General features: G+C 57.8%; 84 protein-coding genes, 1 tRNA gene and 1 pseudogene. 41 read left to right on the top strand and 45 right to left on the bottom strand.

Annotation, left to right across the window (positions count from 1 at the left end; all coding sequences use genetic code 11):
- Both CU102_RS23030 and dnaK read right to left on the bottom strand, forming a co-directional pair.
- A partial coding sequence (locus CU102_RS23030; RefSeq protein ID WP_146146482.1) for a helix-turn-helix domain-containing protein occupies nucleotides 1-523 on the bottom strand: 523 nt, incomplete at its 3' end.
- 83 nt (nucleotides 524-606) lie between these two features.
- A complete protein-coding gene (dnaK, locus tag CU102_RS23025; protein WP_106713433.1) occupies nucleotides 607-2,526 on the bottom strand; it encodes a molecular chaperone DnaK in 1,920 nt (639 codons plus the stop codon).
- Nucleotides 2,527-2,753: 227 nt separating this feature from the next.
- Here dnaK and CU102_RS23020 point away from each other — a divergent pair, with 227 nt between their 5' ends.
- Entirely contained in the window at nucleotides 2,754-3,914 is a 1,161-nt protein-coding gene (locus CU102_RS23020; protein WP_106713419.1) for a zinc metalloprotease HtpX, read from the top strand.
- Nucleotides 3,915-3,977: 63 nt separating this feature from the next.
- Here CU102_RS23020 and CU102_RS23015 read toward each other — a convergent pair whose 3' ends face one another.
- Together CU102_RS23015 and CU102_RS23010 are read right to left on the bottom strand one after the other, a co-directional pair.
- Nucleotides 3,978-4,964, bottom strand: coding sequence for a Gfo/Idh/MocA family protein (locus CU102_RS23015; RefSeq protein ID WP_106713418.1), 987 nt, complete (start codon nucleotides 4,962-4,964; stop codon nucleotides 3,978-3,980).
- A 63-nt stretch (nucleotides 4,965-5,027) separates the two neighbouring features.
- Complete coding sequence (locus CU102_RS23010; protein WP_106713417.1) at nucleotides 5,028-5,918, bottom strand: LysR family transcriptional regulator; 891 nt, start codon at nucleotides 5,916-5,918, stop codon at nucleotides 5,028-5,030.
- A gap of 101 nt (nucleotides 5,919-6,019) precedes the next feature.
- On the opposite strand from CU102_RS23010, the gene CU102_RS23005 reads away from it, so the two are divergent.
- Nucleotides 6,020-7,015, top strand: a complete 996-nt coding sequence (locus CU102_RS23005) for an aldo/keto reductase (protein WP_106713416.1) — start codon at nucleotides 6,020-6,022, stop codon at nucleotides 7,013-7,015.
- Between the two features lie 20 nt (nucleotides 7,016-7,035).
- Here CU102_RS23005 and CU102_RS23000 read toward each other — a convergent pair whose 3' ends face one another.
- Nucleotides 7,036-7,821, bottom strand: coding sequence for a helix-turn-helix domain-containing protein (locus CU102_RS23000; RefSeq protein ID WP_166648530.1), 786 nt, complete (start codon nucleotides 7,819-7,821; stop codon nucleotides 7,036-7,038).
- Between the two features lie 126 nt (nucleotides 7,822-7,947).
- On the opposite strand from CU102_RS23000, the gene CU102_RS22995 reads away from it, so the two are divergent.
- Together CU102_RS22995 and CU102_RS22990 are read left to right on the top strand one after the other, a co-directional pair.
- Nucleotides 7,948-8,340: a hypothetical protein gene (locus CU102_RS22995; RefSeq protein WP_133624641.1), complete on the top strand. Its 393-nt coding sequence runs from the start codon at nucleotides 7,948-7,950 to the stop codon at nucleotides 8,338-8,340.
- Nucleotides 8,341-8,542: 202 nt separating this feature from the next.
- A complete protein-coding gene (locus tag CU102_RS22990) occupies nucleotides 8,543-9,355 on the top strand; it encodes an aspartyl/asparaginyl beta-hydroxylase domain-containing protein (protein ID WP_133624642.1) in 813 nt (270 codons plus the stop codon).
- Between the two features lie 74 nt (nucleotides 9,356-9,429).
- Here CU102_RS22990 and pheT read toward each other — a convergent pair whose 3' ends face one another.
- The 7 genes from pheT to infC form a co-directional block, all read right to left on the bottom strand.
- A complete protein-coding gene (gene pheT / locus CU102_RS22985; RefSeq protein WP_106713412.1) occupies nucleotides 9,430-11,844 on the bottom strand; it encodes a phenylalanine--tRNA ligase subunit beta in 2,415 nt (804 codons plus the stop codon).
- Nucleotides 11,845-11,865: 21 nt separating this feature from the next.
- Nucleotides 11,866-12,276: an ASCH domain-containing protein gene (locus CU102_RS22980; protein WP_106713411.1), complete on the bottom strand. Its 411-nt coding sequence runs from the start codon at nucleotides 12,274-12,276 to the stop codon at nucleotides 11,866-11,868.
- Nucleotides 12,273-13,355, bottom strand: a complete 1,083-nt coding sequence (gene pheS / locus CU102_RS22975) for a phenylalanine--tRNA ligase subunit alpha (protein ID WP_106713432.1) — start codon at nucleotides 13,353-13,355, stop codon at nucleotides 12,273-12,275. Before pheS ends, CU102_RS22980 begins: the two co-directional genes overlap by 4 nt.
- Nucleotides 13,356-13,482: 127 nt before the next feature.
- Entirely contained in the window at nucleotides 13,483-13,884 is a 402-nt protein-coding gene (gene rplT, locus CU102_RS22970; protein ID WP_106713410.1) for a 50S ribosomal protein L20, read from the bottom strand.
- Between the two features lie 39 nt (nucleotides 13,885-13,923).
- Nucleotides 13,924-14,124, bottom strand: coding sequence for a 50S ribosomal protein L35 (rpmI, locus tag CU102_RS22965; RefSeq protein ID WP_106713409.1), 201 nt, complete (start codon nucleotides 14,122-14,124; stop codon nucleotides 13,924-13,926).
- 194 nt (nucleotides 14,125-14,318) lie between these two features.
- Nucleotides 14,319-14,936, bottom strand: coding sequence for a methyltransferase family protein (locus tag CU102_RS22960; protein ID WP_106713431.1), 618 nt, complete (start codon nucleotides 14,934-14,936; stop codon nucleotides 14,319-14,321).
- Nucleotides 14,937-15,013: 77 nt separating this feature from the next.
- Nucleotides 15,014-15,550 carry a translation initiation factor IF-3 gene (gene infC / locus CU102_RS22955; RefSeq protein ID WP_106713408.1) on the bottom strand — a complete coding sequence of 179 codons (537 nt, stop codon included), beginning with the start codon at nucleotides 15,548-15,550 and terminating at the stop codon, nucleotides 15,014-15,016.
- A 212-nt stretch (nucleotides 15,551-15,762) separates the two neighbouring features.
- Between infC and CU102_RS22950 the strand changes: the two genes are divergently transcribed.
- The 10 genes from CU102_RS22950 to CU102_RS22905 all read left to right on the top strand — a co-directional run bounded on the left by CU102_RS22950 (nucleotide 15,763) and on the right by CU102_RS22905 (nucleotide 25,073).
- A complete protein-coding gene (locus tag CU102_RS22950) occupies nucleotides 15,763-16,569 on the top strand; it encodes an alpha/beta hydrolase (protein ID WP_106713407.1) in 807 nt (268 codons plus the stop codon).
- 13 nt (nucleotides 16,570-16,582) lie between these two features.
- On the top strand, nucleotides 16,583-17,728 hold the full coding sequence (locus CU102_RS22945; RefSeq protein WP_106713406.1) for a benzoate/H(+) symporter BenE family transporter: 1,146 nt from the start codon (nucleotides 16,583-16,585) through the stop codon (nucleotides 17,726-17,728).
- A gap of 117 nt (nucleotides 17,729-17,845) precedes the next feature.
- Nucleotides 17,846-18,292 (top strand): DUF2852 domain-containing protein, encoded by a 447-nt coding sequence (locus tag CU102_RS22940; protein ID WP_106713405.1) that lies wholly within the window; start codon nucleotides 17,846-17,848, stop codon nucleotides 18,290-18,292.
- 116 nt (nucleotides 18,293-18,408) lie between these two features.
- A complete protein-coding gene (locus CU102_RS22935) occupies nucleotides 18,409-19,167 on the top strand; it encodes a M48 family metallopeptidase (RefSeq protein ID WP_106713404.1) in 759 nt (252 codons plus the stop codon).
- 16 nt (nucleotides 19,168-19,183) lie between these two features.
- On the top strand, nucleotides 19,184-19,825 hold the full coding sequence (locus tag CU102_RS22930; RefSeq protein ID WP_106713403.1) for a YdcF family protein: 642 nt from the start codon (nucleotides 19,184-19,186) through the stop codon (nucleotides 19,823-19,825).
- Between the two features lie 58 nt (nucleotides 19,826-19,883).
- The gene (locus tag CU102_RS22925; protein ID WP_106713430.1) at nucleotides 19,884-20,543 is read left to right on the top strand and encodes a phosphoribosylanthranilate isomerase; all 660 of its coding nucleotides are present in this window, start codon (nucleotides 19,884-19,886) and stop codon (nucleotides 20,541-20,543) included.
- 97 nt (nucleotides 20,544-20,640) lie between these two features.
- The gene (gene trpB, locus CU102_RS22920; RefSeq protein WP_106713402.1) at nucleotides 20,641-21,891 is read left to right on the top strand and encodes a tryptophan synthase subunit beta; all 1,251 of its coding nucleotides are present in this window, start codon (nucleotides 20,641-20,643) and stop codon (nucleotides 21,889-21,891) included.
- Between the two features lie 2 nt (nucleotides 21,892-21,893).
- Nucleotides 21,894-22,733 (top strand): tryptophan synthase subunit alpha, encoded by an 840-nt coding sequence (trpA, locus tag CU102_RS22915; RefSeq protein WP_106713401.1) that lies wholly within the window; start codon nucleotides 21,894-21,896, stop codon nucleotides 22,731-22,733.
- 45 nt (nucleotides 22,734-22,778) lie between these two features.
- On the top strand, nucleotides 22,779-23,702 hold the full coding sequence (accD, locus tag CU102_RS22910; protein ID WP_106713400.1) for an acetyl-CoA carboxylase, carboxyltransferase subunit beta: 924 nt from the start codon (nucleotides 22,779-22,781) through the stop codon (nucleotides 23,700-23,702).
- 42 nt (nucleotides 23,703-23,744) lie between these two features.
- Nucleotides 23,745-25,073 carry a bifunctional folylpolyglutamate synthase/dihydrofolate synthase gene (locus tag CU102_RS22905; RefSeq protein WP_106713429.1) on the top strand — a complete coding sequence of 443 codons (1,329 nt, stop codon included), beginning with the start codon at nucleotides 23,745-23,747 and terminating at the stop codon, nucleotides 25,071-25,073.
- Nucleotides 25,074-25,122: 49 nt separating this feature from the next.
- Here CU102_RS22905 and trxA (CU102_RS22900) read toward each other — a convergent pair whose 3' ends face one another.
- The 12 genes from trxA (CU102_RS22900) to CU102_RS22845 form a co-directional block, all read right to left on the bottom strand.
- Nucleotides 25,123-25,446: a thioredoxin gene (gene trxA, locus CU102_RS22900; RefSeq protein ID WP_106713399.1), complete on the bottom strand. Its 324-nt coding sequence runs from the start codon at nucleotides 25,444-25,446 to the stop codon at nucleotides 25,123-25,125.
- Between the two features lie 87 nt (nucleotides 25,447-25,533).
- The gene (gene addA, locus CU102_RS22895; protein ID WP_106713398.1) at nucleotides 25,534-29,037 is read right to left on the bottom strand and encodes a double-strand break repair helicase AddA; all 3,504 of its coding nucleotides are present in this window, start codon (nucleotides 29,035-29,037) and stop codon (nucleotides 25,534-25,536) included.
- Nucleotides 29,034-32,171 carry a double-strand break repair protein AddB gene (gene addB / locus CU102_RS22890; RefSeq protein WP_106713397.1) on the bottom strand — a complete coding sequence of 1,046 codons (3,138 nt, stop codon included), beginning with the start codon at nucleotides 32,169-32,171 and terminating at the stop codon, nucleotides 29,034-29,036. The genes addA and addB overlap by 4 nt, the downstream gene beginning before the upstream one ends.
- Nucleotides 32,164-32,889 carry a nucleotidyltransferase family protein gene (locus tag CU102_RS22885; protein WP_245425487.1) on the bottom strand — a complete coding sequence of 242 codons (726 nt, stop codon included), beginning with the start codon at nucleotides 32,887-32,889 and terminating at the stop codon, nucleotides 32,164-32,166. The genes addB and CU102_RS22885 overlap by 8 nt, the downstream gene beginning before the upstream one ends.
- A 4-nt stretch (nucleotides 32,890-32,893) precedes the next feature.
- Nucleotides 32,894-34,396: a tRNA (adenosine(37)-N6)-threonylcarbamoyltransferase complex ATPase subunit type 1 TsaE gene (tsaE, locus tag CU102_RS22880; protein ID WP_106713395.1), complete on the bottom strand. Its 1,503-nt coding sequence runs from the start codon at nucleotides 34,394-34,396 to the stop codon at nucleotides 32,894-32,896.
- A gap of 7 nt (nucleotides 34,397-34,403) precedes the next feature.
- Nucleotides 34,404-36,914: a sensor histidine kinase gene (locus tag CU102_RS22875; protein ID WP_106713394.1), complete on the bottom strand. Its 2,511-nt coding sequence runs from the start codon at nucleotides 36,912-36,914 to the stop codon at nucleotides 34,404-34,406.
- 236 nt (nucleotides 36,915-37,150) lie between these two features.
- On the bottom strand, nucleotides 37,151-38,551 hold the full coding sequence (ahcY, locus tag CU102_RS22870) for an adenosylhomocysteinase (protein WP_106713393.1): 1,401 nt from the start codon (nucleotides 38,549-38,551) through the stop codon (nucleotides 37,151-37,153).
- Between the two features lie 170 nt (nucleotides 38,552-38,721).
- Nucleotides 38,722-39,036: an HPr family phosphocarrier protein gene (locus tag CU102_RS22865; protein ID WP_208113874.1), complete on the bottom strand. Its 315-nt coding sequence runs from the start codon at nucleotides 39,034-39,036 to the stop codon at nucleotides 38,722-38,724.
- Nucleotides 39,037-39,045: 9 nt separating this feature from the next.
- A complete protein-coding gene (locus CU102_RS22860; protein WP_100000814.1) occupies nucleotides 39,046-39,447 on the bottom strand; it encodes a PTS sugar transporter subunit IIA in 402 nt (133 codons plus the stop codon).
- A gap of 180 nt (nucleotides 39,448-39,627) precedes the next feature.
- Nucleotides 39,628-40,089, bottom strand: a complete 462-nt coding sequence (locus CU102_RS22855; RefSeq protein WP_106713392.1) for an HPr kinase/phosphorylase — start codon at nucleotides 40,087-40,089, stop codon at nucleotides 39,628-39,630.
- Nucleotides 40,089-41,876 (bottom strand): sensor histidine kinase, encoded by a 1,788-nt coding sequence (locus CU102_RS22850; protein ID WP_106713391.1) that lies wholly within the window; start codon nucleotides 41,874-41,876, stop codon nucleotides 40,089-40,091. The genes CU102_RS22855 and CU102_RS22850 overlap by 1 nt, the downstream gene beginning before the upstream one ends.
- 145 nt (nucleotides 41,877-42,021) lie before the next feature.
- The gene (locus CU102_RS22845; protein ID WP_162293175.1) at nucleotides 42,022-42,741 is read right to left on the bottom strand and encodes a response regulator transcription factor; all 720 of its coding nucleotides are present in this window, start codon (nucleotides 42,739-42,741) and stop codon (nucleotides 42,022-42,024) included.
- A gap of 309 nt (nucleotides 42,742-43,050) precedes the next feature.
- Between CU102_RS22845 and CU102_RS22840 the strand changes: the two genes are divergently transcribed.
- The 4 genes from CU102_RS22840 to CU102_RS22825 all read left to right on the top strand — a co-directional run bounded on the left by CU102_RS22840 (nucleotide 43,051) and on the right by CU102_RS22825 (nucleotide 46,494).
- Complete coding sequence (locus CU102_RS22840) at nucleotides 43,051-44,664, top strand: phosphoenolpyruvate carboxykinase (RefSeq protein ID WP_106713390.1); 1,614 nt, start codon at nucleotides 43,051-43,053, stop codon at nucleotides 44,662-44,664.
- Between the two features lie 101 nt (nucleotides 44,665-44,765).
- Complete coding sequence (gene arfB / locus CU102_RS22835; RefSeq protein ID WP_106713427.1) at nucleotides 44,766-45,203, top strand: alternative ribosome rescue aminoacyl-tRNA hydrolase ArfB; 438 nt, start codon at nucleotides 44,766-44,768, stop codon at nucleotides 45,201-45,203.
- A 107-nt stretch (nucleotides 45,204-45,310) separates the two neighbouring features.
- Nucleotides 45,311-45,769 carry a peptidoglycan-binding protein LysM gene (lysM, locus tag CU102_RS22830; RefSeq protein WP_106713389.1) on the top strand — a complete coding sequence of 153 codons (459 nt, stop codon included), beginning with the start codon at nucleotides 45,311-45,313 and terminating at the stop codon, nucleotides 45,767-45,769.
- A 110-nt stretch (nucleotides 45,770-45,879) separates the two neighbouring features.
- On the top strand, nucleotides 45,880-46,494 hold the full coding sequence (locus CU102_RS22825) for an alpha-ketoglutarate-dependent dioxygenase AlkB family protein (RefSeq protein WP_106713426.1): 615 nt from the start codon (nucleotides 45,880-45,882) through the stop codon (nucleotides 46,492-46,494).
- Here the strand turns inward: CU102_RS22825 and coaA are convergent.
- From coaA to hisB, 7 genes are all read right to left on the bottom strand, one after another.
- Nucleotides 46,481-47,437: a type I pantothenate kinase gene (gene coaA, locus CU102_RS22820; protein WP_106713425.1), complete on the bottom strand. Its 957-nt coding sequence runs from the start codon at nucleotides 47,435-47,437 to the stop codon at nucleotides 46,481-46,483. The two genes, CU102_RS22825 and coaA, sit on opposite strands and share 14 nt — an antisense overlap.
- 71 nt (nucleotides 47,438-47,508) lie before the next feature.
- Nucleotides 47,509-47,832, bottom strand: coding sequence for a phosphoribosyl-ATP diphosphatase (locus CU102_RS22815; RefSeq protein WP_106713388.1), 324 nt, complete (start codon nucleotides 47,830-47,832; stop codon nucleotides 47,509-47,511).
- A gap of 12 nt (nucleotides 47,833-47,844) precedes the next feature.
- Nucleotides 47,845-48,630, bottom strand: a complete 786-nt coding sequence (gene hisF / locus CU102_RS22810; RefSeq protein WP_106713387.1) for an imidazole glycerol phosphate synthase subunit HisF — start codon at nucleotides 48,628-48,630, stop codon at nucleotides 47,845-47,847.
- Nucleotides 48,627-49,370 carry a 1-(5-phosphoribosyl)-5-[(5-phosphoribosylamino)methylideneamino]imidazole-4-carboxamide isomerase gene (gene hisA / locus CU102_RS22805; RefSeq protein WP_106713424.1) on the bottom strand — a complete coding sequence of 248 codons (744 nt, stop codon included), beginning with the start codon at nucleotides 49,368-49,370 and terminating at the stop codon, nucleotides 48,627-48,629. Before hisA ends, hisF begins: the two co-directional genes overlap by 4 nt.
- Nucleotides 49,367-50,017 (bottom strand): imidazole glycerol phosphate synthase subunit HisH, encoded by a 651-nt coding sequence (gene hisH / locus CU102_RS22800; protein WP_106713386.1) that lies wholly within the window; start codon nucleotides 50,015-50,017, stop codon nucleotides 49,367-49,369. Before hisH ends, hisA begins: the two co-directional genes overlap by 4 nt.
- Before the next feature lie 2 nt (nucleotides 50,018-50,019).
- Nucleotides 50,020-50,526, bottom strand: coding sequence for a DUF2628 domain-containing protein (locus tag CU102_RS22795; protein WP_106713385.1), 507 nt, complete (start codon nucleotides 50,524-50,526; stop codon nucleotides 50,020-50,022).
- A 14-nt stretch (nucleotides 50,527-50,540) separates the two neighbouring features.
- Complete coding sequence (gene hisB / locus CU102_RS22790; protein ID WP_106713384.1) at nucleotides 50,541-51,149, bottom strand: imidazoleglycerol-phosphate dehydratase HisB; 609 nt, start codon at nucleotides 51,147-51,149, stop codon at nucleotides 50,541-50,543.
- Between the two features lie 473 nt (nucleotides 51,150-51,622).
- On the opposite strand from hisB, the gene hslV reads away from it, so the two are divergent.
- From hslV to CU102_RS22765, 4 genes are all read left to right on the top strand, one after another.
- Nucleotides 51,623-52,177, top strand: a complete 555-nt coding sequence (gene hslV / locus CU102_RS22780; RefSeq protein WP_106713382.1) for an ATP-dependent protease subunit HslV — start codon at nucleotides 51,623-51,625, stop codon at nucleotides 52,175-52,177.
- Nucleotides 52,167-52,703: a GNAT family N-acetyltransferase gene (locus tag CU102_RS22775; protein ID WP_106713381.1), complete on the top strand. Its 537-nt coding sequence runs from the start codon at nucleotides 52,167-52,169 to the stop codon at nucleotides 52,701-52,703. The genes hslV and CU102_RS22775 overlap by 11 nt, the downstream gene beginning before the upstream one ends.
- Complete coding sequence (gene hslU / locus CU102_RS22770; protein WP_106713380.1) at nucleotides 52,700-54,004, top strand: ATP-dependent protease ATPase subunit HslU; 1,305 nt, start codon at nucleotides 52,700-52,702, stop codon at nucleotides 54,002-54,004. The genes CU102_RS22775 and hslU overlap by 4 nt, the downstream gene beginning before the upstream one ends.
- A gap of 162 nt (nucleotides 54,005-54,166) precedes the next feature.
- Complete coding sequence (locus CU102_RS22765) at nucleotides 54,167-55,132, top strand: DUF1402 family protein (RefSeq protein WP_106713423.1); 966 nt, start codon at nucleotides 54,167-54,169, stop codon at nucleotides 55,130-55,132.
- Nucleotides 55,133-55,197: 65 nt separating this feature from the next.
- Here CU102_RS22765 and CU102_RS22760 read toward each other — a convergent pair whose 3' ends face one another.
- The 4 genes from CU102_RS22760 to CU102_RS22745 are packed head-to-tail and all read right to left on the bottom strand — an operon-like array spanning nucleotide 55,198 to nucleotide 57,936.
- Complete coding sequence (locus CU102_RS22760) at nucleotides 55,198-55,569, bottom strand: helix-turn-helix domain-containing protein (RefSeq protein WP_106713379.1); 372 nt, start codon at nucleotides 55,567-55,569, stop codon at nucleotides 55,198-55,200.
- Nucleotides 55,566-56,120: a Smr/MutS family protein gene (locus tag CU102_RS22755; protein ID WP_106713378.1), complete on the bottom strand. Its 555-nt coding sequence runs from the start codon at nucleotides 56,118-56,120 to the stop codon at nucleotides 55,566-55,568. The genes CU102_RS22760 and CU102_RS22755 overlap by 4 nt, the downstream gene beginning before the upstream one ends.
- Nucleotides 56,117-57,217 carry a murein transglycosylase A gene (gene mltA / locus CU102_RS22750; RefSeq protein ID WP_106713377.1) on the bottom strand — a complete coding sequence of 367 codons (1,101 nt, stop codon included), beginning with the start codon at nucleotides 57,215-57,217 and terminating at the stop codon, nucleotides 56,117-56,119. The genes CU102_RS22755 and mltA overlap by 4 nt, the downstream gene beginning before the upstream one ends.
- 23 nt (nucleotides 57,218-57,240) lie before the next feature.
- Nucleotides 57,241-57,936, bottom strand: coding sequence for a Tim44/TimA family putative adaptor protein (locus CU102_RS22745; RefSeq protein ID WP_106713422.1), 696 nt, complete (start codon nucleotides 57,934-57,936; stop codon nucleotides 57,241-57,243).
- A 179-nt stretch (nucleotides 57,937-58,115) separates the two neighbouring features.
- Between CU102_RS22745 and CU102_RS22740 the strand changes: the two genes are divergently transcribed.
- Nucleotides 58,116-58,601: an FxsA family protein gene (locus CU102_RS22740; protein WP_106713376.1), complete on the top strand. Its 486-nt coding sequence runs from the start codon at nucleotides 58,116-58,118 to the stop codon at nucleotides 58,599-58,601.
- 117 nt (nucleotides 58,602-58,718) lie between these two features.
- Nucleotides 58,719-59,225 (top strand): protein-export chaperone SecB, encoded by a 507-nt coding sequence (gene secB, locus CU102_RS22735; protein WP_106713375.1) that lies wholly within the window; start codon nucleotides 58,719-58,721, stop codon nucleotides 59,223-59,225.
- A 51-nt stretch (nucleotides 59,226-59,276) separates the two neighbouring features.
- On the opposite strand, the gene dnaQ is transcribed toward secB, so the two are convergent.
- The 5 genes and pseudogenes from dnaQ to CU102_RS22710 form a co-directional block, all read right to left on the bottom strand.
- Nucleotides 59,277-59,984, bottom strand: coding sequence for a DNA polymerase III subunit epsilon (dnaQ, locus tag CU102_RS22730; RefSeq protein WP_106713374.1), 708 nt, complete (start codon nucleotides 59,982-59,984; stop codon nucleotides 59,277-59,279).
- Nucleotides 59,985-60,055: 71 nt separating this feature from the next.
- Complete coding sequence (coaE, locus tag CU102_RS22725; RefSeq protein ID WP_106713373.1) at nucleotides 60,056-60,637, bottom strand: dephospho-CoA kinase; 582 nt, start codon at nucleotides 60,635-60,637, stop codon at nucleotides 60,056-60,058.
- Entirely contained in the window at nucleotides 60,634-61,491 is an 858-nt protein-coding gene (locus CU102_RS22720) for a shikimate dehydrogenase (RefSeq protein ID WP_106713372.1), read from the bottom strand. Before CU102_RS22720 ends, coaE begins: the two co-directional genes overlap by 4 nt.
- Nucleotides 61,484-62,077: a Maf-like protein gene (locus CU102_RS22715; RefSeq protein ID WP_106713371.1), complete on the bottom strand. Its 594-nt coding sequence runs from the start codon at nucleotides 62,075-62,077 to the stop codon at nucleotides 61,484-61,486. Before CU102_RS22715 ends, CU102_RS22720 begins: the two co-directional genes overlap by 8 nt.
- Before the next feature lie 39 nt (nucleotides 62,078-62,116).
- Nucleotides 62,117-63,063: pseudogene (locus CU102_RS22710) on the bottom strand (pyruvate, water dikinase regulatory protein).
- Nucleotides 63,064-63,351: 288 nt separating this feature from the next.
- Between CU102_RS22710 and hemE the strand changes: the two are divergent.
- The 3 genes from hemE (at nucleotide 63,352) to rho (ending at nucleotide 66,400) form a co-directional block, all read left to right on the top strand.
- Nucleotides 63,352-64,383 (top strand): uroporphyrinogen decarboxylase, encoded by a 1,032-nt coding sequence (gene hemE, locus CU102_RS22705; RefSeq protein WP_106713370.1) that lies wholly within the window; start codon nucleotides 63,352-63,354, stop codon nucleotides 64,381-64,383.
- A 16-nt stretch (nucleotides 64,384-64,399) separates the two neighbouring features.
- Nucleotides 64,400-64,939, top strand: coding sequence for a protoporphyrinogen oxidase HemJ (gene hemJ / locus CU102_RS22700; protein ID WP_106713369.1), 540 nt, complete (start codon nucleotides 64,400-64,402; stop codon nucleotides 64,937-64,939).
- Between the two features lie 195 nt (nucleotides 64,940-65,134).
- Complete coding sequence (rho, locus tag CU102_RS22695) at nucleotides 65,135-66,400, top strand: transcription termination factor Rho (protein ID WP_106713368.1); 1,266 nt, start codon at nucleotides 65,135-65,137, stop codon at nucleotides 66,398-66,400.
- Nucleotides 66,401-66,404: 4 nt separating this feature from the next.
- Here rho and CU102_RS22690 read toward each other — a convergent pair whose 3' ends face one another.
- Nucleotides 66,405-68,411: a thioredoxin domain-containing protein gene (locus CU102_RS22690; RefSeq protein WP_106713367.1), complete on the bottom strand. Its 2,007-nt coding sequence runs from the start codon at nucleotides 68,409-68,411 to the stop codon at nucleotides 66,405-66,407.
- A 116-nt stretch (nucleotides 68,412-68,527) separates the two neighbouring features.
- On the opposite strand from CU102_RS22690, the gene mnmE reads away from it, so the two are divergent.
- From mnmE to CU102_RS22665, 5 genes are all read left to right on the top strand, one after another.
- A complete protein-coding gene (mnmE, locus tag CU102_RS22685; RefSeq protein WP_106713366.1) occupies nucleotides 68,528-69,856 on the top strand; it encodes a tRNA uridine-5-carboxymethylaminomethyl(34) synthesis GTPase MnmE in 1,329 nt (442 codons plus the stop codon).
- A 600-nt stretch (nucleotides 69,857-70,456) separates the two neighbouring features.
- A complete protein-coding gene (gene mnmG / locus CU102_RS22680) occupies nucleotides 70,457-72,322 on the top strand; it encodes a tRNA uridine-5-carboxymethylaminomethyl(34) synthesis enzyme MnmG (RefSeq protein ID WP_106713365.1) in 1,866 nt (621 codons plus the stop codon).
- Nucleotides 72,319-72,963, top strand: coding sequence for a 16S rRNA (guanine(527)-N(7))-methyltransferase RsmG (rsmG, locus tag CU102_RS22675; RefSeq protein ID WP_106713364.1), 645 nt, complete (start codon nucleotides 72,319-72,321; stop codon nucleotides 72,961-72,963). Before mnmG ends, rsmG begins: the two co-directional genes overlap by 4 nt.
- A gap of 54 nt (nucleotides 72,964-73,017) precedes the next feature.
- A complete protein-coding gene (locus CU102_RS22670) occupies nucleotides 73,018-73,812 on the top strand; it encodes a ParA family protein (protein WP_166648532.1) in 795 nt (264 codons plus the stop codon).
- 38 nt (nucleotides 73,813-73,850) lie between these two features.
- Nucleotides 73,851-74,735 (top strand): ParB/RepB/Spo0J family partition protein, encoded by an 885-nt coding sequence (locus CU102_RS22665; RefSeq protein ID WP_106713363.1) that lies wholly within the window; start codon nucleotides 73,851-73,853, stop codon nucleotides 74,733-74,735.
- 13 nt (nucleotides 74,736-74,748) lie between these two features.
- Here the strand turns inward: CU102_RS22665 and holA are convergent, their stop codons facing one another.
- Together holA and CU102_RS22655 are read right to left on the bottom strand one after the other, a co-directional pair.
- Complete coding sequence (gene holA / locus CU102_RS22660) at nucleotides 74,749-75,798, bottom strand: DNA polymerase III subunit delta (protein ID WP_106713362.1); 1,050 nt, start codon at nucleotides 75,796-75,798, stop codon at nucleotides 74,749-74,751.
- Nucleotides 75,799-75,929: 131 nt separating this feature from the next.
- Nucleotides 75,930-76,004: transfer RNA gene (locus CU102_RS22655), tRNA-Gly, on the bottom strand.
- Nucleotides 76,005-76,202: 198 nt separating this feature from the next.
- Between CU102_RS22655 and CU102_RS22650 the strand changes: the two genes are divergently transcribed.
- The 7 genes from CU102_RS22650 to CU102_RS22620 all read left to right on the top strand — a co-directional run bounded on the left by CU102_RS22650 (nucleotide 76,203) and on the right by CU102_RS22620 (nucleotide 80,247).
- A complete protein-coding gene (locus CU102_RS22650; RefSeq protein ID WP_106713361.1) occupies nucleotides 76,203-76,712 on the top strand; it encodes a prolyl-tRNA synthetase associated domain-containing protein in 510 nt (169 codons plus the stop codon).
- 55 nt (nucleotides 76,713-76,767) lie between these two features.
- Nucleotides 76,768-77,745 carry a thioredoxin gene (gene trxA / locus CU102_RS22645; RefSeq protein ID WP_106713360.1) on the top strand — a complete coding sequence of 326 codons (978 nt, stop codon included), beginning with the start codon at nucleotides 76,768-76,770 and terminating at the stop codon, nucleotides 77,743-77,745.
- A gap of 60 nt (nucleotides 77,746-77,805) precedes the next feature.
- On the top strand, nucleotides 77,806-78,468 hold the full coding sequence (locus CU102_RS22640) for an LON peptidase substrate-binding domain-containing protein (protein WP_106713359.1): 663 nt from the start codon (nucleotides 77,806-77,808) through the stop codon (nucleotides 78,466-78,468).
- A complete protein-coding gene (locus CU102_RS22635; protein ID WP_106713358.1) occupies nucleotides 78,465-78,659 on the top strand; it encodes a Trm112 family protein in 195 nt (64 codons plus the stop codon). The genes CU102_RS22640 and CU102_RS22635 overlap by 4 nt, the downstream gene beginning before the upstream one ends.
- Before the next feature lie 66 nt (nucleotides 78,660-78,725).
- Nucleotides 78,726-79,304, top strand: a complete 579-nt coding sequence (locus tag CU102_RS22630) for a TetR/AcrR family transcriptional regulator (protein ID WP_106713357.1) — start codon at nucleotides 78,726-78,728, stop codon at nucleotides 79,302-79,304.
- Between the two features lie 73 nt (nucleotides 79,305-79,377).
- Nucleotides 79,378-79,800: a metallopeptidase family protein gene (locus tag CU102_RS22625; protein WP_106713356.1), complete on the top strand. Its 423-nt coding sequence runs from the start codon at nucleotides 79,378-79,380 to the stop codon at nucleotides 79,798-79,800.
- Between the two features lie 87 nt (nucleotides 79,801-79,887).
- A complete protein-coding gene (locus CU102_RS22620) occupies nucleotides 79,888-80,247 on the top strand; it encodes a YunG family protein (protein ID WP_106713355.1) in 360 nt (119 codons plus the stop codon).
- On the opposite strand, the gene CU102_RS22615 is transcribed toward CU102_RS22620, so the two are convergent.
- Both CU102_RS22615 and CU102_RS22610 read right to left on the bottom strand, forming a co-directional pair.
- Complete coding sequence (locus CU102_RS22615) at nucleotides 80,228-80,434, bottom strand: DUF1737 domain-containing protein (RefSeq protein WP_106713354.1); 207 nt, start codon at nucleotides 80,432-80,434, stop codon at nucleotides 80,228-80,230. The genes CU102_RS22620 and CU102_RS22615 overlap by 20 nt on opposite strands.
- A 63-nt stretch (nucleotides 80,435-80,497) precedes the next feature.
- Nucleotides 80,498-81,379, bottom strand: a complete 882-nt coding sequence (locus tag CU102_RS22610; protein ID WP_106713353.1) for an HpcH/HpaI aldolase/citrate lyase family protein — start codon at nucleotides 81,377-81,379, stop codon at nucleotides 80,498-80,500.
- A gap of 148 nt (nucleotides 81,380-81,527) precedes the next feature.
- Here CU102_RS22610 and leuD point away from each other — a divergent pair, with 148 nt between their 5' ends.
- Together leuD and leuB are read left to right on the top strand one after the other, a co-directional pair.
- A complete protein-coding gene (gene leuD, locus CU102_RS22605; protein ID WP_106713352.1) occupies nucleotides 81,528-82,133 on the top strand; it encodes a 3-isopropylmalate dehydratase small subunit in 606 nt (201 codons plus the stop codon).
- A 294-nt stretch (nucleotides 82,134-82,427) separates the two neighbouring features.
- Nucleotides 82,428-83,540 carry a 3-isopropylmalate dehydrogenase gene (gene leuB / locus CU102_RS22600; protein ID WP_106713351.1) on the top strand — a complete coding sequence of 371 codons (1,113 nt, stop codon included), beginning with the start codon at nucleotides 82,428-82,430 and terminating at the stop codon, nucleotides 83,538-83,540.
- Nucleotides 83,541-83,687 lie beyond the last annotated feature (147 nt).

Here is an 83,687-nt window from a genome sequence, read left to right as displayed (position 1 = left end):
ACGACTTGCGCTTTTTTGGCGCTGGTTGTTCCCGCGTTAAGGCCTCCAGTTTTTTTAGGAAGGCGTTCTCCATGCGCAGATAGCTCAGCTCCGCCAGCAACTCTTCGCGGCTCTTTTTATCATCGCTACGCGAAGCGTCCGGTTCTTTGGGCACTGGCGGTTCGGGCATGGATCGGTGCCTTCCTCTGCGGCGCGGGCTCAGGGCGTCAATACCACCCGTTTTATAGCGTCGCTCCCAATCCGGCAGGCAACTCCTATTGCGGATGTTGAACAACGCCGCCGTCTGGCGATACGACAGCCCATCCTCCCACATTCGCTGGAGAACCGATAGCTTGAACGCAGCATCGTAGTGGCTGAACTTCGTCGCAAGCCCCGCGGCCCCGTGCGCCTCGTAGCTTGCTACCCATTTGCGAACCGTCGCATGGTCCACTCCGAAATGCCCGCCAACTTCCCGAGCGCTCCGCTCGACCTTCTGATAAAACGCCACAACAGAAAGCTTAAAAGCAACGCTGTGTTTGGACATGCAAAACCCCCGAAGGTTGATGTCCAACTTTCGGGGGTCAGTTCAAAATGGCCGGGCTTTTTCGTTAGTTGTGGCGTGAGAAATCAGGCGGACTTCTTCTTGCCGTCTTCGTCGATCTCCTCGAAGTCGGCATCGACGACATCGTCATCGGCCTTCGCCGTAGCGTCAGCTTCGCCGCTTTCGGCGGCAGCTTCAGCCTGCGAGGCTTCGTACATGGCCTGGCCAAGCTTCATGGACACTTCGGCCAAGGTCTGCGTCTTCGCCTTGATGGCGTCGGCGTCATCGCCTTCAGCTGCGGTCTTCAATTCCGCAAGAGCGGTTTCGATCGCCTGCTTGTCCTCGGCCGAGACCTTGTCGCCATAATCCTTGAGCGACTTCTCGGTCGAATGGATCAGAGCTTCAGCCTGGTTCTTCGATTCGACGGTCTCGCGACGCTTCTTGTCGCTCTCGGCGTTGGCTTCGGCGTCCTTGACCATCTTTTCGATGTCGGCGTCGGAGAGACCACCGGATGCCTGGATACGGATCTGGTGTTCCTTGCCCGTGCCCTTGTCCTTGGCCGAGACATTGACGATACCGTTGGCGTCGATATCGAACGTGACTTCGATCTGCGGAACGCCGCGCGGTGCTGGTGGAATGCCGACGAGATCGAACTGGCCGAGCGCCTTGTTATCGGCAGCCATTTCGCGCTCACCCTGGAAGACGCGGATCGTCACGGCGGACTGATTGTCCTCGGCCGTGGAGAAGGTCTGCGACTTCTTCGTCGGGATCGTCGTGTTACGTTCGATCAGACGGGTAAAGACACCGCCCAACGTTTCGATGCCGAGCGAAAGCGGCGTAACGTCGAGCAAGAGCACGTCCTTGACGTCGCCCTGCAGAACGCCGGCCTGAATGGCCGCACCCATGGCAACGACTTCGTCCGGGTTAACACCCTTGTGGGGTTCCTTGCCGAAGAAGGCCTTCACGATTTCCTGGATCTTCGGCATACGGGTCATGCCGCCGACGAGAACCACTTCGTCGATCTCACCAGCCTTGAGGCCGGCGTCCTTGAGGGCCGACTTGCAGGGGTCAACGGTGCGCTGAACCAGGTCGTCGACGAGGCTCTCGAACTTGGCGCGCGACAGCTTCATCGTCAGATGCTTCGGACCTGAGGCATCGGCGGTGATGAACGGCAGGTTGATTTCGGTCTGCTGTGCGGACGACAGTTCGATCTTCGCCTTTTCAGCAGCTTCCTTGAGGCGCTGCAGGGCGAGCTTGTCGTTCTTCAGGTCGATGCCCTGCTCCTTCTTGAACTCGGCTGCGAAATATTCGACCAGACGCATGTCGAAGTCTTCACCGCCAAGGAACGTATCGCCATTGGTCGACTTCACTTCGAAGACGCCATCACCGATCTCGAGGATCGAGACGTCGAACGTACCGCCACCAAGGTCGTATACGGCGATCGTCTTGCCTTCCTTCTTGTCGAGGCCATAGGCAAGGGCCGCCGCAGTCGGCTCGTTGATGATGCGCAGGACTTCGAGGCCTGCGATCTTGCCCGCATCCTTGGTTGCCTGACGCTGGGCATCATTGAAGTATGCCGGAACGGTGATGACGGCCTTTTCGACCTTTTCGCCGAGATAGGCCTCCGCCGTTTCCTTCATCTTCTGCAGGATCATCGCTGAAATCTGCGAAGGGGAGTATTTCTTGTCGTGTACCTCGACCCAAGCATCGCCATTGTCGCCTTTGACAATGTGGTACGGAACAAGCTTCTTGTCCTTTTCGACAGTCGGGTCATCAAAGCGGCGGCCGATAAGGCGCTTGACCGCAAAGACGGTTCCTTCCGGATTGGTGACAGCCTGACGCTTGGCCGGCTGGCCCGCGAGGCGCTCATCGCTATCCGTGAAAGCGATGATCGAAGGCGTCGTACGAGCGCCTTCCGCATTTTCAATGACCTTTGCGTTCTTGCCATCCATGACAGCGACGCAGGAATTGGTCGTTCCCAAATCAATACCGATAACTTTAGCCATTACTTCATCTCCATTCAGCAGGCTGCCGGGACCTCTGCCGAGCATTCCATTCAGCAGCCCCTAGGGGGTTTCAACAATTCAGGACCGCTGAGGCGGGCGGTACTTACAGTGTCGTGGGCTATATAAGAAGGGGGAAATTACCATGCAAGTCAGAAGAAGCTGCATTTGCACGCATAATCACCTTAAAAGACTCGGCAAACCGTGTTTTTAGCCCCATATATCCCTCCATGACCGACGACACCCTTCACCTCCATACACCCGGACACCAGCGAAGCCGGCTGATCAATACGCTGCATACGTGGCTGCTCCTGGCGGGCAGCCTTCTCCTGCTTATCGTCTGCGCCTGGACGCTGGCTGGGCCCGCGGGCATCATCTATGCCTTCGTGTTTGGCGGGATCAGCCTTTTTGCCATACGCCGCATCAGTCCGCAAATGGTACTGAAGATGTACAAGGCCCGGCCGGTCACCCAAGCGGAGTTTCCACAGGGTCTGGCGATCGTCGATGAGCTCGCGCGCCGCGCTGGCCTGCCGGCGGCACCGAAGCTGCACGTGATCCCCTCGCGCATGATGAACGCCTTTGCCGTCGGGCGGCGGGACAATGCGATCGTTGCCGTAACCGACCAGCTGATACGGGCACTCACAGCACGCGAACTCACCGGCGTCCTGGCGCATGAGATCAGCCACATCCGCAATGAAGATCTCAAGGTGATGGCGCTCGCCGATACCGTGTCGCGGTTCACTTCGCTGATGTCGACGATCGGAATTGTTTCGCTGCTGTTCAATATCACCTGGCTTGCCAGCGGGGCGCCACCGCAGGTCCCATGGCTCGGCGTCCTGGTGCTTCTGTTTGCACCGACTATCGGCGGTCTGCTGCAGATGGCGCTGTCGCGTACCCGCGAATTCGATGCCGATCTTGGCGCCGCCATGCTCACCGGCGATCCTGACGGTCTGGCGGGTGCTTTGATTAAACTCGAGAAGGCGCAAGGCAAGGTCTGGGAAAACCTCATCCTGCCGGGCGGGCGTATCCCTGACCCTTCAATCCTGCGAACCCATCCGCTGACTGAAGACCGCGTGGCCCGGCTCAATTCGCTGAAAGAGGCATGCGCCGTCGTAGCGCGCGGCGACAGCATGCCGGAAGACATTCTCGCCGGGCTGTCGCTCAAGCCACAGGAGCACATTCGTACCCGGCCGCGTTCAGTGCCGCAGATCGGTCAGCAATATGGGCGCTGGAACTCCAACAATCTGGAAATCCTGTCCCTGATCAATACACAGGCAATGGTTCCGGTCGTCGCCGATGTTGATGCCGACTGCGAGGCCTGTGCCCAGAGCCTCTACGCACCGGACGGCAAGCCGCGCGTGCATGTGACGCGCGGCGGTGTCTACTGGTAACCACGATAATCCAGCCTAACGGGCACCTGCCTCGTTAGGCTGAATTCTTGAATGGTTTTTGTCTCAGACGGTTTCCCACTTGCCTGTTTCATCGGCACGATAGATCGCATCGATCAGCTTCTGGTTGAGAACGGAATTCTCCAGCGTGAAGACCGGCACATCCTCGCCCTTAGCCGCGCGCGCGAAGGCCTCGACCTGCAGACGGTAGTGATTCACGTCACTGAAATTGTACTCGGTGGCGCTGCTGTGATTGTTGTTGTGAACGGTGATCCTAGCGTGATCATATTTGCCTGTGTTGAACGGTGCCAGCACGTCGATATACCCCTCATCACCGTGGAACACGATCGACTGGCGGGCGGCAAGCTGTGTCGCGACATAGAAGGTCAGTTCGAACCCGTCAAAATCGGCGCGGACACTGGCATAGCGATCCGTACCGAAATCCGGATCGCGCTCGACCGTTGCCGCCACCCGGATAGGCTCCTTGCCGGTGACAAAGCGGGTTACGACCGTCGGATAGACGCCGATATCGGGCAAGGCACCGCCGCCGAGCGACAGCTGGTTGCGCATGTTCCCGGCATCCTTGTTGAAATAGGTGAAGGCAGCCTGCACCCGGCGCAACTGACCGATAGCGCCGCCGGCGATGAGTTCGCGCACCTTCAGCCATTGCGGATGGTAGGTCACCATGAATGCCTCGGAGATCAGAACACCGTTCGAGTCGCGGGCACGCTGCAAGGCGGCGATCTCGCTTGCATGCAAGGAGATCGGCTTTTCGCACAGGACGTGCTTGCCGGCCTCGGCGGCCTTCAAGGACCATTCCACATGCTGGGAGGTTGGGAGGGGAATGTAGACGCCGTCGATCTCGTTCGAGGCCAGCATGGCTTCGTAGGAACCAAAGGCCTGCGGTGCACCGAACCGATCAGCCACGGCACGGGCTTTGGCAAGGTCGCGGCTGGCGATGGCCGACACGACCGAATTCTCCGCGTCGCAAATGGCGGGAATGACCGCCGTTACCCCGATTTTTGCAGTCGACAGAATACCCCAGCGAAACATGATGACATCTCCTTTTCGTCGGCGCGCAACCTAGAGCACTTTGCGCGTCGAAGGGAAGTCATATCAGGGTGAATGCCTGAAGAAATCGATGAAGGCGCGCAACGCCGGTCGCATCTGGCGGCGACTCGGATAATAGAGGTAGACGCCGGGGAAAGGCGCGCACCAGTCTTCGAGCACGCAGCGCAGTCTGCCATCGGCGATGGCTGCAAGCGCCATGTAGTGCAGCAGGAATGCCAGGCCGGCACCGCCCATCGCCGCTTCGATAACCAGCCGGTCATCGCCGAGGATGAGCGGCCCACTCACGTCGATGACGATTTCCTCGCCATCCTTTTCAAACTCCCAGCGATACACCTGCCCGCTGGAGAAGCGCCGGCGGATACAGCGATGCCCGGCGAGATCGCGCGGATGCAACGGGACAGGATTCGTTTCGAAATAGCTTGGTGCAGCGACGATGCTGCCCCGGATCGGCCCGCTCATGGGTACGGCGATCATGTCCGGTTCCAGGCTTTCGCCGAGCCGCATGCCTGCATCGACACCGGCTGCGACGATGTCGTTGAAAGGTTCCTCCACCCGCAGTTCGAGCGTCACGCCGGGGTACGTCTCGCTGAAGGCAGCAAGGCGGGGCGCGAGGAGCCAGTGCGCGGCAAAAGGCGGGACGCTCAGGCGCAAATTGCCGGCGATACGGTTATTGGCCTCCTTTACCGCATCGAGCGCCAGATCAATCTCGCCGAGAGCCGGACGGAGCCGCTTGAGCAGCAATGCCCCCTCTTCCGTCACGGCGACGCTGCGCGTCGTCCGGGCGAGCAGCCGCACGCCAAGGCGCTGCTCGAGGCTGGAAATGGCGTGGCTGACAGCAGAGGGCGCAATGCCGAGCTCCTTGGCCGCACCGCGGAAGCCGCCGCAAGCCGCGACCGTGGCAAAGATGGCGAGTTGAGGCAGGTGAGATCGATCCATTGATCTATACTATAGAACAAGCTGTGAAATCATAAGGCAATTATCGAACACTGTCTTGCGACCTATCTTGCGTCCACCACACCACGACAAGGAGATCAGTGATGGGAAAACGCAAACTCGGAACGGAACTCACCGTCTCGGCGGTCGGTCTTGGCTGCATGGGCATGACGTTTGCCTATGGCGGGCAGGACGAAGCCGACGCTATCCGGACACTGCATCGCGCGGTGGATATTGGGGTGACCTTTTTGGACACAGCGGAGGTGTATGGGCCGTTCGACAATGAAATTCTCGTTGGCAGGGCAATGAAGGGCCGCCGCGACAAGGTCGTGATCGCCACCAAGTTCGGCTTCAAGATCGCCGACGAGGGCGAAGGTCCATCGCGCATGGTGGGTGTCGACAGCCGGCCGGAACATGTGAAGGCCGTTGCCGAAGCATCGCTGGGACGCCTTGGTATCGAACAGATCGACCTGTTCTACCAGCACCGCGTTGACCCGAATGTACCGATCGAGGACACGGTTGGCGCCATGGCCGACCTGGTCAGACAGGGTAAAGTGAAGGCGCTTGGTCTCTCCGAAGCCAGCGCCGCCACGATCCGCCGTGCGCACAAGGTACACCCCATTGCAGCTATCCAGAGTGAATATTCGCTGTGGAGCCGTGATCCGGAAGACGAGGTCCTTGCCGTCTGCCGCGAACTCGGCATCGGCTTTGTACCTTACAGCCCGCTCGGCCGCGGCCTCCTGACCGGAACGATCAACAAGCCTGACGAACTTGGCGCCGATGACTGGCGCAAGACATTGCCGCGTTTCCAGGCCGAAAACATGGATGCGAATGCCTCCCTGATTGCCACGCTCAAGGGGCTCGCAGCGGACAAGGGCGTTACTCCGGCGCAGCTGGCGCTGGCCTGGGTGCTGCATCAGGGCGATTTCATCGTTCCGATCCCCGGGGCACGCAAGATAAGGCATCTGGAAGAGAATGCAGCTGCGGCTGATATCAAGCTCTCTGCTGCGGACCTCGCGACGATCGGCGATGCGCTTTCGCCGACACGTGTCGCGGGCAAGCGCTATACGGATGCCTCCCTGGCACTTGTAAACGGCTGACCCCAGCGGGGCGCTGACGGTCAGCGCCCCGCACTATTGGCTATCGTCCGCGTCGCTTCATCGGCGGGAAAATACTGTTCTATGAATATCCCTTCCGTCAGCACTTCCTGGGCCGAACCAAATGCGGTCAGCGTCGTGATCCAGTTCGTAAGGACCTCGCCGAGACGCAGTTGAACCGTAATGACCGGTGGCGGATTGCGTTCGCTCTCGCCGGCGCGGAGCAATGATGCAAATTCCATCTGATTCTCATATGCAGAAATGCGTTTGGCGAGCCCGCTCTGTGGGCCGTACAGTCTGGCCTCGTTGCGGGCCCGCTTGAGAAAGAGCACCGCCACCTCCGGCCAATTGTCCACGGCCGCTCGTATCGGGCCTGGTTCAAGCACAAGCGCCAGTATGTTCATGCCAGGCGCGATGCTCACACCAAGCGTGCCGGCAAGTCCCATGAAACCAGCATTACCCGCAAGTATGTTGTGATCGGCGTCGAAGGCAACCGCCGGCCACGGCGCATGCCGATCGAGAATCATCTGCAACGTGTTGCGGATCAATGGCGGAAGGCCTGCAACACCCTCACGCTCAACGGAAAGATAGCGTGGCGCGAAACCGGCTGCCGTGAAAAGCTCGTTGCGGATCTTGAACGGGAGTTCCAGCGCCTCGCAGACACGGACAATCATTCCTTCCGACGGGCGGGCGCGACCGGTTTCGAGAAAGGAGAGATGACGGGCGGAAATGCCAGCATCGAGGGCAAGATCCAGCTGGCTCAGATGCCTGTGCCCACGCCACTGTTTCAGTTGATCGCCAAATTCCATCGCGCTGTTTCCCATTCAATACAGATCGCACCGATGCTGCAGTCTGACCATTACCTCAGAGGTAATTGTTTTGCCTACCTGTCTTCTCCAATGTTCGATCATCAACACAAGCAAAGGAAACCGAACATGCTGAATCTAACTTTGAAAGACGGCCTGATGATCAATGCGATCCTGACGGGTATCACAGGCCTCGGCCTCGCACTCTTCGCGGAACTTTCCGCAATCTACCTGATCCCCGGCGCCCCGGTCTGGTTGATCGTAGCGCTTGGTATCGCCCTGGTGGTGTTTGCCATAGATGTTGGCCTGATTGCCCGATGGAAATCCGCATCGGCTCCGCTTGTCGGGTTTGTCTTCGCAGCGGATCTGCTTTGGGTGATTGGTGTTCCGGCAATTCTGGTGCTGATGCCGTCGGCATTCACCGCACTTGGAATTACGGCAAGCCTCGCCGTGACAGTTGTCGTCGCCTGCTTCGCCCTGGTCGAATGGCAGGGTTTGAAAGCGATCGGTTCCGCCAGCTAGGGTGAGTTGACATGGATATGCAGGAGGGCGGACCAAACCGTCCCTTCTCGCACACTTGACAGACGTTTTGCTGTGGGGCCTATTCCTGACCGCCAATGGCGACTTTAAAAAACTCACCGGCGGCGCTATATCGCGCAGATCGATTTGTCTCAACAAGCCGCGCCACCCTGTATCTCATCGCTGGCGCCGAACCTGGAATACCATGGAAAAAGCAACGAAAAAGTCCCTACGCCGTTGGGCTATCGGATTGGTACTCTTGGGCGTCATCGCCTACTTTGTCCCCTATCTGGTGTTCTTCTACCTGATCTGCGGCCTCTATGATTTGTCGCGCAACAAGAATCTGAACCTGCAGGTCGTCGAACAATATTTCTTCGGCAACGGCATGTTCACCTGGCTGCTGTCGCCGCTGAATATCGTTCTCGACATCCTGTCGCTGCCCTACGTCAACAAGGGCGTCTACAAGCTGCAGGACCTGCCGGCCAATTATCAGGCCGAGGTTAAGCGGCTGATCACGGCGACGCAGAAGGAGAACATCGTCGGCCAGTTGCAGGCACGCGCCGAACAGCAGGCACGCAGCATGTTCTTCTTCAAATGGTACGGAAAAGACCAGCCGAGCTTCGCCAACGTTCCGTCCTTCCACGAAAAATACAATTTCGTGAAGACGATCGGCGTGTCGGTCTTCAACAAGAAGAACTCGACGTCGAAGCATTTCGGCCCGATGCGCGCAACGATCCGCGTCCTTTACAACATCAACGACATGAACGACCGCACGGCCTATATCTGGTGCGGTGACACGACGAGCTATTGGAAAGACGACAAGCTATTCATCTTCGATGACACGCTGATGCACCAGTCGGTCAACCAGACCGACCAGACACGCTATTGCCTATTCGTCGATATCCTGCGGCCGTCCTATCTGCCGGGTCTGTTTGCCGCCATCGTTTCGTTCATGGGCGTCGTTCTTAAGGGAAGTAACTCGATCTTCTACAAGAACTGGAAGGTTATCCAGAAATAGCGGTTACGGATCAGACAAAAGGAAAGGGGCGCGATGCGCCCCTTTTTTAGTGGCAGGTCACACTGGCAGAGCCGCTATCCCCGCAACACACCACCGGTCTGTTTGCCAACGCTCTCGACAACGCGCCTCGTCAGCGCTTCCAGGTCCTCATCGGTCAAGGTGCGCTCCACGGGCTGGATCGCCACCTCGATCGCAACAGACTTCTTGCCTTCCCCAAGCGATGCGCCTTCGAACAGGTCGAAGACCTGAACGCCGGTGATCAGCTTCTTGTCGCCGGCAAGCGCTGCCCGGACAATCGCGCCCGCTTCCACCGACTTGTCGACCACAAACGCAAAGTCACGGCGCACAGTCTGGAAATCCGAAAGATTGAGCGCCGGCTTGGTGCGCGTCGCCTTCTGCTTCGGTTCTGGAATGGCGTCGATGAAAACTTCAAAGCCGCAAAGGCTTCCAGAAACATCAAGCGTTTCCAGCGTTTTCGGATGAAACTCGCCGAACGAGCCGAGAATAACCTTGGGTCCAAGTTTGATCGTGCCGGAACGCCCGGGATGATACCAGGCGGGACCGCCGCTTTCGATCTGCAACTTATCAATCGGAGCGCCGCACGCTTCGAGCACTGCAAGTGCGTCGGCCTTGGCATCGAACACGCCAACCGGTCCGATGTTACCCGACCAATGACGGCCCAAGCCTTCCAGCTTGCTCGTGCCACGGCGAACACCGGCAGCAACGCGTCGCTGCGCTTCCGGCGTATTCCCTTCATAGGTGCCGGAGACTTCAAACAACGCCAGATCATTGAAGCCGCGATCGGCATTGCGTTGGGCTGCGGCAAGCAGGCCTGGCAGCAGCGAAGGACGCATGTCCGACATGTCGGCGGCGATGGGATTGGCAAGTTTGAGTTCCGGCTGGCCGCCGCCAAATGCCTTGGCCGCCGTTTCGGAGATGAACGACCAGGTGACTGCCTCCATCATGCCGCGCGAAGCAAGCGTGCGTCGCGCGTTGCGTGTGCGGATTTGCAACGTGGTCAATATCTTGCCATTGACAGCCGCATGGCTGATCAGCGGTTGCGGCTCGATGCGGTCGACGCCATGGATGCGCATGACCTCTTCGACGAGGTCCGCCTTGCCATCGACATCAGGCCGCCAGGACGGGACCACGACATCCACCACTTCGCCGCTCCCCTGCGGCTTGAAGCCAAGGCGAGACAGGATATCGAGGCTCGTTTCAGCCGGAACATCGATGCCGGTAAGACGCTTGACCTCCGATGCGGGGAACTGGACCGTCTTGGGCGTGTGGCCCTTGTAGCCAATGACTTTCGCCTCGGATGGCGTGCCTCCGCAGAAATCGAGAACCAACTGTGTGGCAAGCTCGAGTCCGGGGACCATGAACTCAGGATCGACGCCGCGCTCGAAACGGTAGCGCGCATCGGTGATGATACCGAGCGTGCGGCCCGTGCGGGCAATGTTCATCGCATCCCAAAGCGCCGACTCAATCACGACATTGGTGGTGTTCTCATCACAGCCGGAATGTTCGCCGCCCATAATGCCGCCAATCGATTCGACGCCATCAGCATCGGCGATGACGACATTATCCGGACCGAACGTGTATTCCTTGCCATTGAGACCGAGAATTTGCTCGCCTTCCCAGCCGCGGCGCACGGTAAGGTTGCCGTTGACCTTGTCGGCGTCGAAGACGTGCAACGGCCGGCCGCGGTCGAAGGTCAGATAGTTGGTGATATCGACCAGCGCATTGATCGGACGCAAGCCGATGGCGATCAACCGTTGCTGCAGCCATTGCGGGCTATGAGCGTTCTTGACGCCCTTGACGGTACGCCAGGCGAAGCCGGGGCAAAGATGGGTATCGTCGCCAAGTTCAAGATGAACATCAACCTGCGCGGGTCCTGCACCTTTGACAGGTTCGATCGGCCGCTGCTTGAGTTTACCGAGACCGGCTGCCGCAAGGTCGCGGGCAATGCCGTAGACGCTGGTGCAGTCAGGGCGGTTCGGCGTCAGGTTGATCTCGATGACAGGGTCATCCAGACCGGCATAGGCGGCGAAGCTGGTGCCAACCGGCGCATCTTCGGGCAGGTCGATGATGCCATTATGTTCATCCGACATCTGCAATTCGCGCTCGGAGCACATCATGCCATGGCTCTCGACACCGCGGATCTTGCCGACCGACAACGTAAGGTCGATGCCTGGAACATAGGTGCCGGGAGCGGCGAAAGCGCCGATCAGGCCAGCACGTGCGTTGGGTGCACCGCAAACCACCTGCAAAGGCTTGCCGTCGCCCGTATCGACAGTCAGAACCTGCAGCTTGTCGGCATCGGGGTGGCGGGAAGCCGTCAGCACCTTGGCGATGACAAACGGCTTCAGCGCCGACTTGTCGTCAAGCTGCTCGACCTCCAGACCGATCATGGTCAAGGTCTCGACGATCTCATCGAGCGAAGCCTCGGTCTCGAGATGATCTTTAAGCCAGGAGAGTGTGAATTTCATGATTTCACTCGTTTCTCGAATTTAGCGTTTGAGGATTTCGACCAGGCGAAATCGCTCGCATAAAAGGTCCATGTCCGGCGTAAAGCCGCCGTTGCGACGAAAATAGGTCTCGTGGTCGCGCCGCCACTGTTCGAGCGTGGCCTCACCCTCGCCCTCGTCGCGGGAGAAAGCAGCATCGACTTCATTGAACCGGCGATATGTGATCTCGACCGTCTCGATGACGGCCGCCGGCCGACCTGCCCCATCGAGCACCACATCACGCCTGCCGACCACCGGCTTGTCTGGGTTGTCCTCGGCGTAATCGCGAAGCGCCGCACAGGTCGCCGTTTTCTTGCCGGCAAGCACGAGAGCCAGCAATTCGTCGGCAAGCGCCGGCGAGTCGCCAAAGGCGAAGGTCACCGCGTCCCAGTACTGGTCGGGCAGTTCGCTCACGCGCTCAGGCCCCCAAACAATGTCGGCATGTCGAGCGGGCGGAAACCGTAATGCTGCAGCCAGCGAACGTCGGCGTCAAAGAATGCGCGCAAATCCGGCATGCCGTATTTCAACATGGCGATGCGGTCGATGCCCAAGCCCCAGGCAAAGCCCTGATACTCATCCGGATCGAGACCACCAGCACGCAGGACATTGGGATGCACCATGCCGCAGCCGAGAATTTCCATCCAGTCGGTGCCTTCACCGAATTTCACTTCCTTGCCGGAGCGGTCGCACTGGATATCAACCTCCAGTGATGGCTCGGTGAAGGGGAAATAGGACGGGCGAAACCGCATCTTCAGCGATGGGACTTCGAAGAACGCCTTGCAGAATTCTTCAAGCACCCACTTCATGTTGGCAACATTGGCCGTCTTGTCGATGACCAGCCCTTCGACCTGATGGAACATCGGCGAATGAGTGGCGTCCGAATCCATGCGGTAGGTCTTGCCGGGGATGACAATGCGGATCGGCGGGCGTTGCGCTTCCATGGTGCGTATCTGCACCGGGCTCGTGTGGGTGCGCAGCACGCGGCGCTCGCCGTTCTCGTCCGGATTGAAGAAGAACGTGTCGTGCATCTCGCGTGCCGGGTGGCCTTCCGGGAAATTGAGCGCAGTGAAGTTGTAGTAGTCGGTCTCGATATCGGGGCCTTCCGCGATGGAGAAGCCCATATCGGCGAAGATGGCCGTGATCTCGTCGACGACCTGGCTGATCGGATGGATGCGGCCGCGCTCCGCCGGAGCAGCACGCACGGGAAGGGTCACATCCACCTTTTCCTTTTCAAGGCGCACAGCGATCGCGGCATCCTTAAGTGCCGTCTTTCGCGCCGTAAGCGCTTCGGTGATGCGGTTCTTGAGGCCATTGATGGCCGGTCCCTGGGACTGGCGCTCCTCCGGCGACATCGCACCCAGCGATTTCAGCTTCTCGGAGATCGACCCCTTCTTGCCAAGGGCGGCGACGCGGACGGCTTCGATGGCCGCTTCATCATTCGCTGCCTCAATCTGCGCGGCAAGCACGCTTTCCAGTTGTACCAGATCGTCCATGGTTCTCATCCGTTTCGCGAGTGCGATTTTAAGATCGTTGTCATGCAGAAAATTGAAAAACCCGCGCCAGCCGAGCCAGCGCGGGTTTCCCAAGTCTAGATTTCCGAAATGCTTTGGGAGCGCTGGTTTAGTGAACAGCGCCTTCAAAAGCGTTCGGAGTGGTGTTCTTCAGGTACTCGAGCGCCTTCTTGGCAGAAGCCACGAGCGCACCGAATGCTGCCGGTTCGTGGATCGCGAGATCCGACAGAACCTTGCGGTCAACCTCGATTCCCGACTTCGTCAGACCGTCGATGAAACGGCTGTAGGTCAGGCCATGTTCACGCACAGCGGCGTTGATACGCTGGGTCCAAAGCGCGCGGAACGTGCGCTTCTTGTTCTTGCGGTCGCGATAAGCGTACTGCTTCGAACGATCGACAGCGGCCTTGGCGGTCTTGATGGTATTCTTGCGGCGGCCGCGGAAACCCTCGGCCTGCTTCAGAACTTTTTTATGCTTGGCGTGGGACGTAACGCCCCGTTTTACACGTGCCATGATATGATCTCCTTATTGAGATGGATAACGTTTGCCCGATCAGAGACCGTTAGGCAGGAACTTTTTCACGATTTTCGCATCTGGCTCGGAAAGAACCATCGTGCCGCGTGCGTCACGAATGAATTTGTTCGAACGTTTGATCATGCCATGGCGTTTGCCAGCGGCGGCGGCTTTGATTTTGCCAGTTCCGGTGATCTTGAACCGTTTCTTGGCAGCAGATTTGGTCTTCATCTTGGGCATTTTGCTACTCCTGATTTCTTGAGGCCCATGCCGCTTCTGCGAAACGACCGCCTCTTGTTTTTGACTTCAGGCCGACCAAAGCCTGAAAGCATACAAAACCGCCACGGCATGCCCTGCCGGGCGGTTTGAACGGGTGCTTATTACCAGAAGTCACGAAAAGCGCAACTGTTGAATCGTCTGAGCCGGCGAAAAGCTCAGTAAAGCCGCAGCAGCACCGGCAGCACGTGGGTTACCTGTAGATATTCAACGAACTCCAGCAACGGATAGGCGATGAAGAACACCAACCCATCGAAGAATGTCTTGTAGAGCATCGACGCCCTGACGCTCAGGACGTCCGCTTCCTTATAAAGGGAAAGCTTCGGGAAGAAGCGTGGTACCTCGCGCTTGTAGGCCTTGTACGTCTCCCCGAACGTATTCTCCAGATAACCTTCTTCGGCCAGTATCACCAAATGGAAGGCCACATAGCAGAGGACCGCAAGGGCGAATGCTACGGTCAAGCTGCCGGTCAGCATGCCTATGCCGGCCGCTCCCAAAGTGCTGAACACGTAAAGCGGATTGCGACTCATCGAATAGGGCCCGAGGCGGACGATCTCCGCACTTTTGCGGCCACCGATATAAAGCGTGCACCACATCCGGCCGAGAATTGCGAGGACGATCGCTCCGATGCCGAAGTCCTCGATATATTCGTGGATCCAGTCATTGCTCCAGGCCGAGCGGATGGTGAGCAGCGCGAATAGAATCAGCGCGATAATGATCGCAATCACAATGCGCCTGCGGCGTTGGAACCGCGACATGTCTTCGGGAGAGGTCAGTGCCATTGCGGCCTCGAATTTGATCCTTCAACAGAAAAGCCGCCCGAAGGCGGCTTTGTTCAGCGATGTCGGCGCTGTTAGCGCGGCGCCAGTACCATCATCATCTGGCGGCCTTCGAGCTTTGGCTCGGCCTCGACCTTGGAGATATCGACCGTATCTTCCTTGACCCGGTCCAGAAGACGCATGCCGAGTTCCTGGTGTGCCATTTCACGACCGCGGAACCGCAATGTAACCTTGACCTTGTCACCCTCGTCGAAGAAGCGCTTGATCGCCTTCATCTTCACGTCATAGTCATGCGTGTCGATGTTCGGGCGCATCTTGATTTCTTTGATTTCGACCGTTTTCTGCTTCTTGCGCGCTTCGGCAGCCTTCTTCTGTCCCTGGTACTTCAGTTTCCCAAGGTCAACGATCTTGCAGACCGGCGGTTCGGCATTGGGCACGATCTCGACGAGATCTAGACCAGCCTCATCGGCCATGGCCAGTGCTGCCTGAATGGTAACGATGCCGTGGTTTTCACCTTCGGCATCAATGAGCTGTACCTGGGGTACCCGGATATCACGGTTGGAACGCGGTCCATCTTTCTGGACCACCTGTGCTCTAAAGGGTCGGCGAATGGCAGTAGTCTCCTTGAATTATTTCGGTCACGCAAATAGCACCGTCAGACCGCAGCCGCAATGCTTCTGTGCGCTGACCCATGCCAATATCATCTTTTTCGGGATAAATCACTCCGATCAAACATAGGATTATTTCAGATTTATGCAATGTTACAGGCTTTATCGATTTGATCTGGCGTGGCAAAAGGCTCGGGTCAGGACCCTAACCATCGATGGGAGTCGCGCACATGATTGCATCCCCGGCACAGTTCATTGAGGTCGATGGCACAAGTATCGCGCTACGTCACCGTGCTGGCCGTGGACCCGGCATCGTCTGGCTCGGCGGCTACCGCTCGGACATGCTTGGCACCAAGGCCGAATGGCTGGATCGACACGCCTCCGATAAGGGACTGGCATTTCTGCGGCACGATTATTCCGGCCATGGTGAGTCCAGTGGAGAATTCCGCGACGGCACGATCTCGCTGTGGCTGCAACAGAGCCTGGCCGTCTTCCGGCAATTCTCGTCCGGCCCGCAGATCCTCGTCGGTTCCTCCATGGGCGGCTGGATTGCCCTGCGCATGATCCAGGAGTTGCAAAAGTCGGGCGAACGCGAAAGGGTCGCAGGTCTCGTCCTGATTGCGCCTGCGCCGGATTTCACGTCGGAACTCGTGGAGCCGCAACTGACGCGCGACCAGCGCCAGCAAATCGCCGATCGCGGTTATATGGAAGAACCATCGGATTATTCGCCCGAGCCCTACATCTATACCAAGGCGCTGCTTGAAGACGGCAAGACCAACCAGGTTCTCAAGGGCGTGATCCAGACAGACTGCCCCGTCCACATCCTGCAAGGTATGGAAGACGAGGATGTACCCTACACGCACGCGTTGCGGCTGGTGGACCACCTGCCCGTCGACGATGTGACAATTACGCTTGTGCGCGACGGCGATCATCGCCTGTCGCGCCCGCAAGATCTTGAACTTCTTGACCGAACGGTGTCTTCAATGGTTGACCGGTCGAAAACCCGCCAATCCCTCCAATAGGCTTCCCCGCTCCATGCGCTTTTCCGTGATCGCGTCTGCCGTCGTCGCTGCCGTGGTTGGATTTGGCGGAACGCTTGCTCTCATCATCGCCGCGGCGCAGGCGCTCGGCGCCACACAGGCCGAAACTGCAAGCTGGGTGACTGCATGCTGCCTCGCGATGTTCCTTGCTACCGGCTATCTGAGCTGGCGCTACAAGATGCCGATTATTGCTGCATGGTCGACACCTGGCCTCGCCCTTATTGGCGGTTCGATGGGCTTTACGATGCAGCAGGCCGTCGGCGCCTTCATCGTAACCGCCATTGCGATCATCCTCACCGGCCTGGTAAAGCTGATTTCAGTTCTCGTTTCGAAAATCCCCGCGTCTATTGCCTCGGGCATGCTGGCCGGCGTTCTCTTCGCCTTTCTTACCGGCGCGGCGCGAACGATACCGATTGATCCGCTCTTCGTGCTGCCACTTATCGCATTGTTCTTCGTCATCCGCCTGTTCAATCCCGCGATGGCCGTGCTTGCCGCGCTGTTTGGCGGCGTCCTTTACGCCTTTCTGAGCGGACGCGTGGCGAGCGTCCCCGGAATCGAGCTCTCGACGCTTACACTCATCATGCCGGTATTCGACGCGAGCGCGATGATTGGCCTGGCGCTGCCGCTCTATCTTGTCACCATGGCATCGCAGAACTTGCCGGGCTTTGCGGTGCTGCGTGCGGCGGGCTACGAGCCGCCGGCCGCAGCCGCACTCCAAGTTACCGGGCTTGTTTCCCTGATTACAGCGCCCTTCGGCGCCCATACCAGCAACATGGCGGCGATTTCCGCTGCGATCTGCACCGGACCTGATGCCCACCCCGATCCGGGAAAACGCTGGATGACCGGTCCGTTCTACGCCCTGTGCTATCTGATCTTTGCCGTTTTCGGAGCGTCGCTGGCTGCCCTCTTCGCTGTCCTGCCTGCCCCGTTGATTGCTCTCGTTGCGGGCCTCGCGTTGATCGGTGCATTCACCAATGCCATGTCCCTGGCTCTCAAGGTAGAATCCGAGCGGCTGGCAGCGATCGTGACCTTTGCGGTCACCGCATCGGGCATCAGCATTGCCGGCATCGGCGCTGCGTTCTGGGCGCTAGTGGCGGGACTGATCGTTGTTTTCATCGATCACGCAAAGAAATATCTCTGATTTCAACGCCTTGTAGCATTTGAAATCACACTTTCTTGAAAAGGCGCAAATCCTTTCCCATGTCGATATCAATCGACCAATCGGGGTCGGGGCTTTCTTTATAAGGAAGGGCTTTCGATGAACAATGCTGCTTTGATCCGGCCAGGCTGGACCCCGGCAACCATCGCTCTGATGATTATCGGTTTCATGCTGTTCTGGCCACTTGGCTTGGCCATGCTTGCCTACATCGTCTGGGGCAATCGTTTTGGTGGCTTCAAAAGCGAAATGAGCAACGCGACAGACAATTTCTGCGGAGCGTTCCGCCGCAACCGGCGTTCGCACCATTTCGGCAGAGGTCCGTTTGGAACCGGCAATATCGCCTTTGACGAATGGCGTGAAAAGGAGCTGGAGCGCCTCGACGAGGAGCGCCGCAAGCTCGATGAAATGCGTGGCGAGTTTGAAGAGTATGCGCGTGAATTGCGCCGTGCCAAGGACCGCGAAGAGTTCGACCGCTTCATGGCCGAGCGTAACGCCAAGAAGCCTTCCGGCTCCGTTCCCGGCGTGAACGATACGGACGGCGAATAACTTCGCGATCAGTTCCCTCCAGTCCTGAATGCGGTCTATAAGATAGAAGCGGCGCCTCGCGGCGCCGCTTCTTGTTTTGTCTCACTGCTTTTGTTCGAATCAATTAATGTGATTACATGATCCTGTCGCTGTTCCGGAGCCTGCCAAAAAAATCCGCAACACTCAAAGCCGAGCGTAGCTACGAGGTTGCGGGCCGTATCCTGCCGCTGCGCGTGATGGAAAATCCGCGGGCAACGCGCTTGACCTTGCGCATCGATGCGGGCGGCAAGGGCCTTCGCATGACCGTGCCTCCGGGCATGCCGACCCGAGAGATCGACAAGTTCCTGACGCGGCATGAAGGCTGGATCGAAACGCGCATCGCCAAGATGCCTGATCAGCCCAAGGTGCGTCCGGGCGTCAAGATCCCTGTGCGCGGTGTTCCGCATCTCATCGTGCACGAGCCCGCCAAACGCGGAACAGTCCGGCAGGAAAACGGTGCAGACGGTCCACTGCTGATCGTTTATGGCGACCGCCCGCATCTGGCGCGGCGGGTTGGCGATTTCCTGAAACGCGAAGCTCGCCGCGACCTCGAAATACTCGTGGCACGACACACGGCGACGGTCGGGCGGCACGCCAAGGTCATTCGGCTCAAGGACACGAAGAGCCGCTGGGGCTCCTGCACATCCGACGGAACACTTTCGTTCTCGTGGCGCATCATGATGGCGCCGCCACCGATCATCGACTATCTGGTCGCGCATGAAGTGGCTCATCTGAAGGAAATGAACCACGGGCCAAAGTTCTGGAAACTGTGCGGCGAGCTTTGCCCTGATACGGAGCGTTGCAAGGCATGGCTGAAACGCAACGGCGGCGCATTACAGGCCATCGATTTCAGCTGATGCGTGGTCGAGCCTCATGAAACTGTCGGTTTCCCCGGCCGTCCTGCTGGCGGCCCGCACCCTATGGGATTTCCATATCATCTATGACGATCTGTCTGAAGCCGACCTGATCATTGGTCTCGGCAGCTACGACCTGCGGGTTGCCGATCATTGCGCGGAACTGTTTCGCCGAGGTTTTGCAAAGCGTGTCCTGTTCACGGGCAAATCCGGCAACTGGACGGGAAACCTGTACGAAGGAACCGAGGCAGATGCGTTCGCTGCGCGCGCCAAGGAGTTGGGCGTCCCGGAAGCGGTCATCATGATCGAACCTGCAGCTACAAATATCGGCGAGAACATCCGGTTTTCGCGGGCCATGGCCGGGAGTGATGTGCGCCGCATCATCATTGTCACAAAACCGCAGACGCAGCGCCGCGCCCATGCGACGGCTCGGGCGCAGTGGCCGCAAGTCGTGGCGTTGGTAACGGCGCCCCCTACCCGTTTTGAGGATCAGCCAACCGAGGCCTATCCACTCGAGATGTTCATCCACGAACTGGTCGGTGACGTGCAGCGAATACGCGACTATCCGGCTAAAGGCTTCCAGATAGCGCAATCCGTCCCTGCATCTGTCGCGGACGCGTTCGATTTCCTTGTCAAAGAAGGCTATCACCACCATCTCTAACTATTGATCCATGCGCAAAATCCTCGACTTTGACGCATTTTCGTGCGAGTGGCGGCTGATGAGCCTTGATATCAAGATATGCGGGTTGAAAACCGACGAAGCCGTTGCAGCAGCGCTGGACGGCGGCGCATCGCATATCGGCTTCATTTTCTTTGCAAAAAGCCCGCGCAACGTCGATCCAGCCGAGGCTGGTCGCTTGCGGCAGGCTGCCAGAGGACGCGCCAAAGCGGTTGCTGTCACGGTCAACGCGGACAACACATTCCTCGATCAGATCGTCGCCGCGATGAATCCCGACATGCTGCAACTGCACGGAGAGGAAAGCGTCGCCAGAGTGGAGGAAATCAAGGCACGCTACGGGCTTCCGGTGATCAAGGCCTTCGCCCTGCGCGAACGCAGCGACCTTGACCAGATTGCGACCTATGTCGGCGTCGCTGACCGCATGCTTTTCGATGCCAAACCGCCGAAGGGATCGGAGCTCCCGGGTGGGAATGGCGTTTCTTTCGAATGGCAGGTACTGAGCGGCCTTGACGCCTCCATCGATTACATGCTTTCCGGTGGTCTCAATGCGGGCAATATAGGCGATGCGCTGAAAGCAAGCTTGCCGAACGGCGTCGATATTTCATCCGGTGTCGAGTCCGCGCCGGGCGTAAAAGATGTTGGCCTGATCGGGGAATTTTTCCGGGCCGTGCGCGCCGCCAAAAGCGCCGATGCGGCCTGAATCAAATGCGGTCGTTTCAACGAAACGACAGGGAGTGCCAGGACAAGAGGCCGTCGTTTCGACGAAACGACAGGGAATGCAACGAACGGAGTGAGCAGTGAACACGGTGGTTGAGCCCAATTCATTCAAGACAGGTCCAGATGAAGAGGGCATGTTCGGCATTTTCGGCGGGAGATTTGTCGCCGAGACCCTGATGCCGCTGATCCTTGAACTGCAACAGGCCTATGACGACGCGAAGAACGATCCGTCCTTCAAGGCAGAACTCCAGGCATTGTCCACCCATTATGCCGGCCGTCCGTCCAAGCTCTATTATGCCGAAGGTCTGACGCGGCATGTGCGCCAGCTCGCCAAGGATCAGGGTCTTGATGGCGGCGCCAAGATCTATTTCAAGCGTGAAGACCTGAACCACACGGGCAGTCACAAGATCAACAATTGCCTTGGCCAGATCCTGCTAGCCAAACGCATGGGCAAGACCCGTATTATCGCAGAGACCGGCGCCGGTCAGCATGGGGTTGCTTCCGCCACGGTTTCAGCGCGGTTCGGCCTGCCCTGCGTCGTCTACATGGGCGCAACGGACGTCGAGCGGCAGAAGCCGAACGTCTTCCGCATGAAACTGCTCGGCGCGGAGGTCAAGCCGGTCTCTTCGGGCCACGGCACGCTGAAGGACGCCATGAACGAGGCCCTGCGCGACTGGGTTTCGAATGTCGAGGACACCTATTACCTGATCGGTACGGCCGCTGGCCCGCATCCCTATCCCGAACTCGTGCGCGATTTCCAGTCGGTCATCGGTACCGAGGCACGCGAACAGATCCTGGAACGCGAAGGCCGCCTGCCGGATACGATCATCGCGGCTGTCGGCGGCGGTTCGAATGCCATCGGCTTGTTCCATCCTTTCCTTGACGACAAGAGCGTTGAGATCATCGGTATCGAAGCCGGCGGGCGCGGGCTCGACGGCGAAGAACATTGCGCCTCGATGAGTGCTGGCCGGCCCGGCGTTCTGCACGGCAACCGCACCTATCTGCTGCAGAACAAGGATGGCCAGATCCTCGACGGGCACTCGGTCTCCGCCGGCCTCGATTATCCTGGCGTCGGCCCCGAGCATTCCTGGCTGCGTGACACGGGCCGGGTTTCCTATGTGCCGATCCTCGACAATGAGGCGCTGGATGCTTTCCAGCTTACAACGCGCGCAGAAGGCATCATTCCGGCTCTGGAGTCGGCGCATGCAATCGCCCATGCGGTGAAGATCGCGCCGAGGATGAGCCAAGACAAGATCATGATCGTCAACCTTTCGGGCCGCGGCGACAAGGATGTGCACACGGTCGGGCAGCTTCTAGGGATGGACATCTGATCATGACGACGCGTATCGACAGAAAATTTGCAGCGCTCAAGGCCGATGGCCGTCCAGCCCTCGTCACCTATTTCATGGGCGGCGATCCGGATTTTGAAACCTCGCTCAAGATCATGAAGGGCTTGCCGGGTTCCGGCTCCGACATCATCGAACTCGGCGTTCCCTTCTCCGATCCAATGGCCGACGGTCCCGCAATTCAGGCAGCGGGCTTGCGTGCGTTGAAAAAGGGCATGTCACTGACGCGAACGCTGGAAATGGCCGCGCGCTTTCGCGAAACGGACGAGACCACGCCCATCGTCCTGATGGGCTACTACAATCCCATCTACATCTATGGTGTCGACCGCTTCCTGAAGGATGCGGTTGCGTCCGGCGTCGACGGCCTGATCGTCGTCGACCTGCCGCCGGAAATGGATGAGGAATTGTGCATCCCCGCCATTAGGGCCGGCGTTAACTTCATTCGTCTGGCAACGCCGACGACCGACGACAAGCGCCTGCCGAAAGTCCTGCAGAACACATCGGGCTTCGTCTATTACGTATCGATGAACGGCATCACCGGATCAGCATTGCCCGATACGAGCCGCGTGGCAGCGGCTGTCGAGCGGATCAAGAGGCATACGGATCTGCCGGTCGTCGTTGGCTTCGGCGTCAAAACCGCCGAACAGGCCAAGGTGATCGGTTCGGCTGCCGACGGCGTCGTGGTTGGCACGGCCATCGTCAATGCAGTGGCCAATACAATTAACCCCGATGGTTCACTGGTTGCTGACCCGGCCGAGGCAGTTGCCACCATGGTGCAGGGGCTTTCCAGCGGCGTGCGCGCGTCAAGGCTTGCCGCAGCCGAGTAGAAGCCCTAAATCAGCGAAACTCAGAAGAGAAGAACAGGACCGATCATGAACTGGATCACGAATTACGTCCGGCCAAAGATCAATTCGATGCTTGGCCGCCGTGAAATGCCGGAGAATCTCTGGATCAAGGATCCCGAATCCGGTGAGATGGTTTTCCATACGGACCTAGAAAAGAACCAGTGGGTCGCGCCCTCCTCGGGCCACCACATGCGCATTCCAGCCAGGGACCGGTTGCGGTTCTTCTTCGATGACGGTGTGTACGAAACACTCGAACAACCGAGGGTCGCGACCGACCCGCTGAAGTTCCGCGATGAAAAGCGTTATGTCGACCGGTTGAAGGAACATCGCGCCAAGACCGGTCAGGATGATGCGATCATCAACGCCCTCGGCAAAATCGAGGATCTGCCAATCGTCGTTACGATTCACGATTTCAGTTTCATGGGCGGTTCGCTCGGCATGGCCGCCGGCGAAGCGATCATCAAGGGCTTCGAGACGGCAATCGCCCAGAAGAAGCCGCTGGTGCTCTTCGCAGCGTCTGGCGGCGCACGCATGCAGGAGGGTATCCTTTCGCTCATGCAGCTGCCGCGCACGACAGTCGCTGTCGAAATGCTTAAGGAGGCCGGCCTTCCCTATATCGTCGTTCTGACCAACCCTACGACAGGAGGCGTGTCCGCTTCCTATGCGATGCTGGGCGATATCCATATTGCAGAGCCGGGTGCATTGATCGGATTTGCCGGGCAGCGCGTCATCGAGCAGACCATTCGCGAAAAGCTGCCTGAAGGGTTCCAGCGCGCAGAATACCTGAAGACCCACGGTATGGTCGACATGGTTGTGCCGCGTACAGAGCTGAAATCGACCATCGCACGCCTCTTGAAGATGATGATGGGCGAGCCGGCGACCCAAAAGCCCGAGGAACTTCCGAACGGCTTGGCCGCTTCACTGCCGGCACCCGTCGAAGCCGAGTCTTGATTTCCTTCGATCTACTGGATGATCGTGAACCCCGGGTACGCAATGCCGTCGCGCGCTGAACAAGAGATAGAACGGCTATTGGGCTTGCACCCCAAGGGCTTTGACCTGTCATTGGGCCGTATTACCCGTCTTCTGGACACACTGGGCAATCCGCATCTGCGTCTGCCGCCCGTCATTCACGTGGCAGGCACCAATGGCAAGGGTTCGGCCGTCGCATTCTCCCGCGCGCTCTTGGAGGCCGCGGGCTATACGGTTCATGTCCACACCTCCCCGCATCTTGTGCGCTGGCACGAACGCTATCGTTTGGGAAGCCCCGGCGGTGGCAAGATCGTCGATGACGATGTTCTTGCCGAAGCAGTTCAGCGGGTCGCCGCAGCCAATGCCGGACAGGCAATTACCGTGTTCGAAATCCTGACCGCCGTCACCTTCGTGCTGTTTTCGGAGCATCCGGCAGACGCCGTCATCCTTGAGGTCGGTCTTGGCGGCCGGTTCGACGCAACCAATGTGATCCCCGAGCCTGCCGTCAGCGTCATCATGCCAATTTCACTCGATCACCAGTCTTACCTCGGTGACCGGGTCGAGCTGATCGCGGCAGAAAAGGCCGGCATCATCAAGCCACGCTGTCCGGTCGTTATCGGGGCGCAGGAAGAAGAAGCCGTGCGCATGGTGCTGATCGAGACCGCTGAACGGCGCGATTGCCCGTACTCGGTCTATGGCCAGGACTTCCTCAGCTTTGAAGAACGCGGCCGGATGATCTATCAGGACAATACCGGCTTGATGGATCTGCCGATGCCAGGCCTGCTCGGCCGCCATCAGTTAGCCAATGCTGCCGCTGCCATCCAAGCGGTCAGGACCGCGGGATTCAGCGTCCCCGAATATGCGGTCGAGACGGCGATGTCATCGGTGGAGTGGCCAGCGCGCATGCAGCGGCTCATCAAGGGCAAGCTGGTCGACCTGGCGGTTCCGGGGTCGGAAATATGGCTCGACGGCGGACATAATCCGGGTGCCGGGCTCGTCATTGCCGAAGCTGTCGCCACACTCGAGGACCGGAGTCAAAGACCGCTGTTCCTCATCACCGGGATGATCAATACCAAGGATCCGGTGGGTTATTTCCAGGCCTTCACGGGAATGGCGCGCCACGTTTATACCGTGCCGATCCGCTCCAGTGGTGCGGGCATTCCACACGATGAGCTGGCGATCGCCGCTCATGAGGCAGGGCTTTCGGCAGAACCTGTTCATTCAGTCGAGAATGCCTTGAAAATCCTGCGCGACAGCTGGGACAAATCCGAGCCGGCGCCGCGCATACTGATTGGCGGTTCGCTTTATCTCGCAGGCGACGTCCTTTCGGACAATGGGACGCCCCCGCAATAATAAAAAAGCCCAGCACAAGGCCGGGCTTTTTACTCGAAAGTGAAGTCGATCAGGCGGCTGAATTCCTGATCCAGTCGGTCAGCTTGCTCTTGGGGGCCGCACCAACCAGATTGGCAGCAAGTTCGCCATCCTTGAACATCAGCAGGGTCGGGATCGAACGCACGCCGAACTGGGCTGCCAGTTCCGGATTCTCGTCGATATTGACCTTGGCGATAGTGACCTTGCCTTCCATTTCCGAAGCGATCTCCTCAAGAGCGGGCGCGATCATCTTGCACGGGCCACACCATTCAGCCCAAAAATCAACAACGACAGGCTGACCTGACTGGATTACATCGGACTGGAAATTGCTGGTGTCGATCTTGACGGTAGCCATAGGCTTTTCCTTGTGTGTTGGTGGATGTGTTGCACATCATGTGGTGAGTCGGCTCACGCTCGTCAAGTCAGAGCACTCTGGTTCTTGTCACGATGCGGTGAGACGGGCAAGAGAATCCTGCATCTCGTTCACGGGAATATTGATCAGATACGGGCCCTCCGTGAAGAGCAGCGCCGCTTGCACCGTTCTACCGGGATAGAGTGGCTCCAGCAATTGCCTATAAAGGGCTAGCTGCGCCACATAGGCGCCAGGCACGTCGGCGAGCGCTTGCGGCGCCGGGCGGTTGGTCTTGTAATCCACGATGAGCACCTTGTCGCCCCTCACCGCCAACCGGTCGATCACGCCAGAAACGGCGTGTTCCTTGCCGCGCAGACGCAGCGTTCCCATGATCGCAACCTCCGCCAGCGATCCCGGCGCAAACACTGGCTGAAAACCCGGATTCTCCATGACCGCGAGGACGGATTGGAGAGCGTTTTCGACATCCTCCGGCTTCCAGTCAAAGGCGGCTCGGGAAAGGTAGCGTTTCGCCGCGGGGACGCGTTGACCGGCGTCAAGGTTGGGTAGCATCTGCAACAGGGCGTGAATGACAATGCCGCGCCGGATCGCAAAGGACGGATCGCCGCGCTGATCGCCCAGTACCGGCGAGCCAATCACCAAGGGTGCCTCGTTGTCTGGCTCGATCAGGACGGAGACACCAGATGGTGCAAGCGGCCGTGGCAGGCCGGCTTCACGCGCCATCGGCATTCGATAGGATGATGGAAATGGCACGCCATCGACCTCGCCTGCGGCGTCAGACTCAACAGTGACCATGGGCACGGGTTCCGTCACCCGGTAGCGCTTGGCGACAACACCCTCGACGGGATGCTGAAACGGCTCGCTCGCCTCGGCCAGGGCATCGTCGACCAAATCATGCCAGATATCGCGTGCAAACCGCGCTCCGCGATAGCCGCAAACAATCAGCCGATCCTCCGCTCTGGTCATGCCCACATAGAGCAGGCGGCGATATTCTTCCTCCGCCCGAACCTTCAGACCATTGAGTATGTTGCCGGTAAACTGCGTCGCGTGAGCCTTCGACGGAACAAACAGGAAGCCTTTGCCCTCCCACCCGTCTTTCTCCTTCATGTCGAAGGAAAGCAGGTTTGGGGTGCGACCGCCTGCGGAAGCAGCACTGCCGGAATCGACCAGAAATACCACCGCCGCTTCCAGTCCCTTCGAGGCATGGACGGTCATGATCCGAACCTCGTTGCGGCTCTGATCAAGTTCGCGTTTGATTTCCGGTGCGGCCGCATCAAGAATTTCAAGAAACGCCTGCAGCCCCGGAAGCCCGGTTTTTTCCGTCGCCACAGCATAATTCTGGAACTCGTCGATGACGTCTCCTGCCTCGTTACCCAACCTGGCCAGAATGTCACGTCTCGCACCGCCAGGTCCCAGAATATCCGCATAGAATTCAAACACCGGAACTGTGTCGGCGCGGCTGCGCCAATCCCGCAACCGCTTCGCAACGTCAAAGAGGGTCAAGTCCTCTTCAGAACGAGCGATCAGCCGTTGATAGAGCGTTTCGTTTTCCGCCCTCCCGTGGGCGAGGGCAAACAGCTGGTCGTCACCCAATTTGAACAGCGGGCTCTTGAGCACTGCCGCCAGTGACAAATCATCGGACGAAAGCAGCATGAACCGGCCAAGCGCCATCAAATCCTTGACCGCGATGTGATCCGTCAGTTTCAAACGGTCGGCGCCGGCAACCGGCACCTGGCGCCGTTTCAGCTCACGTGACAGAGCCGACATGAACTGGTCACGCTTGCGCACCAGAACCATGATGTCACGGGCTTCCAGCCGCCGCTTCTGCCCTTCCAGAATTTCGCCATCCTTGAGCCAGAGCTCTATCGTCTTCGCAATCTGCTCGGCGAGACGCACAGGTGGCGCCGGCAGACTGTCGACGGGCTTTCGCCAGTCGTCCTCCTGGCGTACCGTTTCCGGTGTCAGCATATCCCAGATCTGCACTTCACCGGGATCGTTGGCGCGGATCGCCGTATGAACTGTTGCGCGGTGATCCACGCCAAAGCCGCGATTGGCCTCCGGCCTCGCAAAGACCTTGTCAACGGCGGACAGGACATCCGGAGCGGAGCGGAACGAGAAGTTGAGATTGACCCGCTCAAAGCTCAATTCGGATTGTCGCGTCTTTCTTTCGGTTGCCCTGCCGTGCTCGGCAAAATCTTCTGGGACGGCGCCCTGAAAGGAATAGATCGATTGCTTCTCATCGCCGACAGCGAACAGGGTGCGCCGGATGTTTCGCGCGGTTTTACCCGCGAAGAACTCCTCGCTCAACAAGCGGATGACACGCCACTGATTGGGGCTGGTATCCTGCGCCTCATCGACCAGCATGTGGTCAATGCCCTTGTCCAGTTTGTATTGGACCCAAGGCCCGGCATCCTGACGCGCTAGCAAGTTCATCGTGCGCACGATGAGATCATCGAAATCGAGAAGGCCATGGGCCTTCTTCATTTGCTGGTAGCGTCCGAGCAGATCATCAACCAGCGCCAGCGCTGAAAGGGTCAAGCGAACAAGGCGCAATTGCTTGAGGCGATCCAGCCCTTCAAACACGCGCTGCGCCGCCCGGTCAAAGCGTTCGATGAAATCCGGTACCCTGTCAGTCACCGCCTTCGACGAGACAAAGCTGCCACTCTTCGGTTCGCCGCCCGCCTTCAGAAACGCCGTCTTCAACGTGGCTTCACGCTGGTCAATCTGTTGGTTGACCTTGGCGAAACGCAAGATCAACGCGAACTCCTGTGCCCGTGTGGCGCTCCTGGGGATCTCAAGGATTTCTCCAAGGATCGCACTGTCAAATTCGCGGACCGGCCAAAGGGTCGCGAGGATGCTGTCTTCAGTATCAGTGCTCGCAAAGCCGAAATGCGCATAGAAGGTCTCGCGCCGCAACTCATCGTGGCCAATATCGTGAATGAACCGCGCCAGATCGTGCCGCTTGCTGACCGCTTCATCGAGCAATCCCTGCAAGCCGAACTCACCCGCCGCATCGAGCACATCGGCGAAGGCGGCGGCGAGCTCCGCGTTTTTGTCAAGCCGAGCGGACTGCAACAGCTGGCGGCGCGCCTCGCCGACGAGAGCTACCTGCATCAGGTCGTCCATCAGTTCGAAATGGCCGGCAATGTTGGCCTCAAGCGGGAACTGATGGAGGATGGCTTCGCAGAAGGCATGGATGGTCTGAATCTTCAACCCACCGGGCGTTTCGAGGGCTCGCGCAAACAGGCGGCGCGCTTGCGCCAGGCGCTCGCGATCGGGCGCCTGGCCGTCAATCTGTTCGATGGCCTGTGCCAATTTTTCTTCGTCGGTCGTTGCCCACTCGGAGAGCCGCGCGAAGACGCGGTTCTGCATAACCGCGGCGGCCGCCTTGGTATAGGTGAGGCAGAGGATTTTCGATGGATCGGTTCCGTCGAGAAGCAGCCGGATCACCCGCTCCGTCAGAACGTGCGTCTTGCCGGAACCGGCATTCGCCGATACCCAGACGGAATCCCTCGGGTTAGCGGCGCGGTTCTGATCGAGAACCGTTTCGCGGGGGATGATCCGTGGCTTTCTCATTCCTCACCGCCATCATCTGCACCACCTGCCGACCATTCCAGCACACGGGCAAGATGATCGTAGTCGCCGGTCAGATCGCTTTCCTTGAATGGCAGAGCGCGTGACAGATAGCCTTTTTGCGGATCGCGATAGGCGGTCAGCAGCTCGGTGAGCCGGGCCCAGGACAGTTCGCCCAATTCCGGTGCTGTCTTCTCGCTGGCGTTCATGGATGTGCCGACCTTGAGAATGGATTCGGGATCCACCCTGCCGCTGGGCCGGAGCCGCACATAGAGGAGGTCAGCGGCGGCGCGATTTCCGACTTCATGAAATGCGCCGCGGGCCAGAAGTGCCGCTTCCAGTGCCAGTTGGGGAGACAGCAGCACATGCGCCTGTCGTTTCGACGGCGTCGAGCCGGTCTTGTAATCGATGATATCCACCGTCCCATCGCGTCTGAGGTCGACCCGGTCAGCGCGTCCGGACAGCGTGACGCCCGTTGTGCCCACAGAGATTTTCTTCGAGGCGATTTCCGGATGCCGTTGGGCAATCAATGGAGCGCGGTCGCGTTCCCAATCGAGATATTCAGGCACCAGAGACTGAAACCGCGGCCACCAGACCGCATCGATTTCCTCCGGCAGCGCCAAATTGTCGAAATGGCGTCTGCCGATCTCCAGGAGACATGCGGCTGCGTCCTGGCGCAACGGATCGATCTCTTCCTCGGTGAAATGCGCCAGAATGTCGTGGAACAGCGAGCCCCGCTCCGCGACGTCAGGATCGCGGATTAACGGGTCGATCGGACGAAGCCGCAGGATGCGGCGCGCAAAGATCGCATATGGATCGCGCCTGAGTGTTTCAATCTCAGTCACGGAAAAATGCTTCGGCCGCGCTTCGAGCGGTGGCCGTGGTTCGGGCCGCTTGACGAAATCCTCATCCGCGGCATGATCGATCTGGCGCGCCCAGTTGAGATATTTGGCACCGCGCGCCCGCAACTCTGCCGCTGCGGGCTGCCCGAGCACGGTTTCCAGCCGTTGCAGCCAGCGGGAGGCTACCGTGGGCGCATTGGCGGAACGCTGTGACCGGGTGAGGATGACACGGTCCATGCCCATCGCCATCTGGAAGTCATGAGCGGCAAGGCCTGTGCGCCGCTCCGGTGGTTCGAGATTGATGATGGACTTCATCGGCCGCGACATGAATGGATCGTTGCGGGTCTTGCCAGGCCAGGAGCCTTCATTCAGTCCGCCAATGATCACCGTATCGACGGTCTGCAGGCGCGCTTCGAGTGCACCCCAGATGAAGAGGCGTGGATGGGCACCGGCCTTCGGTTTGACCACCTCGCCCGACATGAGCGCTTCGATCATTCCCGGCCATTCCAAGGGGAGGAAATCAAGCCCCGAATCGGCTGAGACCAGGTTTCGCAGGAAGGCTGCAAACTGTTCTCCTGCAGCACCGGTGTAGAGTGCAGCGATGTCCCCCTTGTCGTCACGCGCCAGATTTTCCAGGCAGGCAACGCTCGCATGAACGATCTCGGCCATCTGCACCGGCTCTGCCTTTCCAGCGAAGGCAATGAGCGGTTCCATGCAGCGGCTTAAGGCGCCGCAAGCGGCCCGCGCCGCCTCGATCTGGGCAACAGTAATCTGCCGCAACCAGACCGGTTCGAATGGTGCACTCGATCCCTCACCGAGCCGTTTCTCCAAGAACGCGGCAAGCCCGGAGAGCGAGGCGCGGCCGGTTCCGCCGCGCAGTGCCACAAGCTCGATGGTTTCAGCAGCCTGCAGCACCACCGAACGTTCCAGTCCGATACGTGTCAGCGGGTGTTTGAGGAGCGCCAGGAGCGCTACCGGGTCGCCGGGATTGAACACTGCCTCCATCGTCAGCCGCATCAGCGTGGCTGCTTGCGTCTCGCGCAAGGCACGACCGCCGGAATCGTCCGCTGCGATGTTGAAGCGCGCAAGTTCCGTCGAGACCCGCCGCGCGAGATCGCGATCGGCGGTGATCAAGGCAGCGGTCTTGCCCCGCTTGTCGATGGCGTCACGCAGTGCAATCGCCACACTCAGCGCCTCTTCCCGTTCGTTTACCGCTTCGACCAGCGCCACGGGTGCAATGGCGGTGGAGAATGGATCACTTTTGCGATCAATTATGCTCCAGGCTTCGCTTGTGTCGGCGGGCCGCATGGCTTCGGCTAGCAAATGCTCGCGGGCGCGCTTCTGCGGCGAGACGTTTGCCAGGGGAATGACATCGCCGCGCAGGACGCCTAGCTCGCTCAGAAGTTTGCGCAGACCATACTGGGGATGGCCGAAGATTGACGGATTATCCGCAAGATTTGCCAGAACCTCCCAGCTTGCGGCGTCCATGTCGCGGTCAAGGCCGGGCAGGACGACCGCGCCTTGCGACAGTGACGCGATCGATGCCAGCAGCTTGGCCGTCGCCGGGATCGATCCTGTCGAGCCGGCTGCGATGACTGGCCCCGGCGGGGGATTGCGCACCAGACGCTCAGCTTCCAGTTCAATCAGACGGTTGCGATGGGCAGCGGGATTTGATCGATGCCGTTCGGTCAGGATATCCGGCCAGAGACCGGTGACGATACCCAGAAAGTCCAGCGTCACCTGCCACCAGTTCGGCAGGTCTTCCGAGACGATATTGGCAAGGCTCGACCAGCCGCTGGCTTCGGTTTCCACCTGATCCATCAGGCTCGCAAGGTCACGCGCCAGCCAGATCGCGTCTGCGGTGGTGGCTGGGATGGCGATTTCCTCATTGCCGAACAGGGAGCGAACGTGATCCGGCAAACGCTCGCGCCATGGCCGAACCAGTCGCGCCAGCAGCAGCAGCCGCTCTGTCGCACTGATCGGCGGCGCCAGATCGAAGAGGGCGTCCGATCCCATGTCGAACATCGCCGCATCCTCATCCACATCGCCAAGCGGACGTATGACCGGGAGAATGGCCGATTTGACCGGGCTCCGTTCGACCAGAAGCGAGCGCAGGGTACGCGCGGCACGGCGTGTCGGAACGTAGATCGTCGCGCGCGCCAGCGCCATTGGATCCGCCGGATCAGCAGGAAAACCGGGGATGAGCCGGCCCGATTGCAGTGCATCGACAAGAGCGGGCAGGAACGGTATCCCAGGTGCTATAGAGAAGACCCGGCAATGCGGGCGCTCAACCATTTTTCTCCTGTAGGGCGATGGCAGCTTCGGCATCGCCGATGGCGGCCGGTGTTCCGACCGTCAGCCAGAGACCATCCATGGACAAGCCGTAGAGCCGGTCTGCCGCTATCGCCTCGTCAAAATAACGATTGAGCGACGCTTTGCCGGCGGGAGCGCCGGCAAAAATACGCGGATGCAGGATCGCGGCACCGGCATAGATATAGGGCGAGGTTTCGCCAGGTCCGAGACGGCTCAGCCTGCCCTCGGTGCTCATGTGGAAATCGCCACGACCGTCATAGCCGGTCGATTGGTCCTTGGTCGCTATCATGAGGAGCATGTCCATCCGTGCATCATCCCATCCTTCCGCCAGCAGGACAAGATTGGGCCTCGCACCATCGATCCAGAAAGTATCGGCATTGACGACATAGAAGGGTTCAGTCCCGATTTGCGCCAAAGCCTTGACGATGCCGCCAGCGGAGTCGAGCAGCTCGTCGCGTTCGTCGGAAACGAGAATGGCCGGTGCTTTGCGCTCCGCCAGGTGCACATCCATCTGATCGGCGAGATAATGCGTGTTGACGATGGCGCGCTCGACACCGGCTTTTTCAAGCGCATCAAGCCCCCAATCGATCAATGGTTTGCCGGCTACCTTAACCAGCGGCTTTGGTATTGTATTTGTAATCGGAGCCATGCGTTTGCCGAGACCGGCTGCCAGAACCATTGCCGCGCGCGGACTTGCCATCAAATTAAATCTCCGAAGTGAGAACGCCTGCCTTTTCGCACCAATCCTTGACCGGCGCTAGTGCCGGATGATCGATCACCCGATTAAGATAAGCCTGAATGCGGGACAAGTGCTGCAGATAGAAGGGTTTGCCGTCGCGTTCATCGAGGCGGACGAATATGCCGAGTATTTTGGCGTTTCTTTGCGCGGCCATGATGGCGAACGCCTTGCGGAACCTGGTCTCGTCGAACGGTGCCGTCAGCGTCTGGCGTTCGTCGATATAGGCGGCAAGCAAAATATCCTGGAATTCTGGAGTGATCGTCACCCGCGCATCGAAGATCAACGACGCTACATCATAGGCGGAGGGCCCGATCATGGCATCCTGAAAATCGATCAACCCGACGCGATCCATTCCGGTCGCATCGCCACGCCAGAGGATGTTGGGCGAGTGAACATCGCGCAGCAACAAACTTTCCTCAACATTAATTAACTGACTAAATACATGATCCCAAGCAGCAACGTATTGCGCTTTTTGTTGAGAATCTAGCGGTCTGCCGCTGAGGCGCGGCGCATACCAATCCGACAGAAGCTCAACTTCGATCATCATGGCATCACGATCGAAGCTGTGGATATGGTGTGCATAACCCTTTGCCGCGTCGATGTTCTGCGGCCACGAATGCTGGTGCAGGTGAGCCAGCATTCGAACGGCAGCCTCGTAGCGTTCCGGGATAGGAGCGCCACTGGCATCGAGCACTCCTTCGCTGCCTAGATTTTCCAGGAGTAGAAGGCCGCCGTCCAGATCCTCCGCGTAAATCTCGGGTACGCTGAAGCCCTTGGACTGCAACAGTTTGTCCATTGCAACAAACGCGGTAACCGATTGAGAAAGGTGGGCGATCTGCATATAGGTCTTGCCGTTGCGCAAGACCGGCCCGCCAGGGTTATAGGGCGAATTCATCAGTATGAGTGGCGGTTTGCCTTCCGCCGTAATGGTCTCGTAGCCTCGCGCCGACGCATCGCCAAGCAGATAACGACGTTCCGCGACCGGAAAACCGGCCCGTCCGAGAAATGTGCGGATTGCCAGTGAGCGCTGCAGTCTTGCAACGGCATCAGGCTTGCCTTCAATGATTGCCTTGCGGCCATCACCCTCGCCGAGTAGCGTCACACGCAAGCTGGACGCCGGCAGGGCATCGGCCCCCCGTTCCGGCCACTCTACCAGCACAGCACCGTCGTCGAGTGCCTCGTCCAGGCCGAGTTCGTCAAGCTCGTCGGCGGAAGACAGGCGATAGAGATCGACGTGGCTTATCGGCAAGCGTAGTTCCGGATAGGACTGGACGATCGTGAAGGTCGGACTTGGCACTTCATAGCCATTGTCATCTGCAATGGTACGGATGAGGCCGCGTGCCAGAGTCGATTTTCCGGCGCCAAGATCGCCGGACAACGTCACGAGGTCTCCCTTGCGCAAGGACAAGGCCAGGTCTTGGCCAAGGCGCTCAGTTTCTTCGGTAGTTGCAAGATGAACGGTAAGCATGGGTGCCTTATTCGGCAGCAATGCGATAAGTCCGCGCTTCGAGCGGGAAACGGCAGGTAACCAGCGTGCCCTTGCCTGCGGCACTGTCGATATCGACGGTACCGCCATGCAGTTCGACAAAGCCCTTGACAATCGACAGCCCCAATCCCGCGCCGCGTTTGCGCCCGCCGTTCGGATAGGGCTGGAAACGCTTGAATATGCTGTTGAGGACATAGTCCGGCATACCCGGACCATGGTCCTGCACGCTGAAGATCATTTCGGCCTGTTCGCGCCAGCAGGCGAGCGTAACGGTGCTGCCTTCGGGTGCGTAATTGGCGGCGTTGCTTAAAAGATTGGCTAAGACCTGCTTGACGCGGCTGGCGTCGGCCCGGAAAGAACCGGATCCGGGCGCAACGCGAATATCCAGGAGGATATTGTGCTCCTTCAACCGCTCGGCCACTTTCTCCGAAGCTGTCGTCACCGCATCGGTGACCGAGACGTCGCTGATGTCGAGCTCCATGATGCCGGCATCGACGGTTGCAAGATCGAGAATATCGTTGACGATCGTCAGCAGGACCGATGAAGAACTGCCAATGTGATCGAGGTAGTCGCGCTGGCGGTCGTTGAGCGGGCCTGTCATCGGCGTCTGCAGCAACTCCGTGAAACCGATGATGTTCGTCAGCGGCGAGCGCAGTTCGTAGGAGACGTGCTGTACGAAATCGTTCTTCAGTTCGTCCGTGCGCTCCAACGCCTCGTTCTTTTCCTTCAGGGCGCGCTCGACCTGTACTGAGTCCGTGACATCGACGAAAGTGAGCATGGTCTGGCCATTCGGCAAGGGCGCTGTGGCGTAGAACAGGATCTTGCCGGTGCTGAGTTCAATATGACCGGAGAGCGATTGACGCTCGTCGTCAAAGCCCGTGACGGTCGTGACGAAGTTTTCCCAATGCGCTACGTCCGAAACCGGCTCGCAGAGCCGGCGGATAGCCGAGATATGCATGCCCTCGGCAATCTGTTCGCGCTTCAGCGACCACAACGTTGCGAAGGCAGGATTGGACAGGCGAATCTTGCCATCGGAGCCGAATACGGCAACACCCTCGGCCAAATGATCCAGCGTCTGGCCCTGAACCTTGATCAGCGTGTTGTAACGGCTTTGCAGTTCGAGTTTCTCCGTCAGGTTTTCGAAAACCCAGGTAACCCCGCCCTTCGGCTGCGGATTGACGATGACACGCAGTGTCCGGCCGTCGGTCAGATACCAGATGTGCTCCTGCGACTCGACCGAGTGATAGGCCGAGAGCACGGTTTCTTTCCAGCGCCGCCAGTCAGGTTGCTCCGGCAGAATTCCGTCGCTGCGGAAACGGTCAAGCAGCATTGCATTGTCGGGATTGCTATCGAGGAACGCGGTATCCAGCCCCCAGAGTTTTGCGAAGGCCTGATTGAAGAATTCCAGCTTGCGGTTGGCATCGAACATGGCGACTGCGGAATTCAGCTGGTCCAGCGTATCCGAATGGTTGAGCACCGTGCGCTTGAATTCTTCGCGTATGAGTTCGATTTCACTGATATCGGTTGCCAGGCCCGCCGAGCCCGCGCTGCCGGCAGCGTCTGTCACCCGGAAAACATGGCGGTCGCCGCCAACAACGGTCGACAGCTGATCGTGAAAGCGGCGGTTTGCTGCCTTGTCCCGTTCAATACGCTCGCGGGCTTGCACGCCGAACAGTTCGCGAGCCTCACTAATGGCAGCGCGCGGATCACGAACATCGACGGCCTTGGCATACGCCATGTTGACCCAGGTAAGGCGACCGTCGCCATCGCGGCTCCAGGCTGGCATGTCGATCGATTCTAGCAGCCCGCGCAATGCGCCAACAGCTTCGTTGAGCTGATAGTTCTCGGTCTTGAGCAGCGCCTGTGCGGCCCTCGCCTCGCCGAGATTGATGAAACGGACGATGGCATAGCCACCAGAGGTACGGCCTTGTACCTCCAGCGGCGCACCTTTCGAGGTCTCAATCGCTATATCGAAAGGCCGCGCCTTTTCGCGCAGAGCCGAGATCGAACGATCCAGCAAGGTCGCGGAATCGATCTGAAGCCAGCGGCCAAACGCCAGGAACAGTGCCCGGGCCTCGGGTACGCCGATCTCTGCTGGCAGGCTGCCAATCAGATTGGGTGTGCTTGAAGCGCCCTCCCAGACAATGATGCGCTGGTCCTTGAGATTGAGCATTGCCTCGTTGCGCTGAACGGTAACGTTGAGATCGGCAACCTTGTCACGCAACTGTCGATTTTCGTGGGCGATGCGGCTGCGCTCACGGATGAGCCAACCTGCCGAAAGGAGAGCGGCTCCCATGGCACCGAGGAACATGGCAAATTGTATCACTTCGAATGTTCCGACTTCGACACCAAACGGGGTGTTGATCCTGCCGAGCGCATCCTCTGCACGCGCGTGAGGGGTGAATGTCACCAAGAATGGCAAAGCCGAGCTTGCGCCGGCAAGCAGTGCCCGCAAATTTCTCAGCGGGCTCGCCACCTTCCGCGTGGATTGTCTCGCCATCCGCGAAACAGAATTGATCCAATATGGCTGCAAACCGCTCAAGCCCCATCCTGACGAATGCTGCTGTTCCCTATCCTTCCGATTCTTCAATCGTTTGGCCCACCTGAAACAGCGTCATCCCGAATCACTACAATAAACCTTGAGCGAATCGACGGGAAGAACTGGGCGCAAAAAAGAAAGCCGGAGAATTTGTCAATCCTCCGGCTTCTATATCTTGTGTGTATATACTGATCAGATCAATATCTGTAGTGGTCTGACTTGAATGGGCCGCTTGGCGTTACACCAATATAGGCGGCCTGTTCTTCCGAAAGAACCGACAATTTCGCGCCGAGCTTGTCGAGATGCAGGCGGGCGACCTTTTCGTCGAGATGCTTCGGTAGTACGTAGACCTCATTCTTGTACTGTTCGCCGCGGCTATAGAGCTCGATCTGAGCCAGAACCTGGTTGGTGAACGAAGCGGACATGACGAAGCTCGGATGACCCGTGGCATTACCGAGATTCAGCAGGCGGCCCTCCGACAGAAGCAGCAGACGCTTGCCATCCGGGAACGTGATCATGTCGACCTGCGGCTTGATGTTGTTCCACTTAAGATTGCGCAATGCGACGACCTGAATTTCATTGTCGAAGTGGCCGATATTGCCGACAATCACCATGTCCTTCATCTTGCGCATCGTGTCGATGGTGATGACGTCCTTGTTGCCGGTCGTGGTGATGATGATGTCGGCCGTAGGAGCCGCATCTTCGAGCGTCACAACTTCAAAACCGTCCATTGCAGCCTGCAACGCACAGATCGGATCGACTTCCGTAACCTTGACGCGGGCACCGGCGCCATTCAGCGACTGCGCGGAACCCTTGCCAACATCGCCATAGCCGCAGACGACGGCAACCTTACCGGCCATCATGACGTCGGTAGCGCGACGGATACCGTCGACCAGCGATTCCTTGCAGCCGTACTTGTTGTCGAATTTCGACTTGGTGACACTGTCGTTGACGTTGATTGCCGGGAAGGGCAGCAAGCCCTTCTTCTGCAGCTGATACAGCCGATTGACGCCGGTCGTAGTTTCTTCGGTGACGCCCTTGATCGCATCGCGCTGGCGGGTGAAGAAACCAGGCGTTTCCTGCATGCGCTTCTTGATCTGTGCGAAGAGGATTTCCTCTTCTTCGCTGCCCGGGTTGGACAGGACGTCTTCACCGGCCTCGGCGCGAGCACCGATCAGAATGTACATGGTAGCGTCGCCGCCATCATCGAGAATCATGTTGGACGGCTGGCCATCCGGCCATTGAAAAATCTGGTCGGTATAGGTCCAGTACTCTTCGAGCGTCTCGCCCTTGACGGCGAAGACCGGCGTACCGGTCGCAGCGATGGCTGCAGCGGCATGATCCTGCGTCGAGAAGATGTTGCAGGAAGCCCAGCGGACCTTGGCGCCAAGCGCCTGAAGGGTCTCGATCAAAACGGCCGTCTGGATCGTCATGTGCAGCGAACCGGTGATGCGGGCACCCTTGAGCGGCTGCGACGATCCGAATTCTTCGCGGCTGGCCATCAGGCCTGGCATTTCGGTCTCGGCGATTTCAATTTCCTTGCGGCCCCATGCGGCCAGCTCAAGGTCCTTGACGATATAATCCTGTTTCTCGGCCATCTTAATCAGCTCCGTCGTTCAAGTGTTCAGTTTGGCCGCGCTCGATCCATCGGGCGACCGGAGATGCCGTTGACTAGCAGATTAGGCATCAACGCACAATGGGATATAAAGAAATCCTTATGCGTGCATATCACAGATTGTTTTGACCGCTGATGAAGGTGGCTGTGGGCTCAGGCTTCCTCGCCGAATTTATCGGCGATCAGCGCACCGAGCGCCTTCATGACTTCAGGTGCCTGAATTCCCGATGCACTGACCTTGATGCAGCAACCGGGCGAAGCGGCGAGCATCATCAGGCCCATGATAGATGTTCCACCAACCGTCATGCCATCCTTCTCGACGCGTACATGGGCGTCATAGCCATCAACGAGCTGGACGAACTTGGCCGAGGCACGCGCGTGCAGACCGCGGCGATTGATGATCTCGAATGACTCCACAAGTGCACTGTCCGGATCAAATGTGCCGGTCGTTTCTGCAGTCAGGCGCATTCAAAACCTCTATTTGGCTGTCAGCACCTGGCTGGCCACGTTGATATATTTCCGTCCCGCATCCTGGCCTTCCCGCAAAGACGCCGCCATATCATTGGTGACGCGCACGCTGGAAAGCTTGATAAGCATCGGCAGGTTCACACCAGCGATAACTTCGATCCGTCCCGACTCCATCACGGAAATCGCCAGATTGGAAGGCGTTCCCCCAAACATGTCCGTGAGAATGATGACGCCCGAACCATTGTCGGCACGCGCAACGGCATCGACGATATCGCGCCGGCGCTGCTCCATATCATCATCCGCGCCAATTGACACGGTTTCCAAATATTCCTGCTGGCCAACAACATGCTCCACGGCATGATGAAACTCCTCAGCCAGTCTTCCGTGCGTCACAAGCACGAGTCCGATCATTCTGAAACTGCTCCTGTCGCGCCAGCCCCTTGGGAGAAGGCTTTTAACTGCGCATTGAATGCCCCGTTTGGCAGGTGTCGCATTCTGGCAGGACGAATCGTGAAGGCAAGTGGAAAAATGGCGTTAGCAAGACAGTCAGTCATTTTCTCGCAGCTTAACAAGGCAACCAATTGGATTGTCTTACCTTTTTTTCCATGGTGGGGTGAAAAGTCTGGCCTCGATGGCACGGCAGGCGGATTCAATTTCTCGTTTTGGTAGCAGAGCATAGGCGATAGAGACACCCTCAAGTTGTATTTCCGTTTCATCGGCAAACCGAACGGCACGATCGGGTTCAACCAGTTCTACGACAAGATGCATGACTGCGCTGTCCTCATGATCAACCGCGTGAAGCCCGGAACCGCGCACCTCGAGCCCTCCGCGCAAGGCGGCCGGAACGGTGCAGATCAGCCGGCCCGACACCGCCTGCAACTGACATTGATCATCGCTGACCACGGCTGCAAATGTTCCTTTTGCGAGCGCCCGATCGATCAAGGAGCGTGCCACAGATGACTTGCCTGATCCCGAGGGTCCGATGATCAGGATGCCGCGGTCTCCGACAACAACCGCTGTCGCGTGCGCAAGCTGGCCGGCGCCATCGATCATCACACCTCAACCGGAAGAATGGCGATGAACCGAGCGCCGAGATAGTTGTCAGGATCTGTCGGATCGATGATGTTCTCAGCATTCAACGTACCGCCATGGGCCTCAATGATCTGGCGACTGATCGACAGGCCGAGACCGGAATTCTGGCCAAAGGCTTCGCCGAAGGGCCGGTCCGTATAAAATCGCTCGAAAATCCGGTCGATCTGTTCGACGCGGATGCCAGGTCCGTTGTCCTCGACCAGAATGCGGATGCGATCTCCCATATGCTGAAGCGTAACGGTAATCACACCGTCTTCCACCGGCACGAAAGAACGCGCATTTTCGATCAGGTTGGAGACGACCTGACCCAATCGCAGATCATGACCAACAACGAAGAAGCCTTTCTTGTTGTTTGGCAGCTTGCCAACGACGAACTCGATGCGCGTGTCCTTCTTGTTGCGCCTGACCTCACGGGCTGCAGTGACGAGATTGCCGAGCAGGTACCGGAGATCAACATGCTCGGAATCCTCCCGTGCCAATTCGGCGTCGAGGCGCGAGGCGTCGGAAATATCGGTGATCAGTCGATCAAGTCGACGCACATCATGCTGGATGACATCCAACAATCGCTTTTTTGAGTCTTCACTTTTGGCCAATGGCAAAGTTTCAACAGCGCTTCGCAGTGAAGTGAGCGGGTTCTTCAATTCATGACTGACATCCGCAGCAAAGCTCTCGATCGATTCGATCCGGGCATAAAGCGCATTGGTCATGTCGCGGATAGACGTGGAAAGATGCCCGATCTCATCTTGCCTCTCGGAAAAGTCAGGAATTTCCTCACGGTTTTTTACACCATGGCGGACACGATCGGCGGCGGCGGCGAGACGGCGCAGCGGATTGGCGATGGTCGATGCCAGGAATAGCGACAGGATCGCCATGACCAGTGCGGCAACCGTGAAGACGCGGATGATTGCGAAGCGTTCGCCCTGGACGATCTTGTCGATGTCGCCGCCTTCGGTTGACAACAAAAGCACGCCGAGCACGGCACGGAACCGCTGGATGGGCACAGCGACCGAAACGATCTGTTCGCCCTTTTCGGTCATACGCACGACGGTTGCCGGTGCGCCGGTCAGCGCCTTGACGATTTCGGGGTAAGAGGAACCGTTGCCGCCCGGCTGCTCCTGGTAAATCGGCAGGTCGCTACGGCGCAGCAGACGCGTCATGCGGTTGGTCAAACGCTCGAAGAAGCTCGGCTCCTCGCCATCGATAGGCGGCAGCTCGTAGCGCAGCACCTGACCGCGGGAATAGAGGTGGCGCGAATCGAGCAGGAGATTGGAGTCGCGATCGTATATGCGGGCCCGGGTTCGCGTCGGCGAGATGAGCCGGCGCAAGACTGGCGCGACACGTTCTGGATTAATAGGAAAGTCGAGGTTGTCCAGGACATCGGGTGTGGGTGTGATGCTTTGGCCTGCCTGCAACTCAAGCAGCTTCTCGGGATCGATTGCGATCGAGTTCGTATCGACTGTTGCCGAAGACGCGATCGCACCAGCGATGATCTCGCCCTGCGTCATAAGGCTCTCGACACGTGCATCGATCAGTCCGTCGCGGAACTGATTGAGATACATGATTCCGGACAAGAGGACGGCAAGGCCCGCAAGGTTGAGAAAGAGAATGCGCCGGGTGAGGCTCGAAAACAGGTAGTTGCCGAAGACGCGGTTGAGCGGCTTGAAGAAGCGCCTCAAGGCAAGCGAACGCTTCCGGCGCATGACGGCGCTCTTGCGGGTAATGCTGCCGCTTTGAAGCTGGGCTACCATTTCTGCCTCAGAAGACTCATAAATTGCGTTGTCTCATTGCACTCATGCCGCATTGAGACAACTTGTTTTACAGCGGATCACGTGGCTGTGAAAGCAGCGGCACGCTCCGTCTTCAATGTACTAATCAATATCCACCGCAACTATATCACGTTTCGCGGAAGCGATAGCCAACACCGTAGAGCGTTTCGATCATGTCGAAATCGTCATCAACGACTTTGAACTTCTTGCGAAGACGCTTGATATGGCTATCGATGGTGCGATCGTCAACGTAGACCTGCTCATCATAGGCCGCATCCATCAGCGCGTCGCGGCTTTTGACCACGCCCGGGCGCTGGGCAAGCGAGTGCAGGATGAGGAACTCCGTGACGGTCAAGGTCACCGGCTCGCCCATCCAGGTACAGGTGTGGCGCTCCTGGTCCATGACCAGCTGGCCACGCTCGAGCGATTTTGCCTGAGGACTGCCCGGCTTTGCTGCAGTTTCCCGGGCCGCCACGCGCCGCAACACCGCCTTCACGCGCTCGACGAGCAAACGCTGCGAGAATGGTTTGGTGATGAAATCGTCAGCACCCATCTTGAGGCCGAACAATTCGTCGATCTCGTCATCTTTTGACGTCAGGAAAATCACCGGGAGATCGGATTTCTGGCGCAGGCGGCGCAAAAGCTCCATCCCGTCCATGCGCGGCATCTTGATATCGAAAATGGCGAGGTTGGGCGGACGGGCCATCAAACCGTCAAGCGCCGAGGCACCGTCGGTATACGTCTCGACACGATAGCCTTCCGATTCAAGCGCAATCGATACGGAGGTCAGAATGTTGCGGTCGTCGTCGACGAGCGCGATTGTTTGCATTGCGGGTACTTCCCTCATGCCCTGTCTTTCCTTGTGCCATTTACGTCAGTGCTGCTTGTGCGGACAAACTAGGTACAAAATGTGGCACAGATAGCAAGTGATATCATCCTAGCCGCATTTCGCAACTCTTACGCTCACGGAAGAACAGCGGAAATTCTCCTTATTTCAACCGATTTAAAAAATTTTAAATTCTTTAAATCGATTAAACATTTGATACTACTCATTTTTTCTGCTTTTGACCTAGTGTGACCGCATTCCCGCTGGAAGATGCGAAGTGCGGCATAATCTGAGCTTGACCCTTGAACCTTGTTAAACAATGGCGGACACATGACTAGAGAGACCGGTACTCATAACGCGGCGATCGCGCTCGGCACCTCAGGCTTGAAGGGGTTATCGGCGGTCTATTATAATCTGGGAGCCGCAGAGCTCTACGAAGAGACATTGCGCCGTGGTGAAGCCCAGCTGACAGCCCAGGGCGCACTTGTTGCCCGCACGGGTCAGCACACCGGCCGTTCGCCCAAGGACAAGTTTGTTGTTCGGGACGCATCGACGGAAGACCACATCTGGTGGGATAACAATGCCCCAATGTCTCCTGAGGCCTTTGAGTTGCTCTATGCGGATTTCATGGAGCAGGCACAGGGCAAGGAGCTGTTTGTCCAGGATCTGATCGGCGGCGCCGACGCGGACTACAGCCTGAATACCCGCGTCATCACCGAATTTGCCTGGCATTCGCTGTTTATCCGCAACCTCCTCATCCGTCCGGAGCGCGAGACGCTGACAAGCTTCGTGCCGCAGATGACGATTATCGACCTGCCGTCTTTCCGAGCTGATCCGGCACGGCACGGCACGCGCACAGAGACGGTGATCGCCGTCGACCTAAAGCGCCTGATCGTGCTGATCGGCGGCTCCGCCTATGCGGGCGAAATGAAGAAATCTGTGTTTACGGCTCTGAACTACATCCTGCCGGCGAAGGGCGTTATGCCTATGCATTGCTCGGCCAATGAGGGTCCGGACGGTGACACAGCCGTGTTCTTCGGCCTTTCGGGAACCGGCAAGACCACTCTTTCGGCCGACCCAGCGCGGACATTGATCGGCGACGACGAACATGGCTGGGGCGAACACGGCGTCTTCAACTTCGAAGGCGGCTGCTATGCCAAGACAATTCGTCTTTCGGCCGAGGCGGAGCCGGAAATTTTCGCCACGACCCAGCGTTTCGGCACCGTGCTTGAGAACGTCGTGCTTGATGAAAACCGGCAGCCGGATTTCAACGATGGTTCGCTGACAGAAAACACGCGCTGCGCCTATCCGCTCGATTTCATACCCAACGCTTCGAAGACTGGTAAGGCGGGCCATCCGAAAAACATCATCATGCTGACGGCCGACGCATTCGGCGTCATGCCGCCCATCGCCAAGCTGACCCCGGCTCAGGCCATGTACCACTTCCTTTCCGGATACACCGCCAAGGTTGCCGGCACCGAACGCGGCGTGACCGAGCCCGAAGCGACATTCTCAACCTGCTTCGGTGCGCCTTTCATGCCGCGGCATCCCTCGGAATACGGCAATCTCCTGCGCCAACTGATAGCCGACCACAATGTGGATTGCTGGCTGGTCAACACCGGCTGGACGGGCGGTGCCTTTGGTACCGGCAAGCGCATGCCAATCAAGGCGACACGCGCGCTTCTGACCGCTGCGCTCGATGGATCGCTGAAGAATGCCGAGTTCCGCACGGATCCGAATTTCGGGTTCCAGGTGCCGGTTTCGGTACCCGGGGTTGACGGTGCAATCCTTGACCCACGCTCGACATGGGCGGACAAGACCGGATATGACGCCCAGGCGAACAAGCTGGTCGACATGTTCATCCGCAACTTCGGCAAGTTCGAAAGCCACGTCGATAGCGAAATCCGGGCGGCGGCTCCACATACGCCGATCGCCGCGGAATAGTCGCCCACCATTTGAACCAAGAGGCCCCGTTCATGACAACGGGGCCTTTTGCATTTGAGCGGCGCTTTCCGCGAATCAAAGATTGGGCTACCAATCCATGCATGGAAGAGAGCCGCGGCCGGATCAAGATCACCAACCGAATCTCGATCGACGAGGACGATCTGGAGGAAAGCTTCATTCGCTCGGCTGGCCCCGGGGGACAGAACGTCAACAAGGTCTCTACAGCAGTGCAACTGCGGTTTCTTGGCGCGCGAGCCGGGCTGCCGGATGAGGTGTTTGCGCGCCTGGTGAAACTTGCGGGTCAAAGGGCGACCAAAGAGGGTGACATCCTGATCGAAGCCAACCGCTTTCGCACCCAGGAGCGCAACCGTCAGGACGCGCGCGAGCGCATGGTTGCGCTGATCGCCAAGGCGGCCGAACCGCCACCGCCACCGCGCAAGAAAACCAGGCCAACAAAGGGCTCTATCGAACGCCGCCTCAAGGCAAAATCCGGCCGTTCCGATGTGAAGCGGATGCGTGGCAAGGTCAAGGGTGACTAGAAACGGGTTTTGAATATCACGCCCACGCATTAATCTTGTCTTTTCAAGTTCTTCACGGAGTGCCACAACAGCATCTGTCGGTTTAAACAATCAACAAGGAGCCAGACATGGGACTATTTGATTTCGTTAAATCCGTAGGCAAGAAGATCGGCATTGGCGATGATGAGCCAAAGGCCGAAGACCTGAAAAAGGAACTCGATTCGCACAAGCTTGGTACAGAAAACGTCCAGGTGGTCGTCGAGGGCGACAAGGCAGTCCTGAAAGGCAATGTCACCGACCAGGAGATCCTGGAAAAGGCGATCATTGCTGTTGGCAACTCGCTCGGCATCTCGAAGGTCGAGACCGACGAGCTGAAAATCGATAATGTGACCACCGGATCGGTCGCCAAGGCTCCGGTGTTCTATACCGTCAAGAAGGGCGACAATCTGTGGAAGATTGCCGAGGCCCAATATGGCAAGGGCAAGGGCGCAAAGAACACGCTGATCTTTGAAGCCAACAAGCCGATGCTGAGCCATCCAGACAAGATCTATCCGGGCCAGGTGCTGCGCATTCCTGCACTCAACTGATTAGATCCAACCGTCAAATGGCCCGGCGCTGTCATTGCGGCCGGGCCGTTGCCTTGGATTTTGTTCCACGCAATTCCGGACGCAAATCCGTTTTAACAGCTGGTAATTCGATGCTCCTGCTCGCACCCGGCATCCGTTATTTCCCGGATCATTTCAACGCCGCCGCGCAGGCCGCGCTGGTGGAAGACATACGCGCCGTCGTTACCGAGGCACCGCTCTATATCCCGGCCATGCCGAAAACCGGCAAGGAAATGAGCGTGCGCATGACCAATTGCGGCGCACTCGGTTGGGTGACGGACAAGGAACAGGGCTATCGCTACCAGGCGTTGCATCCGGTTACGCAAAAGCCCTGGCCAGCCATTCCACCACGCCTGTTGGCACTGTGGCAGGAGGTCGGCGATTGCCGGCTGCCACCGGAAGCGTGTCTCGTCAATTTTTATTCCGAAGCCGCAAAGATGGGGCTGCATCAGGATCGCGACGAGCAGAATTTTCAGGCACCCGTGGTTTCACTGTCGCTGGGCGACACCTGCCTGTTCCGCTTTGGCGGCATCAATCGCAACGACAAGACCCAGTCACTGAAACTCAAGAGCGGCGATGTGATCGTTCTTGGGGGCGAAGGCCGACTGGCGTTCCACGGCGTCGACCGCATCTATCCGGGCACATCGACGCTTCTGAAAAGTTCGGGCCGTATCAACCTCACCTTACGCCGCGTTACAGTTTCCTGAGGGCGACTTCCTCAATCAGATGATTGTCGCCTTTGCGCAGGATCAGATCCGCCCGCGGCCGCGTCGGCAGGATATTTTCCCGCAGGTTCTTCAGATTGATATTGGCCCAGAGACTTTCACCGATTGCCCTGGCCGAATCCTCCGAAATAGTCGAGTAGCGATGGAAGAACGAGCTCGGGTCCTTGAACGCCGTCTCCCGGAGCCGCATGAAGCGGCTGATGTACCATTTGTGTATCTGCTCCTCGTCCGCATCGATATAGATCGAAAAATCAAAGAAATCCGAGACGAACGGTACCATCTTTCCATCTTCCGGCAGGTCACGGACCTGCAGCACATTGATGCCCTCGAAGATCAGGATATCGGGCGCGTCAACGGTTTGGAACATCCCGGGCAGCACGTCATAGGTCAGGTGCGAATAGAGCGGCGCGTTGACGTTGCGCTGGCCAGCCTTGATCTGCGACAGGAAGCGCAAGACCATCCCGACATCGTAGCTTTCGGGAAAACCCTTGCGCTCCATCAGGCCCTTGGCGCGCAAAACCTCGTTGGGGTAGAGAAACCCGTCGGTAGTGACCAGATCGACCTTCGGGCTCGACGGCCAGCGCGCAAGCAGCTCTTTCAGGACGCGTGCCGTGGTCGATTTGCCGACGGCGACTGAACCTGCGATTCCGATGATGAAGGGCGTCTTGAACGCATCGTCGGTGTTGAGAAACCGGCGACGCTGGTAAAACAGCAACTGGCTTGCTTCCACGTGCGCGGAAAGCAGCCGCGACAGTGACAGATAAATCCGGCTCACCTCGTCGAGGTCGATCGGGTCGCCCAGCGAACGCAGCCGTTTGACCTCGTCATAGGTCAGCGTCATCGGCGTGTCAGCACGGAATTCTGCCCAGCGCTCGGCACTGAAAAACCGGTAGGGCGAAAACTCGCTGGGTGCCAACTGATCCATGACGTCGCTTTCTGTCCCTTTGGCCGCCCCCTTGGCCATTTGCCGTTCAATCGCCGGTGCCTTAAACATGGTCAATCATGTCCACGCGCGGCTTTTTCTTCTAGGCCGGTCTGCGCCGTCCGCCGGTCGAGTTCCTCGAGTACTTCCTCCAGCCCTATGCCGGAAATGCCGAGCACGACAAGAAGATGATAGAGCAAATCGGCACTTTCCGAAACAACGCCCTGCCTGTCCCCGGACACAGCGGCGATGACCGTCTCGACCGCTTCTTCGCCAAGTTTCTGGGCGGCCTTGCCAATGCCCTTGGTATAGAGGCTTGCCGTATAGGATTTAGCGTCAGCGGAAGCTGCACGCTCCGCTACGATGCGCTCGAGATCAGCAAGAGTGAATGCGCTCATTAAGGTCTCCAGTCAGCGGACAGGATCAAGGCGCATCGGAATACCCGCTGCCGCCATGTGGGCTTTTGCTTGTGCGATCGTATAGGTGCCAAAGTGGAAAATTGAGGCGGCAAGTACAGCCGATGCGTGCCCCTCGATAATGCCTTCGACCATGTGATCGAGATTGCCGACGCCGCCCGATGCGATCACCGGCACGCGGACCGCATCTGCGATGGCGCGCGTCACCGGAATATCGTAGCCAATCTTCGAGCCATCGCGGTCCATCGACGTCAGTAGAATTTCCCCGGCACCAAGATCAACCACGCGGCGCGCGAATTCGATAGCGTCGATGCCCGTCGCATGCCGCCCGCCATGGGTGAATATCTCCCAGCGGTCGGTCTCCCCTGTCGCAGACACCTTCTTGGCATCGATCGCAACGACGATGCATTGGTTGCCGAACTTGTCAGCAGCCTCAGCGATGAACTCAGGGTTGTTGACGGCCGCGGTATTGATCGAGACCTTGTCGGCGCCGGCCAGCAATAGCTTGCGGATGTCAGCCACAGTCCGCACGCCGCCGCCTACGGTCAGCGGCATGAAGCATTGCTCGGCAGTACGCGCGACCACATCGAAAATCGTCTCGCGATTGTCCGAAGAGGCGGTGATATCGAGAAAGCAGAGTTCGTCCGCCCCCGCCGCGTCATAGGCCTTGGCAGCCTCGACCGGGTCGCCAGCATCGATCAGGTCGACGAAGTTAACGCCCTTGACGACACGGCCGTCCTTGACGTCGAGACAGGGTATGACACGGGCTTTCAGGGTCATGCGGCGCGCTCCCTTGCCTCGCGCAGCACCTGCAGCGCCTGTGCCGGGTCGATGCGGCCATCATAGAGGGCGCGGCCGGAAATGGTGCCCTCAAGCTTGTGCGCGTCCGGCATCGTCATGCGGACGATGTCCGCAATGGAAGCGAGGCCTCCTGAGGCAATCACCGGAATGGAGACGGCTTCGGCCAGTTGCAGTGTCGATTCCCAGTTGATACCGGCAAGAACGCCGTCGCGGTCGATATCCGTATAGATGATCGCTGCGACACCGGCACCCTCGAACTTCTTTGCGAGCTCGATCACACCCAATGTCGAGGCTTCTGCCCAGCCTTCGACAGCCACCTTGCCACCCTTCGCGTCAATGCCAACGGCGACTTTGCCCGGAAAGCGCTTGCAGGCATCCATCACCAGCGCCGGATCGCGCACGGCGACCGTGCCAAGGATGACGCGCGACAGGCCCCTGGCCAGCCAACTCTCGATATGGTCCAGCGTGCGGATGCCGCCGCCAAGCTGCACGGGATTTTTCGTGGCCTTCAGGATGGCCTCGACCGCTGCGCCATTAACCGACTCGCCGGCAAAAGCGCCATTAAGATCGACCACGTGGAGCCATTCAAACCCCTGATCCTCAAAGGCCTTCGCCTGCGCGGCAGGGTCAGTGTTGTAGACCGTTGCCTGATCCATGTCGCCAAGCTTCAGCCTTACACACTGGCCGTCTTTCAGATCGATTGCGGGAAAAAGGATCACGGATTCCACCTCAGAAAATTGGCGATGAGAGCGAGGCCCAGCGCCTGGCTCTTTTCCGGATGAAACTGCGTCCCGGCCATGTTGTCATTGGCTACGGCAGCGGTAACCGTTCCGCCGTAGTCGGTAACAGCCACCACATCGTTTTCAATCTCGGCGTCGAGAAAATAGGAATGGACGAAATAGGCGTGGAGACCTTGCGGCCCGGTCTCGATCCCGTCGAACAACGGATGTGGACGGTTGAGCCGGATGGTGTTCCAGCCGATTTGCGGAATTTTCAGCGCCGGGTCGGATGGCACCATCTTGCGCACATCGCCCTTGATCCAGTCAAAGCCGGTCGAAATGGTCTTTTCCAGCCCGCGCGACGACATGAGCTGCATGCCGACACAGATGCCGAGAAACGGCCGCGCCTTCTCTACTGCCACCTTATGGATGGCTTCGACCATGCCCTCGACCGCGTGCAGGCCGCGGCGGCAATCTGCATAGGCGCCAACGCCCGGCAGCACGATGCGATCGGCATCTCGTACACGAGCCGCATCGTCGGTCAGATCAATCGTCGCGTTGATGCCGCTTTCCCGCGCCGCGCGCTCGAAAGCCTTGGTCGCGGAACGAAGATTGCCCGAACCGTAATCGATGATGGCAACGCGCATGGTCAATTCTCTCCCCGGTGGCTGACCAGTCCGACCATGCCGCCGATTGCCGGCTGAAACGCGGGCCTCTGGGTGGCCGGGAGCAACGGGCCATCGGACTTGACGCCTGAGGACATGGCAGGTTTCGCTGTGGGCGCGAAATTCGGTCCGAGGAACCAGGCAGTTTCGGCGTCGCCCGCATTGCGGGCATCGACGACAGCGAGTTGTTCAAATCCCCGCCGTTCCAGCGCTGCCGCACGCCAGGCATTTGCCTCGAATCCTACCAGGAGCGACAGCAGTGCCGTTACTAACGCCGCCATGTCCTCGTGTCCGGTGAAGTTGCCCACCATGGAAATGGCGATCGTGGCACCGAGGACCAGCGCTGCCTCAAACCACAATCGATGCACAAGCAGCCAGGGGACCGGCAGGATGAAGGCCAGTGCCGCGAAGCCATCGCGGATGAACACCGTGCTGTCATTGTCCCGCTCGCCGTTCTGCGACCGCGGCGCCAATACAAGGAAACTGGCCATGTCTCAGCCCTCCCTCAGCCGTTCAGGGTGCCCTTGGTCGAAGGGATGGCATCCTTCTGACGCGGGTCGGTTTCCATCGCCGTGCGCAGCGTGCGTGCGACCGCCTTGAAACAGGTCTCGGCAATATGGTGGTTGTTGGCGCCATAAAGATTTGAGACATGCAATGTTATTCCGGCATTCTGCGCCAGCGCCTGGAAGAACTCGCGCACGAGTTCGGTATCGAAGGTGCCGATCTTCGCTGCGGAGAACTCCACGTGCCATACGAGAAACGGCCGTCCCGAGACATCGAGGGCAGCACGGGTCAGGGTCTCGTCCATGGCAAGATCAAGCGACGCATAGCGGTTGATGCCACGCCGGTCGCCGAGCGCCTTGGCGATGGCCTGGCCGATGGCGATGCCCGTATCTTCAACCGTGTGGTGATCGTCGATGTGCAAGTCGCCCTTGGCCTTGATGTCCATGTCGATCAGGGAGTGGCGGGAAAGTTGTTCCAGCATATGGTCAAAGAAGCCGACGCCGGTGGAAATGTCGAATTTCCCCGTCCCATCCAGATTGACCGAAACGGCAATGCTGGTTTCGTTCGTGCTGCGCTCGATCTTCGCGGTGCGTGTGTTGACGCTCGACATTGCTGGTTTCCGCCACTTGCGTTCAGATAGCTTCCAATTGAGGCCTTCTAAAACACGAATGGCGAATCTCCAAATGCTTTAGAGCGGTCTGCAGTCATATTGAACCCGTTCTGTTTCGCGGATGGCGAGACAATCCACGCGGAAGGTGGCGAGCTCGACGTGGTTCATCGGGTGAAGCCGCCTGACAAAGTGGGTGGCCGCCAGCCGGAAACCCGAAGGTGGCCGGGTCAATTTGCTCCAAATCCATCGGTGTTCGGCTTCGTCCGATGGATGAACATCGGCCTCGCCAAACCCCTCGACCTTGAACCAAATTCCCTCGAGCAGGACGATTCAATATGGCTGCAGACTGCTCTCATGGCGCAGCTTTTGGCAACGATTTGCAATTCTCGACCCGCTTCATACATAAGTGTCACAGAAGGGGTTCGATCTGCTGCCATTTGGGGCATAATCGGACCTGCTTGAAGGAGAATCGAATGCAAGAACATAACCCATCCACCATGTATGGCACCACCATCGTCACCGTTCGCAAGAACGGCAAGGTGGTCATTGCCGGTGACGGACAGGTCAGCCTCGGCAATACCGTCATGAAAGGCAATGCCCGCAAGGTGCGCCGCATCGGCAAAGGCAATGTAATCGCCGGGTTCGCAGGCGCAACCGCCGATGCCTTTACCCTGCTTGAGCGGCTTGAAAGCAAGCTTGAGCAGTATCCCGACCAGTTGATGCGCGCCTGCGTCGAACTCGCCAAGGACTGGCGCACCGACCGCTACTTGCGCCGCCTTGAGGCGATGATGCTGGTTGCCGACAAGTCTGTCACCCTTGCCCTCACAGGTACCGGTGATGTGCTTGAGCCGGAGCACGGCGTCATGGCCATCGGATCCGGCGGCAACTATGCACTCGCGGCCGCGCGTGCGCTGGCCGACACCGATCTAAGCGCCGAAGAAATTGCCCGCCGGTCTATGCAGATTGCCGCTGACATCTGCATCTATACAAATACGAGCGTCACACTCGAGAGCCTCGATGCCGAATGACCACAGCTATCATTATCGCTTCATTCCAGTTGAGCCTCGCCACCTGAACATGATTTCGGACTGGCTGGCGGAACCGCATGTAGCGAAGTGGTGGGGCAAGGATCCCGAGGAAGAGATCGCATCGATCGTCGAGCACATGGATAGTGTCTCGGTCGAGCCGTTCATCATCATGCTCGGTGACGAGGCCATCGGTTACCTGCAGACCTACGATCCGCATCTGGAAGATGACCATCCCTACCAGGATCAGCCCACCGGAACGCTCGGGCTCGACCAGTTCATCGGCGAGCCGGATCTGCTCGGTCAAGGTCATGGTCCGCGGCTGATCGACGAATTCGTGTCGCTGCTGTTCGAAGAGGGTGTACCGCGCGTGATCGTCGATCCGGATCCCGCCAATAGCCAAGCGATCAAGGCATACAAGAAGGCGGGTTTCATTGCTTTTGATACCCGCACATCCATTTACGGTCCTGCCCTCCTGATGGCGCGGGACAATCCTGAACTTTGGCCAGATGAAACGAGAATACAATGACAACATTTTCCCCCCGCGAAATCGTCTCTGAACTCGATCGCTACATTATCGGTCAGAAGGACGCGAAACGTGCCGTCGCCATCGCATTGCGCAACCGCTGGCGCCGCCAGCAGCTGGAAGGCCAGATGCGCGAAGAGGTGATGCCCAAGAACATCCTGATGATCGGACCGACCGGCGTCGGTAAGACGGAGATCTCCCGCCGCCTCGCCAAGCTTGCCGGCGCACCGTTCATCAAGGTCGAAGCAACCAAATTCACCGAGGTCGGCTATGTCGGCCGCGACGTCGAACAGATCATTCGCGATCTGGTCGAGGTTGCCATCGGTCTTGTGCGTGAACGAAAGCGCGAAGAGGTAAAAGCCAAGGCGCATGTCAATGCCGAGGAACGAGTGCTCGATGCGCTGGTGGGCAAGACCGCAAGTCCCGCCACCCGTGACAGCTTCCGCAAGAAATTGCGCGACGGCCTGATTGACGACAAGGAGATCGAGGTCGAGATCGCTGATAGCGGTTCGGGCATGCCGTTCGAGCTCCCGGGCATGCCGGGCGCCAATATTGGCGTGCTCAATCTCAGCGATATGCTGGGCAAGGCCATGGGCGGCCGCACCAAGACCGTCAAAACGACCGTCAAGGACTCCTACTCGGTGCTGATCAATGACGAGTCGGACAAGTTGCTCGACCAGGACCAGATCACGCAGGAAGCACTGCGTTCGGCGGAGGATGACGGCATTGTTTTCCTCGATGAGATCGACAAGATCGCTGCCCGTGATGGCGGCGTGGGTGCAGGCGTGTCACGCGAAGGCGTGCAGCGCGACTTGCTGCCATTGGTGGAAGGCACGACTGTCGCGACCAAATACGGTCCGATCAAGACAGACCATATCCTGTTCATCGCATCAGGCGCTTTCCACGTTTCGAAGCCCTCTGACCTTCTGCCCGAATTGCAGGGACGTTTGCCGATCCGCGTCGAGCTGAGTGCCCTGTCACGTGACGACATGCGGCGTATCCTGACTGAACCGGAAGCCAGTCTGCTCAAGCAATATATCGCTCTGATGGCGACCGAAGAGGTCAAGCTCAACATCACTGACGATGCGATCGATGCACTGGCTGACATTGCCGTCGATCTCAACTCGACGGTCGAAAATATCGGCGCGCGGCGCCTCCAGACAGTCATGGAACGAGTACTCGATGACATTTCGTTCAATGCACCGGACAAGTCCGGTTCCGAACACACAATCGACGCCAAATATGTCCGGGAGACCGTAGGGGACCTCGCCAAGAACAGCGACCTGTCGCGATTCATACTCTAAACCTATCCGCGTCTTGTACCTGAAAAACATCACTTAATCCGTGATGCCCCCTCGACCTGCGAGGGGGCATTTTGTATCGGAGCGGCGTTCCAGTCAGGTTTTTCTGGCTTTCGGCGGAGCAAGTCGCTATTCGGAACGCCTGATCGAAACTTTGGGCTAATGATGAACCGCCACCTGATCCTTTTCGCGACGAGTTGCTTTCTGCTCTCAGCCGCCTTGCAACCAGCTGCAGCTGTTACCCTTGTCCCCGAAGGTAATCGCCATACAAGCCAGCCTGGCGTACCTGCAGCCTCCGCCAAGCGGACGCGGGAGATGAACACAACCTATGAAGCGAAGTATCAGAAAATCTACAATCTACTGAAAAGCGATTCCAACCTGCGTTCGAGGATCGCGAGTGTTGCCCGGACCTACGGCATTGATCCTGTTCATATTGTCGGCGCACTCATTGGCGAGCATACCTACAATGTCGACGCCTATGACCGGCTGCAGACCTACTACGTCAAGGCCATTTCCTACGTGAAGCAGGGTCTGAGCTTCGACTACCAGGGTGAAACGATTGGCGAATTCGTCAAGCGTCCGCAGTTTTCCACCTGCGCTCAGTTCAAGGACAGCCTGCGCCTCTGGACATGCCGTGAAGATATCTGGGAACAGGATTTCCGCGGCCAGACTGTTGGCGGCAAGATGTTCCCTGACAATCGCTTCAGCGCGGTTTTCTTCCAGCCGTTCTATGCGGGGCAGAGCTTCGGCCTTGGCCAGCTCAGCCCGTTGATTGCGTTGCAGATGACAGACATGGTCAACCGCTATTCGGGCTTGCCTAAGCTCGATGCCGATCACGCCGCGAACGTCTACAAAACCATCATGGATCCTGACTTAACACTGCCTTATATGGCTGCCGCACTGAAACATTCGATCGATGTTTATCGCCGCGTTGCCGATTTTGACATTTCGGGAAACCCGGGCATCACTGCCACGCTCTACAATACCGGCGGTGCTGATAGCCGCGCCCATACACTTGCTGCTGTCAATGCAGCACGGCTTGTGAGTGGCGAAGAGCCGCAACTTCCGGAAGAGAACTATTACGGCTGGCTGGTCAATGACAAGATCGATCAGTTGCGGGCGCTTTTCTAGAGTCTCTATGTTGCCGCAATTCCTGCCGGAAAACAGGTTCCCACTTTTCCTGGGATTGCGTTAGATCAGCGCTTTCGCCTTTCCGGCAATGATTTGAGTTTTTGAATGAAAGCTTGCGCCGTCTCGGTGTCGATCTCCCCGATCTTTGCGGCGAGAAGGTTGGCAAGTTCCGTGGCCGCAGGCGACAGGCCGCCCGTATCGATCGTTATGCGAGGGTCCGAGATCATTGCCAATCGTTGCAACTCCTCCGCTTCGTCCCAGATGATGTTGAAGTACTGGATGATGCGCTGCAACTTGTCCCAGGTTGGCTGACCGCGTTTGCCATGTTCCAGGGCCGAGAGATAGGCGGCCGACACACCAATCGCCTTCGCCATCTCCTTTTGCGAAATGCCGCGTTCCGTGCGCAGGTCGCGCAGTTTCTCGCCGAAGGGTGTCATGACGCCTCCGGCTGCCGGCGCATGCGCACATAGATCGCACCGGTCCCCCCGTGATTGCGAGCAGCGTTTTCATAGCCATTGACCAGGATGCGAAACGACGGCGTCGTAAACCACATGGGAACCGCCTGACGCAGCACGCCGTCGCTGCCCATGGATGAGCCCTTTCCGGTGATGACAAGAACATGCCGAAGCTTGCGCAAGTGCGCCCGCTGCAGGAAGCCGAGCAGCAAACCATAGGCTTCGCTTTGAGTGAGGCCGTGCAGATCGATCCTGGCCTCGATGACGACACGTCCCTTCGCGATCTTCTTGTGCGTTGGCCGATCGATCGGATGCAGTCGGTGCGCTTGTACGGGCTTTGTTTCAGCCGTCGAGGCAAGCGGTTTCGGATCTTCGGGTGCCGATGGATGCAGTGACGGCTTCTCTTCAGTCTCTTTGCTCAGGAAGACCGGTTTTTCCTTGCCTTTGAGCGGACGCGCTGTCTTTGCCACAGTTTCCCAGAGAATCCGGTCTTCCAGCGTGGCAAATCCGTCTTGTGCAGCCTTCTTCTTCATTTGTCGTTTGGCAGAAGCGAGCGTGGAACCAGCGCATAGAAGTCGGCCTTGTTGCGGATACCACCGGCGATCTCGCCTGCCGCATCGCCCGAACCGGCAAAGAGATCACCCCGGGCCGGGCCGACGATAGCCGAACCGGTATCCTGCGCAATCATCAGCCGGGCAAAATAATCGCCGCCAAAAGCGGTCAGATCTGGCGCATGGATATAGAACGGCGTCCCGAACGTATGCAGCAGGCGGTCGACGGCAACGGATCGTCCCCCGGTCAGCGGAACCTTCGCCGCCGCGATCGGGCCAAGCGAGCGATTCTCGACGTCGGCTTCCCGAAAGAAAATATAAGACCGGTTGTTCCACATGAGCGCCTGGGCTTTCTCCGGATGATCGGCAAGCCAGGCGCGGATCGACTGCATCGACATGTTTTGCGGTGCTATCTCGCCGCTGTCGAGCAGAATCCGGCCGATCCCGGTGAAGCGATGCCCCGTCTTCGCCGCGTAGGTGATGCGGCGCAGACGACCATCGGTCATCTTCAGCCGTGCAGCGCCCTGAACGTGAATGAAAAAAGCGTCGACAGGGCTTTCCACGAACGCCATTTCGAGACCCTGTCCATCAAGCGCGCCGCACTCGATGGCGGGCCGGTCGTAATATTCAACAAGGCCCGCCGGTGTCTGCCGGGCAAAGGCAAAATAGGGGTCAAAGCCCTCCGGCCGGTTGGTGTCATCGATGTCGACAAGATCAGCGGGGCGCCTGAGAAACGGTACCTTGAACCTATCGGTGCGAACAGCGGAGGCCACAACTTCCGGTTCATAAAACCCCGTGACGAATCCGTCTGACGCATGGGTGCTATCAATGAGAGCGGGGCGGAACCACTTCTCGAAGAATTGCCGCGCCTGGCTGTCGGATTCGACCAATGTTTCACGTGAATCAGCAAAGATCGGCGCGAGCGCTTCAAAACTGATCCCGAGAGAACCGGACTTATAGGGCTTCTCGAGCACTCGTTCCGCGGAACGGACGAATGCCCGGAAAGCCTCCACCTGCCTGTCGTTCTCCCAACCGGGACAGTCAGAAAAATCCACCGGTTTGAGCAGGGGCGACAACATGGCTTCTAGGTCTCGATCGGCAATCAATCTTCGGCTTCGGTGGCGACCAACTTCCAGTTCGGGTCCTTTGACCTTGTATCGCGTGCGAAGGTCCAGACGTCCTTGACCTCGGCGACTGATTCCTTGTCGCCATCGATCACTGCGCCATTCTTGTCCAGCGTGGCCGAAATCAGCTCGCTGACGACACGCACCGTCACATGTGCCTCGGTGCCCTTCATCTCCGCGCCTATGATGTCCGCCTTGTTGATGCCGACAAATGACGACTGCACTTTTTCGCCTCGCGACTCCCGGTCGGCAATGGCAGCAACAAAACCATCGTATACTTCCCGGGAAAGCAGGGACTTCAGTGTCTTGCGATCACCATCGGCAAAAGACATGACGATCATTTCATAGGCCATTTTCGAACCATCGAGGAATTTCGCGGGCTCGAAGGACGGATCGGCATACTGGATGGAGCGCAGGCCGTCATTCAGCGGCGTCCCTGGCTTGGCAATCGCATCAACCTTTTCGAAGGTGCTTTCCTTCACTTCCCCGCGGCGCGGCAGGGAGACGACGTTGTCGCCGGGCTTGCTCTTGTCATCGACTTCGGCCGTCCGCGTATAGGGATTGAAGGGCGGGCGTTCGTTACCCGTGCGACGACCGAGGACCTTGCGCAGCTGGAGAAAGATCACCACTGCTGCCACGAAGAAGAAAATCGTTCCGAAGTCCAGATATTCCATGTCGCCTGCCATTCATCCCAGAATTTTGTTGTCGGTCTTCAATCTTTTGTCGAAATACCAAAAACATATAGATTGCCAAGCGCAATCATACAAATGCTCATCTTGCCTTCCTATATAGGCATGAAATTGACGCCGGGTATGGATAATAGCCGGATATCTCCTTCGAAAGGTAAATTAGTTTGCGATCGTCGTTCGTGCCCCTCTTCCTTCTGGCGCTGCCATTTCTGGAAATAGCCGGTTTCATCGTGGTCGGCGGCAAGATCGGCGTCTTGGCAACGCTCGGTCTCGTCATCCTGTCGATCTTCCTGGGCGTGTTCCTGTTGCGTCTTCAGGGTTTTGGCCTCATCCAGCGAATCCGCGAGGAAACGGCGGCTGGCCGTACGCCGAAGCGCGAGCTGGTTCACGGCGTGATGCTGGTCTTCGCCGCGTTCCTGCTGATCATTCCGGGCTTCATCACCGACATTATCGGCCTGCTCCTGTTCATCCCGGCAGTGCGTGATATTGGCTGGCGCTTCATCAGCGATCGCGTGGTTGTGGTCAGTTCCGGCGCTCGCGGTTCGTCACAGCCCGGCTCTACGCGCATCAAGGACCGTGTCATCGAGCTTGATCCGGAGGATTATTCAAGCAAGCCCGATCCGGATTCGCCCTGGAACCCGAAACAATAGTTCCGGGAGGACCTGCGGACGACTCGCGCCTTGCCTCGTCACGGCACACATGCTAGCGAGCCATCATTCATTCGATAACCGTGAAAAGCGGACGCAACAGAAGAAGGTTTCCAGACAATGGCTCAAAAGCCTGATGAAAAGGCCGGGAACGGCAACGAAGCTACCAATGGCGAGGGAACTGCCCAGCAGCAGACGCTGAATATCCTGGCGCAATATGTGAAGGACCTTTCCTTCGAAAGCCCCGGTGCGCCGCTCTCGCTGCGTCCCCGCGACAAGGCACCCGGCATTAGCATCAATGTCAACGTCAATGCCAATCCGATTGCGGAGAATGATTTCGACGTTGTTCTCACGCTTTCGGCCAAGGCCGGTGAAGGCAAGGAAGTTCTGTTCAATGCAGAACTCGTCTATGGCGGCGTTTTCCGGCTCGTCGGCTTCCCGCAGGAACACCTGCTGCCGCTGTTGTTCATCGAATGCCCGCGTCTATTGTTCCCGTTCGCCCGCCAGATCATTGCAGAGGCCACACGCAATGGCGGCTTCCCGCCCCTGATGATCGATCCCATCGATTTTGCGCAGATGTTCCAGCAGCGCATGGCGGAAGAACAGGCCAAGGCCAAAGTCAGCTGAGCTGAGTTCCACTTTGAAAGTGATGAGAAACCCGGAGTGATCCCGGGTTTTTTATTGCAGCGGGATGCGTTCGTGCCAGAGGGCTTTCTCGCCAATCTTGTCCACCAGCTTGGCGTGCGCGAGTTTCTCGGCTTCGGTCAAGCGTGGCCGAAGTGGCGTCGGCCGCCGCGGAATCACGATGAGCCCCGCCGTGTCGGAGGTTTGCTGGTTTCCCGATTGTTCGGCGATCGTCAGGCCCAGAGCCGCCTGCTTGCCGCCGATCAGCTCGATATAGACCTCCGCGAGAAGCTGCGAGTCGAGCAGCGCGCCGTGCATGGTGCGGTGACTGTTGTCGATGCCATAGCGGCGGCACAAAGCATCGAGCGAATTCGGCCCCATCGGATGCTTGCGGCGGGCAAGCGCCAATGTGTCGACAACTCGATCATTGTGGATCGGAGGATGTCCAAGGCGGTTGAGCTCCGCATTGATGAAGCCCATATCGAACATCGCATTGTGGGCGATCAGTTTTGCTCCGTCGATGAAATCGAGGAAGTCATGGAGGACGCCGGCGAAAAGCGGCTTGTCCGCAAGTTGTTCATTGCTGATGCCATGAACGGCCAGCGCATCCGGATGCACCGTTTTTCCTTCCGGATTGATATAGACGTGGAAGGTACGGCCCGTCGGGAAGCGGTTGATGAGCTCGACACCGCCGATCTCGATGACCCGGTCATCCAACCTGTCGAGGCCGGTCGTTTCCGTATCGAATATGATCTCGCGCATGGAATCACCCTTTTGCGCGAGCTTCCACAAATTGGTCAGTCCGGGCAAGAGCAGATGGGGTCTATCCCCCTCTATCCTGACAGGAGACGGATAATCTTCCGTACTTCCTCCCTGGTGACACCGAAATCATGGCGTGTATCGATGATGAAATCGGCTCGCGCCCGCTTTTCCGCATCGGGTGTCTGGCGTTCCAGGATCGCATCGAGTTTGGCTGGCGTCATGCCCGGACGGTCGAGAACTCGCTTACGCTGGACATCGGCAGGTGCTGTCACCACGAGGATCTTGTCCACGCGCGTTTCTGCCCCCGTCTCGAACAGCAACGGAATGTCCAGAACGATCAGTTTCGCACCCCGGGATCGAGCGGCATCGCGAAAGCTATTCTCCTCGGCACGTACCAGCGGATGGATGATCGCTTCGAGCTGCTTCAGTTTGTCCGGTTTTCCCATCACGGCCGCAGACAGTTTCGTGCGGTCGACCTTGCCATCCTTGGTTGTTCCGGGGAACGCCGCTTCGATCAGCGGAGCCGCAGCGCCGGAATAGAGCCGGTGCACGGCCTCATCGGCCGAATAGACTGGTATGCCCTCGTCTACAAACATCTGCGCCGAGGTCGACTTGCCCATGCCGATTGACCCCGTGAGACCAAGGATAATCATTTGGGTTGGCCGCTTCTTGCGGACCTGTCCATGTCGGCCAGGATCACTTTGCGCAACTCCGGGGTAACGTCCGGCCTTGTTCCGAACCAGCGCTCGAAACCGGGAACCGCCTGGTGCAGCAGCATGCCGAGGCCGTCGACAGTTTTGAGGCCTCTGGCGCGCGCGGTTTTCAATAAAGGTGTTTCCAGTGGTACATAGACAATGTCGGTTACCAGCGCATCAGGAGCTGCGGCCGTAAGATCAATGCTCTCATCAGCCTTGCCCTCCATGCCGAGCGACGTGGTGTTGACAATGAGTGCCGAATCTCCCAGCAATTCCGGCACCATGCGCCACTCGTGCGCACTGATACCGCAGCCCAAGCGATCTGCAAGCTCCTTGGCCCGTTCAACGGTACGATTGACGATCCGTATATCGGTGAACCCACGCTGTTTCAGTGCATACACCACTGCGCGGCTGGCACCGCCAGCACCGAGCACGAGTGCGGATTTGCGCTCATCCCATCTTGGACTCATGGCGTCGAGATTGGCGACGAAACCGTAGGCGTCCGTATTGCCGCCCCAAAGCACACCGTCCTCGAACCACAGCGTATTGACTGCGCCGATCTCCATAGCAGCCGTATCGTGCCTCGAGCACAGGGCAAACGCACTTTCCTTGTGGGGGATGGTGACATTGCCGCCAACAAAACCGTTGTTCTGCAGGTTGTGAACAAAATCGGCAAAGCCTTCCGGGGCTACTTCAATCGCCTGATAAGAGCCGTCCAAGCCATATTTCTTCAACCAATGACCGTGAATCAGCGGTGAGCGTGAATGTCGAATGGGAAATCCGGTGACAAATGCGGTGGGATGGTCAGCCATCGATCGCACCTTCGCGACGCAGTTCTGCTAACAATGGCAAGAGCGGTAAACCAACAATCGTGAAATAGTCACCATCGACTTTTTCAAACAATTGCACCCCTTCGCCCTCATATTGATATGCACCGACACTTTGCAGGGCGATAGCGCCGACACGTGCGAGATGCCTGCCGATGAATCCCGGATCGAGATTGCGCAACGTCATGCGCGCGACCGACACGTGCCGCCACAATGCCTGTCCGTCCCTGGCGAGGACCACGGCGCTATTCAGATGGTGCGTCTGCCCCGACAGTTTCAGCAATTGCCGGCGCGCAGCTTCCATGTTCTCCGGTTTATGCAGGATTTCATCGCCAAGCGAGAGCGTCTGGTCCGAACCGATGACGAGCGCTGCCGGGTTTCGTTCACTGACATCGATCGCCTTCGCCTCGGCGAGCACCAGGGCTACATCTTCCGGCGAGGCGCCGCTATTATAGAGCGGTGCCTCGACAGCACGTTCGTCGATATCAGCCGACTGCGTGGTGAACGCAACCCCGGCGTTCTTCAGCAGCGTGGCACGGAATGGGCTCTTGGAGGCGAGAATGATGTCCATTGTCTTGTTCTTCGTTACCAGATTTGGGCCAGAGATTGGTTATCGTCCCTCTGCGCGCAGGGCAAGGACGGCAGCGGCAGTTTCTTCGATCGAACGGCGCGACACATCAATCATTGGCCAATTATGGCGGTGGCAGATTTGCCGCGCATATGTCAGTTCCTCAATGATATTGGCGCGATCGAGATACTGATCGGCATCGAAGCCATGCGTTGCACCAAGCACGCGGTGCTGGCGCACCTGCGATATTCGCTCCGCTGAAGCGACTAGCCCGACGATTAGCGGCCTTTCGGATTGCACCAGCACATCTGGAATTGGCACGCCGATGACGATCGGAACATTCACCGTCTTGATCCCACGATTGGCGAGATAGATGCTGGTCGGGGTCTTGGAGGTGCGCGAAATACCGATCAGGATGACATCAGCTTCTTCTATGTCCGGCGGCAACTGACCGTCGTCATGTTCCATGGTGAAGTTGAGCGCGTCGATGCGCCGGAAATATTCCGCATTGAGAACGTGCTGAGCCCCAACCCTGCGGCCGGCTGGCGCACCAAGGTAGGATTGAAAGATGGTGAGAACCGGCTCGAGAACTGAAACGCATGGTACTCCTATCGCCGCACAGCCGTCATTGATCATCGCGGCAAGCCGTTGGTCAATGATCGTATAGAGCACGATGCCGGGCTCCGCATCGATCCCATCCAACACCCGTTTCATCTGTTTTTCCGTTCGGATAAGCGGATAAACATGCTCAATCGCCCGTGCATGCGCATATTGCGCGGCCGCCGCCCGGCCGGCTGCGATGAGAGTCTCTCCTGTCGCATCAGAAATCATATGAAGATGAAAGTAATTTACTGGTTTCGTCACAGAAATATTGAACTCCTGTTGATGGCTGGGGACAAAATCCCGAAGCGTCCACAACTGATGCCAGCCATGTGAATTGTTGGCAAGTCATCCACAGTTCGCTCGGCTGTGCGCGGTTTTTCCGGCATGTGTCTGAAACTGGGGATTGTTGCGACTCATCGTCCTTTATTCCGCTGATCTCCACAGATTTGTTCACAATTAGTGTTATGTTAAGCCATTGTAATGATTATATTTATCGAAGCTTTCCCGCTTTTGTGGAGATTCGGCCTTTCGTTTTTCAATGCGTTCGCCGAAATTCGGTGTTGTGGGAAAATGTTGGCATTGTGGTAATTCCCGATACAAACAGACTCTAAGAATCAGAAAATCTAAATAGATCTGAATTTCTTTTTTGTAAGACTGGGGCGGAGAGATCGACAATGGTTCGCAAAGTGATGAAAGTCCTTAGAGGCGAGACTGTCTTTCCTCCTCCCATCTGGATGATGCGCCAGGCGGGACGTTATCTTCCCGAATACAGGGAGGTGAGGAAAAACGCCGGAAGCTTTCTCGACCTCTGTTATTCACCTGATCTGGCCGTTGAGGTAACGCTGCAGCCCATCCGGCGTTTTGGTTTCGATGCAGCGATCCTCTTCTCAGATATTCTGGTCGTCCCGCATGCGCTCGGGCGCGATCTTCATTTTGAAGAAGGCCGTGGCCCCTTGATGACGCCGATCGATGTCGATGGAATATTCTGGCTGGAGTCGAATGGTGCCGCAGATCGTCTGGAACCGGTCTACGAAACGGTTCGCCTCTTGCGCCAGCAACTTCCTAACGAAACGACGTTACTTGGCTTCTGCGGGGCGCCCTGGACCGTGGCGACCTATATGATAGCTGGACATGGTACGCCGGATCAGGCTCCTGCCCGTCTTTTCGCCTACCGGAACCCGGACGCTTTCCAGAAGTTGCTTGACGCGCTTGCCGATGTTTCGGCCGAGTATCTGATCCGGCAGATCGACGCTGGTGCTGATGCTGTTCAAATCTTCGATTCTTGGGCTGGCGTCCTCGATGAAACCTGTTTCGAGAAGTTCTGCGTGGCACCGGTGGCACGTGTTGTGAAAAAGGTTCGGGCGGTACATCCGGACGTACCGATTATCGGCTTTCCGAAAGGCGCGGGTTCTCTCTACGTGAATTATCGTGAACGCACGGGCGTTACAGCTCTCGGTTTGGATTGGACCGTGCCGCTCTCGACGGCATCGTCGCTGCAAGGGGGCGGACCGGTCCAGGGTAATCTCGATCCCTTACGTGTAGTCGCCGGCGGCCGTGCTCTGGATGAAGGAGTCGACGCCATTCTCGATTCGCTTGGTCATGGACCATTGATCTTCAATCTCGGCCATGGAATTACCCCGGATGCTCCAGTATCGCATGTCGAGCAGATGGTAAGCCGCGTTCGACAGGCCGCGCGGCGCAAATAAGAGCTCGAGGACAATCATGACAGCGACCGGGCCCGACGAGACCAATGCGAGGAAGATACCCCTGTTGCCGAGGGCAATCGCCGCGTTCGTCGCGATTGGCGCTATCCTGTTGGCATTTCTCTACCCGGCGGAAGCCTTTCTGTGGGTGAAGGCAATCCATGTGATAGCGGTCATTTCGTGGATGGCGGGGATGCTCTATCTGCCGCGGCTATTCGTTTATCACTGTGCGGCGAAGGCGGGCTCCGCTCAATCTGAAACATTCAAGGTGATGGAACGCCGATTGCTGAGAGCGATCATCGATCCCGCTATGGGCGTAGCCTGGCTTGCCGGTTTGTGGTTAGCGTGGCAGTCGGCAGCGTATATGGACGGTTGGTTCCACGTGAAATTTCTAGCAGTCCTCACCATGTCCGGCATCCACGGTTATTTTGCTAAGGCTGTGCGGTTGTTTGGGGAGGACCGGAACGAGAAGACGGCGAGGTCCTGGCGCCTGATGAACGAAGTGCCGACGGTGCTTATGGTTATTATCGTGATCATGGTCATCATAAAGCCATTTTAACCGATCACAAAAACTACGGTCAGATATCAATACCGCTCATGAAACCTCTTGCCCTTGCAGTCACGATTGGCTAGATAAGGGCTCCCTCTCTGGAAATACCGCCACAGCATTTCAGCCATTTTCAGTGGCACTGCATTCAGGCATCGTCATTTCCCTTCCCCATTTCAAACCTATTCAATTAAGAGTTCCGCACACATGCAGGAAATGAAACTACAAGAACTTAAAAACAAGACCGCGGTTGACCTTCTCGCCTTTGCCGAGTCCCTTGAGGTCGAAAACGCGAGCGTGATGCGCAAACAGGAATTGATGTTTGCTATTCTGAAGAAGCTGGCTTCACAGGAAGTAGAAATTATCGGCGAAGGCGTCGTCGAAATCCTTCAGGACGGCTTCGGCTTCATGCGTTCCGCCAACGCCAACTATCTTCCGGGTCCGGATGATATCTATATTTCACCGTCCCAGATCCGGCGCTTCTCGCTGAAGACTGGTGATACGGTTGAAGGTCCGATCCGTGGACCGAAGGAAGGTGAGCGCTATTTCGCCCTTCTCAAAGTCAATACGATCAATTTCGAAGATCCGGAAAAAATCCGCCACAAAATACATTTCGATAACCTGACGCCGCTTTATCCGAATGAGCGCTTCAGGATGGAACTGGAAAATCCGACCACCAAGGATCTCTCCGCCCGTGTCATCGATCTGGTGGCGCCACTCGGCAAAGGCCAGCGCGGTCTGATCGTTGCTCCTCCGCGGACTGGTAAGACAGTTCTGCTTCAGAACATCGCCCATTCGATTACCGCCAACCATCCGGAATGCTATCTGATCGTACTACTGATCGACGAGCGTCCGGAAGAAGTGACGGACATGCAGCGCTCGGTGAAGGGCGAGGTTGTTTCCTCGACGTTCGACGAACCTGCTTCCCGCCACGTTCAGGTTGCGGAAATGGTCATCGAGAAAGCCAAACGCCTTGTTGAGCATGGCCGCGATGTCGTCATTCTACTTGATTCGATCACCCGTCTTGGCCGCGCCTATAACACGGTCGTGCCATCATCCGGCAAGGTTCTGACCGGCGGTGTCGACGCCAATGCCTTGCAGCGCCCCAAGCGCTTCTTCGGCGCGGCGCGCAATATCGAGGAAGGCGGTTCGTTGACGATCATCGCAACAGCCCTGATCGATACCGGCAGTCGTATGGATGAAGTCATCTTTGAAGAGTTCAAGGGTACGGGCAACTCGGAAATCGTGCTTGACCGCAAGGTCGCCGACAAGCGTATCTTCCCAGCGATGGATATCCTCAAGTCCGGTACCCGTAAGGAAGACCTGCTTGTCCCGCGCCAGGATCTGCAGAAGATATTCGTGCTGCGCCGCATTCTCGCGCCGATGGGCACGACCGATGCGATTGAGTTCCTCATCGACAAGCTCAAGCAGACGAAGACCAATGGCGAGTTCTTCGACTCGATGAACACATAAGTCTCTAGGGAGCGCGCCGGAGCAAGGATTCAAGTTCCGCGGCAGTTTCCACAGGAGCAAGACAGACCAGCCCGCGGCAGAGATAGGCCGCGGGTTTTTTTATAGTCACCACGCCGCCACCCGGAACAAGTTCAATCTTTTCGTCCTTGCGGAACTCGATCCAGATGTCGGTTCTTCGCGGATCCGGGCAGTGGTCGGCCGATTGCCGAAGCTCATGATCGCCGCGTGGCGTCACGAGCACCAGTTTCATGGGCTCGAGCAACAGGCTGGCGCTGTTGAGAACGCCCGCCTGGCCGTACTGTTGCTGGAGCACGCGGCCCAATGCTATCTCGGCAATCGTCTCCGCACGTTGTCGTAAGCTGTCGTCCCCTGTTGCGACCGCCAATCGTGTCATAGCTTCGATGATCTGGCTGGTGGCGCTTGGTATTGCCTCGTCCTGATCGCCGCGCACACGAATTATCACGTCGGCGCTATCCGCTGCACTGAGGGCATAGCCGCCATCTTCGGTGCGATGCGACGTGTCGAGCGCCGCAAGCCAATGGCGCGCATCCGCAATGAAAATCTCGTCCTGCGTTGCCTGATAGAGTGACAAGGCGGCATTGATCATGGCCGCATAATCCGACGAAAGACCGGGAAACAATCGCGAGTCGCCCAAAACAGAGTGCGGAAGCCTGCCATTGACCATCGATTCGGATATGGAATGGTAACACCTCAGCGCCATATCCAGCCAATCCGCCCGATCGAAAACCCGGGCCGCCTCAGCGAGGCCGCGAATCATCAAGCCATTCCAGTCGGTCAGAGCCTTGTCGTCGCGGCCAGGGCGAACTCGCTGTTCGCGAAGGAGCCAGAGTTCCTGACGCGCCTTTGCCAGCTGTGCTTCGGTGTCACGATCTAGGGCATCGAGGGAATGCAGACGGTTGAGAATCGTCTTCCCCTCCCAGTTGCCCTCTTCACGAACGTCGTAAACGGTGCGGAAGCTGGCGAACTCCGGATTATCTGGAATTTCACCCGAAGACCAGACGTAAAAACGGCCCTCCTCGCCTTCGCTATCAGCATCGAGACTGGAGGCAAATCGTCCATCGACCAGCATTTCCCGATGGAGCCAAGCAACCGTCTCTTCGATTCGGGAACGGAACAATGCATGCCCAGTTTCGGCAAAGGCATATGTTGCATGCCGGATGAGCTGCGCGTTGTCGTAAAGCATCTTCTCAAAATGCGGAACCAGCCAATCGTCATCGACGGCATAACGCGACAAACCTCCACCGAGATGATCGTAAATGCCGCCCTGCAGCATCGTTTTCAGGCTTTTCAGAAACGCATCCCTGTGGTCTTTTGTGCCGGTCCGCAACCAGGACAGCCACAATGCATCCATGAATGGCACATTCGGAAACTTCGGCGCGCCTGATAGTCCTCCTTTGCCAAGGTCCATCATGCCGAAGACATTGCCCGCAAACTGGTCAAACAGCCGTTGATCGATTGGCGATGCTTCGGCCTTGGCATCAAGTCGCGTGCTGACATGGGTGGTAATGGCATTGACGTTCTGCTCGACGCGAATACGGTCGTCCTTCCAGACATTGCCTATCGTTCGCAGGACATCGAGGAAACCCGGCCGGCCATAGCGCGAGTGCTTGGGAAAGTATGTGCCGCCCCAGAACGGCTTGCCTTCGGAGGTGAGGAACATCGTCAGGGGCCAGCCGCCCTGCTCGCCCATCGCAGCGAGCGATGCCATATAGATCTGATCGATGTCGGGCCGTTCTTCACGGTCAACCTTGACGTTGACATAGAGCGCGTTCATCAGTTCCGCGACTTCACTATCCTCGAAGCATTCGTGTGCCATGACGTGACACCAGTGGCAGGCAGCATAGCCAACCGAAAGCAGGATCGGCTTTCCAGTATCGCGTGCTTCGTCGAGTGCAGACGTGCCCCATGGGCGCCAATGAACCGGGTTAGCGGCGTGCTGGCGCAGATAAGGGCTCGATTCGTGACCGAGCAGATTGGCTTGGCTGTACATCGAGGACTCCAGTGCTCTTTTCGTGCCGCCCGCAGCAGTCTACAAGGGGCCAAAGCAATTCCAGCAAAAGTGTGCAGCGGTTTGCGCCCAACAAGTCTAAGCTTGGATAGATTGAAATGATACAAGACCATCTTTATGGCGATACTATTTTCGCCCTTTCGAGCGGGAGGTTGCCCTCAGGAGTCGCCGTTATCCGGATATCTGGACCACAGACTCGATTCGCTGTCGAAACGATCTGCAGTAACCTTCCTGAACCGAGACAGGCGGTTCTGAAGACATTCAAGGATCAGGATGGCAACATTGTCGATCGGGGTCTGGCGTTATTTTTGCCCGGTCCGCGGAGTTTTACCGGAGAAGATTGTGGCGAGTTCCATTTGCACGGCGGCAAGGCCGTTGTGGATGCGATGCTGTCGGCCTTGTATTCCTTTGAGCGTTGCCGACTGGCCGAACCTGGCGAGTTCACGCGTCGGGCTTTTGCCAATGGGAAATTCGATCTCACGGTTGCCGAAGGATTGGCCGATCTTATTGCAGCGGAAACAGACAGCCAGAGAAGGCTTGCGCTCCAAATCTCTTCGGGCGCACAAGCGCAACTTTATGCCACCTGGCGGACAGAGCTCATACGTGCACGGGCTTTGATCGAAGCTGAACTCGACTTCGCCGATGAATCAGACGTGCCAGGCTCCGTATCTGACCAGGTCTGGCTCGCCATGGAGGATCTTGCCAAGCGTATTCGCAGACATGTTGCTGATGGCAAGCGCGGTTCGATCATCCGAGATGGATACCGTGTGGTCATCGTCGGTGCACCGAATGCCGGTAAATCTAGCCTGCTCAACGCCCTTGCGGGCAGCGACGTCGCCATCGTGTCGGATGAACCAGGCACCACCCGCGATCTGATCGAAATCAAACTCGATCTTGGCGGTTTACCGGTGCTGGTAACGGACACGGCGGGCTTGCGTGAAACGGACGGCAAGATTGAGAAAATCGGCATAGAACGCGCGCTCGAACGCGCGTCCGCCGCCGATCTGGTTCTTGCGCTTACTGATCTCTCCGATCCGAGAGAGCCGCGTTTAAGCGATGTGGATGACAGAGCAATTCTTCGGATTGGCACCAAGTCGGACCTTGCGTCGACGACAGACAAATATGATCTCGTCATCTCAACCCGGATGGATCACGGGCTTGATGCATTATTGAATGCCCTGACTGACCGGGCCGCCGCCGCCGCCGGCAACTTTTCTGATCCGTTGCCCACACGGCGGCGTCATATGGAGCTGTTGCTGGACACGGGTAAAGAGATTGACGCTGCAATCGAGGGAATAGCGGCGCCGCTCGAGGTTCGCGCAGAATTCCTTCGCCGCGCATCGCATTCACTTGGACGTATCACCGGCGACGTCGATGTTGAGGATATTCTCGACGTCGTGTTTTCGCAGTTTTGCATCGGCAAATGATTCACGTGAAACATTGATCGCTACAGCGATCAGAGAGAACGGCGTAGCCGGGTTGTGCGTGGTTCGACAAGGTCACCATGAGCGAAGTGGGCTGCAAGGGGGCAATCCAAGGCACCCACCTTTCCGTCATCCTCGGGCTTGACCCGAGGACCCATCGCAAAGAGCCACAAATGCTCCCATCATTTCGTCGGATTTCAGAAGGCAGAATGTTGAGATACCCTGTGGGTCCTCGGGTCAAGCCCGAGGATGACGGAAGGGGAGTGCATTACGATAACGCGGGACGATTGGCTCGGATCAGATGACTCCAACGAGTGCCGATCAACAAAAATCACCGATGGCGGGTGACGTACCCGCTGTCCGGGGAAGTTCCGTCCAAGGGTTCCCCTGCCGGTACTATGACCGGCGCGTGCTGGACGAGCACTCTAAGGGTCGCGTAGGCGACGCATGCCAGACTCAGATGAGGGTATGGTGAGGGAGGACGCGTGCTCATCGTGGCCCGGAATATGTTTCACGTGAAACATCGTCCATCGGCTTATACTTGACTCCTGACGCGGTTTTGCCCATCAAGGCGCAGATTCGAATCTCTGAAAGTACTGGCACGTGCAAGACGTATTTGATGTCATCATTATTGGTGGTGGTCATGCCGGCTGTGAAGCAGCGGCGGCCTCCGCACGCTTCGGTGCCAGGACTGCCCTCGTAACCCATCGTGCCGATACGATTGGCGTGATGTCCTGCAATCCCGCTATCGGTGGCCTTGGCAAGGGTCATCTGGTTCGCGAAATAGATGCGCTGGACGGATTGATGGGCCGTGTGGCCGATGCGGCCGGTATTCAGTTTCGACTGCTCAACCGACGCAAGGGCCCGGCGGTTCGCGGGCCACGCACGCAAGCAGATCGCAAGCTATATGGCCTCGCCATGCAACACGCGATTGCCGAGCAGGAAAATCTTTCAGTTATCGAAGGCGGCGCAAACGACTTGGTTATTGAGGGTGGCAAGATCGTGGGTGTTCAGTTGATGGACGGCCGCGCTTTGCGCTGTGCATCCGTTGTCTTGACGACGGGAACATTCTTGCGCGGCTTGATCCATATTGGCGAGAAGAAGATCCCCGCCGGCCGTATGGGCGAAGCCCCTGCCCTCGGTCTGTCCGACACCCTGGCGCGTTACGAGTTTGCTTTAGGCCGACTGAAAACTGGGACGCCGCCGCGGCTCGACGGCCGTACGATCGATTGGCAAAGCCTTGACGTCCAGTCTGCTGATGAAAACCCTTTGCCGTTCTCGTTGTTGACTGATTCGATCCGGAACCAGCAGATTGACTGCGGAATAACCCGTACGACGCCGGAGACGCATGCGATTATCCGTGCCAATCTGCATCGGTCTGCCATGTATTCGGGCTCGATCGAAGGGATCGGGCCACGCTATTGTCCCTCGGTCGAGGATAAGATCGTCAAATTCGGGGATCGCGATGGCCATCAAATTTTTCTGGAGCCGGAAGGCCTCGACGATCATACGGTTTATCCGAATGGGATTTCGACGTCGCTGCCGGAAGATGTCCAGCTGGACCTTCTCAAGACCATTCCCGGTCTGGCGTATGCTACCATGCTGCAGCCGGGCTATGCGATCGAGTATGATTATATTGACCCACGGGAACTCGAACGCAGTCTGCAGGCACGCCGCATTGCCGGATTGTTCCTGGCGGGCCAGATCAACGGCACGACCGGTTACGAAGAAGCGGCTGCACAAGGACTGCTGGCGGGTCTCAACGCTGCACGGCTTGCGGGCGGCAGTGAGCCGATCTTCATCCAGCGCACGGAAGCCTATATCGGCGTTATGGTCGATGACCTGACGTCGCGCGGTGTGAGCGAGCCATACCGGATGTTCACCTCTCGCGCAGAATTCCGCTTGTCGTTGCGGGCGGACAATGCCGATGAACGTTTGACGCCGATGGCGGAGCGTCTGGGACTTCTCGGCGAAGCGCGCCGCGAACGCTTTGCGGAGCGGACACGTGATCTCGACGCCGCTCGTACATTGGCCAAGCGCCTGTCCATTACTCCGAATGCAGCGCATGCGCATGATCTCCATCTGAACCAGGATGGGATCCGGCGCTCGGCTTACGACCTTCTAGCGTTCCCCGACATAGATCTGGCACGTCTCAAGAGGATTTGGCCTGAGCTAGGTGAGATCGATAGTCGGATCGGTGATGCACTTGAGATCGAGGCGCAGTACGCGGTTTATCTCGAGCGGCAGAGGGCCGATGTAGCGGCGATGGAGCGAGAAGAGACGCTGCTCATCCCGCAGTCGATCGACTTTTCCACGACATCCGGCCTGTCAAACGAGTTGAGGCAAAAGCTCAAGCAACGAAAACCACGTTCGATTGCTGAAGCCCAGCGTATTGATGGCATGACCCCGGCCGCATTGGCGCTCATTATTACCCAAATACGCCGTGGCGCGCCGCGGGACGTGGCGTGAGCGCGGATAAAGAAAAACGCCTGCAAGAAGTCTTATCCCATGTTTCACGTGAAACAGTGGATAACTTGTCGGACTTTGAAGAACTCTTTCGAAAATGGTCCAAGGCCATCAACCTTGCGTCACCTTCCACGCTTGATAACCTGTGGGAACGGCACATCGTCGACAGCGCGCAGTTGTTCGATATGGCACCGAGCACAACAAAGTGGCTCGACCTCGGCTCGGGCGGCGGGTTTCCCGGTGTCGTACTCGCCATTTTGCTGAAACAACGCCCGGGCGGCCGAATCGACCTGGTGGAAAGCAACGGCAAGAAAGCTGCCTTTCTGCGCACAGCGCTTGGCCAGTTTTCCGCGCCCGGCACTGTCCACGCCGCTCGAATCGACGCTGTTTGGGGCAAAATACAAAATCCGCAGGTTATTACGGCGCGGGCGCTGGCATCCTTGAGCGATCTTTTCCAGCTTGCGGAGCCCTGGCTCACCACCGGCGCGGTCGCCTTATTTCAAAAAGGACGGGATTACCGCCGGGAAATTGAGGAAAGCCGTTACGGATGGTCGTTTGATCTGGTAGAACGAGCAAGTGTGGTCGACAGGGATTCGGTCGTTTTGCAAATCAGCAATCTGCGACGCGCCGGTCCAAATCAGTAGACCTTCGTATTTATGCCGTCGCTGACGAACGGTTTTTTGCTCAGGAAAACAGTGATGAACAGCCAGACTCGTATCATTACCATAGCCAACCAAAAGGGTGGTGTGGGTAAAACCACGACAGCAATCAACCTTGCGACAGCCTTGGCGGCGATTGGCGAAAATGTTCTCATCGTTGATCTTGACCCCCAGGGCAATGCGAGTACTGGTCTCGGAATCGACCGGAAGAACCGCGAAATCTCTTCCTACGACGTACTGATGCAAACGGCCTCCGTCGAGGAGGCTGCCGTATCGACAGCTGTGCCGAGCCTGTCGCTCATACCATCGACACTTGACCTGTTGGGGGTCGAGATGGAGATTTCCAACGCGGCCGACCGCGCGACGCGTTTGCGCAAGGCCTTCAGAGGCAACACCGGATCGTCAGCCTTTTCCTATATTTTGATCGATTGCCCGCCATCGCTCAACCTGTTGACGATGAATGCGATGGCCGCGGCCGATTCGGTTCTGGTGCCGCTGCAGTGTGAGTTTTTTGCTCTGGAGGGGCTAAGTCAGTTGCTCGAAACGGTCAATCAGGTTCGAACTGCGCTCAATCCCAATCTCACGATCCAGGGCATCGTGCTCACCATGTATGACGGGCGTAACAATCTGGCCACCCAGGTGGTCGATGATGTGCGGTCGTTTATGGGCGACAAAGTTTACCGGACAGTCATTCCCCGCAATGTTCGTGTGTCGGAAGCGCCGTCCTATGGCATTCCTGCCATACTTTACGACCTGAAATGTGCCGGCAGTCAGGCCTATCTCCAGCTGGCGTCCGAAGTGATCCAAAGAGAGCGGCACTTACGCGCCGCTTAATCGATTCGAATACGAAACATTATGAGAGCCTCATGACAATGAATGAAGATCTGTCAAAAAAGCGCCTCGGTCGCGGCCTTGCTGCACTGATCGGCGAGATGGACCGCTTGCCGGAGGAAAATGCTCCGCGCGTCGCTACTTTGGATCGTCAGGTTCCGATTGAGTTTGTCACGCGCAACCCGCGCAACCCCCGCCGTCTGTTTACGGAAGCGGATCTTGAAGATCTCACCCAATCCATTCGCGAGCACGGTATCGTTCAGCCGGTTGTGGTGCGGCCGTCCAAGGATTCTGCGGATCATTATGAGTTGATCGCCGGCGAACGTCGCTGGCGTGCGGCCCAGCGCGCGGGCCTCTCGACCGTTCCGGTCATCATCCGCGAGGTCAATGATCGTGTGGCGCTGGAACTGGCGATCATCGAGAACGTTCAGCGCGCAGATCTCAATCCGATCGAAGAAGGTATGGGATATCAACAGCTTATCGATGATCACGAGTATACCCAGGCAGACCTTGCGCAGGTCATTGGCAAGAGCCGCAGCCACGTTGCAAATACGTTGCGTTTGCTGAAATTGCCTGAACCGGTGCGCGACATGATCACCAATGGCGCGCTGTCTGCTGGACATGCCCGGACGCTGATCACCGCAGAGAATCCTGCTGCTCTCGCCGACAAAATCATTCGGGACGGCCTTTCGGTTCGTCAGGCGGAGGCGTTGGCACAGAGTGGCGGGCCGAAGCCTGCGGCGTCGAAGGCCAAATCCGACGGCGAAGATGCCAAGGATGCCGATACACGAGCGCTTGAGAAGCTGTTATCAGACGTTACCGGCATGCGTGTTACGGTCAACCACCAGAACAAGGGTGGCGACGTTCGCATTCACTACGCGACTTTGGAGCAACTCGACGAAATCTGCCGGCGACTTCAGAGCTAGAAGAAGCGACTGATTAACGGCCGTTACGCCCGGCGCGAGCGGCTTCAGCCGCCAGTGCGATCATTGACTGGCGAATAATGGCGATAGCCAGTGGCGCGTTCCGCCTGCTTTCCAGAACAGTGCGCTGCAACCTTTCGATGGCGCGGGCACAGGATTGTGTCGTCCAGCGCTGCAGGGCCGTCTCGACGAACTTCTTTCGCGCGAAAAATACTGGCGGACGAGCTGTCGCGACTGCCGAGGCGGCATTCTTACCCTCATTTTCTATGCCGTAACGTAACGTTTGTAACGATTGAAACTGACGAATTGCCGCGCTCAAGATCAGATAACTGGCTGAGCCGGTCCCAATTACGCGATCAAAAGCGTGGGTGAAGTCCGTTACGTTACCGATCATCACCGCATCGACCATGGTTTCATAGGATGTGGCGCTGACATCTCCGACAATATCGCGCACGTCGTCGACAGTAATGCGCTCTTTGCCGTGGGCATAGAGGCAGACCTTCTCAAGCTCAGCGCGCGTGGCGAGGCGGTCACCGCCAAGGCTTTCCTTGAGCAGGCCGCGGGCGTCCAGCGTAATCTGCAACCCGTTTCTGGCAAGCATGTCATCGATGGTGCTGTCGATCCCACGCGCATCGTCGCTATAGCAGGGCAGGGCCATTGCGCTCGCGCTTTGCTCGACGGTGCCGCGCAAGCCGGCGCCCTTTTTCAAGTCACCGGCTTCGACCAGAATGAACGTATCTGCCGGTGGATTTTTGCAGAGGTAAGCTACTGCATCGGCCAGGCCTTTTTGTCCCGCTGCATTGCGCACCCAGATCAGGCGCTCGCCCCCAAACATGGAGATGGTATTGGCTTCGTCGGATAGCCTGCCGGGCTCGGCGTTGATGTCATCAGCATCAAGCGGGATGACAGCGAAGGGGTCGTCCTGGGCGAGCCCGGTGAGTTTGATGAAGACCCCCGCACGTTCGCTAACCAGGCCCTTGTCGGGTCCATAGAGCAGCACAATGGGGTAGGCGCGATCCAGCCTTTTCAGAAAAGAATCAACCTCGTGCGCTTTTTTCTGTGCCATGTTTTATGGGTTTAACGGTTTGCCAAGATATTGCAATTCCAACATGCCCGAAGCATCAAAGGTGCCGATTTCAACGGCGTGAAAAAGCAAAAAGGCCCGGTTTCTACCGGGCCTTTTGAACTTCGGACAACTGGAGCGGGAAATGGGATTCGAACCCACGACCCCAACCTTGGCAAGGTTGTGCTCTACCCCTGAGCTACTCCCGCGTACACAGTCTGTCTTGCGAAGCGGGGCCTATATGACCCAAGCGCCGGCTAATTGCAACAGGGAATTTTATTCTTTCGTGAGATATGTCAAAAAATCGATGTGGGTTGTCGAAAGGCCTGAGCTTTTTCCTTGAGGACGTATGAAACACGCATTACGAGACACATGTTGATATCTAGTCGAGCACTCTGAAGGCGGTCATGGGCAAGTCAATTGATGAACTGATGGAATATCTCACCGGACTCGGTATCGAGGTGTCGACCGTCCGCCATCAAGCTGTGTTCACAGTCGCTGAGGCCCAGGATCTGCGCGGGCAGGTTGCCGGTGTCCATACCAAGAATCTGTTCCTGAAGGACAAGAAAGACAACTTCTTCCTTGTGACGGTTGATGAAGAAGCGGAGGTCGATCTCAAGACCATTCACACGAAAATTGGCGCCGCCAGCCGGGTTTCGTTTGGAAAACCGGAAAAACTCCTGGAGCTTCTCGGACTGACGCCCGGCGCGGTCAGTGTGTTTGGGGCAATCAACGATACACAGCTTCGAGTGAAAGTGGTGCTTGACGAAGATCTGATGGCGCATGACATTATCAACGGACACCCGCTGACCAACGAGGCAACGACATCGATCCGGACTGGCGATCTCCTGGCGTTTCTAAGAGCGACCGGGCACGAGCCTCTGATCTTGAAATTAGACGGATCGACCCCAAACTGATAGTTGGTAATATCGACAGTAGGTCCAGCGCAGCGGACGATGACGGGAGAATTTGATGAGCAACACCGATAACCCGTTTGGCGGCGGCTACGGCGCGACTTCCGGCGCCCAGACCGTATCCTTCGGAACAGCGCCGAATGGTTCTGCGGCGAGCGCGGGCGAAGTCATCATGGATACCACCACGGCCGGCTTCTCCAAGGACGTGATTGCTGAATCGAAGAATCAACCGGTCCTCGTGGATTTTTGGGCGCCCTGGTGCGGACCCTGCAAGCAACTGACGCCAGTGCTTGAGAAGGTGGTTCGAGCGGCTGGCGGACGAGTCAAGCTGGTAAAGATGAACATCGATGATCACCCGGCTATCGCGGGACAGCTCGGCATCCAATCCATTCCGGCAGTCATTGCTTTTTCGGACGGAAAGCCTGTCGACGGCTTCATGGGCGCTTTGCCCGAATCAAAACTCAAGGAATTCATCGACCGCATTGCTTCTCCGGATGGCGGCAGAGATGAAGCTATTCGTTCGGCGCTGGAAGCAGCGGCGCATGCTGTCGAAGCGGGTGATCTCGAGCAAGCAAGCCAAATCTATGCAGCTGTTCTTGCCGAAATTCCGGATCATGTCCCGGCGTTGGCGGGGCTTGCCAATTGTCTGATCGAACTCGACGACATCGAGCAGGCCAGGGCTACCCTGGAGCGCGTGCCAGCGGACAAGAGGGAAGATGCAGTCGTCCGCGCCGCAGACGCGAAGATCGCGCTTGCCGACCAGGTAGCGACGCTTGGCGACCCTGTGGCGCTCGAAGCTCGTTTGAGCGACAATCCAAAAGATCACCGAGCGCGATTTGACCTCGCAATGATCCTGAACGCCAAAGGCCAGCGCAACGAGGCGGCCGATCATCTTCTTGCCATCATGAGGGCCGATCGTGCATGGAATGATGATGGTGCCCGCAAGCAGCTGCTGCAATTTTTCGATGCGTGGGGTGCTGGCGATGAAGCCTCCGTCACTGCGCGCCGCAAATTGTCTTCTCTGCTGTTTTCCTGAAGAAAATCAGGCACTATAGCTGGCGATCAGGAATTTGATTCCGCCGGCTGGAGTTAGGTAATGCAAGCAGGAAATGTTCGCTATCGGACGCTCGACGATATTCCCGAAAGCGTGCCGATTTTTCCTCTGTCCGGAGCCCTGCTGCTGCCAGGCGGTCAGCTGCCGCTAAACATTTTCGAGCTTCGCTATCTTGCCATGGTCGATGCTGCTCTTGCCGGCAAGCGCATCATCGGTATGATTCAACCGCGCTTTGATCCGGAAAACGAGGCTGATGCCGATCTGTGCGAAGTAGGGTGCCTTGGCCGAATTACTTCTTTTGCGGAAACCGGCGATGGCCGCGTGCTGATAACGCTCCAGGGTATTTGCCGCTTTCGCGTCATCAAGGAACTCTCGACACGCGCACCTTTCCGCCAGTGCAAAATCGCGCCACTACGTGCCGATCTTGATGAAGCGGATGATTCTGACGTCGACCGATTGGCATTGCTGCGCGTTTTCCGGGCTTATCTCGATGCCAACAACCTTGAGGCAGACTGGGACAGCATCTCCCGGGCCGGCAACGAGACTCTCGTCAATGCGCTTGCCATGATGTCGCCCTTCGGTGCCGCGGAAAAGCAGGCGCTGCTGGAGGCGGCAGATTTGAAAACGCGGGCGGAGACCTTGATCGCCATCACCGAGATTGCGCTGGCTAAGGATCAGGATGATTTCGAGGGTAGTTTGCAATGACCGACGAAAAACGCGAGACACCGATCGACAGGAAGCTCCTCGAACTTTTGGTATGCCCCCTGACCAAGGGACCCCTGACCTATGATCAGCAACGGTCGGAACTGATCTCCAAGTCAGCTCATCTCGCTTATCCGGTGAGGGACGGTATTCCGATCATGTTGCCGTCCGAGGGGCGTGCGATCGAAGACTAATCCCTTTCAACATGGGATTAGCTGCGCCATGATGCGAGTCAGTTGCATGACTGACAGGTGGTGGCAATGGCAAAACAGAATGATAAGCGCGATGCGTTGATAGCTTCTGCGGCCGGATTGTTCTGGCACCAGGGCTACGCGGTGACAAGCCTTGCGGATATCTCTGCGACCTCGGGCATCCCGCTCGGCAATATCTATTACTATTTCAAAACCAAAGGTGAATTGGCCCAGGGTGTTGCCGATATCTTTGTTGGGGAGACAGAGGCTATGCTGGCGGAGATCAGCGAAGCGAACCAAAATCCGCGAATCCGATTGCAACTTCTTGTCGAAAAGCTGGCGCAATCATTGAGAAGTCGGGTGGAACACGGTTGCCCCATCGCACTGGGCATTCGGGATTTTCGCCATGAATCTCCCGAGGCGGCCGCCCGGGCGGCGGAGGCGTTCAGCCTTCTCATCGGTTTCATTGGCCGGGAACTTGGGCGATCTGGCATTCGTCCATCAACGGCATTGGGCCTTGCACGCAATGCGCTGACGGAATGGCAAGGCGGCATCATGCTCGCGCATGGATTGCGTGATCCAACAGTTCTGGCCGAGAGTTTCCGGCGAATGGAGCGGCTATTGATGGTGGCGCCCTCACGAAACTGACAGTCGGGGAGCCCCCTCGCATCTGGCCTTGATACACATTATATGAAGCCGGAAAAGCCTGCCAGGAGTTCCGATGGCCCGAAGTAACCAAACCGCCGACTGGGGTAATCGCCTGTCGCCTTCGCTCGGCGAGATCGAATCGCTGGCAATCCAGGCTTATGCGCATCTGCCCGAAACATTTCGCGCGCTTTGCGGGGATATTACGATTCAGGTTTCGGAATTTCCTGACGATCAGATCGTCGAGGATATGGGGCTGGAGTCACCCTTCGACCTACTCGGACTTTTTGAGGGCACCGGCATTGGCGAGCGTTTTTCACTACAGACTGGCGAGCAGGCCAATCGCATTACCATATACCGTCGTGCGGTGCTGGATTATTGGGCAGAGTACGAGGAAGCCCTCGGTGATATCGTGACTCACGTGCTGATCCACGAGATCGGGCATCACTTCGGCCTGTCCGACGAAGACATGGAACGAATCGAAGCGACTGTCGAATAGTCAGGTATTTTTCGTCAGTCGGGTTGCTGTTTACCGCGCTTGGATTATTGCTTCCACGATCATTCGAATTCTCCGAGGAGGGATGTCTTGGCTGACTATGCAACATCCTATGAACTTTTTCAGGCACTGAAGACCGCGTGGAGCCTCGAAAGCTCCAGCTCGTGGTCGCCGGAAAATCCTGCCAAGGGACAATGCAGCGTGACATCGCTGGTCATGCAGGATCTTTTTGGCGGCTCAATCCTCAAGACGAAGACGTCTGGCGGCACACACTTCTACAATGTCATAGATGGCGTCAAATGGGACATGACGGTAAGCCAGCTTGACCGGCCCATCCCATTCGAAGACAGCCCGGCCACGCGCGAGGAAGCCATGGCTGACACATCCGAGCCTCAGTATCGCGCGCTCAAAGGCCGCCTGGCGCAGCAGCTCAATAGTCGCTCAACTTGAGCCCGGGATCGTAATCCACGCCATCGACGTCTTTTACGACGGCCTGGCCGCATTGCATCATGCCCGTGGCCGAATTGAACGCATAGGTTGGCGAGCCATAGATATGCCAGCCCTTGCTGATCGCTGCCGTTACCTTGTGGCAGAAGCTCGCATCGTCCGGACCTGTCAAAAGCCGGTATAATTTCATGATTGTTTTCCCACATTTGGATCGGCATCGGTCGATCCTGTTTCGCGTATAACAGTTCCAGTCTCAATCTCTGCCGATTGTCTCGATTTTTGCCAGCAATTTCTGAGCTGCTTCGAGATGCAGGCGTTCGACCATCCTTCCGCCCAGCGCAATGGCCCCCTTGCCCGTGTTTTCGAAGGTGCTGAAGGCCTTAACGACAGACTGCGCCTCGGCAATGGCTTGTTCGTCCGGAAGAAAGGCTGCATTTGCCATCTCAATCTGGGACGGGTGGATCAGGGTCTTGCCGTCGAACCCCATTTTGGCGGCCTCAGCGCATTCGGTGGCAAAACCATCAAGGTCGGCGAAATCGTTGTAAACGCCATCAATCACGTCGAGTTTTCCGGCCTTGGCGCAAAGCAATATTTGCATGAGCCATGAGGTGAGGAAGACGCGACCTTTAGTCAATCGTGTGCATGTTTCCTTGGCGATGTCGTTGGTTCCGATAACAAAGCAATCAAGTCTTGCCGCCGATCGCAATCCGAGTTCAGCGATTTCATCCGCATTGAGAATGCCGCGCGGTGTTTCGATCATCGCCCAGAGACGAATCCGCTCCGAAGCATCTGTTTCCTCGAGCATCTCGGTCACACCGGTGATGTCCTGCGGCCTTTCGACCTTCGGGAGGAGGATCGCGTCGGGCTTGCAGGCCCGCGCCGCCAGCAGATCCTCGGGACCCCATTCACTCAAGAGGCTGTTAATACGGATAACCCGTTCACTCTTGCTGGTTGGATGTTCAAGAAAATAGCTCCGCAAGGCCTCCCGTGCGTCTTCCTTTGCGACGGGTGCGACGGCATCCTCCAGATCGAAAATGATCGCGTCAGCAGTGAGCGAAGCGGCTTTGGCCAGCGCCTTCGCATTCGAAGCTGGAACATAAAGGACAGACCGGCGGGGGCGATAAGATTTGCTCATCCGAAGTTTTTGCCCTGATCGTCATGCCAAGACAAGAGCAATCATGTGTCGTCTGCCCAAAGTGCCACAGGGGAAACTCTTTGATTCGAATCGAAGCTGGTGTAAAGCGGAACGCAACGTTATTCCGCAGGATCTACAGGCAGACATCATGGACAAATTCACCAAGCTCACCGGCGTTGCCGCTCCGCTGCCGATCATCAATGTCGATACGGACATGATCATCCCGAAGGACTACCTGAAGACGATCAAGCGGACCGGCCTCGGCACCGGGCTGTTTGCCGAAATGCGCTACAACGATGATGGCTCCGAGAATCCAGATTTTGTTCTTAACAAGCCGGCCTATCGTAAAGCACAGATTCTCGTTACTGGTGATAATTTCGGGTGCGGATCGAGCCGCGAGCACGCTCCCTGGGCTCTGCTTGATTTCGGCATTCGCTGCGTGATTTCCACGAGCTTCGCCGATATTTTCTACAATAACTGCTTCAAGAACGGGATCCTGCCGGTCCGCGTTAGCCAGGAAGACCTGGACAAGCTGATGGATGACGCTCAGCGCGGTGCCAATGCGACACTGTCCATTGATCTCGAGGACCTGACAATCAAGGGGCCAGACGGCGGTACGATCGGTTTTGAACTCGATGAATTCCGGCGTTATTGCATGCTGAATGGCCTCGACGATATCGGCCTGACCATGGAGAAGGCCGACAAAATCGACAGCTTTGAATCCGCCAACGCGGAAAAGCATCCCTGGGCATAAGCTGATCGCTGGAGCTCGCCATTGCGGGCTCCCTAGAGCGCGAACGTCCGCTCAATGGGTAATTGCATCTTTATCCGCGCGCCCAGCCTGGTTCCGTGCTGATCTAGACATTCGACACTAAGCCGCAAAGATTGCGCGGACATCGCCGCAGAGTGGTCCGCGATAGTCAGGATCGTTCATGAATGGTCATCGGCATGCAGAAAATTACGCAGAAAGCTTTCCATCTTTGCTGAACTTGCGCTAAGTACGCGCCATCCTGATTACCGCGATCTTTCATCAACGAGGTTTCCCAGCATGGCATCGAAAAAGCTCCTACTTCTTCCCGGCGACGGCATCGGTCCCGAGGCAATGGCCGAAGTGCGCAAGATCATCGCTTACATGAATGCCGAGCTGAAGAGCGGCTTTGAGCTTGATGAAGGGCTGGTTGGCGGTTCGGCCTACGATGCACACGGTCAGGCCATCTCCGAAGCCGACATGGCCAAGGCCTTGGCTGCGGATGCTGTTCTTTTCGGCGCCGTGGGCGGCCCGAAGTGGGACAGCGTTCCCTATGATGTCCGTCCGGAAGCCGGTCTTTTGCGCCTGCGCAAGGACATGGAGCTCTTTGCCAATCTGCGCCCTGCGATCTGTTATCCGGCCTTGGCCGATTCATCATCGCTCAAGAAAGAGGTTGTCGAAGACCTTGATATCCTGATCGTGCGCGAATTGACGGGCGGGGTCTATTTCGGCGAGCCGAAGGAAATCCGCGATCTTGGCAATGGCCAGAAGCGCGGCATCGACACGCAAGTCTATGACACCTACGAGATCGAGCGTATCTCGGGTGTCGCCTTCGAACTGGCACGTACACGCGCCAACAAGGTGACTTCGATGGAGAAGCGCAACGTCATGAAATCCGGCGTGTTGTGGAACGAAGTCGTTACGGCCATCCACAAGGCGAAATATTCCGATGTCAAGCTCGAACATATGCTGGCGGATGCTGGCGGCATGCAGCTTGTCCGCTGGCCCAAGCAGTTCGACGTCATCGTCACCGACAATCTGTTCGGCGACATGCTGTCCGATATCGCGGCGATGCTGACCGGTTCGCTCGGGATGCTTCCCTCTGCCTCGCTTGGCGCACCGGACGCCAAGGCCGGTAGCCGCAAGGCGCTCTACGAGCCCGTCCATGGCTCAGCGCCGGACATTGCCGGAACAGGCGCGGCTAACCCGATTGCTATGATCGCATCCTTCGCTATGTGCCTGCGTTACTCATTCAATATGGTTGCGGAAGCCGACAGGCTGGAAGCAGCCGTCGCGGGCGTGCTCGACGATGGCATCCGGACTGCCGATATTATGTCGGAAGGCAAGACGAAGGTCGGCACCTCCGCTATGGGCGATGCAATCCTGGCGAAGTTCAACGCGCTCGCTGCCTGACGTGAAACTCCGGACAAACAAAAGCCCGGCGCGAGTGATGATCTGACCCCCGAAAGTTGGACATCAACCTTCGGGGGTTTTGCATGTCCAAACACAGCGTTGCTTTTAAGCTTTCTGTTGTGGCGTTTTATCAGAAGGGCGAGCGGA

Origin of the sequence: Phyllobacterium brassicacearum (genome assembly GCF_003010955.1) — a bacterium.
Classification (GTDB): domain Bacteria; phylum Pseudomonadota; class Alphaproteobacteria; order Rhizobiales; family Rhizobiaceae; genus Phyllobacterium; species Phyllobacterium brassicacearum.
This window is presented reverse-complemented; position numbering and strand designations above follow the sequence as displayed.

Excerpts from the sequence above, each read along its gene's own strand:
- CU102_RS23020 (WP_106713419.1), top strand. The coding sequence starts at position 2,754 with ATGACCGACGACACCCTTCACCTCCATACACCCGGACACCAGCGAAGC.
- hisB (WP_106713384.1), bottom strand. The coding sequence starts at position 51,149 with ATGTCGAGCGTCAACACACGCACCGCGAAGATCGAGCGCAGCACGAAC.
- accD (WP_106713400.1), top strand. The coding sequence starts at position 22,779 with ATGAACTGGATCACGAATTACGTCCGGCCAAAGATCAATTCGATGCTT.
- dnaQ (WP_106713374.1), bottom strand. The coding sequence starts at position 59,984 with ATGCGCGAGATCATATTCGATACGGAAACGACCGGCCTCGACAGGTTG.
- CU102_RS22935 (WP_106713404.1), top strand. The coding sequence starts at position 18,409 with ATGATCCTGTCGCTGTTCCGGAGCCTGCCAAAAAAATCCGCAACACTC.
- CU102_RS22825 (WP_106713426.1), top strand. The coding sequence starts at position 45,880 with ATGCTCCTGCTCGCACCCGGCATCCGTTATTTCCCGGATCATTTCAAC.
- CU102_RS22715 (WP_106713371.1), bottom strand. The coding sequence starts at position 62,077 with ATGGACATCATTCTCGCCTCCAAGAGCCCATTCCGTGCCACGCTGCTG.
- leuD (WP_106713352.1), top strand. The coding sequence starts at position 81,528 with ATGGACAAATTCACCAAGCTCACCGGCGTTGCCGCTCCGCTGCCGATC.
- CU102_RS22995 (WP_133624641.1), top strand. The coding sequence starts at position 7,948 with ATGCTGAATCTAACTTTGAAAGACGGCCTGATGATCAATGCGATCCTG.
- lysM (WP_106713389.1), top strand. The coding sequence starts at position 45,311 with ATGGGACTATTTGATTTCGTTAAATCCGTAGGCAAGAAGATCGGCATT.
- CU102_RS22640 (WP_106713359.1), top strand. The coding sequence starts at position 77,806 with ATGCAAGCAGGAAATGTTCGCTATCGGACGCTCGACGATATTCCCGAA.
- CU102_RS22845 (WP_162293175.1), bottom strand. The coding sequence starts at position 42,741 with ATGAGGGAAGTACCCGCAATGCAAACAATCGCGCTCGTCGACGACGAC.
- pheT (WP_106713412.1), bottom strand. The coding sequence starts at position 11,844 with ATGAAATTCACACTCTCCTGGCTTAAAGATCATCTCGAGACCGAGGCT.
- CU102_RS22720 (WP_106713372.1), bottom strand. The coding sequence starts at position 61,491 with ATGGCTGACCATCCCACCGCATTTGTCACCGGATTTCCCATTCGACAT.
- holA (WP_106713362.1), bottom strand. The coding sequence starts at position 75,798 with ATGGCACAGAAAAAAGCGCACGAGGTTGATTCTTTTCTGAAAAGGCTG.
- CU102_RS22925 (WP_106713430.1), top strand. The coding sequence starts at position 19,884 with ATGAGCCTTGATATCAAGATATGCGGGTTGAAAACCGACGAAGCCGTT.
- rpmI (WP_106713409.1), bottom strand. The coding sequence starts at position 14,124 with ATGCCCAAGATGAAGACCAAATCTGCTGCCAAGAAACGGTTCAAGATC.
- pheS (WP_106713432.1), bottom strand. The coding sequence starts at position 13,355 with ATGGACGATCTGGTACAACTGGAAAGCGTGCTTGCCGCGCAGATTGAG.
- CU102_RS22990 (WP_133624642.1), top strand. The coding sequence starts at position 8,543 with ATGGAAAAAGCAACGAAAAAGTCCCTACGCCGTTGGGCTATCGGATTG.
- hisF (WP_106713387.1), bottom strand. The coding sequence starts at position 48,630 with ATGACCCTGAAAGCCCGTGTCATACCCTGTCTCGACGTCAAGGACGGC.
- CU102_RS22745 (WP_106713422.1), bottom strand. The coding sequence starts at position 57,936 with ATGGAATATCTGGACTTCGGAACGATTTTCTTCTTCGTGGCAGCAGTG.
- CU102_RS22775 (WP_106713381.1), top strand. The coding sequence starts at position 52,167 with ATGCCGAATGACCACAGCTATCATTATCGCTTCATTCCAGTTGAGCCT.
- CU102_RS23005 (WP_106713416.1), top strand. The coding sequence starts at position 6,020 with ATGGGAAAACGCAAACTCGGAACGGAACTCACCGTCTCGGCGGTCGGT.
- CU102_RS22860 (WP_100000814.1), bottom strand. The coding sequence starts at position 39,447 with ATGATCGGACTCGTGCTTGTGACGCACGGAAGACTGGCTGAGGAGTTT.
- CU102_RS22625 (WP_106713356.1), top strand. The coding sequence starts at position 79,378 with ATGGCCCGAAGTAACCAAACCGCCGACTGGGGTAATCGCCTGTCGCCT.
- CU102_RS22765 (WP_106713423.1), top strand. The coding sequence starts at position 54,167 with ATGAACCGCCACCTGATCCTTTTCGCGACGAGTTGCTTTCTGCTCTCA.
- tsaE (WP_106713395.1), bottom strand. The coding sequence starts at position 34,396 with ATGCTTACCGTTCATCTTGCAACTACCGAAGAAACTGAGCGCCTTGGC.
- CU102_RS23000 (WP_166648530.1), bottom strand. The coding sequence starts at position 7,821 with ATGGAATTTGGCGATCAACTGAAACAGTGGCGTGGGCACAGGCATCTG.
- coaA (WP_106713425.1), bottom strand. The coding sequence starts at position 47,437 with ATGGATCAGTTGGCACCCAGCGAGTTTTCGCCCTACCGGTTTTTCAGT.
- mltA (WP_106713377.1), bottom strand. The coding sequence starts at position 57,217 with ATGTTGTCGCCCCTGCTCAAACCGGTGGATTTTTCTGACTGTCCCGGT.
- dnaK (WP_106713433.1), bottom strand. The coding sequence starts at position 2,526 with ATGGCTAAAGTTATCGGTATTGATTTGGGAACGACCAATTCCTGCGTC.
- CU102_RS22630 (WP_106713357.1), top strand. The coding sequence starts at position 78,726 with ATGGCAAAACAGAATGATAAGCGCGATGCGTTGATAGCTTCTGCGGCC.
- CU102_RS22940 (WP_106713405.1), top strand. The coding sequence starts at position 17,846 with ATGAACAATGCTGCTTTGATCCGGCCAGGCTGGACCCCGGCAACCATC.
- CU102_RS22635 (WP_106713358.1), top strand. The coding sequence starts at position 78,465 with ATGACCGACGAAAAACGCGAGACACCGATCGACAGGAAGCTCCTCGAA.
- CU102_RS22690 (WP_106713367.1), bottom strand. The coding sequence starts at position 68,411 with ATGTACAGCCAAGCCAATCTGCTCGGTCACGAATCGAGCCCTTATCTG.
- rplT (WP_106713410.1), bottom strand. The coding sequence starts at position 13,884 with ATGGCACGTGTAAAACGGGGCGTTACGTCCCACGCCAAGCATAAAAAA.
- CU102_RS22945 (WP_106713406.1), top strand. The coding sequence starts at position 16,583 with ATGCGCTTTTCCGTGATCGCGTCTGCCGTCGTCGCTGCCGTGGTTGGA.
- CU102_RS22615 (WP_106713354.1), bottom strand. The coding sequence starts at position 80,434 with ATGAAATTATACCGGCTTTTGACAGGTCCGGACGATGCGAGCTTCTGC.
- hslU (WP_106713380.1), top strand. The coding sequence starts at position 52,700 with ATGACAACATTTTCCCCCCGCGAAATCGTCTCTGAACTCGATCGCTAC.
- rho (WP_106713368.1), top strand. The coding sequence starts at position 65,135 with ATGCAGGAAATGAAACTACAAGAACTTAAAAACAAGACCGCGGTTGAC.
- CU102_RS22865 (WP_208113874.1), bottom strand. The coding sequence starts at position 39,036 with ATGCGCCTGACTGCAGAAACGACCGGCACATTTGATCCGGACAGTGCA.
- ahcY (WP_106713393.1), bottom strand. The coding sequence starts at position 38,551 with ATGGCCGAGAAACAGGATTATATCGTCAAGGACCTTGAGCTGGCCGCA.
- secB (WP_106713375.1), top strand. The coding sequence starts at position 58,719 with ATGGCTCAAAAGCCTGATGAAAAGGCCGGGAACGGCAACGAAGCTACC.
- CU102_RS22930 (WP_106713403.1), top strand. The coding sequence starts at position 19,184 with ATGAAACTGTCGGTTTCCCCGGCCGTCCTGCTGGCGGCCCGCACCCTA.
- hslV (WP_106713382.1), top strand. The coding sequence starts at position 51,623 with ATGCAAGAACATAACCCATCCACCATGTATGGCACCACCATCGTCACC.
- CU102_RS22670 (WP_166648532.1), top strand. The coding sequence starts at position 73,018 with ATGAACAGCCAGACTCGTATCATTACCATAGCCAACCAAAAGGGTGGT.
- CU102_RS23010 (WP_106713417.1), bottom strand. The coding sequence starts at position 5,918 with ATGGATCGATCTCACCTGCCTCAACTCGCCATCTTTGCCACGGTCGCG.
- hemJ (WP_106713369.1), top strand. The coding sequence starts at position 64,400 with ATGACAGCGACCGGGCCCGACGAGACCAATGCGAGGAAGATACCCCTG.
- CU102_RS22850 (WP_106713391.1), bottom strand. The coding sequence starts at position 41,876 with ATGGTAGCCCAGCTTCAAAGCGGCAGCATTACCCGCAAGAGCGCCGTC.
- CU102_RS22795 (WP_106713385.1), bottom strand. The coding sequence starts at position 50,526 with ATGGCCAGTTTCCTTGTATTGGCGCCGCGGTCGCAGAACGGCGAGCGG.
- addB (WP_106713397.1), bottom strand. The coding sequence starts at position 32,171 with ATGGTTGAGCGCCCGCATTGCCGGGTCTTCTCTATAGCACCTGGGATA.
- hisH (WP_106713386.1), bottom strand. The coding sequence starts at position 50,017 with ATGCGCGTTGCCATCATCGATTACGGTTCGGGCAATCTTCGTTCCGCG.
- CU102_RS22665 (WP_106713363.1), top strand. The coding sequence starts at position 73,851 with ATGAATGAAGATCTGTCAAAAAAGCGCCTCGGTCGCGGCCTTGCTGCA.
- CU102_RS22610 (WP_106713353.1), bottom strand. The coding sequence starts at position 81,379 with ATGAGCAAATCTTATCGCCCCCGCCGGTCTGTCCTTTATGTTCCAGCT.
- CU102_RS22855 (WP_106713392.1), bottom strand. The coding sequence starts at position 40,089 with ATGATCGATGGCGCCGGCCAGCTTGCGCACGCGACAGCGGTTGTTGTC.
- mnmE (WP_106713366.1), top strand. The coding sequence starts at position 68,528 with ATGATACAAGACCATCTTTATGGCGATACTATTTTCGCCCTTTCGAGC.
- CU102_RS23015 (WP_106713418.1), bottom strand. The coding sequence starts at position 4,964 with ATGTTTCGCTGGGGTATTCTGTCGACTGCAAAAATCGGGGTAACGGCG.
- trxA (WP_106713360.1), top strand. The coding sequence starts at position 76,768 with ATGAGCAACACCGATAACCCGTTTGGCGGCGGCTACGGCGCGACTTCC.
- CU102_RS22875 (WP_106713394.1), bottom strand. The coding sequence starts at position 36,914 with ATGGCGAGACAATCCACGCGGAAGGTGGCGAGCCCGCTGAGAAATTTG.
- addA (WP_106713398.1), bottom strand. The coding sequence starts at position 29,037 with ATGAGAAAGCCACGGATCATCCCCCGCGAAACGGTTCTCGATCAGAAC.
- CU102_RS22815 (WP_106713388.1), bottom strand. The coding sequence starts at position 47,832 with ATGAGCGCATTCACTCTTGCTGATCTCGAGCGCATCGTAGCGGAGCGT.
- CU102_RS22760 (WP_106713379.1), bottom strand. The coding sequence starts at position 55,569 with ATGACACCCTTCGGCGAGAAACTGCGCGACCTGCGCACGGAACGCGGC.
- coaE (WP_106713373.1), bottom strand. The coding sequence starts at position 60,637 with ATGATTATCCTTGGTCTCACGGGGTCAATCGGCATGGGCAAGTCGACC.
- arfB (WP_106713427.1), top strand. The coding sequence starts at position 44,766 with ATGGAAGAGAGCCGCGGCCGGATCAAGATCACCAACCGAATCTCGATC.
- CU102_RS22905 (WP_106713429.1), top strand. The coding sequence starts at position 23,745 with ATGCCGTCGCGCGCTGAACAAGAGATAGAACGGCTATTGGGCTTGCAC.
- CU102_RS22950 (WP_106713407.1), top strand. The coding sequence starts at position 15,763 with ATGGGAGTCGCGCACATGATTGCATCCCCGGCACAGTTCATTGAGGTC.
- CU102_RS22840 (WP_106713390.1), top strand. The coding sequence starts at position 43,051 with ATGACTAGAGAGACCGGTACTCATAACGCGGCGATCGCGCTCGGCACC.
- hemE (WP_106713370.1), top strand. The coding sequence starts at position 63,352 with ATGGTTCGCAAAGTGATGAAAGTCCTTAGAGGCGAGACTGTCTTTCCT.
- CU102_RS22650 (WP_106713361.1), top strand. The coding sequence starts at position 76,203 with ATGGGCAAGTCAATTGATGAACTGATGGAATATCTCACCGGACTCGGT.
- trpA (WP_106713401.1), top strand. The coding sequence starts at position 21,894 with ATGACGACGCGTATCGACAGAAAATTTGCAGCGCTCAAGGCCGATGGC.
- CU102_RS22885 (WP_245425487.1), bottom strand. The coding sequence starts at position 32,889 with ATGGCAAGTCCGCGCGCGGCAATGGTTCTGGCAGCCGGTCTCGGCAAA.
- trxA (WP_106713399.1), bottom strand. The coding sequence starts at position 25,446 with ATGGCTACCGTCAAGATCGACACCAGCAATTTCCAGTCCGATGTAATC.
- leuB (WP_106713351.1), top strand. The coding sequence starts at position 82,428 with ATGGCATCGAAAAAGCTCCTACTTCTTCCCGGCGACGGCATCGGTCCC.
- CU102_RS22755 (WP_106713378.1), bottom strand. The coding sequence starts at position 56,120 with ATGAAGAAGAAGGCTGCACAAGACGGATTTGCCACGCTGGAAGACCGG.